Here is a 115,343-nt window from a genome sequence, read left to right on the forward strand (position 1 = left end):
TTTGGTAAATTATACATTGGAAAGAATCAGCACAAATAGAGAGGTAGACCAGGTTTGGGATGCTTGCCTGAGGATTATTCAGCAGCATATTCCAGAGCAGAGTTTTAAGACGTGGTTTGAACCCATTCGTCCCTTAAAACTCTATGGTAAAGTACTTACCGTGCAGGTTCCCAGCCAGTTTTTCTACGAATGGCTGGAAGATAACTATGTTAATCTGCTGAGAAAGGCGCTGGATTACGCGATCGGTCGCGATGGATTATTGGAATATTCCATTATTGTCGACACCGGTAACGAGAAGCACCAGCCGCTGACGATGAACGTCTCAACCCAGAAATCTCCAAATTATTCCAAACCGGATAATTTCTCCACCGACCCCAGAATGGGCGCTACGGTGCGGGAAAAAGACCAGGATTCTCTGACGCTCGACACGTATCTGAACCCGAATTACTCTTTCGATAATTTTATCGAGGGAGATTGTAACCGTCTGGCACGTTCGGCCGGTTTCGCGGTAGCGCAGCGTCCGGGGCTCACGTCGTTCAATCCGCTGATGATGTACGGCGGCGTAGGGCTTGGCAAAACACACCTCGTGCAGGCGATCGGGAATTATATTACCAACCATTACGAAAACAAGCTGGTACTATACGTTTCTTCTGAGAAATTTACCAACCAGTTCATCAACTCGATCCGGAACAACACGTTGCAGGAGTTCACCGATTTTTACATGAAAGTGGATGTGCTGGCGATCGACGACGTGCAGTTTTTGTCGGGTAAGGAAAAAACGCAGGATACGTTCTTCCATATTTTCAACCACCTGCATCAGCTCGGCAAGCAGATCATCATGACGAGTGACCGCCCGCCGCGTGAGCTGCAAGGCTTGCAGGACCGCTTGCTATCCCGCTTCAAATGGGGACTTACCGCCGATTTGCAGGCGCCGGATTTCGAAACGCGTATCGCGATCATCCAGAAAAAGATCCAGTCGGAAGGTATTTCGATTGATTATGACGTGATCGAATACATCGCGCATAGTGTGAATTCCAACGTAAGGGAGCTCGAAGGCGTGATCGTTTCGCTGATGGCGCAGGCGTCGCTTACCCGCCGGAATATCGACGTAGAACTGGCCAAAAACACCCTTCGCAACATCGTCATGAACGAGGATAAGGAGGTTACGATCGACACCATTCAGGAAATCATCGCCGATTACTTCCAGGTTTCCATCGCCGACCTGAAAAGCAAAAGCCGCAAAAAGGAGGTCGTTTACCCGCGCCAGCTGGCGATGTACCTCGCCAAGGAATACACCGATCTGCCGCTCAAATCCATCGGTTACCATTTCGGCGGCCGCGACCACAGCACGGTAATCCATTCGATCCAAAGCATTAACCTGCTCATGGACGAAACCCCGGACGTGGAAGAAACTTTGCAGAAACTTCGCAGTTACTTTAAGTAGGTTTTAGCGTATCAATGTTCGGGACAAATCCTGAACATATGCTACCAAAGCCGATCCTTCTTTCCCGGGCGCAGATCGATGCGCAAGCCTGGGACAATCACATTCACCATAGCCGGCAATGCGTCATTTACGCATTAAGCTGGTACCTCGATGTAGTTTGCGAGCAATGGCAGGCACTCATCTGGCCTTCTGCTGCTGATTTCTCCATTGTGATGCCGTTGCCCATGAGGCGGAAATTTGGTCGGCGCGTGCTCTACCAGCCACTGTTTTGCCAGTATTTGGGGCTTTTTTCCAAAGATGAACTGAGTACGAGGCAGTGTTCGGCATTTTTGGAGGCATTGAAAACGCATTTCTCCTACATTTCAAGCTATGCATTTAGCCCCGAGGACTACGCTTTATACGATAAGATAAGAGATAAGGACGTGGACTGGGAGGTGTTCCAAACGCATTGGCTGCGCCTCGATCATTCTTATGACCTATTGTTTTCGGGTTATTCCAAAGATCGCAGGACGAATGTGAAAAGAGGTCGTAAAGCAATCTGGGAAATCATAGAATCGGACGATTTCGGGCCACTGATAGATCTGTTTAATAAAAACCACGCGCAGCGCATCGGGAAGATCGAACCGGGCGCATATCAAACGCTGCGGTTGCTGGGAACAAAATGCATTCAAAATGGTAACGGCCGCCTCATGTATGCGCTCGCGGGAAGGCGCGTGCATGCTGGCATCCTGCTCGTGCATTTCCGCGGGCGAACGATTTACATATTCAATGCAGCAGATGAAAACGGCCGCAGGGGAAATGCAAGGGCAGTCATGCTGGATAACTACATCCGGGAAAATGCAGGTAAGGAGCAGGTGTTTGATTTTGAAAGTCCTCCAAACCAATCAATTGCAGGCTATTATGCCGGATTCGGGGCGGAGGAAATACCTTTTTTTAGCATTCGAAGAAATGCATTGCCATTTCAATTGCGCCAGATACAGGAGTTTCGCAAATGGCTGATAATCAAAACCAGGCGATATCTTTCTTCAAGCCTTTATACGACTTTAAATCCATTTCCAAAGACCCGATTTTGAGGTCGACTTCGGCTTTTAGCGGAATTTTGTTGGAATCATCCGATATCCAGAGCGCCATCGGTTCTTCGCCTTTGAAGAATTTGTTGGACGGGATTTGCGGCGATAATCGCAGGACCTTGCTCTTGCCGAATTTGGTTTTGATCACGTCGCGGCCCACGTAGCGGACGCGGAGCTTGTAAACTTCGCCGTCAAAGAACGTCGGTACTTCGATGATCTCGCCCTCGCGGACCTTATCGAAATTGATCGTGCGGAGGAAAAAATAGCCGCTGATGATGTCGTGAATGTTGTTCGGGACATTGTAGGTCTTGCGCTCGTCCTTGATATTCGACACCGCCTGGTCTTTGCTGTGGTTGAAATACACCGTTTCTTCCTTGCGGTATTTGTTCTCCTGAATTTGCCGCTCAAACATGTGCGGAAGAATGGCCGTAGTGTCGATGTACGACCGCCACGTGTCGCGGACGCGCGAAATGAGGTCGAATGCGCCTACCGTGCGGCCGACTACGTTCACGCGGTAGCACGGACGGTTGTTGATCATCGAAACGGCTTTGCCCACCTCCACTTTGGCCTCGGCTGCATTGATGAACCCGTAATGCACGCGGTATTCGACGCGCTCACCGGTCCCGAAACTTTTATTGTGAACAACGCGGTCCATTTCCGCACTTTCGTCGAACTGGCGGAAGGAAAACAGCAATGCGAATGTCGAAATGGCTAATAGTAATGTGTACGATCTTTTCATGCTAATCAATCATTACAGGGAAGGGTATTTGCCCTTTAAATAGTTCAAGTATTTTTTTAAATCCTTCCCAAACTTCTGTTCAAATTCCTGCCTGAAAGTGTCCTGTTTCGACTTATAGGTCAGGTAGCTGATAAAGTAAGCATTATTGGGAAGTTTTCCGTCGGGCCAGCGGCTTTTGTTTGTTAACGTGCGCTTGCCTGAAAGAAGTGTGTCCGTGTCATTTACGATATCAGTAATCAACTTGGTTTTCAATGAATCCCGGTGAGCGTCCGGCGTGGGATCAGGGCCGAATGTCTTATAAAGACTATCCAAACGCCCCGCACCCCTAAGCATGTGCTGCGAATAGGCGTCATTATAACGTTTCGAATACTCATACTGCCGCATTTGCTCGGATTCCGCGCCGTATTTGTATTTCAAAAACCGTATAGCGCCCTGATCGCCTACAAAGCTGGCCAGGTTTTCATTGAGTTCCAGGTTGTTTTTCACAAAAAGCGTACCATGTGTAAGCTCGTGCAATATGAGGTTGGCAAGACTGCCATCACGCCGCCGGAGCATGCTGGAAAGGATCGGATCTTTGAGATAACCCAATGTAGACCATGCGGATACCTCGCCGATGTCTGTATCTAATCCCTTGTCGATCAGTGCCTTTTCTTCCGCTACGGCGCGGGTGGAATCGAAGTAACCTTTGTATGGAAAAGTGCCTACAATGGGGAAATGCCACTGATGCGGCTGCACCTTATATCTTTCGGAAGCGGTGATGAGCCAGATAAGCGGCCGGCCGTGCTGATTGTAGAACGTGGTATAATTATCAGACGGTGTCAGTCCGAGCGAGTCCACACCAAATTTCTTGATCTCCTGAATGAGCCGGATTCTCGCTTTGAGGGAGTCGGGGAACGATTCGTCGCTCAGCACGTCGGGCACGTCCTCCACTTGCATCAGTATGCCAATCTGTCCTTTGGCTTGTAAAAAAGCATAGGTTAGCACTTCCCTTTGCCAAACGCCCAGCAACACGACGATAACCAGCAGGGCAAGCAATATTTTTTTGATCACAATTTCTTTTTTTAATAAGCAAGCAGCCGGTACAATGCAGTAAATACCGGGTGCAAAATTAGGTATTCGACAATTATTTAAACGCTGAAAATCATCCCTCTCGTGCCATTTGATAATCCGGTACGACCGCTTGGGTATTGCTATTTATTTAACTCGATTACAAACGCCTTAAAATGCGAAAATTTCGGGAAAAATTAAGTTTTTAGCGAAAATGCGGGTTGTTGTTTTATCTGAAATTAGCTATTTTTACAAAACAATAAAGACCCATTTACGAGCGGTTTTTGTCCTGCAAAAGCCGCTTTTTTATGTACCAACCAAATTACTGTTACCATTTTTATGGCACAAGCAACAACAGATAAAGACAACAAACTAAAAGCGTTACAGACCACGCTCGAAAAGCTCGACAAGACTTACGGAAAAGGTACTGTGATGCGTCTGAGCGACACCAAAGTATTAGATATTCCGGTGATTTCGACCGGTTCACTGGGTCTTGACCTTGCGCTCGGCGTGGGCGGCGTTCCGCGCGGCCGTATCGTGGAGATCTACGGACCTGAATCGTCGGGTAAAACCACCTTGTCGATGCACTGCATTGCCGAGGCGCAGAAAAAAGGCGGCCTGGCGGCATTCATCGACGCCGAGCACGCATTCGACAGAACTTACGCGGAGAAGCTCGGTATTGATACCAGCAACCTCCTTATTTCACAGCCCGACAGCGGTGAGCAGGCGCTCGAAATCGCAGAGCACCTCATCAGCTCCGGAGCGGTGGACATTATCGTGATCGACTCCGTGGCGGCATTGGTACCGCGCGCCGAGCTTGAAGGTGAAATGGGCGAAAGCAAAATGGGTTTGCAGGCACGTTTGATGTCCCAGGCGCTGCGTAAACTCACCGGGGTGATCAACAAAACAGGATGCTGCTGTATCTTCATCAACCAGCTTCGCGAGAAGATCGGGGTGATGTTCGGTAACCCTGAAACCACAACTGGTGGTAATGCATTGAAATACTACGCATCCGTGCGTCTCGATATCCGTCGCGTAGGTCAGATCAAGGAAAGCGCCGACGCGATCCTCGGGAACCGTACCCGCGTGAAAGTGGTGAAAAACAAAGTCGCGCCGCCATTCAAAGTGGTGGAATTCGATATCATGTACGGAGAAGGCGTTTCCAAAGTAGGGGAGATCATCGACCTTGCCGTTGAGCTTGAAATCGTGAAGAAATCGGGTTCATGGTTCAGCTACGAAGGCAACCGCCTCGGACAGGGCCGCGATGCCGTGAAAGCGCTGATCAAGGACAATCCTGAGCTGATGGAAGAGCTGGAAGGCAAAATCCGCGGCCTGGTCAACAACGATCCCGATTCACTGATCGACACCAGCGAGCCTAATGTTGCCGACGACGGATCACCGGAATAAGCATTCAAGCGAGACCATAAAAAATGCCCTGTTTTCAGCAGGGCATTTTTGTTGGGTATTGGTTTCAAAATAATGGGCCGCTTAAAAAGGCTTACGGTCATCATCGTCGTCTTCATCGAAATCATAATCTTCATCGCCGGGGCCGGAGAACATGCTGCTCACCAGGTCCTGAAACTTCATACCCTGGTCGAGGGCCTGCTTGCCCACAAGCGAAAACTCCGCCATGCCGTGCAATGCGAATTCCATCATAAACAATTTCTCTTCGGGGTCGCCGTAAGCGGAGAGCATGTCCACGAAATCGTCCAGGCCGTCTATGGTTTTCAGGCGCGCGATGTATTCGCGATCGGTCATGTCGGCGGGCATTTCCATTTCGTTGCCGGCGCCAAACCATTCCACCACTTTCGCGTAAGGATTGATCTTGCTTTTCTTGCTTTTTTCGGGGTCGGGGAAGAAGTTGAGGAACTGCGTGCGGATCGCTTTGCCGATCAGGTTCTGTGCCACGATTACCGGGCCTTCCACCTCACCTTCATACACCAGCTCCACCTTGCCGCAAATCGCAGAAACGACGCCGTAAAGGTCTGAAATGCGCACATAAGTCGAATCTTCGGCATTGATAAGCGCTCTGCGTTCGGCGGTGCTCAAAAGACTTTCGTAAGCTGAGATCGTCAAGCGCGCCGAAACACCGCTTTTTGCATCCACATATTCGCTTTCACGCGCTTCGAATGCGATCTGCTCGATGAGCGTTTTCACGAGCTCATTCACGCGTACGAGGCCCACTTGCTCGGGCTTCACAATCGCTTCCTGCTCAGTAATGCGCTTGCCTGTCTCGATTGTTTTCGGATAGTGCGTCACGATCTGGCTCTCGATCCGGTCTTTCAGCGGTGTTACAATGCTTCCGCGGTTGGTATAATCCTCCGGGTTGGCAGTAAACACAAACTGAATATCGAGCGGCAGCCGCAGCTTGAAACCACGGATCTGAATATCGCCTTCCTGTAAGATATTGAACAATGCCACCTGGATACGCGCCTGCAAATCGGGCAGCTCGTTGATCACGAAAATGCCGCGGTGGGAGCGGGGAATGAGCCCGAAATGGATCACGCGTTCGTCGGAATAGGGCAATTTCAGCGTTGCTGCCTTAATGGGATCGACGTCACCGATCAAATCTGCCACCGAAACGTCCGGCGTGGCCAGCTTTTCGGTATAGCGATCGTCGCGGTGCAGCCAGGCGATTTCAGCATTGTCGCCCTGCTCGGCGAGCACATCTTTGGCATAGCGCGAAAGCGGCGCCAAAGGATCGTCGTGCAGCTCCGAATTTTTAATGTACGGAATGTATTCGTCCAGCAGGTTCACCATCATGCGTGCGATACGCGTCTTGGCCTGCCCGCGCAAGCCGAGGAAGTTGATGTTATGCATGGAAAGAATGGCTCTTTCCACATCCGGAATGACCGTTTCCTCATAACCCCAGATCCCCGGGAAGACATTCTCCTTGTTCCTGATCTTTTCAATCAGGTTATCTCTCAGCTCCTGCTTGATAGAACGCGACTGATAACCTGCTTTTTTTAGTTCACCGAGCGTTCGGATTCCCAACAGTTCTGTGCTTGTAAGCTTCGAGTAAGTCATGTATGAAATAGTGGATTAGCGCGCGTATGCCACAGACCGCATTTCACGGATTACCGTGATCTTGATCTGGCCGGGGTACTGCATTTCTTTTTCAATTTTTTGCGAGATGTCGAACGACAGCAAGCCCGCTTTTTCGTCGGACACATTGTCGGCGTCGATGATCACGCGTAGCTCGCGGCCCGCCTGGATCGCGTAGCATTTTTCCACGCCGTCGAACGACAGGGCGAGGTTTTCGAGGTCGCGGAGGCGCTGGATGTACGATTCCATCATTTCGCGGCGTGCGCCCGGGCGTGAACCTGAAATGGCGTCACACACCTGGATTACCGGCGAGAGGATCGACGTCATTTCGATTTCATCGTGGTGCGCACCGATGGCGTTGCAAACCTCCGGATTTTCCTTGTATTTCTTCGCGAGCTCCATACCCAGGATTGCGTGCGGAAGATCAGATTCTTCCGGCCATACTTTACCAATATCGTGAAGCAAGCCGGCGCGTTTAGCCAGTTTGGTGTTCAGGCCGAGCTCCGCAGCCATGGTAGCACACAATTTGGCCACTTCGCGGGAGTGTTGGAGCAGGTTTTGTCCGTAAGACGAGCGGAAACGCATCCGGCCGATCATTTTCACCAGTTCAGGGTGCAGGCCGTGGATACCCATGTCGATCACGGTGCGCTCACCGATCTCAACGATCTCATCTTCAATGTTTTTGCGTGTTTTGGCAACCACTTCTTCAATACGCGCCGGGTGGATACGGCCGTCCTGCACGAGGCGGTGCAGTGATAGTCGTGCGATTTCCCTTCTCACAGGGTCGAAACCGGAGATAACGATCGCCTCAGGCGTGTCGTCCACGATGATTTCCACACCGGTAGCCGCTTCCAGGGCACGGATATTCCGTCCTTCGCGACCGATGATTTTACCTTTGATATCGTCGTTTTCAATGTTGAATACCGACACGCAGTTTTCGATCGCGTGCTCGGCGGCGGTGCGCTGGATGGTTTCGATCACAATCTTTTTCGCCTCTTTGGTGGCAGTCAGACGTGCTTCTTCCATGGCACTCTTAATATATGATCCCGCGCGGGTTTCGGCTTCGGCCTTCAATGCGTCCACGAGTTGTTCGCGGGCTTGCTCGGCGGTAAGGTTTGCGATTTTTTCCAGCTGGGCAACCTGCTGTTGGAGGGATTTTTCGGCTTCTTCGCGGCGCTTGGTCGCTGCTTCGAGTTGCGAATTGAGGTTGTTTTTGAGGTTATCGAGCTCGTTTTCCTTGCGCTTGGTTTGTTCCATGCTCTGGTTCAGGCTCTGTTCGCGCTGTTTGAGTTTCTGCTCGTTGCTTTGCAGAATGCTGCGCTTCTTGTTGGCGTCTTCTTCGAATTCCGATTTGAGGCGGAGGTACTTTTCTTTTGCTTCTAGAATGCGGTCTTTTTTGATGTTTTCGGCTGCTACTTCGGCATTCCGCAGAATCTCAGCGGCACGGTCCTGGGCTTCCTTTTCCTTTGCGTCGAATGATCGCTGAAAAATGTACTTACCTGCAAAAATACCCACCCCTACGGCGATGATATCGGACAGGATGACGATGAAGAACAAAGAATTTGACATTTCAATAATGGTTATATATAGTTGGTTTTACCGACTACACCCGCGTTGAAATGCCGAAAAAGGAAGAAATTGAAAGTATATTTTTGCAGATACTGTAAAAATCAAAGGGTTAGGTATGGGTTTCAGCTCTCAATAGCGCTGGCGATCTTTTCGTCCAGTTTTTCCACTCTGCTTTTAAAAGCTAACACCAGGTCGTCCATTTCTTCCTGGTTCCGTTGCAATGCCACCAGGCATTCGATAGAAGTCAATGCAATGGCCTCTATATCACCGTATACTTTCCCTTTTTCTTTATGCTGTTGCACTCGCTGCATGAACACCTCATACCCATCCCTGTAAAATTTCTCCTGATCCGCCGGAACGCTCAGTTTGAAACCTCTGTCCAGCAGTTTTATAAAGACAGAAACGTCTGGATTAGGTATGCTATTTTTTTTCATAAGGTATCTTCAAGCAATTCGATGCACTTATCGATCTCCTGGATATATCTTTCAACTGATTCTTTCAGTTCGGCAATTGCGCCTGTTGGTGTCAGTTTACTAGTGACAAGTTTAGCGAAACTTTTAGACTTATTAAAGTCTTTTTCTAAAGAGGTGTATTTTTTCCTTATTTCTTTCGACTCTTCCGTGAGCTTCGCATTGGCGGCCCGAAGCTCCGCGTTTTCACGCTGGAGCTCTGAGATCGACCAGTTTAATTTCTCTTTGTGATTGATCAGGATTTCGAGTTTTTTCTCGACGTCGGATAGTTTGTGTTCGATAATTCGTTCGGTAGTCCTCTCCATTTTTCCCAACTGAAAAAATCCGACAATGAAAAACTGTTGTTTACTTTCTGATCACCGCTTCAAATTCCCTTTCGTAGGTTGCAATGAGGCGCTGCATCGTTTTGTCGATCACCTTGTCGGTGAGCGTTTGCTGCTCGTCCTGCAAAATGAAGCTGATCGAATACGACTTTTTGCCTTCCAGGTTGGCGCCTTCGTACACATCGAACACGTTCACGGCGCGCAGCAGGCTGCGTTCGGTTTTGAAAGCGGCCTGGCGCAGCTCCTCGAAGGTCACTTTTTTGTTCAGTACCACCGAAAGATCGCGGCGCACTTCGGGGAACTTCGGCACTTCTGCATATTCAACGGCCGCATTGTATTGGCGCAGCAGGTATTCCCAGTCGAAGTCGGCGTAGTAAACCGGTGCTTTGATATCCAGCTTTTTGGCAACGGCCGCATTCAGTAATCCAAAGGATACTACCGGTTTTTTATTGGCAAGCAATGTCAATCCGCTTTTGAAAACGGCACTGTCGGCTTCCTGCTTTTGCACGTCGCGGATTTTCATCGAGGTCAGCACCTGGTTTACAAATGCCGCCAGGTCATGGAAAACAACCTCGCGAGACTTTTCAAACCAGCTTTCCTGGGTGATATTGCCCGTCACGAACACCGAAAGGCGCTCTTTCTCGATGAATTTGCCGTCGATTTCGTGGTAGGTTTTGCCAAATTCGAATACTTTCAAATCCTTCTGGCGGCGGTTGCTGTTATAAGCAATCACTTCCAGGCCGGAGAAAAGCAGCGTCTGGCGCATTACCGAGAGGTCTTCGCTGAGGTAGTTCAGGATTTTTACAGGGGTTCCTGCCAGGCTTTCGCCCAAAATGGCCTGGTACTCGGGTTTGGTCAATGAATTGTTGATCATTTCATTGAAACCATTGCCGACCAGCAGTTCCGAAACGCGCAGTTTCAGCTTTTCCGGGTCGTTAACCGGGAAATCCGAGATGTAATCGGAGCTCAATGCGTCCGAAAGTTCCACCTGACCGAAGCCGTAAATGCGCAAAATCTCTTCGATCACATCGGCCTCGCGCTGCACGTCCACGCGGTAAGGCGGCACAATCGCCGTGAAACCGGTTTCGGTTTCATCAGTAACCTGGATATCGAGGCTTTCCAGAATGCTTTTGATCAGATCTTTTTCCAAAGATTTGCCGATCAGCCGGTCGATGTTCCTGTTTTTGATATTTACCTTGAAATCCGCAATGGGCTCCGGGTAAAGGTCGATAATGTCGGACGAAATGCTGCCGCCAGCTACCTTCTGGATAAGCAATGCAGCGCGTTTCAATGCGAAAAGCGGCATATTCGGGTCGGTGCCGCGTTCGAAACGGAACGAAGAATCGGTTTTCAATGCGAAACGCTGCGCCGTCCTGCGCACCCACACGGGTGAGAAATAGGCCGATTCGAGGAAAATGGAAGTCGTCGTTTCCGTAACGCCGGATGTCAATCCGCCGAAAACGCCGGCAATGCACATCGGTTCGGGATTGCCATCCACACCCTCGCTGCAAATCATGAGGTCGTTGGCCGAAATTTTGCGCTCGATCCCGTCCAAAGTCACAAACGGCGTGCCCTCAGCAACGGTAGTAACAATCACTTTTTTACCCAAAACCTTGTCCGCATCGAATGCGTGCATCGGCTGGCCGAGCTCGTGGCAAACGTAGTTGGTAATGTCTACAATGTTGTTGATCGCCCGGATTCCGATCGTTTGCAAGCGCTGTTTCAGCCATTCCGGCGATTCCGTCACAGTAATGCCCGAAATGGTCAGACCAGTATAGCGCGGACAAGCCTCCGTATTGCGAACCTCTACCGGAATCGGCAGGTTTTGATTGTCTGTCTTAAATGCCTCAATGGAAGGCAGCGTGATTTCACGCTTCAAAACCGCTTTCAAATCACGCGCGACACCGTAATGCGATGCTGCGTCCGCACGGTTGGGCGTGAGGCCGATCTCGATCAGGTAGTCGGAAGAAATGCCGAAATATTCAGCGGCAGGCGTGCCGTTCGGTAAGTCCGTATCGAGTACGAGAATGCCGTCGTGGGAAGTGCCAACGCCCAGTTCGTCCTCGGCGCAGATCATCCCCTCTGACAATGCGCCACGGATTTTGGATTTTTTCAAAACGAGCGGCTGATCGCTGCCGGTCGGGTATAATGTGGCGCCTACCGTTGCGACGATCACTTTCTGGCCCGCGGCCACGTTCGGCGCGCCGCACACAATGGATAGGGGCGTTTCGCCGCCAACGTCCACGGTTGTCAGGCTCAGGCGGTCGGCTTCCGGGTGTTTTTCACGCGTCAGCACTTCACCGATCACCACGCCCTGCAAGCCGCCTTTTATCGATTCGATCTCTTCAATACCTTCGACTTCCAGCCCGGTGCCGGTTAGCAGCCGGTCAATTTCCGCGGGTGATTCGTTTAGTTCAATTAAATCTTTAAGCCACTTATAAGAGATCTTCATGCGAATGCTTTAATAACAATAAAAATTCAGGCGCGGGAAATGCGGCCTGTTTGCAAAATTAATGATTTAGTTTGAACGGCATTCGGGCATTGCACCCCGCGTGCGTGTTTTTTATCAGTACCCGTTATTCCTGGTGCGAAGCCTCCTCGGTCACTTCGCCTGCCTGAATGGCTACGCTCAGCGTGTTTTCGGCAGGAGGCACCGGGCAGGCGTAGCTTTCCTGGTACGCACAATAGGGGTTATACGCCTTGTTGAAGTCGAGCACAATGGTGTTGTTTTTGATCTGGTCCACGGGATAATCGAGGTAGCGGCCGCCGCCGTAGGTTTCCTTGCCGCTGGTGGCATCGCGGAAAAGCACGGAAATGGTGCCTTCGCTCTTCAATAGCAGCAGCTTTTGCGCCTGACCTTCCACGGAGAAGTTGGCATAACCGTATTTCTCGTATTTCTCGCTCGATCCGTCAGTATATTTAACGGTTACCTCCTTATCGTCCTGCATGTAAGGCGAAATGGTTGCTTTCACGCGGTAGCCGAGGTTGGGTTCGAAGTAGTGGAGGCCGTGGAAGCTATCCTTGTCCTTGATAGGCGAGTCGTCGCCCGTTTTGAACTGCTCGTCCTTGGCGGCACGTTCTTCGAGGAGCTTGGTTTTATATAATGCGGGGTTGGCTGCCACGGCGTCGTCGGAGCTGCTGCTGCCGCCCATGTTTTCGATGATGAGATAGGCGAGGATCGCGATGAACATGGCGATCGTGCTGTATCGGATGACTTTATTTTTGAACATAACAAGGATAATTGGGTAATCGGACTGCAAACTTAGCACCCGATCGCGCGCTTTGAAAAAGTATGGAAGGTTTATTTACTTTTTTGGAATAATTTTGAATCTTCGCGTCCATCGGGTTTGCGATGTTGATTGAAATATATCTAAATTGACCTGGGAAAAAACTTAAACACAATACCTGCCCCATCGTATGTCATACACGAAACGAGTACTCATTGCCGAAGACAGTTCAGTAATTCAAAACCTGGCAAGGAAGATTCTTGAATTTCAGCATTATGAAATCACTTCCGTGAAAAACGGCGAGCAAGTGCTGCAATTGCTTGAAAAAGAGGATTTTGATATTATTCTTCTGGATATCAATATGCCTGTGATGGATGGAATGGAATGTGCAAGAAGCATCCGCAAATTGCCCGACGAGAAAAAGGCCAAAACGCCGATCGTGGCGATTACGGGTAATGCCAAAAACTATTCAGACGAAGATTTCAAAGATGCAGGATTTGACGATGCGCTGATGAAGCCATTGAATTTTGACCGCCTGGTTGAAGTGGTGGCGCATCTGACAGAATAATACCTGATGAGGATTACATTTCTTGGAACCGGCACATCGCAGGGAATACCCGTTATTGCCTGCGATTGTGTCGTTTGCCGTTCTAATGACCAGCACGACAAGCGTTTACGGACTTCCGTCTGGATTCAGGTCCACGGAAAGTCGTTCGTGATCGATACCGGCCCCGATTTCCGCCAGCAAATGCTGCGGGCCAATGTACGCAGTCTCGACGCCGCCATTTTCACCCACCAGCATAAGGACCACACGGCCGGGCTCGACGACATCAGGGCGTTCAACCACCGCCAGCAGATGGACATCCCGCTTTACGGCCGGCTGGAAGTACTCAACCAGATCCAGACCGAATTCGCTTATGCATTCTCCGATAAAAGGTATCCGGGAGTGCCGCATTTCTCGCTTCATCCGATCGAGAACCGGCCTTTCGAGGTGGAAGGCATGACATTTACGCCCATTGAGGTAATGCACCACAAACTTGCTGTTTACGGCTTCCGCATCGGCGATTTTACCTACATTACCGACGCCAACTATATTTCCGAAGAAGAGCAGGAAAAAATCAAAGGTTCGCGGGTGCTGGTGCTCGATACCCTGCAGAAAGAGCCGCATCTATCGCATTTCACACTTTCACAAGCCCTCGACCTCATTGATAAACTGAACGTGCCGCAGGCTTACCTCACGCACATCAGCCATAAACTCGGCCTTCATGCCGTGGTGGAAAGCGAATTACCGCCGCACGTGCATTTGGCGTACGACGGGCTGGTTTTGGATCTTTGATCAGGCTTAGTCTGGTGAATTGCAGGATCAGCTATACCGATCGTTCCTCCACGGGTAGGCCGTGTTGGAATATCCCCTCAACTCCCAGAATCCCAATTGGTTTTTAGGTAAAAACTGAATGCGGCTGATCCATTTGCTGCCTTTCCAGGCGTAGAGCTGCGGGGTGATCATTCGCACCGGGCCGCCGTGATCGCGTTCGAGCGGTTTGCCGTCGGCGGTGTGGACAAGCAACACATCCTCTTTCAATGCTTCTTCCAGCGAAAGATTGGTCGTGTATTTATCATAGCCGTGACAAAGCACGTGCGTAGCGCTCGGTTTTGGCATGACTAATGCGGCAATGTCAGCCAGACGGACGCCTACCCAGGGCACATCCATGCGCGACCAAGTGGTAACGCAATGAAAATCGCTGACATCGCTGGTTTGAGGCAATGCCATGAACTCGTCCCAGGTTAATGTGATCGGAGATTCCACTTCGCCGTCAATAACGAGCTTCCATTTGCTAAGGTGAATGTCTGGTTTGAAACCCAGGTCGAGTACCGGCCATTTATGCGTTTTGTATTGCCCGACAGGCAATTGTGGCATCCCGTGGCGGTTCGGCTCGCCAGTGCCCATCGGCTTTGTGTCCGAAACCGACGGCGTTTCCGCCATTTGCTGTTCGAAGCGGGCTTTGAGCTTCATCCGCGCTTCGACGATTTTATCGAGTTTGCTGTTGTCTTCCATGTCAGTCAATGTTTAGGTGCTGATCCATTGCATCATTAAAGCAGTCAAATACCCTCCATAAGTTCCGATTGCATACCCTAAAATAGCCAGCAGCACGCCTACGGGCGCCAGCGATGGGTGAAATGCCGCCGCTACCACCGATGCCGAAGCAGAGCCGCCCACGTTGGCCTGACTGCCCACCGCCAGGAAAAAGAACGGTATTTTTAGCCATTTGCAGGCGATAACGAGGATAATGCCGTGGATTGAAATCCAGATTAATCCAATGGCAAATAACCCTGGATTGTCGGCAACAGCGCCGAGATCCATTTGCATTCCAATGGTTGCAACCAGCACATAGAGGAACACCGAGCCCAATCTTGACGCGCCATAATGTTCCAGCTTACGTGCGGGCGTGAGGGAGAGCAGGATGCCGATTAATGTAGCAATGCTGATCACCCAGAAAAAGTTGGAAGTAAGGCTGTATTTTTCGAGCGCCGGGTAGTTGGCTGATAAATAGGGCGTAATAATTTCCGCTAAACCATGGGCTACCCCTGTCGCACCGAAGCCTGCCGCCGCGAGGAAAATGTAATCCCGCAGCATCGGGTTTTGTTCGTTGGCCTTTTGTTCCGAATCCATATGTTCCCTCACCTCCTGCACCGTGCGGCTATCCGCGCCCAGGAATGCGTCCACACGCGAGGCAATGCCGGCTCCATATATCAATGCGGCCATCCAGAGTTCTGCAACGAGCACGTCGACAGCCACCATCTGAGAGAATAATGCATCGCTTGGATGAAATACTTCCCGTAATGCAGTCTGATTAGCCCCGCCGCCGATCCAGCTGCCTGCGATCGTCGCCAGTCCGCGCCAGACGGCGTCGGCCCCTTCACCTGCCACCGTCGCCGGGCTGATGGTGCTGACGATCCATAATGCCACCGGCCCACCAATCATAATGCCCGCCGTGCCGATCAGCATCGCTGCCAACGCTTTCGGGCCGAGCTTGGTGAGCGATTTCCAGTCCATTCCGACGGTGAAAAGCACAAGGCACGCGGGGAGAAAGTATTTCGAAACGACCGGATAGAGCTGCGACGTCGCGCCGTTGACAATGCCCAGCGAGTTGAGCAAACCCGGTATGAAGTAGCAAAGCAGCAAGGGAGGAATGATGTTGTAAAACCGTTTCCAGCCGGGCTGTGAAGCCGTGAAAAATATGCCGGCCAGAATAAGCATTAAGAGTCCGAGCACTACGGCGTCGTTGGTAATCATGCGGTCGGAGTAAGGATTAGGGAAAGGTTCATGGGTAAAAATAAGAGAAATGTGCCGGAAATGCATTCTTTTAAGGCTTTTGATAGAGGCAATGAAAGGCGTGGCGAAGGTCGCGCTTGAAGGAAGTTCGCCGGTTGTAAGCGTCCCTAAACCGGATAGGCGCTTTAATGGAGGGGTTCAGATCCAGAGTGCAATCCGCCAAATCGAATTTTAAAAAAGATTTGAATTGCGCGCCATTGATATGCGGATGTACCCGTAATAGGACACAGCAAAACCACCCACGATCATGTGTTCAACCCTATGATTGTTTAATGATGTTATAATCCGGGGAAGGGAGTTGAAATCAAGCATTCAGGTAATCCTTACTTCGGTTGCCTTACAGGTTGCTGCGATTTCTCTGGCGGATTGTCGCCTCTCAGAAGATCGATGAAGCTTTCAAACTTTCGGTGCCTCTCTGCGAGTACAGCAGTACTGACTTCACCGCTGGTGGCGGTATCCTTCATTGCCTTAAAACTGCTGTATTTCCTTACTTTTTCCATAGCGGTATCATTCTTTCTGGCTCATAGAACACTGAAATATAAAGATATGGTGCCTAACTACAATGGAATTATTGCGCTTTTGGCTTGATTTCCAGGAACAATACACCTTCCTGCGTACCAACAAAGGCTACAAACTAATAGGCGTTTCCTGGCGCAATCCTTAGCGAAACACATTTTACAGGTATTAACAAAAAATAAATAAGCCTGCCAGCGATCCTTGCCGCAGCGGATGTTGTTGTCGAAATCGGAGCCGATCCGTTTTTTTAACCACCAAACATCCAGAAACCTTCACCATGAATACGCAGGACGAAACCACAGCCCTGAAAGCTGCCAGAGAATTATTTGTCAGAATGGTAGTCTCTAACTGGGAGCTGCAAAACCAGCGCCTGAACGGCTGGCTGGCCAAATTGCCCGAAGAACGTTTAGCCGAGCCCGTCGCCGAAGGTAAAAACCGCGCAGTGTATTTGCTGGGACATTTGATTGCAGTAAACGACGGTATGATTTCGCTTCTCGGGCTGGGAGAACGCCTTTACCCGGAACTCGACCATCTTTTCGTGAAAGACCCCGACCGTACATTTGAAGAAATTCCCTCGGTAGCCGACCTGAAAGCCCAATGGGCCAACCTGAATGCAGTATTAACCCGCTACTTCACCGAACTTGATGCCGAGGAATGGTTCACAAAGCATAATGCGATATCCGATGAGGATTTCGCACGAGAGCCGCATCGCAACAAGCTTAATATATTGATTAACAGGACTAATCATGAGGCTTACCACCTCGGTCAGCTTATTTTTCTAAAAGCCTGAGTTAGCTCCACATTTGTTGTAAAAGTCAGGGATTTTGCGATATTTTACAAGATTATTCACCACTCTCATTAAATCTTCATCACCATCACCATGGCTGTATACAACCTATCATTGAATGGCAAAAAGGTGAAAGTCGATGTGGAACCCGATATGCCGCTGCTTTGGGTGATACGCGACTTTGCCGATTTGAAAGGGACTAAATTTGGATGCGGAATGGCGCTTTGCGGCGCTTGCACGATCCATTTGAACGGTCAACCCGCCCGCGCTTGCCAGACGCCCGTTTCGAGTATCGGCAAAAACGACAAGATCACGACGATCGAAGGCATCGGGGAAGGCAAGATGAGCATTATTCAGAAAGCCTGGATCGAAGAGCAGGTGCCGCAATGCGGCTATTGCCAGTCGGGGCAGATCATGTCAGCGACCGCTCTCCTGAAATCCAATCCGAACCCCACCGACGCCGATATCGACGCCGCCATGAGCGGAAACCTCTGCCGGTGCGGTACGTACGACCGGATCAGAAAGGCGATCCACCGCGCGTCGCAGGAAATGAAAGTTGCCGAAAAAGGCATCGGACAACGCTAGGCCCATTCATTAACCTTAGCCTCAAAAAAACATTGGAAAATACACAAACATCGCGGCGCGACTTCCTGAAAGCCGCCGGTTTTACCTCGCTTGGACTGGCCGTCGGCATTTCGGGCTTTACCAGGGACGCCTCCCTGAAAAAGATCGCCCCGGCGGTCCTGAAACTGGAAATCAATCCTTTTATCATTATCGATACCACCGGCAACATTACGCTGGTAAACCCGCGGCCTGATATGGGCCAGGGCTCCACGCAGGCCGTGCCGTCGCTATTGGCCGAGGAATTGGAAGTAAGTCTCGAAAAAGTCCTCATCGTGCAAAGCGACGGCAAGGGGAAATACGGCAGCCAGACTTCCGGCGGCAGCAGCTCCGTCCGCGAGCTGTGGATGCCCATCCGCAAGGCCGGCGCAGCGGCGAGGGAAATGCTGACGACCACCGCGGCCAAAAGATGGAACCTGCCGGTATCCGAATGCGTGGCCCAGGACGGCAAAATATGGCACAAGGCCAGCGGAAAAAGCCTTTCCTACGGCGAGCTCGCCGATGACGCTTCGAAACTGGAAATTCCCAAAGAGCCCAAGCTCAAAGATCCGAAGGATTTCAAAATCATCGGAAAATATAACAAGCGCCTCGACGTGCCGGAGCGCGTGACGGGCAAGGCGGTGTACGGACTGGATGTAGACGTGCCCGGCATGGTGTATGCGGCTATCGTGCATTCACCGATGATCCACGGAAAAGTTTCCTCCATCGATGTTGCTGAAACGAAGAAAGTGAAAGGTGTTTTGCAGGTGATTAAAACCGAACGAACGATGCCGCACCGCAAGTCGGAGGCGGTTGCGGTAGTAGCTACCAACTGGTGGGCGGCGTTGAAAGGCAAAAATGCATTGAAAGTCAATTGGGATAATGGCAATTATGCCAAAACAGTGGACACCGCCGGCTATTTCGCTGCTACTTATGATGCTGCGAAGAAGGAAGGGGTGAATTTTGAGGAAAAAGGCGATTTCAATGCCAAATACGCCACGGCCATGGAAAAACTGGAATCGCATTACGAAACGCCGTTCCTCGCCCACGCGCCGATCGAGCCCGAGAATGCGGTGGTGCATGTGAAGGACGACGGTTCGGTGGAAATATGGGCACCCGTACAAGGGCCTGATTGGGCGATGCGCGATGTTTGCGGGTATCTGAATGTGAAACCCGAGCAGGTGAAAATCAATGTGACCTTGCTGGGTGGCGCATTCGGCCGCAAGGCTTATCACGACTTCCTGCTGGAAGCCTGCCATATTTCGAGGGAACTGAAAAAGCCTGTAAAAGTAATCTGGACGCGGGAGGACGACATTACCCAGGGACCTTACCGTCCCGGAATGCTCAGCCACATGCAGGGTTTCGTGGAAAGCGGAAAGATCACCGGTTTTCATCACCATGCCATCGGCGAGTCCATTGTAGGGCAGGTTTTCAAAGGCCTGAAAGACGACGAGGCGGATCCATGGCTGAGCGAAGAAATCAGTACAGGAAATAACAAATACCAGTTTGGGACCGCTTCCAAAATCAGCTGGACGAATGTCAAAACCGACATTCCCGTAGTGTGGTGGCGATCGGTGTACGCGTCCAACTTCGGATGGGGCCAGGAATGCTTTATCGATGAACTCGCGCATCTGGCGAAGAAGGACCCGCTCAAAGCGAGACTGGAAATCCTGCCCGACGACCGTTTCAAAAAAGTGCTCGATACATTGGCCGAGAAGGCAAACTGGGACGAAAAACTGCCGGCAGGCACCGGCAAGGGCCTTGCGGTGTTCAAATCGTTCGGCAGTATTTCGGCATGCTGCATTACCGTTTCCAAAAAGGATAATGGTGTGAAAATCGATAAAGTGGTGTCGGTCATCGACTGCGGCTATTATGTGAACCCCGACAACGTGAAGGCGCAAACGGAAGGCAACATCGTGATGGGCCTTACCGCGGCGATCAAGGACGGCATTACATTCACGAACGGCATTTGCGACCAAACGAACTACCATCAGTTCAATGTCATGCGCATGAATGAGACGCCACCGATGGAGATCCACATCGTCGACAGCGGCGCTGTCCCCGGCGGAGTGGGAGAGCCCGGCCTGCCGCCGATCGCACCGGCATTAGGCAATGCGATTTTCGCGGCGACCGGCAAGCGGCTTCGGAAATTACCTTTCGACATTAACAACATCTCATAATTATGGCCTACGACGAACGGGTAGCAAACCGGATTCGCGAATCGCTGGCCGGTCACCTGGCCGGTCGGTCCCTGGAAGAGAAGATCCTCTTCCAGGGACTTGCTTTTATGGTCGACGACAAATTATGCGTTTGCGTCCGCAACGACGTGCTGCTATGCCGGATTGGTCCGGACGAGTTTGAAGCCGCCCTCGAAAAGAATGGCGTGGAGCCAATGGTCATGAACGGCCGGACAGCGATCGGGTATGTGTATGTAAGCCCGGAGGCCTATTCTTCGCAGGATGCTTTCAATTGGTGGATCGAAAAGTGCATTGGGTTCAACCAATTTGCCAAATCTTCGAAAAAGAAGAAATAATGGAAGAATTGTTGGTCAGCAAGAAGTACCAATTGCAACGGATGGCCGGCAAAGGCGGCTGGACGTTCATTGTCATCTCTGAAATCCGGAAAGACATTCCCAAAAAGGCTGGATTAGTCAAGGTAAAAGGGCGAATCGACGACTATGAGCTGATGGGCTGCAACCTGATGTCGATGGCAACAGGCCAGCTTTTCCTTCCCGTAAAAGCGGAAATTCGAAAAAAGATCAAAAAGGAGGCCGGCGATTGGGTGACGGTCGTCCTCTATGCCGACGAATCGGCATTGACCATCCCGGAAGAACTTATCGAATGCCTCCAAGACGAGCCGAAAGCCTGGGCCAATTTCCAAAAACTCGCCGAAGGCGCCCAAAAAGAATACCGCGACTGGGTCTACGCCGCCAAAAAAGACGAAACCAAAGTATCCCGCATCGCCAAAATGATCGAAATGCTCCTGCAAGGCAAGCGGCTGACGGGGGATAGGCCGATTTGAAAACGCTTAAAACTGAAAAATCCCTGTCGATTGACAAGGATTTTTCAGTTTTAAGTCCAAACGCACTACTCCGCACCATCCGTCTTCGCGCGCGCTACTGCGTATCCGCCGATTTTATGGCCTGATGCGAGTCCAACTTCGCAGTCGAAGCGGTAGTGGATCAGGCCGTAGATCCGGGAGATGGAAGCTTCGGAGGCCATGTCGTCGACTTCTTTTTTGTTAGCGGGGAAAATGTGCGCGAGTACCTCGGCGGCGGCACCTGAGAAGGTCGAGTGACCGGACGTGTACGACGGGAAATTAGGCAGCCCGACGGACGTTTTGATTTTGCTGCTCATTTGGTTCGGGCGTGGGTAGTAATAGTAATACTTCACGTCCCAGCAGCAAATGCCGGCGTCTTGCATGGTGGTACCGAGCAATGCCAGCGTACGTGCGGTGCGTACTTCGCTGTATTTGTTTTCGTGGCACAATTCGGCGCCTTTGCGGTGCCAGTGGCCGGGCGGTGTGTAGCTGCCCACGCCGTCGGACCAGAAGCTGGCAATGCGTGCCTGCTCACGGGTTTGCTTTTTAGCAATGTCGAGCAGTTCGTTCATGTCTTTCTGAAATGCCGGGCTGCCGATCACCGGCGGCGCCTCGGGGCGGAGCGCAACGACGGTCGCAGAGTCGAAGTTCCAGGGTTTTACGAAGCCGTAAGTGGGAAGCATTGGCGGACGAGGCGGAAACTCCTGGCTTACCCAAGGCTCTGTAACGCCGATTTTCCTCGCATTGGCGATCATTGCCGCGGTTTGCGCCTGGTTGTTGGCACTGCCCATTTTGTCGGTCCGGGCGCGTCCCATGATTTTCGCTCCCACAGCCTTACCCAGTTCCGCGCCTGCGAGCATGTCGCTTTCGACATTCATACCTGCTGCAATTCTGCTTTGCTTATGCTCTGCAAGTTTTGCTTCCAGAAACGGCACTTCGCCCGGAAACATCGCTTTCAGGATTACTACCGAAGCTTCCGCTACCACCGCGTCCTCCGAAGGGTAGGACGGAAGGTCGCTCACGGGCAGGAGCGCTTTAATGGACGTGTCGTTTTTGGAAGGCGCTTTGCGGTTGTATTTGAATTTATAATTCCATGCAGCCACGAGCGCGTCATATTGCGCTACGCTCAGGTATGCCAATGCACGGGCGGCGTAGGGCGGGTTAGCGAACGGGAACTTGGGGTCTTGCAGCGGCTTGGTGGCATCGGGAATGGGGTATTTGCCATCCGCATTGGAAGCCGGCGGGCTATTGTAGCGGGCGCAAAGTTCGCGCGCGATTTCGTTCCAACGGTACACGGCGCCTGCGCCCCAATAGTTGATTTGCTCACGCTGCTGAGGCGTGACCGATTCGGTCAGGTCTTTCACCTTTTTGAGCTCAGCCTTATAGTCGTCGGATGTAGCTTCTTTGGGCTGGGCTACGGCAATTTCGTCGGATGATGCGAGCACGTAGGGTTTCCATTTACCCGCATTTTCGTCCAGGCTGGATGGCGTGTTGATTCCCGCGGTGGGTTCGTCGACGGTTTTGGAGCATGACCAAAGCAATGTCACTGCCAGGGCCGGAAGTACCAGTCGCGTGATCGATTGCCGAAAGGAGATATAGTTGATTTTCATTGTTTCTGATGGAATATTAGTTTTTAGCTTCTTTCGCATAGCGGAACTGGTACAGCACGCCTACCGAAAATGCGGTGCTCTGGCCTACATTCTGTCCGGAAAGCACATGCGATGCACGGGCATTGACGCCTATGTTTTTAGGCTGAAACTTGGCATACACGCCTGCCACGGTCGACTTCATATTGTTGGTCGGGAACGGCATATCGTTGCGGCGGATATTGTCGCCGCCGTCACAGGCGCCGTATTCCACAAACGCCTCTGCCTGGATGGCTTTTTTCAGGTAGCCAAGCCGCGCCGAAGCGTCATATGCATTGGGCACGGACACTTTACTGGTGTTGTACAACTTGTCGTCGGCCTGGTAGGAGTCGCGGTCGATGTTGATTTTACTTCTGAAAATATACGACCCGGAAGCGGTGAGGTAAATGCCGCTGGTGTGGCGGTAGCTGGCCAGTAACCGCGCGGTGGCCGTCCGGCATTGGATACCGATGGACATGGGCAGGAAGTCGGGAATGTAGTCGGATGCCGGAAGCGATGCGCCGCCGATGGCGTGCAGTGAGAAACCCGATTTATTCAAAAAACGGTATTTGAGCCACAATGAAGCATCCTGGACACCTTTTTGCCACATCAGGTTACCGGTGCTGGCGCGTGTCCACACGTATGGCAGGGCCACAATCGCGTTCAGGTTTTTGGTGATACCTACGGCGAGCATGGGCATGACGCTCTGCGTTGTATGCGTGCCGATATTGAGGTTTTCACGTTTCAGCGAGTTTTCCCAGTATTGGTCCCACGAGCTATGCGTGTAGGAAACCGCGAGGCAGGCCGTTTTTTTGCCCATATAAATGGCGTCGTTCGGCATTTGGGCATAAGCGGAGGGAAGCGAGCCGGCGAACGCGAGCAATATGCCCAGCAAACGCAGCCCTTTATGAAGTAAAGAATGCATCATAGGATTGAATTTAAGAAGTTGGAACGTCGTGAAAGGGACGTAATAGGGCAGCGCATGCCGGCCACGGCGAGAGAGTCGTCGGTAAAGCGCTGAAAGTCAGGCTAGGCCTGGCGAGGCTCGGGTGGCGGGGAGGCCAGGGCAATCTGGAACGGCAGGTAGCACGCTTCCTTGTAGGAATTGCAGCCCTTGGTCACGGTTTTTCCGCTGTTGTCCTGGAAAAAGAAAGCGAATTTACCGGTATTGGGAATGTAGATTTTCAGTAGACTGCCCAGCAGTTCCATGGCTTTTCCGTAAGGACTTTTGGGAACATCCGCATGCGGTTCGTTCAGGACCTGGGCCGCATTAGCCAGTTCAAAAAAATGGTCCCTAGCGGCCTCGTTGGTTTGCAGTGTCACGTAAAGTGTGTCGTTTTCATGCAAAATGCGGGTCGCATTATAAAACTGCCCGTCCTGACGGATCAGGCCTTCCAGTTTTTCATCAAATTCGAGATTCTCGGCATAAGGCAGGGACGGCAGGTGCATCTTCATGACCTTCTCTTCAAAGGGCCCGTCGGATGCGGCGATCTGGTAGTCTTTTTCAAAGTAAAGAACAGCAAGGCTCAGCCCAAACATGTTGTAGAGCAGGAGTGCCAGTAACCCTATCGACGCCGTTCTTCTCAATTTTTAAAGAGGATTTATAACCAAATGTAAGCATTTAAGATACATATATACAAGCCCTTCGCGCAGCATTAACGTCCTCATTTTCTGTAAAATATAGTAACCAGTGGTTATTTGTTATAGGATGATTAGGTTATTCATTTGTATTTCAACAATGTGCAGTCGGCGTGAAGCGCTACCAGCGGCAAAATTTATTATCTTGACACAGCCATTACGAAACCCGAAAAGTTATGAAAGCATCCTGTTCCTGCTGGATTCCTGTGAGTGGAAGGCAACTCTGCGCCCTTTTTCTTCTGTTGTGCGGGTTTTCAGGGGACAGCATATTCAGCCAGAAGGACTTTGAGAAATTGAAGCCTATTGTCGGAACCTGGCACACTAAACGTACCAAAGGTGACATATATGAAACCTGGCAGCGAAGGAGTGCGAAGGAGTTCGCCGGTCTGAGTTACACGGTGTCGAACGGCGATACGATGCCGCTTGAAAAAGTGCGGCTTTATCTGCAAGGGACCGAAATCATATACGCGCCGGTGGCCATCCAGCAGAATGATGATAAGGAAGTGTTGTTCAAACTTAAATCGATCGAGGGCAACCGGTTTGTCTTCGAGAACCTGCAACACGATTTTCCAAAGCGGATCGTGTATGATTTTAAATCAAAAGATTCGCTTTATGCCTATATAGAAGGTGAAATCGAGTCACGCATGCGCCGCGTCGATTATCCTTACCGCCGAATCCATTAATCATTCATAAACACCATGAAAAGATCTGAAATAGTGCCGATGCCCGCTTTTTTCGACCGTTACATCAATCTCGTCGACGATATCGGCCTCGCGGAAGGATTCGAGAAATACACGCCCGACCAAATTTACAGCGACACCTCCCGCCTGGCCGCCCTCGGCGACAGCATTTATGAAGCGGGTAAATGGACCATCAGGGATATTTTGCAGCACGTAATTGACAATGAACGTATTATGGCCTACCGCGCCCTGCGTTTTTCCAGGAATGACGCAACACCGCTCGCGGGTTATGATGAGGCCATCCTCGCTGCGCACACGCTGGCCGCGCACCGGACGATCGACGATCTGATGGAGGAATTCCGGGAAGTGCGCCGCAGCACGATCACGTTGTTCCGCAATATGGACGACGTAATGCTGACACGCCTGGGCACTGCCAATCAAGCGGAAATATCACCGCTCGCATTGGGATTTGTGATTCTCGGCCACCCGCTTCACCACATGCAGGTAATCCGCGACCGCTATTTTCCGCTGCTTTAAACGCCGGCCAACTGATCGAGCGCTTCTTCCACTTTGGTGACTGGCAACTGACAGGTTTTGTCGTAGCAGACGTAAATCGCCGTTTTGGCATTGATATCCGTCCGGTTCAGCAGCAGCGGCAGGGTGGAGGAAGTACTTGTGCCCATCACAATTTTGTTGGGGATAAAAAAACGGTCCAGGTCCTTCCGCATGGCATCGGCATCGCCGCCTACGATCGCTATTTCGGCAGTGGGGACGGCCCGCTGGCAGTATAATGCAGCCCAGTTGGTGACCCACTGCACGTCCGCGAGGAGTAGTTTGGTCATTTTGGAAAGCATTTTGTCCGATATTTCGATGTAATCGTCGCGGTCGAGCATTTTACCCAGCGTGTAAAGGTTCTGGGCCATGATGGAGTTTGAAGCGGGGATGACATTGTCGAACAGCTCCTTTTTGCGGGCGATCAGCGCTTCGCCGTAGGCATCGGTGAAATGGAAGAAACCTTCCGACTGATCGTAAAAGTTGCTCAGTGCGTATTCCGTCAGCTGCTGTGCTTTTTGCAGCCAATCCTCTTCGAATGTGATCTGATAAAGTCCGAGATAACCTTCGATGACCGCCGCATAGTCTTCCAGGAAGCCGGTGACGGTAGCCACGCCGTTTTTGAAACTGTGATTCAATTTGCTGCCGGTAGTCATTTTTCCGGCAATGAAATGCCCCGTGCCGATCGCCAGCTCGCGTATCTCTTCGTGGCCCAATGCGCGGTAGCAATCCGTTAGTCCCTTGATCAGCAAGCCGTTCCATGAAGCGAGTATCTTGTCGTCCAGGCCGGGCCGCACGCGTTCACGGCGCTTTTCGGCCAGTTTGGTCACTGCATTTTCATACCGGCCCGCGAAATCGTCGGTTAGAATGCCCGCTGTTTTGGCAGCATGCTCCACAGGTTCGGTGAGGTGCAGGTGATTATAGCCGTGCTCCCAGTTTCCCTGTGCGGAAATGTTATAAAGTTTGGAAAACCAATCGAAATCTTCGCCGAGTACTGATTGGAGTTCCTGTTGCGTCCAGATGTAAAACTTTCCCTCAATACCTTCACTATCAGCGTCCAGCGCGGAAAAGAAGCCGCCATCGGCGCTGCGCATTTCTGCGGAAAGCCATTGAATGGTTTGCTCGATGCGACTGGCGTACAATGGATTTTGGGTGAGTGAATAGGCCTCGGCGTACACGCTCAGCAACTGCGCATTGTCATAAAGCATCTTTTCGAAATGCGGAATAAACCAGTCCTCATCCACCGAGTACCGCGCCCAGCCTCCGCCGACATGGTCGTAAATGCCGCCGAGAGCAATGCGGTTGAGCGAAAGTTCCACCTGTGCCAGCGCCTCGGGGTTTTGGCTGACATCAAAATAACGCAGCAGGAATTTGTAGATCGACGGCATCATAAACTTCGGCGCACGGTCCATACCGCCTTTTTGCGTATCGAAATGCCGCTGGATTTGCTCGAACATCACATCCAGATCGTCGGCATTGAAATGCACGGTGCCCTCCACCAGCCCGTATTTCTGGCTTTCGGAAGCGATCATATTCTGAACGAAGCCTTCCGCCGAATCGGCCAGCTCGTCGAAATGGTTGGTAAATGCCTGATTAATGCTTTTCAGGAGCTGCACCCAGTTTTGGGGCGGGAGGTAAGTGACGCCGTAAAAAGGTTTGGAGTCAGGCAATAGGAATACGTTCAGCGGCCATCCGCCACGCACGCCCATTGCCTGCACGGCGTCCATGTACACGGCGTCCACGTCGGGCCGCTCCTCGCGGTCCACTTTAATGCATACGAAATACGCATTCATGACTTCTGCAATCGGCTCTTTTTCAAAACATTCCCGTTCCATCACGTGGCACCAATGGCAGGCCGAGTAGCCGATGCTCACCAGGATCGGCTTGTTTTCGTTTTTGGCTTTGGACAATGCTTCTTCGCCCCAGGGATACCAATCCACCGGATTGTGCGCATGTTGGAGCAAATATGGGCTGGTTTGTTCACTAAGTCGGTTCATGATATCGGCCGCAGCGACTATTGGAGGATCGCCACTTTTTTAATGACTGTTCGGTTATTGGTCGTAAACCGGGCAAAATACATGCCAGCAGCGAGCCGGGGAAGCGGGATGGTTGTGCGCGATTGGCCGGCGAATGCTTTGAGTGGTTGTTGAAGGAAAATTTGTCCCTTGCTGTTAGTCAATGCAAAGTCGACGTCAGTTACCCCATTTATGCCTTCCAGCGAAACGTTCAGCTCCCGCGCAGCGGGGTTGGGAAACACATTCACCAGGTCCAGCGTCGGCTCTACGCCGTTCACGGTGTCGTTCAGGTCGAATTTGCAGAGGAATACCTCCTTCCCTTTCAAAGTAATGTTTCGGGCCCAGTTCTGGTAAGAAACGGTGATCGACGTGGTGGCGTTGTCGGCGGCGTAGGGGTTCTGTGCGGCGATCAGGATATGGTTGTTTTTTACAATTCCACGCCAAACGGGGTTTTGCTGTTCCATATGATCCCGCGCCGACATCGGGATTACCAGGTCGTAATCGCCTTCGAGCATGTCCTTGAACTCCGATAAGCGATAAAGTCCGTAAATGAAATGCTCATAGGGAGCATAATTCTCCTGTCTTTCATCCGATAAAAACGGGTTTTCCCAAATCCACAACCCTTTTGCGCCGGAGAAAAAGGGAAATATCGCTGTGGCCTCGGCCATGAAATCGGTGATCAGGGGGATATTCTTGTCGTAACTGTCGTGTACGCGCAGCCATACAAACGGAATGATCGGCTTGTCGCTCCACGCCGCATTCGCCTCGATCGAGAATAGCAGGTAGGAGAGGTAATCCTTGCCTATGGGGTGGTCATAGCCGTAATAATAGTAGGGTGATGGCGAAAGAAAGTCCATTGCGTCGTACACGCTACCGCCTACTTTTCCGGAATTGTCCTGCGTGAGGTAATGCGTCCGGGCGGGGTTGGTGGTCCAGTCCTGCCAGCTGTTGGCCGTGATGTTGAGCCAGGTGTTGCGGATGGGCACATCGCTGTAACTCGTGAGGGCGGCTTTTACGCCCTTGGCGCGGAGGCGGTTGGCGGCTTCGGTGTACCACCAGCGCATGTCTCTTTTGTAAGTCGCCAGGAAATCGGCGTCCGAAAGGTTGCGGTAATTCTGAGGAATCCGTGTATTGGATTTCAATGCGAGGATGTCGCGGTCTTCGCGCTGCATGCGTTCGATATCGAGGCACACCACATCTACTTGCGTGATGGTGCTGGCGTAAGCGTCCCAGAAACTGCGGTAGGCGGCCGTATCATTGCCCCACGGGCTGCGGAGGGTATTGTCGCCCCAGGGCTGGTCGCCGCTCGAAGTCGCTACGCCGTACCAAAGCATTGCCCGTTGGCGCTCGGTGAGTGATGCGGGCTCCGGGCCGCTGAATGCCGCAATATGGCTGAAACCGTGTTTCAACGGTTGCGACTGGGTGTCGCCGAAGCGCGGACCGCTGTACAGGATTTTGAAGGGAAGTGAGAATTCAGGGAATTTATTCCATTCGATACGGTTGTTGGTCGTGACGGGGTTTAGCACATAACCGGGCTGGCAGTTTTGGGCGGTTGCCGCGGAGATACCCAGCGCGATGCTGAATAATATGCTTAAAAATGCCTTTGCGTAGATGTTTGTATAGTGAGTCATAAGATTTGACCAGACAAATTCGTTACTTTTGCATTGTCGCCAATTTCACTTTTTCGTGAAGCCTTGAAACGTAAAATACAATAAACATGAAACGACTACTTCTTTTTGTTCCAGTCCTGATTTTATCGCTTTTAGTGCTTAGCTGCAAGGACAAAGATAAGGAGGAAACGCCTGGACCGACAGAAAAGAGTAAAATACTGGTTAATTATCCCTGGCGGATGTCTACCGTGACGGACCTGTCGGGAAAGGACATTTCTGAAAACCAGCTGAGTGTGGATACCCGTTACATCAAGCAAATGGACATTCAGTTCCAGCAAAATGCGCGGGTGAATGCATTGGATCAGAAATCGAGCCAGGTGATCAATGGCGGGACCTGGTATTTAATCAACGAAGACAAAACGTTGGATATCAAGATCATCGGTTTTGCGGGCGAATTCGGCCTGGAAGAACTTACCAACAGTAAAATGAGACTGAAAAGCAAAATGCCGGTCAATGGCGTGGAGCAGGAAGCCATTATGGTCTTCCAGCCGGTGATCAAGTAACCGGTGGTGCGATATACAATTTACAGGAACAAGCGGCGGATAAAATCTGCCGCTTTTCTTATTTTGTGGAAATTTTTTTGAATGAAAAAGAATATACCCTCCGTAATCAATGCGTGGTGCATGTATGACTGGGCCAATTCGGTGCATGCATTGGTGATCGTTTCCAGCATTTTCCCGGTTTATTTCAGCGCCACCGCACTCAGCGCATCCGGCACGCCCGATGTCAATTTTTTCGGGACACAAATCAAAGCCTCGGTGCTTTTTTCCTACACCGTTTCGATCTCCTTTCTCATCACGGCCTTGCTGGTCCCCGTTTGCACGGCTATCGCCGACTTTACGGGCAAAAAGAAGCGGTTTATGCAGTTTTTCTGCTATACCGGCGCGGTGAGTTGTATGCTCCTCTACTTTTTTACCAAGGAAACCCTCATTTCCGGCGTGTTTCTTTTCGGCCTCAGCCTGATCGGTTGGAGCGGCAGCATTGTTTTTTACGACTCCTATTTACCCGAGATCGCGACCGAAGACCGGTTCGATCAATACAGTGCGCGCGGCTTTTCGCTGGGCTACCTGGGAAGTGTGCTGTTGCTGCTTTTCAACCTGAGCATGATCCTCGCGCCGCAATTCTACGGGATCACGCAGAAGTCGCTGCCGGCGCGGATTTCATTTTTCACAGTAGGCCTTTGGTGGATATTGTTTGCACAAATTCCGTTTTACTACCTGCCATCGGGGAAAGCGGACAAGGAAAAGAGCGGTAACTGGATTTTCCAGGGATTTAAGGAGCTGAGAAAAGTGTACGGGCGCCTGCGCGAGCAGCCTTACCTCGCCAAGTTCCTGAGTGCATTCTTCATTTATACCATGGGCCTGCGCACGGTGATGTACGTGGCTACCATCTTCGGGGCGACGGAACTGAAACTTCCCTCGCAAAGTCTCATCATTACGGTATTGCTCATTCAGCTGGTCGGCATTGCGGGTTCCTATACATTCGCCTGGTTATCGGGCAGGATCGGGAATATTTATGCGCTCATGATCGGCGTGGCGATCTGGATCGGCATTTGCACGGGTGCGTACTACACCACCGAGGCTATGGAATTTTATATGATTGCTTGCACGGTGGGCATGGTAATGGGCGGCATTCAGTCGCTGTCGAGATCGACCTACTCGAAGCTAATTCCGGAAAACGTGACCGATACCGCTTCCTATTTCAGCTTTTATGATGTGACCGAGAAGCTGGCGATCGTAATCGGGACGTTCATTTACGGCACGGTCGAATACCTCACAGGGAGCATGCGCAACAGCATCCTGGCGCTGCTTGTCATTTTCGTGATCGGGCTGCTGCTGCTCTACCGCATTCCGTCCCGGAAAGTTTACCATTTCGAATTGGATCGTAATGAAAATTGATTTAATATCGCGCCACGATTGACAGGATGTTAGCTCAGCTGGTTCAGAGCGCCGCCTTGACAGGGCGGAGGTCAGCGGTTCGAACCCGCTACGTCCTACATTCCGAAGGCTTGTATATCACCCGATATGCAAGCCTTTTTTCGTTTTGAATGCCCAACCGGCTGGTGAGAATTATCGTGCGTACCGAAAATGCGCAAATCTGTGATAAGTAATAATTTTAATAAGATGCGTTTTATTATTACCTTAAAATCAACTTAGGTTAGTGTTAGTTTGAATTGCTGATTGCACCAAGATTATGCTGGAATTAACCGAGCGCCAATGGTCGCTGTTTGACTTTGTAAAGGAAATGCACGGTGAGCAAAAGCGAAAGTACACAGGCGCACCATACTACACGCATTTGCTGAGCGTGGCCGACCGGGTGGAGCAATATGTGCATCAGGGTTACGAAACGGAAATCGCGCTCTGCCACGACCTCATCGAGGATACCGAATGCTCGCTGGCCGATCTTTCTGCAAAACTGATGAGCCTCGGGTATAGTATCACGGAAGACGAGGTGATCCTGGCCGGTGTGGACGATCTCACCGATAAGTACACGCATTTGAAATACCCGTCCCTGAACCGGGCTCAGCGAAAAGAGCTGGAAGGTGTGCGCATTATGGCTTCGAGGCCCATCGCCCAGACCGTCAAATACGCCGACATCATCGACAACATGCTTTCGCTCACCGAGCACGATCCCGGCTTCGCGCGAGTTTACGCACGCGAGGTGGACGGTTATCTATGGAAAATCAACCAGGGTAACCAGCAGCTTTACGCCGCCTGCTGCCAGCTTTTAATGGAAGTCAAATGGAAGCTGGGCGTGGATTTGAATTGATGATTGAAATGCATTGAACATAAAAAAGCCTGCTTCATCAGATGAGGCAGGCTTTCTTTATATCGGCGGCTTATTAAAGCGTCCGTTTCACTTCGCGAAGCTCGAAACTTTCGATGATATCGCCGATTTCGATGTCGTTGTAGTTTTTGACGCTCAAACCACATTCGTAACCGTTTCTTACTTCCTGAACATCGTCTTTGTAACGTTTCAGAGAGTCGATTTCACCCGTATAAAGTACGATACCGTCGCGGACCACGCGGATCTTGTTGTTACGTTTCACGTATCCGTCGGTTACGTAGCAACCTGCAATCGTTCCTACGCGGCTGATTTTGAATACCTCGCGGATTTCGATGTTTCCGGTAATGATCTCTTCGATCGTCGGAGCCAACATACCGGTCATCGCGTCTTTGATCTCCTCGATCGCCTGGTAGATTACCGAATAGTGGCGGATCTCGATCTGATCCTGCTCGGCCATTTTCTTCGCATTGGAAGAAGGACGAACCTGGAATCCGACGATGATCGCATCCGAAGCAATCGCAAGGTTCACATCCGATTCGGAGATCTGACCCACTGCTTTGTGAATGATATTCACCTGAACTTCCGAAGTCGAAAGTTGCAGCAATGAATCGGAAAGTGCTTCTACCGAACCATCCACGTCACCTTTCACGATGAGGTTCAACTCGCGGAAAGTACCGATCGCCTTACGACGGCCGATCTCTTCAAGGGTAATGTGCTTGCGGGTACGGATCGACTGCTCGCGCTGGATCTGCTCACGCTTGGTAGCGATGTCGCGGGCGTCGCGCTCATTTTCGAATACGTTGAAACGGTCACCGGCCTGTGGCGCGCCATTCAAACCGAGCAGCTGCACCGGCGTGGACGGACCTGCCGTTTTGAGCCTTTTCCCAAGGTAATCGGTCATCGCTTTCACTTTACCGAAATGCGCACCTGCCAATACCACGTCGCCGACTTTCAATGTACCCGTCTGAACGAGGATTGTCGTTACGTAGCCGCGGCCTTTGTCGAGTGATGCTTCCACCACTGTTCCAACTGCACGGCGGTTCGGATTCGCTTTCAGTTCGAGCAATTCCGCTTCTAGCAATACTTTTTCAAGCAATTCGTCGATACCCAATCCTGATTTGGAAGAAATTTCCTGAGTTTGGTATTTACCACCCCATTCTTCCACCAGGAGGTTCATATTCGCCAGCTCTTCGCGGATTTTTTCCGTGTTGGCACCTGGCTTATCTACTTTACTGAATGCAAATACAATCGGTACACCGGCCACCTGCGCGTGGTTGATCGCCTCGCGGGTTTGCGGCATGACGCTGTCGTCCGCTGCGATCACGATGATGACAACGTCGGTGATTTTCGCACCGCGGGCACGCATCGCTGTAAATGCTTCGTGACCCGGCGTATCGAGGAATGTTACCGGTTTGCCGGTTTTGGTTTTCACGCTGTAAGCACCAATGTGCTGCGTAATACCTCCTGCCTCGCCGCTGGCGACGTTTTCCTGACGGATGTAGTCGAGGAGCGATGTTTTACCGTGATCGACGTGACCCATGATTGTAACGATCGGTGCACGTTCTACCAGGCTTTCTTCATCATCCACCTCTTCGGTAACGTCATTCTGAACCTCTTCTTCGGCCGAGATGAACGCTACTTCGAAGCCGAATTCATCGGCGATGAATGTGATGGCCTCGGCGTCGAGACGCTGGTTGATGGATACGAACATACCCATGCTCATACACACCGATATTACTTCCTGAACCGTTACGTCCATCAGCGACGCGAGGTCGTTGGCTGATACGAATTCGGTTACGCGCAATACTTTTGTTTCTTCATCTCCGAAGCCGTTCGGATCGTTCTGATCACCGCGGTCGCGTCGGCGGCCTTTGCCTCTGGCCATACCTTTGGTGTTACCACCACCCATACGCGCCATTGTGGCCTTGATGTTGTCTGCAACTTCCTTGTCGGAAACTTCCTCGCGACGGTTGCCTCTGCGGTTGTTGCCGCCGGCATTACCGCTGCGGTTGCCTCCGCCCTGGCCGGGCCGTTGCTGTCCACCCTGCTGGTTACCACCTTGCGTTGTTCCAGGCGTATTAGGGCGGTTCCGGTTTGCATCGGTACCTGTATTGGTGGTGCCTGCGTTGGCATTTGCAGCCGCAGCGCCTTCTGCCGGACGGTTTTCGCCGGGGGCGGCAGCACCATCGCGGATTCTCTTTCTCTTTCTGCGACGTTTTTTATCGGCTGACGCATCGCTGGATGCAACAGGATCTTTCTTTTTATTTTTATCGGAAGGCAGCTCGATTTTTCCTACCACCCTCAAGCCTCTGAGCTGCTCACCGCGCGCTTCGATCAGCTGCGATTCGCCGCTTGGTTCCTCAGGTGTAGCGGCCGGCTGCGGCGCAACGGGCTCAGGTTTAGCGGCAACTGGCGCCGTTTCCTTCGGCTCAACTGGTTCCGGCTTGCTTTCGGCAGGGGCAGCCGGGCGTGGTTCTTCCTTCGCGGGAGCTTCTGCGGCCGGCGCTGCGGGGGCCGCAGGCGTTTCTTTCGCAGGGGCTTCCACCGGAGTTTCCTTCACAGGCTCTGGCTGAGCGGCTACCGGTTTCGGTTCTTCTTTCGCTACCGGCGCAGGCGCTGCTTTCGGGCTTTCAGCGACCACTTCCTTCGGTGCTTCCGGTGCAGGGCGTTCCTCCGGCGCCGCAGGTGGCTGTACTGCCGGCCGTTTTGCGTCGAGGTCGATCTTGCCGACTACCTTGATACCGGGAAGTTTATTTTCAAAAGCAGGCTCCGAAGCGGCTGGCTTTTCTTCCACCACTGGCTTTTCCTCGGCTTTTGGTGTATTTCTAAAATAGAGAATTCCCTCTACATCGCTTTTTACCTTGTCGTCCTTCACTTCAACAGGCGCTTCCACAGCAGGAGCGGCCGGTTTTTGCGTCAGGGACGACCTCAGCTCATTCGATTTGAAGTCCTTCGCAAGAAACTCAATTTGATCGGCATTAATTTTGGTATTCGGGTTACTTTCCACCTTATACCCCTTGGCAGACAGATGATCCACGATCGTAGTAATACCCACGTTGAGGATCCGTGCCACTTGGCTAAGGCGCATCATTTTATCTTCTGCCATATTAGCAATTTAGTAGAATAAGGTTTTGCATTGATTGCGGAGCTGTTTTGCGCAGCTCCACGGTTTTATTTTATTCAAATTCTTTCCGCAGGATATCCAGCACGTCCTCTACCGTCGCTTCTTCAAGGTCGGTACGGCGCACGAGTTCTTCCTTGCTCAGGGCCAGTACGCTTTTAGCGGTATCCAGACCGATTTTGTGCAATTCGTCGATGATCCACTCGTCGATTTCATCCGAGAATTCGGTCAGATCGACGTCTTCATCATTTTGTTCTTCGATATCGCGGAATACATCGATTTCCATTCCCACGAGCTTGCCCGCGAGCTTGATATTCTGTCCGCCCTTACCGATGGCCAGTGATACCTGGTCGGGTTTGAGGAACACGGATACGCGTTTCGCTTCGCGGTCGATCTGCATCGAGCTTACTTTCGCAGGGCTCAATGCGCGGCTGATGAGCAGTTCGAGGTTATCGGTGTAGTTGATCACGTCGATATTCTCATTGCCCAGTTCACGCACGATAGAATGGATGCGTGAGCCTTTCATACCAACGCAGGCACCCACCGGATCGATCCGGTCGTCGTAGGATTCCACGGCCACTTTGGCACGTTCCCCTGGTTCACGAACAACTTTGCGGACAGAAATGATTCCGTCGTAGATTTCCGGGATCTCCACTTCGAACAGTCTTTCAAGGAAAACCGGCGATGTTCTCGACAACGTGATCTTCGGCGAGCCGTTGTTCATTTCCACTTTATGGATCACCGATTTCACGGATTCGCCCTTGCGGAAACGGTCTTTCGAGATCTGCTCGGTGCGGGGCAGCGAGAGTTCGTTACCTTCCGAATCCACGATGATTACTTCATGTCTCAAAGTCTGATACACCTCTCCGGTGATCATTTCACCCACCTGATCCTTGTATTTTTCATACATGATCTCTTTTTCCATATCCTTGATCTTCTGGATCAGGGTCTGGCGGGCAGTTTGCACCAGGCGGCGACCGAATTCTACCAGCTTCACTTCTTCCGCCACTTCTTCGCCCACCTCGAAGTCGCTCTGTATTTTGCGCGCTTCGTTCAACGGTATTTTATTATATTCCCAGATGTCCTCGGAGTTGTCGTCTACGATCTCGCGTGTCCGCCACATTTCGAGGTCACCGCTTTCCGGGTTGATAATCACATCAAAATTATCGTCGGTGCCATATTTCTTGCGAATCATAGTACGAAATACCTCTTCCAAAACACTGATCATCGTGGGACGATCGATGTTTTTAGAGCTTGCGAACTCCGCGAATGACTCAATTAATATTCCGCTATCCATGGGTATGTTAAAGAATATTTGCTGATACTAAGTTATACATATTATATAATTGATCACAACCCGGAAGTGCGAATCCGGCCCTGTGGGTCTATTTAAAAGAGATTTCGATCAATGCCTTGGAAATGTCGTCCAGGGCGATCGTCCGAACCAGGGAAGCCTCGTCCACCGGTGTTTTCGGTTTTTTCTTGGGAGCTGGCAGCTGGATGGTGATATCGCTATCGCCGGCATCCGTGAGTGTGCCTTGCAGGATTTCGCCGCTTTTCAGCGTGATTTTCAGGTTCCGGCCTACGTTCTTTTTGTATTGGCGAGGCAGTAAAAGTGGCTGGTCAAGGCCTGGGGACGAAACTTCAAGTGTGTATGCCTGCGTGAATACTTCCAGTTCTTCGAGCTGCTTGGCGAGCCTGCGGCTGATGGACGTGCATTGCTGGATGGTAATACCTTCGTCGCTGTCCACCAGGATGGTTACTTTCTGACTCAGCTTGGATGGTTTAATCGCAATGTCAACCAAAAAACAGTCGCCATCTTCCAGGAGCGGGGCCAGCAAAACTTCTAGATGTTCCTTTACGGTCATGTATAAGCTATACAAATAAAAAAGGGGATTTAGACCCCCTCAATCAATCGATCAAAATAGAATTGGATGCAAATATAAAATTATTTTATCATTTCTACAAACATTACAGGATGTCTTCCAAATCGATATCCTTCACCTATTTTTGCGGAAAAATGGTCGTATTTACCAATGAAGGGACTTACAAGGATACTCTGGCTTTTGTACCAATGCTTTGCCTGCTATACACTGCTGATTTACACGCTGATACTGCTCGTTCCCTTCGGAGGCTGGCTGGCGGGGTTTATGATGATGTCGTTCCCGATCGTTGTGTTCATTCACCTCGTTTCGGTGCCGGTGTGGTTCGTGGTGGAACGAAAAAAGGCCATTCTTCCGCTGATCATGGTCGGCGCGGCGTGTTTTTTTCTTCCCAGGACTTATGCATTTAACAGCACCGCAGAAAATGTGACGGCGGCGGAAGGCGCGAAGGAGTTTTCAGTCATGAATTACAATGTGCACGTTTTCCAGCGAAACTCGGGAGCGTGGAAGAGCGAGGTTAAGAGGGAAATCCGGAAAATGAAGTCGTGGATCATCGATAGCCAGGCCGATGTCATTTGCATGCCCGAGTATTTCAATGACGACGAGTTGAAGGGCGTTTTGGACACTAGAAACTATTTCAGCGCCAACGGCTATCAATACAACGCGCTGCATTCACAAAAGAAACAAGGTAAGCGGAAGGGCTACTGGGGCCTCGCGGTGTTTTCCAAATACCCGATCGTGGCCGTGCGCGATACCGTTTTCGAAGAGCAGAACGGCATGATCCAGACGGACATTAAAGTAGGGGAGGACACGGTGCGCGTTTTGGCCCTGCACCTCTATTCCATGACCCTCCAACTCGGCGCGCTCGTTGCCCAGAAGGAAATGGACGGCATCAAACGGGAAGGACGCATTACTTTCGGTAAAATGAAAAACGGCTTCACGAGACGTGCAGCCGAATATGAAATCGTGCAATCCTGGGTGGACCAATCGCCGTATCCGTTGATTGTGTGCGGAGACTTTAACGAAGTGCCGTATGGCTACGTGTACGGTAAGCTGCGGAAGCACCTTCGCAACAGCTTCGAGGAAAAGGGAAGGGGATTTGGGTTTACCTACAACCAGATTCCCTATTTCATCCGGATAGATCACCAGTTTTACGACGACAGCCGTTTATCGCTCCACGCTTTCAGGACATTCTCCAAAGTCCCGTATTCGGATCATAATCCGATCATGGGAACATACACTGTGAAATAGGGGGGACAATCAGTACTTGACCTGCATGCTGTCCAGCTCATGCGTGTTGATGGTGGGCGGGAAAATGCCCTGTTCCAGCTTCCGTTTCACGAGCGCGCCGGTGTTGGCCGCATCTTGCTCTGTCGAAAACCCGCTCGTACCCGGTACTCCGGGAATGAATTTCTGCTCGACTACCGCCGTGGTATCCTCACGGATGACGTAACCCCACCCATGCTCTCCCTGCACCGTTTCAACGCTGAAACGGCCTTCGCCGCCCGGATTTCCGCCTTGTCCTTGAAAGAACAGGAAGTAAATCGCGGCTGCGAAGGCCGTTGCAAGTATTCCGATGATCAGGATGCTGCTTTTTTTGCGGATCACAGATCGTCGTCGTCGTTGATTGGTTGTGAAGGATCGAAGCCCCAGAAATCGTCGGTACCATTACCATTGCCGCTTGCGCTACCGGTTCCAAGATAACCGATCTTGCCAATTACGAATCCGCCCGCAAAACCGCGCTGCGTTGGGAATGAAGCTCTTTCTGTCCATGAGTTCGCGCCCGGATCGAATTCCCAAACGTCGGAACGGCCTTCTCCACCCACGATGTAAGACTTGCCGTCGATCACGAATGCAAGACCATAAGCGCGTGTCGGGAATGACTCCTGGTCAAAACCGGCTGCGAAATCAACGCGGGTCCAGTTACCCGCACCGGCGTTTCCGGCAGGGTCGAAGCTGTAAATGTCTTTGAACAACGTTCCGGAGTTGCTTTTTCCGAAACCTACATATGCTTTATCACCGATGGTGAATGCGATTGAACCAGTTCTCTTACCACCTTTAAATGTCGCCATTTCGGTCCATTTGTCGGTAGTAGGGTTGTATTCGTAGAAATCCTGGTAATAGTTGCTGCTGTTGTAGCCAAGGCCAACGTAAGCTCTGTCGTTCACCACGAATGAAGTTGCGAACTGGCGCGGGCCGCCGCCGAAGTCGGCGATCGCATCCCATTTGTTGGTAGCAGGATCGTATTCGTAGAAATCTTTTTTGTATCCATTGTCAACGGTACGGACATCGTCGAAGCCGCCGCCTACATAAGCTTTTCCTTTCAGCACGAACGCCGTTGCATTGTTACGGGCGGTGCCTGGGAATGGAGTGATTTGCGACCAGGTTTGTCTTTCGGCATTGTAAGCCCAAAAGTCTTTTGCCCGGGCAACAGCTTCGTTTGTATAACCAGTACCAATGTAACCTACGTTGCCAATCACGAAACTTACGGCGTTGGTACGGATCGAGCCTCCATAGCTAGGCAGATCTTTTCTGAACCAGTTTCCGAGTTTTGCGGACTCATCATCGTCTTTACAGCTCATCTGAACCAGGGCAGTGGAAGCGACTAGAAGGGCTAACGAAGTCTTTTTTAAGGTATTAAACATGAAATTATAGTTTGACGAATTGTTACAAATGAGTATTGGGTATTGTTAAATTCTTGCGGGTAAAGCCGTATTTCCATTCAGCACAAGCCTATCCGTAACCTAAATTTTTTGCAAACATAACATCTTGATACTGCTAAGTAAAATAATCAGAAATTTTTTGTCCAAAACTTTGTTCTGTCAGTTACTTTCAACGCGCATCGGGTTACAATGTTGCGCGTTTGCCGGTTCCATCTATTTCAGGATGCATTCCAACCACAAATGGTTTAAAATAGTCTCTGCACTTTTACGTTTCTTACCGGGTCTGCCACTAATCATCCGCCGGCCGCGTATTTGTTCAAAAGCGCTTTTGCTAACTCTTACGTGCGCATTTCGTTTTTTGTTGCAAACCCGGTTTTAGTTTCTTATTTATCCGAAATCATCGAATCATCTTGTAATTAAGTTTGCAACTGATATTTTTGCACTTTTTACTGTTCTTGCTCTAAATGAAATTTAAGCCTTATTCCTTCGGGAGGTCGTCCATAGTCAATAAGCTTCTGATCATAACCGGATTTGCGTTTTCTCTCACGGCATGTGAGTGGGGGGACGAAATTAAATCTCTCTCCCAACCGAATCCCGACGATTTCGCCGTGCTGATGTCCGATACGGTTACCATCCAGCTCTCGACGATGGCAGTCGACTCGGTCATGACAGGCGGGCCTGCCCGGATGCTTGCCGGTTCTTTTAAAGATCCCTATTTCGGTAAGGTGAAGACGATGACATTTTTCCAGCCTACCCGCAAAGAAGGGCTGGCCATCGCGAAGGAAGCCCAGTACGATTCGCTGATATTGTCATTAAAATATGACAACCGGTTCAGCTACGGCGACACCACGAAGCCGATGAACCTGACCGTTTACCGGTTGCTGACGGATATTACGGAGAAAAGTTCTTACTGGAACCATAATTCCACCGCCTACGACCCGAAAGCGATCGGGAAGGCTACCATTATTCCGCGTCCTACAACCACACAACAGCTCAGAATACGCCTTTCGGATGAAATCGGGAAGAAGGTCTTTGAAATAGCTCAGAATAATCAGTTTAACTCCGAGCAGGACTGGCTGGATATTGTGAAGGGATTGGGCCTTGCGTCGGCTCCTACGGACAATGGCGCAGTAGTCGGGTTCCGTACGGATAGCACCTCAGTGCAGCTTCACTACCACACGCCATTAGTGAGCGAATACAAAAAAGACTCGGCGGTATTCCCTGTCATTGGGCGGTACAACCAGATCGTGTCCGATCCGGCCGGCACCCAGCTCGCGAAGTTACCGACCAACAGAAGGTTATCGCTGCCCTCGTCCCAATCGGGCAATATGGCATTCATGCAGGCGGGAACAGGTGTAATGATCCGCGTCGACCTGCCATATCTTAGAAATCTGAAATACACGCAATACACTGCCATTAATAAGGCATTCCTGCGCATAAAACCGCTGCGTGCGTCGGTTACCGACCAGTACCGTGTTCCGCCGGCACTTTATCTGTACCGCGTGGATCGGAACAACCAGTTTTATACGGACGGAAATGGCGGCACATTGCCGATTTATATGCTCGGCGGACAAGTGCCTGTCAGCAGCCGTTACATCAGGGACCTAGTTAATAATGAAGAATATTACCTTTTCGACATCAGCTCATTCGCTACCGAGCTCATGATCTCGGAAACGAACGACGTCGGCGGCTTCGTCATCCGCAGCAGTCCCTACAATTCCAGCAGCTCGTTCCGCGATGCCAATACCGATTACAGCATGAATGTGAACAGGCTCGTGATTGGCGATCAGCGCCATTCGGAAAGAGGTGTGGAGCTCGAACTATTCTACACGAGAGTTAAGCCTAAATGATATATGTGATCCAGCAAAAAGGGGTGAGCGGCAACGCTCACCCCTTTTTGTTTTACATCACCACGCCGTTTTTGGGCAGGATTTTCTCGGGGATCTTGTCGGCTCCGATGAGTTGAAGCAGGTTGATCTCGATATTGCGCGAGAGCGATGTCATCGGAATGTCGTTAGGGCCGTTCTCAAATGGATTTTGCATGATATAGGCGATCCATTCCATGTAAAAGAACAGGAAAGAAATGGTGAACGTAATCGGGATCGCAATGCGACCGATGCTTTCCACGAGGCCCATTGGCAATACGAGTGTGAAAATGAATATCACCAGGTGTACAAAGAAGCTGTACTGCGTCGGGAAAATCGTGTTTTTGATCCGCTCGCATTTACCCATCGCGTCGCAGAGCCGCCGCATGGTATCGTCGACGTTCTGGTAAAGCAGCGTTTTCATTTTGCCCGCCTCATGCAATTCCGCCATTTTGAACTGAATGAGGTTGAGGATTGCATTGGGGATGTTGTCCTGTGCGGAAACATACTCGTGCTCCTCGGCGGTGAGGTGGAGGTCGGCGTACACCAGCACTTGCGTGCGGCGGAGCGAATTGGCCAGCGCATAGCACCAGGCGATCTGCAAATGGGCGATGTTCGAAACGAGCGCTTCTTTTTCTCCCGCAGGTGCTTCTATGAATGCGATAGCTTGCCGCACGAGTGTCCGGCTGTCGTTCACAATCTCTCCCCAGCATTTGCGGCCTTCCCACCAGCGGTCGTAGGCCGAGTTGGTCCGGAAACCGAGCAGCAGCGAGAGAGCGGTACCGAGAATAGTGGTAATGGAAATGGGGAAGGAAAGAAAATGCCAGTTCTGGTAACTAAACAGGTAAAAGACGAGCGTTGCGTAGGCGGTTACGGCAACAACTCCCACCCAAATGCCTTTGAGGAGCCGCCAGATCGAAAAGACCTGTTTTACGTACATGTGTTTCTATAATAAGTTCTTTACCAAAATATAAAAAAGCGGGCCATGGATGATTCCATAGCCCGCTTTTTAACTAAAACTATTTTTCGATTAATGCGCCGTTGCGTCGGCTGCATTGCCCGGTTTGGCAGGTTGGTTACCCTTTTTGGTCACGAGCTTCTCAATGGCCACAAACAGCACCGGTACTACGAAGATCGCCAGGGAAGTTGCGGCGATCATTCCTCCGAACACCGTCCAGCCGATGGTTTTACGCGATTCGGCCGCGGCCCCGCTTGCGAATGCGAGCGGAAGTACGCCGAGAATGAACGCCAGCGACGTCATGATAATCGGCCGCAAGCGCAGCTGCACGGCTTCGAGCGTTGCTTTCACGAGCTCCATGCCATTATCGACCCGCTCTTTGGCAAACTCCACGATCAGGATCGCATTTTTCGCCGCAAGACCGATGAGCGTGATCAAACCGATCTGCGCATAAATGTTGTTCGACAAATCCGGCAGGAATGTCAATGTAAGGATCGAGCCGAATGCCCCGATAGGTACCGCGAAAAGTACGGAGAACGGGATCGACCAGCTTTCATAAAGCGCTGCGAGAAAGAGGAACACAAACACGATCGAGATCGCGAAAATGGTGACTGTGCTATCGCCCGCTTTAATTTCCTCGCTACTCATCCCGGAGAACTCGTAACTATAACCGGCAGGCAGTTTGGCCGCCTCTTCACGCAATGCGGTGATGGCCTGGCCGCTACTGTAACCGGGTTTCGGCGTACCGTTGATTTCCACCGAACGGTAAATATTGTAGTGGGAAATCAATGCCGGGTTTTCCACCACGCGCGAAGTCACCAATGCGCTGAGCGGCACCATGTTACCGGCCTTGTTGCGGACGTAGAATTTCTGGATCTTGTCGAGCGACGAGCGGAAGCTGCTGTCGGCCTGCACCATCACGCGGAAGTTACGGCCGTAGAGGTTAAAGTCGTTTACATAACTGCTACCCAGAAGCGTTGACAATGAATTGAATACATCATTCACCTGCACGCCCAGCTTCTTGGTCTTGTCGCGGTCCACGTCGATCTGGTAACTTGGCGTCCTTGCATTAAAGAAGGTATAAGCCATCGCAATTTCGGGGCGTTTGTTTACCCTTCCGAGGAATTCGCGGGCAACTGCTTCGAATTGCTGGATGTTGTCGGTACTGGTCGATTGCTGTAACTGGAATGTGAAACCGGACGTTGCACCCAAGCCTGGAATGGCAGGAGGGGCAATGGCGAGCACGCGCGCTTCCTTGATGTCGGCCGTGCGTTTCTGGATTTCCTTGATCACCGCCTGCACGTGGTGTTCGGCACCTTTCCGGTCCGCCCACGGATGTAAGCTCACAAACATCGTACCCACGTTGGATTTGTTCGAGAAGCTGATCACGTTCAATCCCGCCAAACCACCGACCACTTTCACTTCGGGAATAGCGGATACGCGGCCCATAATGTCCTTAATCATCGCCACGTTGCGGGTGGTTGAGGTTGCTTCCTGCATTTCGTAGGTTACGAACAGACGTCCCTCATCTTCGACCGGAATAAAACCGGAGGGTTTGTTTTTGAACAGGAAGAACAATCCCACGAACAAGCAGACCATCATCACAAGTACCAGCGGAGTCGCTTTGATCCATTTGGAAACACCCCGCGTGTAGGAGCGTGAAACTTTATCGAACCAGCGGTTGAAGCGGTCGAAGAATTTTTCCAATGCATTCTTTTTATCATTCTCACCTTTGGAAGGACGCAGCATGATCGAGCAAAGCGCCGGTGTAAGTGAAAGGGCCACAAATGCCGAAAGCAATACCGAAACGGCGATCGTGATCGCAAACTGTTGGTAAAGGCGCCCCACGATACCCGGTACAAAACCTACCGGCACAAACACCGCCGCGAGGATGAGCGCAATCGCGATTACCGGGCCCGAAATGTCTTTCATGGCCTGCTCAGTAGCGGCGCGCGGCGACATTTTCTTTTCATCAATATAATGCTGCACCGCTTCCACCACCACAATCGCATCATCCACCACGATACCGATCGCGAGTACGAACGCAAAGAGCGTGAGCGTGTTGATCGTAAAACCGAATGGAATAAAGAATATAAATGTACCGATCAGGGAAACCGGGATCGCCAGGATGGGGATCAGGGTTGCCCGCCAGTTTTGGAGGAACAAAAACACCACGAGCACCACGAGGATCATCGCCTCACCGAATGTGTGCAATACTTCCTCGATGGACACTTTCACGACCGAAGCTGTTTCAACCGGGATCACATAGTCGATGTCTTTCGGGAAAGTTTTCTTCATTTCCGTCAGCGCCTTCATTACCCCTTCGTAGGTATCGAGCGCATTGGCGTCGGGCGCCTGGTAAATGAGCACGAATGCAGCTGGTTTTCCCGCCACGAATGCATTCACGCCGTAGTCGAACTTACCCAGTTCCACGCGCGCCACGTCGCGCAGGTACACCACACTTCCTTCCTCGGGAGCGGATCGTACGATGATGTTTTCGAACTGCTCCTTGGTATTCAGGCGGCTGTTGGTGAGTACGCTGTATTCAAATGCCTGCGCGCCGGGCTGAGGCGTGCCGCCGACGGTACCGGCCGCAATCTGCAAGTTCTGCTCCGCCAATGCCGCGGAGATGTCCGATGGCGTCATGCGGAGGTTGGCCAGTTTCTCGGGGTTCAGCCAGATCCGCATACCGAAGTCGTCGGCGCGGGATACAATGTCACCTACACCTTTTACGCGTTGGAGTGCGTCTTTCAGGTAAATGTTGGCATAGTTACCGATAAATTGCGCGTCGTGCGTGCCGTTCGGCGAATACAATGCCAGGGCGATCATGATGCTCGGCTGACGTTTGCGGACGGTCAGACCGAGGCGCTTCACCGCATCGGGCAAGGTAGGCTCTGCCACGCTCACGCGGTTTTGCACGTCGAGAGCCGCAATGTTCACGTCCGTACCCACGTCGAACACGACGTTAATGCTGCTCTGGCCGCTGCTGGTACTGTTACTCGACATGTAGGTCATGCCGGGCACACCGTTGATCTGCGTTTCAATGGGGGTTGTGGTCGTCTGCTCGACCGTCTGCGCGTCGGCTCCCGTGAAGTTCCCGCTAACGGTTACGGTAGGAGGGGTAACATCGGGATATTGGGCCACCGGCAGGGTGGTAAGGGCAATGAGCCCCACCAGGACCAGCACCACCGAGGATACTATCGCGGTGACCGGCCTTTTTATAAAAACATCTGCAATCATTTCGTACTGGTTTATGAAATAGTAAAAGGAACCGGCTGCTTATTGCTTCTTGGGAGCGCCGCCCTGAGCAGGCGCGCCTTCCTGAATCACTGCTCCTTCACGAAGGTTCTGAACTCCTTCCACCGCGATTTTCTCGCCTTCCTGCAAGCCCTCGCGGATAATAATGTTCGGGCCGATGGCAGTTCCGAGCACCACTTTGCGTTGGGTAACCTTGCTGCTGTCGCCCGCCACGTACACGAAGAATTCGCCCAGCTGCTCGGTAACCGCTTTGTAAGGGATCACGAGCGATTTCGAGCCGGCATTGTTCAGTACACGCACGGTTCCGCTCATGCCTGCACGAAGCTGATTGTCCTTATTGGGGAAAACGAGACGCGCCTTGATGCTACCTGTTTGCGGGTCCACGGCTCGGTCGAGCAGGGCGATTTTGCCGTGCGCGGGATAAATGTCGGTTCCGAATTTGAGCGAGAATGTCGAGTCGCTCGCTTTTTGCGACTTCATCAATGTGGTAAAGCGGTAAATCTCTTTCTGATCCACATTGAAATCGACGGCAAGCTGGCTGTCGGTCGAAACGGTATTGAGGATCGTTTGTCCTGCCGAAACGGGCGCGCCGACTTTTACGGCAGAAATGCCGATAATACCATCGAATGGGGCCATTACCTTGGTATAGCGCACACTCGTTTGCGAAGCCTTAATGCTCGCTTTGGCGGCGTCCACCTGCCGTTTGGCCACTTCCAGTGCCGCATCGGCATTGTCTACCAGCTGTTTCGCAACGGCGTCATTTTTTTCGAGTTCATGGTAACGGTCGGCGTCTTTCTGGGCGCGGGCGAGGTTAGCTTCCTGTACATTCAGGTTGGCCACGGCCTGGTCGTAGTTGGCGTCGTAAAGCTGTGCGTCGATCGTGTAGAGCAGCTGGCCTTTGCGTACGCGGGCGCCATCCGTAAAATGAATGCCGGTTACAAAGCCGGTTACCTGCGGGCGCAGTTCCACCTCGTTCAGCGGCACCACAGTTCCGGGGTATTCGTCGTAGTAGGATGCTTCCGAGGATTTAACTTCCGTCAAAGTCACCGGAACGGCCATCGGGCCGGTTGGCTGTTGCTGCTGATCTTTTTTGCCGCAGGAGAAGATCGTCAATGCAAGCAGGGCAGCGGAGTAATATTTTGTTGTATTTAAAAACATATCATTAAAATATTTTCTAATGGAAGCTGGTGTTAATGAGGGCCGTTGCTGGCCGGTTACTGGATATTGATCTGTCCGAGCGCTTTCTGAACGTCGATCTTGCTCGCCAGCACCAGGTACAATGCATTATAGTAGTTGATGCGCGCCAGACGCAGGTCTGTTTCGGACGTCACCACTTCGAGGTAGGTTTTAATGCCCGATTTGTATTGCAGCTGGATTACGTCATACACCTCGCGGGCCAGCTCCACATTTTCTTTCTGCGCGAGCAGGTTCGTGAGGTTGCCCTTGTAATTGGCCAATGCAGCCGCATATTCCGAGTTGACATTGTTTTGCAGTCCTTTCAAATCCCAGTCGAGGCGTTTGAGGGCCCATTCGGCCTGCTTCGTGTTGGCCTTGCGTTTACCGCCCTGGAAAATGGGTAGCGAGAGCGTCAGCAAGCCGAAGGAGTTCGGATAATTCTTGTTATAAAGGTCCGAAAACTGGTTGTTCTGGAAGTTGAGGTTGTAGGCGCCGTTCAGCGAAAGATTCGGCAGGTAGCTCCATTTATTGTATTGCAAATTGGCTTCCGCGAGTTTTTTCTGCGTCGCGAGGATCTGGTATTCGATGCGCGCGTTCAGGTCCACATTCTGCATCGTGTCGAGCGCGATCTCGCGTTCCATTTGCAGGGTATCATAGCTGATTTCCAGCGCTTTGTTCAGCGGATAGCCCATCAGCGTTTTCAGGTATTCCAATTTGGCCTTCAACACTTCGTCGTTGCTTTTCCTGTTCGCACGCGTGTTGTTGAGCGAAATGGTCGCCCTTTTGAAGTCGATCTTGTCGGTAATGCCGGACTTGTACTGGTTTTCGGCATCTCTGAGGCTGCGTTCGAGGCGTACAATATCTTCATCGGCTACCTTGATTTGCTGCGTGGTTGCGAGCACGTCGTAAAATGCCTTCGAAACATCCACAGCCAGGTCCGTTTTGTTGTTCACGGTGTTTTGGCTGGCCGCGAAAAGCACGTCGCCGCGGGTACGTTTCGCCAGGAGCACGTCGCGGTTGAAAATCTGCTGCGAGAGCGTGAACTGCGCCGCCGAAATGTTGTTAACCCCCAGTTTTACCGGGTTTCCGGCGATAATGCTCGTCTGTACGATGAAGTTGTGCTGCAAATTGTAATTAAAGTTGATCTGCGGGTACCAGTCGGCCAGTTTGGCGCGGACCTGGTTGGCGGTGATCTGCTCGTCGATCAGCGATTGCTGGATCGCTGGCTGGTTTTTGATGGCATAGGCAACCACGTCCTGTAACGTTGCCTGCTCTAACACCGGCGCTTCCCGGCTACTTTCCTGAATACCCTGCGCGAGGGCGGAACCGATAAAATTCAAAAAAAGGAATGCCGAGCTAAGCGCCAAACGCGTCGTTTTTTGTGGCTTAGACCAATAATTCATGTAGGTGTTAATTAGAATTTGGATAGAGATAACGTGCTTCTTGCTTGGTGATGAACAAGTTGCATAATTGGAAAAAAGTAAGAAAAGGATCAGCTGTCCGTAGGAAGGAACTGGATCTTGACCCCGGAAAAGAAAGGATTGAGCGGCGTTAGCATGGCCTGTGGGTTTAAGAAATTTTTTGTAAACAATCGGTGACATTATGCTTCTGCGTATAAGCAGCCCCGTTGTCCGATTGTACTTATTAAGGATTAAAATGCGGGAATAGTTTCCGATGCGTTTGAAAAAAATGGGTAGTGCACCATGAATTCTTTAAAATGTTTAATTTTTAAAGAGAATTGTGCTCTAATGGGACGTTTCAAAGGCATCAGCACTGTGTAAAATTTACGCATTGACCGTTACCCGGCAACCTGCGTTTGCTCCGGCCAGATTTTTTCTATCACCCAGGCGAAGATGATCACGAGCGCACAGCCGATCAGGTTTAGCCAGAGGAATGCCGTGAGGTCGATCACGTAGCTTGCGATCACGAACATTTCTCCGATAATGCTTCCCCAGAATACCGCCCGGCTGCCGATGTTTTTGAAATAGAATGCTACCAGGAATATTCCGAGAATTGTACCGTAGAATAGCGATCCAAGTATGTTCACGGCTTCGATCATACTACCCAGGCGCGAGGCATATTGCGCCACCGCAATGCAGAAGATACCCCAGAAAACCGTCGCCCAGCGCGAGGCGGCCACGTAGTTCCGGCCGTTTTCGTCTTTGCGGATTATCCTTTTATAAATATCGACGATCGTGCAGGATGCGAGCGAGTTGTAAGCTGCTGCGACGGAGCCCATTGAAGCGAGCAGGATCACCGCAATGAGCAGTCCCACCATGCCCACGGGCAGGTAGTCGATCACGAATCGGAGGAAAATGTAGTTCACGTCGTTGGTATCGCCGCCATTCGCTTTGGAAAGCACGGCGGTAGCTTCCTTCCGAACGTCTTTTACTTTACTTTCCAGGTCGGCAAGTACGGTTCTGGATGATGCAATCGCCTGGGCATCGTCCTGGCGGATGGCTTCGGTCAAGGCCATCACATGCGGGCGCTTCACGGCCTGGATCTCGGCATGTTGTTTTTCCAAAGCCGCATATTCAGCAGCATAGGGAGTGGATTTGACCTGATCCACAGCCGTTTGATTGAAAAACAGCGGCGGCGCCGTAAACTGGTAGAATGCGAACACCAGCACCCCCACGAGCAGGATGAGGAATTGCATGGGTATTTTGAGCAAGCCGTTCATGGCCAGTCCCAATTTGCTTTGTCCCTGCGAACTGCCGGTAAGAAACCGCCCTACCTGCGACTGATCGGTGCCGAAATAGGAGAGTTGGAGAAAGAACCCGCCGATCAGCCCGGACCATACATTATATCTGTTGTTGAGGTCGAATGTGAAGTCGATCAGGTTCACTTTACCCATTTTGCCGGCCACATGCAGCGCATCGGTGAACGAAACCTGCCCGGGCAGGAACTTGACCACCATCACACCCGCCACCACCATGCCGATGGTGATAATGCCCATTTGCTGCAAATGTGTGTGCGAAACGGCCCGCGAGCCGCCGAGAGTAGTGTAGAGGATCACTACGCCTCCGGAAATAATGTTGGTCCATGTAATATCCCAGCCCAAAATGGCCGATAGTATCAGAGACGGGGCATAAATGGAAAGCCCGGTGGATAAACCGCGTTGCAGGAGGAACAAAAATGCCGTGAGAGCGCGCGTGCGCAGATCGAAGCGACCTTCCAGGAATTCGTAGGCCGTAAAGATTTTCAACTTCCCGAATTTGGGAACGAAAGTCACGCAAAGTACCACCATCGCAAGCGGCAGGCCGAAATAGAACTGCACAAACCGCATTCCATCGGTGTAGGCCTGCCCGGGCGCCGAAAGGAAGGTGATTGCGCTCGCTTGGGTAGCCATGAGCGACAATGTCACATGGTACCAGGGCATAGACTGCCCAGCAAGCAAAAAGGAGTCCATCGTGTGCTTTTCACGACTCCGGTAGATCCCATAAAAAACAACAAACAGCAGGGCAAGAGAAAGAACAATCCAGTCGAGCGTGCTCATTGAAAACGGGTCATAAATAAATAGAAGAGGACAATTTGCAATGCGAGCATGCCAATGAGTAGAATGTAAAGCTGTTTCCAGCTATTCACAAACGGGGGCAGCCCGTCGCGGTCCTGCGAGCTATTTTCTTTTATGATCATGGGTCGGGTTGAGAGGTTTAGTGCTGAAAAATGGCCGGGTATTGTACCACAAGCAAAAGTAGAACGGTTTTGAGTTACTTTTAGCATGTAAAAATGTTAACGAAGCGTTAACGGTAGGCATATGGGCAGCAAGGCGAAGGAACGGAGCAGCTGCGTGGCCAGACACAGAAAGCAGGCCGATCGGGCGTGTTAAAACCCCAAACCGGCCTACCGAAAGATAAAAAATTCGTGCGTTGACGAGTGCCTAGCTGGCAGTTTCGTTGATCAGCCGGTCGACGCAAATGCTCAGGCTATCGCGCCAGTAGGGGATCGAAATGCCGAAAGTACTTTTGATTTTCGATTTGTCCATGACCGAATACGCTGGCCGCACGGCGCGCGTCACATATTCGGAGGTTTTCACAGGATTGAGTTTGACGGAAGTTTCGCTGAGGTCGAAAACCGCCTTCGCGAAATCGTACCAGGACGTAACGCCTTCGTTGCTGTAATGGTAAATGCCGTAGGATGTATTGCCGGACTCGATGATGTCCAGAATCGTAGTGGCAAGGTCGATGGCGTAGGTAGGAGAGCCCACCTGATCAACGATCACCCCCAGCTGCTCGCGCTCGCGGCCCAGTCGCAGCATTGTTTTTACAAAGTTGTTACCGAATTCGGAGTAAAGCCAGCTTGTGCGGATGGTGTAATGCTCGGGAAGGATCGCTGCGATAGCGGCTTCGCCTTCGAGCTTAGTCAGGCCGTATATATTCTCGGGTTCCGCCGGATCGGTTTCTGAAAGCAATTTGGGCACATTTCCTTTGAAGACGAAATCGGTGGAAACGTGAACAAGTGCCGCCCCGTGTTTCCGGCAAACCTCGGCAATGTACGCTGCGCCGTCGCGGTTCACCTTCCGGCATGTATCCACATCGTCTTCGGCCTTGTCCACGGCCGTGTAAGCAGCGCAGTTGATCACGAATTGCGGCTTTTCGGTGGCGAGGAGTTGGTCGAGCAGGTCCTTATCGAGGATATTGGCGAATTCTTCGGAAGGGAATGAAATATCGGTGAGATTACGTTCCGTTGAGACTTTTTTAAGACAGCTTCCCAGCTGCCCCGAGGCACCTAATACAACTATTTTCATTGAGAATGTTTAAAGGACGTTCGTTGCAAAGATAGGGAATGCGGTAGCTGGTGACTGTTTTGGCCGGCCATTATTTTTGTAAAATGCTTTTATAAAACAAATGGCGCCAGTAGCGCCATTTGATCTGCATTCATTTTGGATACTGTAATTATTACTGCCCGCGTCCGAGAACCATCACCTGTACGGTCCTGAATATGAGCTGAACATCATCAAAAACACTATATGATTTAAGGTATTGAAGATCGTATTTGAGCCGCTCTACGTTTTTGGCCACGGTGTCGGCATAGCCCACATTGATCTGGCCGATGGATGTAATGCCCGGTTTAACAGTCAGCAGGCGCTGAAAATCGTGCGGAGCGGCTTCCATCAGCATGTCCACGTCGTACTTGTACAATGGACGCGGTCCTACCACCGACATTTCGCCTTTCAGCACGTTTATAAACTGCGGAAGCTCGTCAAGACGGGATTTGCGAAGGATACGGCCAATCGGCGTGATGCGCGGATCGTCGTCGCCCTTGGAATGCTGCAATCCCATTTTATCTGCATCTACGCGCATGCTGCGGAATTTGTAAATGTAGAACAGTTCGCCCCAGCGACCCGAGCGCTGCTGTTTGAAAAACACGGGACCCGGCGAGGATATTTTAATGGCTGCCCAAACCAGGAAGAACACCGGCGCGCCGAGGATCATGACGATGACGGAGAATATCAGGTCGAAAGCTCTTTTAACCGTTTGCTCATTCAAGCTGGAAAAAGGCTTGGTGTTGATCTGAATAATCGGATACATATCGTGGTACTCGATGGTCGCCATGTTGGTTACAAAGCCACGGAAGTCGGGGACGAGGCGGATTTGGGTGCGTTGGCGTTCGCCCATTTTGATCACCTCTCTAACCTGCTCATCCGTCATTTCGGACAGACAACAGTATAGGTAGTCGAGCTGCTTGCCTTTGACCAATGACTCAATTTCGTCGATACCACTGCCGGAATGCTCGCTTGGTTGTAACATTCCGTAGTAGCGATAGCCAAGCTCTTTACGGTCGTTGTAGAATTCTCTTATAAGCTGGGCCAGTTCCCCTCTGCCAACAATCGCATAACGATTAAAATTGTATCCTGCCTGGCGGTACATTTTGAGGAAGATCACCACGGCGGCCCTGCTGAGGGTCGATGTCGCCACGAAGAAGCAATACGTCATCAGGAATTGGTACCGCGAATAGTCTTCCCCCTGCTTAGTCAAATATAGAAATGCAGTAATCACTGCCGCATGTACCGTCACCGCTTTGAGAAAGGCGGCCAGCTGCGTATTAAAATGATAAGAAAGCCGTGTAAAAAGATATGTTTTGAAGATGTGGATCGTGAAGATCCAAACGAGGTTTGCTACCAGAAGCAAATTGATGTACTCATTTTCCAGAAAGCCGTCTACATTATCGAACCGGAGCAGGTAGGCAACGAAGAAGCATAAGTTGAGGAGAGCGACGTCCAACCACAGATGTACCTTGGGCAGGAGGCCTGGATAATGGTTTTTCATAAGATGTTAACGTTGAGTAGATTTTGCGTCGTCGTTGTCGCCCACACTGGATTAATGAAAGGAGAAAACGATTCGATACGCGAAAGCAATGTTAAAACAATAATGCCAATATTCCTAACCGACTACTGTAAAAAAATCCAACTATATCGTAATCGCTATCAAATATCCTGACATTGTGCTACACTGGGTTAGCTAAATGCGACATCAAAATAATCGACGTCCTTCGAAAAGGGATGTAAGGCCGGGAAATGGCATAAATCGAAAGACAATTATGGCCACAGATTAATTTATGCCATTTCCATTTCGAGGCGAAATTTGTAAGGAATTAGCGCACAACGCCCAAAAAGCTAGGTTTGCAAGTAATTTTTTCTTGGAAATGTTCAATTCTGGTGAATTGCTTATATATGACTGGTAGTCATAACAATCAAGTTATTCTTTGATGTAACCGATTTTAGGTTTTTTAAAGGAATGGGAAAATCAAATTTTTACAAACTTGTAGAAATAATTTGTATTATTCATGTTTTATTGCGACATTTGTGTCGTAATAAAAAGTAGCTACTTATCTGAGTGTTGAATGGACGTGGAGACTGGGACTTTTCCGAATCACTTCCTTAGTTAGATTTTGTCGAAGGCCGTTTGGGGTCATCGCATTGAAGATTGCGCTGTCGTTAAGACCGGCGGAGTTGCGTACAGGCTTATGCCCGTTTTGGACGTACCTGTGAATAGCAATGTCCGAATTAAACTTCCTGGCTAGGGCTTTTCTGCCTAAACCGCATTGGGAATTCGATATAACATATAGTGTTAACCGTTAATTTCTCGTTTGGCCTGATATGGCATTTACAGATCCTTTTAGCGCGCCGCTTACGGCTGCTACCGCTGCCCATTTGCTGAGACGGGCCACATTTGGCCCTACGCATGATGAGATAGCCAGTTTGGTTGGAAAGACTGCGGAGCAGGCAGTAGACATTCTCATTAACAATTCATCTTATCGAGCCACACCGCCGCCGCCGGTTGAAATGGAGGCGGGAAGATCAGATTCGGGGCAGCCGTTTCTGACCAAGGCTTACAGTGTTCAGAGGGATTCGGAATACTACAACTACATTCAGTATTGGTGGGTCGGTTTGATGACTGAGCAGAATGGCCGCCCGGCAGTTCTGGAAAAGCTTACGGCATTTTGGCAAAATCACTTTGTCACAGCAAGGGCTCAGGTCGCAGATTACCGTTTTACTAACAGGTATCTGACATTTCTGCGCGCCAACGCGTTAGGGAATTTTCGTGATATGGCCATCGGCATTACAAAGGATCCGGCCATGCTTATTTTTCTCAATGGAAACGAAAATACAAAGGGCAACCCGAATGAGAATTACGCACGAGAACTTCAGGAACTCTTTACCGTTGGCCAGAAGGATTTCTCCGGGAATGATAACTACACCGAAGAGGATGTAAAGGCGGCAGCTCGCGTGCTTACAGGGTGGCAAGCGTCAAATCGCCGTAAAGATGGCTCTACGTCCTTTGACACAACCTTCAATCCCGACAGACATGATACCTCGACTAAAACTTTCTCGACTAAATACAATAGCGCGTCGATACAGGGAAGAAGCGGGCCCACGGCGGGTGACGAAGAATTGAAAGATCTTGTCGATATGTTGTTGCAGCATCCCGAGACACCTAAATTCATATGTCGAAAGCTGTATCGCTGGTATGTTAATCCTAACGTCACGGATGAAATTGAGCAGCAGGTTATTATACCACTAGCCAGCTTTTTCGCGAGTAGTGGAAATAACTTCAAAATTGCCCCGCTGTTGAAGAAGCTCCTCAGCAGCGAGATATTTTATGACGTCCGAAATATTGGAGCTATAATCAAATCGCCAGCAGAATTAATGATTGGAACTCTTAGGCTATTCAACCAGCCTGTTCCCGACATTACAACGGAATATGTGTCTTTCAAGACCATGATGAACTATGTTCTTAGCAGCATGAATGCAATGCAGTTGAGCTTTTTAAATCAACCATCTGTTTTCGGTTCGCTGCCCTACTACCAAACGGGCTATTCCCGCAACTGGATCAATGGAACTGCACTCGGCCTTCGAGGCTCGCGTATGGATGGCCTGGTTTCACCGTCTTTACAAATCAAGCCGGGTTATTTACTGGGTGTCGATATACTAGGCAAACTAAAGGCTATCCAACCGAATTTTGCGAATGTGGCGGCAAGCCCGGCAATAACCTGTGAACAAGTCCTGGCCGAATTCTCAAAAAATCTGTATGCCGTTGAGCTATCTCAGGCGCAACGGGATTTTTTGATCGACAAAATCATGATGATGAACAGCAGCCCCCGTACAACCTGGGTGAAGGAGTGGGATGCCTATCGAGCTGCGCCAACAGACGCTACCAAGCAAAATACGATTCTTTGGAGATGTCGCACCCTGCTGAGATATATGTTGAGAATGGCTGAATATCAATTATTTTAACATTATTAATCCGTGAAAAGAAGAGAATTTGTTACAGCAGCGTCTTCATTTTTGCTGCCGGTTGTGTTGAATGGATTTGGGGTTAAATCATTGGCAAAGGGCTCCTCACTTGTTCAATCGTTAAAGGCAACTGCGGCCCTGAACAGCGATCGCATACTAGTGATTGTTTACCTGGGCGGAGGGAATGATGGATTGAATACAGTAATTCCGCTCGAATTTTACTCTGAGTACTATAATCTTCGAAGCAACATAGCGATACCTGAAAGCCAAGTTTTGCGTCTTTCGGGCAACTCTGAATCGGGTTTTCATCCTGCAATGACGGGAATGCGCGCCCTGTACGATGAGGGTAAGCTGGCCATTATCAATTCAGTTTCTTATCCGGATCCAAATCAATCACATTACCGGTCAACTGATATCTGGATGACAGGTGTTGATTCGACAAAGTACTCAACATCCGGTTGGGCAGGCAGATACTTGAATGACCGCTTCTCTGGCTATCCCGCAAGTTATCCGAACGCCGAAATGGAAGATCCGCTGGCAATCCAAATCGGACAAATCGGTACTACGGCACTGCTGGGAAATAACCAATCAATGGCAACAACCCTCAAAGACCCAAATTCATTCTATCAGCTTATCGGGGCTCCCAATTTATCTCCCGAAAGCGGCTTACCGTGCTGCGACGCAGGGGAATTAACGGCGTTTATCAGGCAGCAGCAGATACTGTCCACCGGATATGCCTCTGAAATTAAGGCTGCGGCTGATGCGGGAAGCAACAAGGCGTCGTATCCTGACGCCTCTCAGAATAACGAATTGGCAGAGCAGTTGAAAATCGTTGCCCGGCTCATTCATGGAGGATTGAAATCAAAGATTTACTATGTGGAGCTCGGGGGATTTGACACCCATGCCGCGCAGGTTGGAACAACCAGCACTGAGGGGGTACACGCACAACTTCTAAAAAAACTATCCGACGCCATTTTTGCTTTTCAAAACGATTTGAAATTGCAAGGAATTGAAGATAAAGTGTTGGGGATGACATTTTCAGATTTTGGCAGGAGGGCTACATCAAATGCTTCCAAGGGGACTGATCATGGTATCGGAGCGCCGATGTTTGTTTTTGGTTCGGGAATCAAAAGGCAACTGATCGGTACAAATCCTAATTTGGTGAATGGGTTGCTTCCGGCAAATCCAGCTGCATGGGACAAGAACCGGGATATCAAAATGCAAATTGATTTCCGGAGAGTGTATAGCGATATTCTGAACGAATGGTTTGGAACTTCCAGTCAAAAAACCGATCAGATACTTTACAAGAACTTTAAAACCACTTCGCTTTTCTCCGATGTTGTGCAGAGCATTTCGTCTGGTGCCTGGGCAAATCCTGAAATTTGGTCCAACGGTCGTGTACCGGACTCAAAGACCATTATCAGGATAAATTCCGGACATGTCGTTGATGTAGGCCAAAATATCACTGCGCGGGAAGTCAAGGTCGAATCAGGAGGCAAACTTAAATTTCTGGGTGATTTCAGTGTCAATGTGACCGGCTAAGCAAGTGCTGCTCCGCCTGTATGTGGAGGGGATGGCGTGCAATTAAGAATTAAATCAATTTGGGTGAACATGAAGCGTTTTTATAGTCGAGTTATCTCTGCATTCGTCTTAGCATTGATTTCATTGGTTGGTTTTGGCCAGGGCATAATCAAAACCGAAAGATCGTCTCCGCAGGGAATAGTGAGTTTTTCGCAATCCTCCAAGGTCGTCGGAGCAGGGGATTCCAAACACATTGACGGATATGTGGAGAAAAGCGGTTCTGGCATATTTCTGTTTCCTGTCGGTCACAAGGGTATGTACAGACCCTTCGCAGCGGAGTCTGACGGCGTAATCGGGGCATATTTTCAAGAGAATGCAGGATCTGCATCTTTGCCTGCCGGAGCGCCTTTTTCAACTGGAAACAAGGAAAGCGCATTAAAAAATGTCAGTGGAATTGAGTTCTGGGACATCAACGGTGCCAACCCTTCGCGGTTGACTTTGACCTGGAATGCAACGAGCAACGTGGGAACGTTAACGGGCAATTCCTTGCCGTTGCTGACCATCGCAGGCTGGAACGCAGCCACCTCGAAGTGGGAAGCAGTCATTTCAATGGTTGATGAGGTAGCCTACCAGGGTGGAACGAGTTCGATGACTTCGGGCTCGATAACGACTATTCAGACTGTGGTTCCAAACAAGTATAGTGTCTATACCCTGGCCTCACTAAATTCTCCCACGGTGCAAGTGAGCTATGAGGGTAGCCTTGAAACACTTTCGTGTTCAGAGATCGCGGGATGGGTTTGGAACAAGAACTATCCAGATGCAGCTTTGACGGTCGAATTATTTGAGGGTAGCACAGTTTATGCCACAGCAAGGGCCGAAATTAACCGAACCGATCTTAAAGAGAGTGGAAAAGGCTCTGGTAATTATGGATTTAAGATAGCTACGCCTGCAAGCTTGATAGACGGAAAAACACATCAGCTCAGTATCAGGGTGAAAGGAAGCAGTTTCACTCTCGCTGGTTCTCCCAAAACTTTAAACTGTGGCATAACTGGTGCTTTTGAAGTGGCAGATTGTTACAAGCTTAGTGGTTGGGTTTGGGATAAAAATATGCCTGGTAGTGCGCTCACCGTGGAAATAAAAGAAGGGAATGTTGTGCACGCGACTTCGTTGGCAGATGTCTATCGGGAAGATCTGTTGAATGGCGGGGCCGGTACAGGTAAATATGGCTTCTCGATCCCATTACCGGCGACCTTGAAAGATGGAAAGAGCCACGTGGTATCTGCTACTGCAAAGGGCATCGAGTACACCCTTACGAATTCACCAAAATCAGTTAATTGCCCGGTGAGCCAGTTTGCCGGACGTTTTGAAAAGGCAGATTGTGAGTCTATACAAGGTTGGGTTTGGGATGCAAATTACCCGAATGCTGCTTTGACCGTCGAGGTTGTTGAAAATGGTGTTGTGTACGCTACTGGGGTTGCCAATGTCTATCGCGAGAGTCTCAAGACTTCGGGCTATGGAACCGGAAATTACGTTTTTCGGATCCCGACGCCTGCAATTCTGAGGGACGGCAAGGCGCACCAGTTAAGTGTCCGCGTTAAGGGAACAGGCACCATCATCAGTGACTCTCCCCGATCTTTAACATGCTCAGTTAACGACTATGGTGGTCTTTTCGATTTTGCCGACTGCGACATTGTGCGTGGTTGGGCTTGGGATAAGAACTTTCCGAATGGAGCAGCACTCACCGTGGAGCTGGTTAAAGGTGACGTAGTGTATGGATCTGCGGTGGCAAGCAATTATCGTGAGGATTTAAAGAATGCGGGAACGGGAACAGGCAACTACGGATTTTCTATGGCAATGCCTGCTGCATTGCGGGACGGCAAAGCCCACCAGCTGAGTATTCGCGTGAAGGGTAGTAGCTACCTTTTGCCGGGATATCCCGGTACTAAAACGCTTACCTGTGAAATAAACCGATACGCCGGAAGTTTCGAACGCGCGGAATGTGGTCTGATACAAGGTTGGATATGGGACAAGAATAATCCTGGGACGTCAGTGACGGTAGAGGTCGTAGAAGGAACGACGGTACATGCCACAGGCATTGCGAACATCTACAGAGAGAGCTTGAATACCTCTGGTTTTGGTACTGGAAATTACGTTTTCCAGATTGCTACGCCAGCCAGCCTTAAAGATGGCAAACCGCATCAGTTGAGTATAAGAGCAAAAGGGAGCAGTACTATCCTAAGTAACTCACCGCGCTCTCTTACATGCGCAGCCAATGAGTACGATGGTGTATTCGAATTTGCAGATTGCGACGTTGTTCGGGGCTGGGTTTGGGACAAGAACTTTCCGAATGGCGCAGCACTTACCGTCGAGCTCGTTGAAGGCACAGTAGTTCACGGAACGGCGGTAGCGGGTACTTACAGGGAGGATTTAAAGGCGAAGGGAAATGGAAAATATGGATTTTCGATGGCATTGCCGGCTGCATTGCGGGACGGCAAATCCCATCAGCTAAGTGTGAGGGTTAAAGGAAGTAATTACACATTAGTAGGATACCCAGGCTTGAAAACACTTACCTGCGAAGTCAACCGTTATGCCGGAAGTTTCGAGCGGGCAGAATGCGGCGTCATACAGGGATGGATATGGGACAAAAATAATCCAGGGACGTCTGTTACCGTGGAAGTGGTTGAAGGCACAACAGTTCATGCTACCGGAATTGCCAATGTATACCGCGAGGCTTTGAAAACGTCGGGTTTTGGCACAGGGAATTACGTTTTTCAAACCCCAACACCTGCTAGTCTAAAAGATGGTAAACCGCACCAGATCAGCATTCGTGCTAAGGGAAGTAGTTTTGTTCTAACAAATTCTCCTCGCTCGTTAACTTGTGCGGTTAATAGTTATGCGGGTGCATTCGAGTTTGCGGACTGTGATGTTGTACGAGGTTGGGCATGGGATAAAAATTTTCCTGGCGGGGCGGCACTTACCGTTGAATTGGTAGAGGGAACCATTGTGCATGGCACAGCCTTGGCCAGCTCTTATCGCGCGGACCTCAAATCAAACGGTACAGGAACGGGTAACTATGGCTTCTCAATGCCATTGCCACCAGCGTTGCGGGATGGCAAGGCCCACCAATTAAGCTTCCGTGTAAAGGGTAGCAGCATCTTGCTAAGCGGATCGAAGACGCTCACTTGTGAGGTAAATCGTTATGCGGGTCGTTTCGAGCGGGCGGAATGCGGATCAATCCAGGGCTGGGTATGGGACAAAAATAATCCCGGAACCTCTGTAACAGTGGAGGTACTTGAAGGAGGCATTGTCCATGCTACTGGGGTTGCCAATATCTATCGAGAAAGCTTAAAGACTTCGGGTTATGGTTCTGGAAACTACGTTTTTCAAATCCCAACACCGGCAAGTATTAAAGATGGTAAAGCGCATCAGCTAAGCGTTCGGGTAAAGGGAAGTAGTGTGATTTTGACGGATTCTCCCCGGTCCTTGACCTGCCCTGTAAACGACTATGACGGTATATTCGAATTTGCAGATTGCGATGTCGTGCGTGGATGGGCGTGGGACAAGAACTTTCCGAATGGGGCATCATTGACTGTTGAGTTGGTTGAGGGCACAACAGTCCATGGAACCGCAACGGCCGGCAGCTATCGCGAAGACTTGAAGGTAAAAGGGAACGGGACGGGCAACTACGGCTTTTCGATGGCGTTGCCTGCTGCTTTGCGGGACGGTAAGCCGCATCAGCTAAGTATCCGGGTTAAAGGAAGTAACTATATATTGTCCGGATATCCTGGCGTCAAATCGCTGACTTGCGAAATTAACCGCTATGCCGGCCGTTTCGAGCGAGCGGAATGCGGGATGATCCAAGGATGGATATGGGACAAAAATAATCCTGGGGCTGTGGTTACGGTTGAGGTAATGGAAGGCACTACGCTGCTTGCAACAGGAGTCGCAAGTATTTACCGGGAAAGTCTGAAGCTATCAGGTTTCGGTACGGGGAATTATGTATTCCAGATTCCAACGCCTGCCAGTTTAAAGGACGGTAAGGCGCATCAACTAAGTATACGTGCGAAAGGGAGTTCATTTATACTTACGGATTCACCACGCTCACTTAGTTGTGCAGTAGCTGCACGCATAGCTGCGCCAGCTCACGAAATCAGTGTTAGCGAGAATCATGAAGGCCTTATCGATGAACTGCGGTTTTTTGTTTTCCCTAATCCGTCAAAAGGGACGTTGACGGTTGCGCTGCATGCTGCCAAAGACAAACTGGTAAATCTCTCAATCATAAATATTCTTGGACAGAGTGTCCATAAGTCAACCCTGGCAAGCATGAGTGGAGAGGTAAAGACGACGGTCGACCTGGGGCAATTGCCAGATGGAATATATATTGTCCAGGTAAAAGTGGGTGACAAGATAGAAAGCAGGCGCGTTGTACTTGCTAAGTAGGAATGTAGTATCGGCCGCTTGATCGGAGGCCGATACTACTATTTTTTATCACCAGATATAGCTCTTCGATTATAATCTAGTTTAGATCAAGGCAGAAGCCTGTGTATGCATTGACTTGTCGCGATTTTACAATAGCGGAGACCAAACTGTTGCTACCGATGAAAAATCCACGATATCTGAACATGAGGCCGACATTCCCGCCTCCATACTGTTGGTAGGAAATAGGTAGGGAAATGGAGATCTCACGATCCCTATGGAAAGTAGGCGTTACGGAAATGAGGTTTACGGGATACAGCTTGTTGAGATTTTTTCCGCTGTTCAAACTTACAGCCAATTCGCTCGTTAAGCTCAGACGACGAAGACCAAAATAGCTTGCCTGTAAGCGGAGCATCGTTGGCAGGGAGATGTCATATTTGCCGGTATCTACTGCCTTTCTTGAAAAAAAGCGGGGATATTTATCAAATACTCTCGTGGTTTGACTGAATGAAGAATTAGCAAAATTGTTGTTGAAATACAGCTGCTGACTGGGAGATATATGAACGTCGTAGCTTTTGCTGAATGAGCTATCGGCACGATAGCTCGCTTTACCAATATCTGTGACAGAAATACCCAGAACGAAGTTGATAGGAAGATTTCTGGATTTACGAAATGCATAGGTCAATCCCAGGTCTGCCGCAATACTCGCTCTCTGGAAACCAACCAGGTTACCGAATGTCGCGTCACCAAAAAAGTTGCCTGAAGTGCGCGCAGTTACCGATCCAGTGGCATCAGTAAGATAACTCGTCTGAGTGGGAGTCGATTTAATGATGCCTTCCAGTTGAGCAGTCTCCAGTGTCGTGTTTGCAATGCCATTTACATATTTTAGCGTGCCGCCGATGGTCCAGGAGTGGAATTCATTGGACTTGAATTCGTATGCGGCCACAGCACCGAGCTCGGAAAACATGGTAATGTTAGCTTTTGAGTTTTCCGCTCTGGGAAGTACATATGGATACTCATGAATCACCTTGGTCAGTTCACCAATTTCGGATACTAATCGTCCATCTACTTCCCAATAGTTAGCGTGCAGACGAGCACGCGTGGTAAGGCCGACTACGAGACGATTGCTAATTCTATATGAGAAAGAGGGGCCACGCAGATCGAGCGCGCCAGCCCCTGTGGAAATTTTTGAAGTGCCGAGCACATCGGATCGCAATAGATCGGCGCTTAGTTTGAAAATGCTTTTTAGTTGGATATCAGCCGTGTTCGATGATAAGTTGTAGTCCAATGAGAATACGTTGACGTTCCATCTACTTTCTTTATTAAATACACCTAGCATGGAAGGGTTCTTAAATGCCCATAGAATTGCAGGTTCCGGTGGCTCCGGATTTGGCGAAATTGCTTCCGATTGCGCAAATACTTTTCCTATTGAAAGGATCAAAAGTAATCGAACCAATTTCCATCGACTCCTCGGCGACTGTGTATTTGTCATTCGAAATGTGAGTTAGTGCTGTTAAAATCGGAGTGACTTTTTTACATTGATAAGCAGTCCGAATGAATTATAAAGTAATTGTCCACTATCAAATGCTCCTGCAATACCGCACTGCCAATCTTTGGCAAATGATCTGCTAACCTCTAAATATCCGGAGAATTGATTAACCTTTTCGAAATAGGGTGGATCTATTACAAATCTGTCCTTCCCAAGTGAAGTACCAATGGGACTACTTCCGTAAGTTCCATAATTCATTGAGTATGAAAGCTTCGTCTTGATATTATATTTGTTGATATGTCCTTCCATTCCACCATGAAAGGCAATAACCCTGTTGTTTACGAAATATTCGTCCTGCCGGTACCGAAGATTGCTTCGACCCTCATGGCGAGGTGTAACAAATGGATTGCCGATTCCGACCCCTTTGTAAGACCATCCGGAAGCGTACATGAAGTTATTGTAATATTGTTCGTCGCCAGATTTCGTGACAGGTGACCATAATTCCCCCGCTTGATTTTTGGAATAGAAGAGTTCCAACACAATCTTCTCCCACCCAGACCTTGATGCGATCTTGTTTTTCAAGGAGATCCCGGTCAGGCCGTCACGCACATTTGCCAGACGCGCCAGTGCCCCCACATCATAAAACTGTTGCCTGTAAACAAATAAGTGCGCGTTATTCCAGTCATAAGTAATTCCCAGATCAATGGAGCCCAGCTGATTTCCCAGCTTAGTCTTAAAATTCTGAGATCCAACCCACGTTTTCCCGGTTACAGCATGGTAAAACGATTCGAATTTATCCAGATTGAAATCTCTTAGGAATTTCCTTTCATTACCATACATTACCTGGTGGTTGAAGCCGGCAATTACATTTAATCGCCACTCCGGCTTGCCCAGTCTGCCGTAGAGCGATTTCTGGTGAAAATAAGATTTTACTTCTTTTACACTTTCTATGTAGTTGAACGGGTCAGAATGATTAATCGGAGTCGTGCCGAACCAGCCGTAAACAAAATTCCCTTTGAAAGCTAACAGGCCCTCCCAAATTGGTATCCTGTAAAACTCCGGAATGGCAATTTGCAGTTTGGGGATACCAAGAGCATTACCCGAAACAGCGAAAGCCCCGGTCGATAAAGTACTGTCTGCCAGTCCCATCATATCTTTGGATCTCCCTGCTCTCAGCTCAAAGATTCCTAACCTGGCTTTTGCGTAAGCTTCAATAAGCAGTAAGTCAGTCCGATTACCTAAATTGAAGCGCCCCTCCACAGCCGTTCCCCAATCAAAAAACTTCTTTTCCGGATTAGATGTGTAGTCCCTGGAAATTCGTCCAATCCATGCTGTTGAAGGCCCGTCTAATGGAACGCTGCCAAATTGATTTGCTCGCATCCAAAAAGGGACATGGTTGTCGGAAGTGACAATACCCTGAGCCTCGAGACTTGCCTTGAATTGCCTGGAAAGGCTGTCTTCGGCCGAAATATTGGTATTACCACGTGCATCTACATCCGTCTTGATTTCACCGAGCTGACGGGTGGTGACTGCCATAACGTCTGAGCAGACCGATGATATTGAACAAATTGTGGATGCTATTAAGAATTTGTAATTCATTTTACGGATGCTTTTTTGTTTATTTTAGGGCAAAATGATCAGCAATTAGTCCCTGTCAATCATTGAAGGGAATCGACTTACTTGAATCTGAAAAGGAATGCTTCCCCAACACGTGTCGAGTCTCGTAGCATTGCACTTCGGTTTGAGATACGGAACATCTTTTCGGCGTTTTTTGAAGGTCCCATCAAACTGTCCAGCTGGTATATCTGTACTTCTTTATTGCTAACTGGAAATTGGACGGCTTCATCTAAGGAAAGAAAGACGCAAAGAATGTCATTGGTGCCCGGCTTTCTACCCCACAAAAGGCCACTTGACATTCCAGCCGTGGGACTCTTATACTCATTATTAAGAAATATCCTGTCGTTTAGGGGGGTGTCATTCAAATTTTCCCAGTTGGGTAATACCCGAATCAACTTTAACCGGGCAGGAACCTCCGCAATATTCTTAAAGTCCGGCATGTTTCCTGTGCCGCCAAACCTCCCGTACCACGAAAACCAGGCGCCGTTAATTGCCATTGTAGCCGCAATCGTCCTGTTCTCCACTTCTCCAAAAACATTTGGCGTGGTGCTTGCCAATTGACTTTTCTTAATTTTGCCTGAACTTAAAATTCTCGGATCCGAAACAAATTTCAAATCACTTGCTTCCTGACATAACAAATCGGGCATGATGGAATCCGGAACATTATGGGTTGCTACCACTTTTACCCAATCATCATAAATCTTGGCGGGTTCCATAATTATTCTTGCGTCGGGATAACGTTGCCGCATAGCGGCGAAAAGCACCTGGTAGTAAGCGGTTCGACCGCGGGTGTAAGATGGTTTACTCTGCTGGCGTAAAGTTTGGTTTTTACTTTGCCAGTATTCCAGTGTCACTTGTTTTCCACCCTTTTGAGCGGGGGCACTCCAGAAGTCACCGGTTAATTGGGGAACGTCCCATGCGAATCCGGCGAACTTGAATTTCGGATTTCGTGATTCTATTTCTCTCACTTTTTTCAATATTTCCTGCACCGCCCAATTCACGACATCTTTGTTTCGGAAGTCCAGCTCGACAGAAAAGTCAGTTTCGTTAAAGAACCAGCCAGTTGCCATATTACGAGGAAATTGTTGGTCTGGCTCGCTTACGGTACAGTGCTGCTCATAAAAGCGAACATCCTTTTCAGGATAGGTTCGGTTTAGGCTTAGGGTCCGCTTATAGATTGTATACTCGGGAGACTCAAGGTAAAAATGTAAGTTATCTGACAGGGGGTCATTCTCCATGCCCTGCTGATAAAATACATATCGATATCCCATATTTCGCGCGTAGACGAGATTGTCATGCGCTTTTCCTCTCCATGCAATCCCATAAAAGTTTTTAAATGTTTCGTGCTGCGCAAAGCACCTGCCACACCAGGATACAATTAGTAGGATCGTAAATAGTTTAAATCGTGTTCTCAGAGAGACCATATCTTCGAGGTTATTCCTGTTACACTACCGTTTACCGCAGGCGCGTTCGTACACTTCCAAAGTTTGCCGAGCTATTTGTGCCCAGTCATACCTGCTCATATCGTAGTTCTGTAAGGGTGAATGATTCGATATCTTTTCGCGTATCTTTTTGGCTAAACTGTCGATATTTCCTACTTCGAAATAGAAATCTTGGGGAAGGCAAACTTCTTTATTGGCGTCGATATCGCTAGCCAGAATATCTAGTTGGTAACTCATTGCCTCCAATAAGGAAATCGGGAGGCCTTCATAGAATGAGGGTAGAATAAACAGGCGGGCGGATGTATACAATTGGTAAAGTTTTTCTCCTTTGATAAACCCAGTTAAAACAATTCCATTTTTCCTGGCTGTATCTTTCAGGGTCGATGAGTATGGTGACTCATGATCTGCATCTCCTGCTATCACTAGCTTATAATCGTTACTCACATTTGATTGCAAGTAGGCTTGAATTAGGTAGTCGAAACCTTTTTCAGGTACGAAGCGGCCCAATGTAAATATGTACTTGCCCTTTTTCAGACCCAGACTTTCCAGGTAATCCGTTTCCTGATTTTTATTTGCTGTGGGCACTCCGTTAGGAATCAGAACAAAGTCACTACGATTATATTTCCTTTCGATAAGAGAACCAATTCCCTCTGAAATTACGATCACCTTATTTGCGTAACGAACACCAGCTTGTTCGCCAAGCTGTAAAACTTTCTTTGCCAGATTGCCCCATTTTTTCCTTTCGTAGTCAGGGCCATGATGGGTCATCACTACGTTCAGCCCGAGCAAGCGTGCGAAAGGCGTCATGATTGACGGGCCTACCGCATGTATATGCAGAATGTCAGGCCGTTTCCACGCCGCATAAACAACCGACAGAAAAGTATGCAAGAAAGCTTCCAGCGATTTGCTCCTGGGAGAAAATAAAGTAACGATCTTCACTCCCTGATATTCTGAGATATCATTGGTCGGATCTACAAAGCCGCTTCTTCTGATAATTGTGACATCGTGCCCGGCGCCAGCGTCTGCTATTAAAGGAAAAATTTCCTGGCAATGCGTTTCAACCCCGCCTTGAATATTTGGAATACCACGTGTTCCCGTGACAATAATTTTCATTAGCTTTCAATTAATTGGACATAAGATTCTCTGAACTTATCCATCGAGAATTCGTTGATGAGGTGTTCCTTGCTTTTCTTACCCATTTCAGCCCTTCTGTCAGGATCGGTAATGAGGCATTGCAGCTTGCCAGCAATCGCATCGACATCCTTCACATCGCAGAGAAATCCATTTAGGTTCTCTTGGATCAATGCGTTGTTGTCGCCCACGTTCGTTGCAACAATGGGGAGATCCGCATTCATTGCCTCCATAATCGAATTACTGGTGCCTTCAAAAAGCGAAGTCGACAGGTAGATATGAGAGCGGTTGAGTAATTCCGGAATATTATTTGGATTAATATGAACTTCCACAATCTCCGTTAAATTCAAAAGCTTGATCTGCGCACGAATTTCTTGCTCAAGTTCGCCATATCCCACGATGGTGAAAATGATGTTCGCACTATTACTTTTTAACGAAGCGATTACCTTTAATGCAGTATTGTAGTCCTTCTGTGCCACAAATCGACCCACCGTAATAATGCGGGTTACATTATCCTCGGGTTTTTTAGTGTACGCTGAAATATTTTCAAAGCAGTTTGGGATGACGACCATTTTTTCGTTCGCAAAGCCTTGCGTCAAAAAGTAGCTCTTGCCTGAATGGCAGTTCAGGACGGTCCGCGTTGCATATCGATTGGTTATGAAGCGATCCGCAATTGCCTTGGCAGGGGGAAGGTAAGCGTTTCGTATGCCGGGAAAATAGCTCTTTACACCGGCAACTTTCCCTGCAAGCGCTGCAAATGCGTTGGCGGCAGTCAAATAACTGAAAATACAATCTACCCGATTTGATTTCAAGTAATTTGTTAATTGGGAAAAGCGACTGAACAGGTTGCCGTGGCATTTAAGAACATTGATCCTTGGGTTTTGAGATAACAGATCCATGTATTGTTGATGTACGTACTGATCATTGAAAACTACATACGTTACATTATACAATTTACATAATGATATGGCTAGCAGCACAGACTGTTTTTCAGCGCCACCGCTTGTGAGATTTTTGACTAAAACAACAATATTCACGTGATTCGGAGTTGATGAGTGATTACAAAGCTGAGTACATTTTTTTATAATAGGCAGCCTTTTGGTCAGCGCTCATTTTCTTGGTTTCGCGAACATCCTTTTGAATCTTTTGATAGTATTCATCGGTGGTTTTAATCACGCGTGCAGGTATGCCCACAGCAACGGAGTTAGAAGGGATGTCTTTCGTGACTACTGACATAGCACCCACGACCACATTGTCTCCGATTGTTACGCCAGGCAAAATGATGGTTCCGTAGCCGAGGTAAACGTTGTCGCCTATCGTAACAGTCTTGATGATATCCCAAGTCGGATGCTGATCCCTGAATATCCAAACCCCTCCATCATGCGTCTCAAAATGGACCTTTGTGGCTGAGACGTGGTTACCGATCTTTACAAGGTAGGGTTCGGTGCTGAAAGAGATTTTGTAAAACCTGCATCTTTCTCCCACCGTCGCGCCTAGCTCTCTTGCCCACTTTACCGGGTTGAAGAGCCTTAGATATAACAAATATATTTTTTTCATGTCTGAAAATATTAAGAATAGAACGTTGAGTTATAGACGCAAAACCAAGCAAACAAGCAACACTATTTAAGCTTTAAGTGGTGTTTATGGAGCAGATTAACTTTCATAAAGCTGGTAGTAATTATTCCCACATACCTCTATTGAAAAATTTTCGGTATAGAGCCGATTGATTTCACTCTTATCGATACCATCTTTGTTTAAAAGAAATTTTTTCAATGTCTTGATATACTGTTCCTCGCTGAAGTCACTGGATACAAATCCTGTTTTACCGTTTTCTATGATATCGACAACACCACTAACCGGAGTGCTTACCAGCGTACAACCGCAAGCCAGCGCCTCAATAAGTGTGATTGGCATACCTTCAAATAGCGACGAAATACAGTAAACATCACATAAAAAGAAGTAGTCTGCTACGTTTTTTTTGGGACCCAGGAATTGAATGTTCTCATCACTCATTTCCTTCAAGGCTTTGCCCAGGTCAGAATTGTCATAACCATCCCCGATGATCATGAGCTTCAATTTAAATCCTTGGATACGTAGGGCCTTTACTGAATTAATGAGCAGACCAAGATTCTTTTGTGAGGAACACTTTGCAATTGTAAGCAGTAATGTATTGTCCTCTTTGCGAAACGCATCTGTATATGACTTGGCTTCATGGAAAAGATTGGTCTTTTCGGGACGAGACCTGCCGTTATAAACAATTGTATCATTAGAAAGCCCTGTGTACGCTCTATATGATTTGCTATTAGTCACGGATATAGTAGCCACCTTTATCAAATCAAGTCTGGATAGAAACTTGACTATATATTTTAGCTTTCCAGGTAGGTCTACTCTCGCAATATTGTGTACCGTGTAGACATACTTACATCTCTTGTACAGTAATATCGTCAACAGGAGGTAGTCAAGGACACAATGAATATGAACAACATCGGGTTTTAAAAATTTGATTTTTTTATAAAGCTCGATGAGATAAGAGAAATTAAACCCATCCTCAAAGTTCATTTTAACGACCTTTACGGGCTTGTCCAGCTCAGAGACATAAAAGTCTTCGTTTCGTTCGCTTCGGCTTTTAAGTATGATTACCGTGACCTCATCTTCCCGCCTGAGTGCAAACTGGTTGCATAGTTCTACCACCAAACGCTCGGCCCCCCCAGGATTAAGCGCGTGGATTGTTTGTATTATTTTCATTTTGAAAAATTTGAGGGTTTTATCTGGAATGACTAGTGTCGCGTTTGCAAGCTTTTTACAGAAATTGCTTAGATAGTGTTAAGAAAATTTAATGCATTCTCTCGCTTCTTGACTATTACAGCTGGTACCCCCGCAACCATGCAATTATCCGGAACGTCTTTTGTTACTACCGAATTTGCCGCCACTACCACGTTGTTCCCTATTCGAACATTGCCTAAAACTTTGCTGCCTAGTCCCAGGAAACAATTGTCCCCAATGCGAGGCGCCTCACCCCGTTCATTTTGGCCGATGGTGACGCCGGGGTAGACACAAAGGTTCTTTCCAATCCTTGCCTTGCCATTGATAATAATATGTCCAAAGTGATAGAAGATAATACCTGGCCCACATGTATTTAAACCGATTTGAAAACCAAGCTTGTAAGAGAGCGCCCGCATCTTGTATGTATGATAACCTTTTAGTATCCTGTGTGACAATGCTCGTCCTGAATTATTCAAGTAGTACTCAGCGTGTCGGAGATGATACAAATACCTAACGATATATGCTTCTTGCCGTTTGAGAACGTAATCAGCAAACGTGGCCTGATAGAACTTTTTGTCCTCATTTAGATAATTTCTTAAGTCGGTCTTGCTAAGTATCATGTTCTGTCTGGAATGACTATGAACTTTTTATTTTGAGTAGATAGTAATAGCTTTTTAAAAACGAGTCTAATAAAAAATAGACATTGCTTTTCTGTACATTTTCATACACCCGGGCAAGAAACTTATTGGATATGCCGAAATTTATATCGGCACAGTCGGGATTTATTGCTCTAAACTTCCGTAGGTTAATTTTTCGCTCGCTGTATTGATATCTGCCTGATAGGAACAGGACACTGTGAAAATTGCTACACAGGCTCATGTAATTTGAATAGAAAAGCTTGGAAGGATTTAATCCGGAGCTAGTGAGCTCGTGTGACAGCTGATTAAGCTTTGAATACACGAAAATAATGTCTTCACACGTATTCCGGAATTTGTTAATACGAAACCCATCTCGCCAGTAATGGTAAGACGGTGCTCGTGACACCTTGACGTTGTTAACAAAGCGAAGATATGATAGTACGAACAAAGTGTCTTCTCCCAGCCTTACTGAGGTGTCAAAAAGAACACTGTTTTCTAAAATAATGCGCTTGTCGAAAAGTTTTCCCCAAACTGGACGAACTAAATGATGATTAATGATTTGATTTATGATAACGGTTGAATTTCCAAATGAGCCGGCACCAGGTTCAAGGTCTATTGTTTCTTCTATCGTCGATTTGCCGTCTTGGTGAATGGTGCATCCACAAATGGAAAAATCAGCATTTGAATCGTACAAGTTCAGGAGGTAATCTGAATCTACGAAATCATCTGCATCAATGAAAGTTATATAGTCGCCGCTCGCATGCCTGATTCCTACATTGCGGGCATTGCTTACACCTCCATTGCTAATGGTCAAAACTTTGAATCTGAAATCAGCTGAACAGGTTTCCTCACAAATCTTTTGTGAAAGATCGCTGCTGCCATCATTAACAAGAATCACTTCAAAGTCTACAAATGCCTGCTGCTTTATAGACTCGATGCACCTTTCCAGTGTCTTTTCGCCATTATATATGGGAACTATAACGGAAATTGGTTTTCGGTTGCTTGTATCCATATTCCAGTTTTGGATAAAGGAGCTTAATTTTATAAAGTAACACGACGGTCAAATAGGTGTAATATAGACCTACGTTCACATCGCCGTTCATCGTGACGATGAGTAAATAGGCTCCGACGATCAACGCCGCTTCAAATCGAATGCCCCTAAATATCTTGGGTTTGATCAGCAAATAGAAGAATACAATGTACAATACAACCCCCACCACTCCGCCATTCGCCAGCAGCGGCATCCAAACACTTTCAGCACCGTACAGTTCAAAGTTCGAAGCCTTTAATGCGTTAATGTAGCCAAGTCCGTTTCCGAAAATAGGAGCTTTTGAGAATGCACCGAGAACAATAGCAAACTGGTGCTGACGCATGGAGATCGAACTACCACCAACATTTTTTGAACTGGAATCGAATGCAGAGGAGACCATTTCTAGTACCGAGTCGTCGAGGAAAGGAATAGAAATTACAACGCAAAGCAGTAGCAGCGCAACAAATCCAATTTGCCGTTTGAGTGTTGTTCTGAGAAGAAGCGGCGAGAGAAGGCAGTACGGAATAATAACAGACCTTGACTTGGTTATAAAAACCCCTACGGTTACCAAGCCTATCAGTATTAAAAGGTACGATTTGTTCTGCTTTATTAACAAAGGAAATCTGCTTTGGATTATTAATTGCAGGAAGAGAAATGATATGATGTAAACCCCAAATATAAATGGGTTCATAAAAAAAGACTGGACTCTTATCCCTCTGCTTGACTCCACATATGACCAAAGTTTTGCTGTTTCAAGCGTTGTTGGGATCTGAGCGAGCTCAAAATCAATGACAGGGTTTGACTGAGTCAAAAAGGTTATAATCCCATATAACAGCGACGCAATAATGACAAATGACTGCACTTTTAACGTGAAACGCAGATCCTTAATATCGTTGATACATGCTCCAATAATATGCACAATGACCAGGTTGTTTAACGTGGATTGTACTGTTTTCAGAATTGTGGTGCTAAAAACATTCTCAGGAATGAATGTCGATATCAGATAGGAAAAAAATAATGTGACTGTGGCGTTAAAGAAGGGATCGTTTACTGGACTCCGCTTGTATTTTATAAAGAACATTGCGAAGAAAAACGCATTAGCGGAAAACACTATCGTAAGCGCAGGGGAAGAAAATTTTAGACATACGGCGTCGTGAAAAAGTATCGACAATGCGGCCCATGCCAATACCGTTTTCTTGAAGTTCCAAAAGGAAGACCCCAGCAGCAATACAAATGCAATATAATACAGCGTCATGGAAATTGCGTTTTGCTCGCGTTACCATAGCTCCGACCTGTCAGTGTTACGAGCCTTATGGTAACAATGTGATTTAGTTCAGCGCCTCTTGGAGGAATTGAATGGATTCATTTTTCTTTTTTTCATGCAAAGAATTTACATGCTGCCAATCAATCTTTTTTGCTACAACTGACTCCACAGATTTTGCGCTGGTTACTAATCTATCTTCCAGATCAAAAATTCGTAGCAAAGATGAGAACCTCGTGAGACCCCGTTGCACGTTACCCCATACCAGAAACGGCTTATTAAATATAATAGAGAATACGACCGCGTGAAACGAGTCCGTAATAATGAACTCGGCATCATTAAATGCCTTCAACCATTGTTCGACTGAGTATTCGATGTTAAGCTCGATCGGAACATTTTTTTTGATACTAGGTTTGGATGGGCTAAATGAAGTTACATTCAGCTGCTTCTCAATATGCTTAATGGCACTGGTCTTTTCATCATTCATATCCAGAATGTAGGAAAACAAGGTTCCCCCACTATGTATTTTGTTTGATGTTTGAAATAAATCAATATAAGTTTGGCGCTCGATAAGTAATGTCGGGTCAAGCACATGCTCAGCTTTTACATTAAAATGAGCGTTGCACAAATCAACCGCAGAAATTTCGCGTACCGATAAACTATTAAACTTTCCAATCAGTCTTTTACATTCTGCGGCTTGGCTGATGGAATATTCCCATGAATCCGTGCCAAAGGACGGGGCGTAGGCGATACGTTTGGCGGTTGAGTTTTCAGGTAGAAAGGAAAAGTAAGCTTCCGCGATGTTCGGGTAATATTTAGGCCGCCAAATCTGATCACTTCCAACTACGAATGCATCAAAACTTCTCAGCTCTTCATCGGAATAAATGGCGGATTTCGAAACCAAAGGAATGTGCTTATCAACAAATGGCCTGGTGATGCGCGAAGCATTTTCTTTCAACTCGTCGATGTTAAAAATCACATTGTCTCCGCGGAGCCACTTAATCGTGTTTTTAGAAAACTTGATAGCCCTTTTTACTAGCGGAATATTTTGCTTATCTGGTTGAATAACAAATGCCTGGTGACCAAGAGCCGACAATGCTTTTTGGAGCGCGTAAGCCTGCAAAATCCCACCGTAGTTGGAATGGAGCGGGAGGGTTATTATGCCTATTTTCATTTTATATTGATTGAATGCCAGGAACTAGAGTGTTTTTAGAACTTCATTTAGAGGCCTACGCTCGGAAAGGGTCACTCTAAACTTTTCACGCGAAACTCCAATTGGGATTATACAAATGATTTTTTGCGATTCCGGTATGGTTACAAATTGACTTAGCTTTCTTTCCGCAGTTACTTCTTTTCCCCAGTTCGCCGGGCAATTTGCAATCTCGTAGTAGTGCAGCGAGTAGAGAAGATTCATTAAAAAAATTCCGCCGTCTACGTATAGCTGATTTCGCTCTCCAATAGTATAGTAGAAGTTTCTGTCGTTAGTCAATATTAGGAGCTGACTGACATTTTTGCCATAGCCTTTGAAGCCCCCCTGGACTTCCAGCACACGATCGATTTTTTCCTTGTCCTCTATCAGATATACGTTACTTGCTTGGCGGTTACAAACAGATGGAGCGGTCAGCGCGAGTTCGATTGCACGGTCAATTACATCTTTCGGAATTTTTTCTCCGGTGAAATCACGGATACTTTTTCGCGAATGAGCGAAGACTTCAAATTCTGATTTGTTTGAGCCATAGAATTTTTCTCGGTTGTATTCAATTACTCCATTAAAATTTGGAGAAGAAGCTTCGCCAAGAATCTTTTGATATTTTTTGTATTGTTCCTCCGTGTAAAAAGATGTTATGTCGACTTGCAGTTGTTGGTGTAGCTCATAATATTTACATATAACCTGGTATGCAACACGCAGCTGGGAGTTCTGTGCTGCATGGCGGATCACTTCTTCAAGATTTAAATATTTATGAAGCCTCAGAATGCGCTCTTTTGCAAACGCTGGTTTCATTTGTTCAAATAGCATTCCTTTCTCCAAGCCATGATAATCGAGAATGATTTTCGCCTCGATTTTCTTAATATTATCCACTTTAAAAACAGTGGAATGTTTCTTGAAGAGGACATAATCCGCGTAAAAGTTAAGTGCCAGATTCTTTACGAAGGCCATTCGCAGAAAACGATCTTGGCCCACTACTGCGATGATTGCCTTTTTACCTATTGCCATCGGAATAAATATCTTTTGTTTTCTAAACTGTCCCGAATGTTAAAGCGATCGTCGCTTACATCTTGGAAAATCTTAGTTTGATTTGACTACTTAGTGTTTCTTTTTCTATGGATGTGAGCCCTAATGAATATGCGCTCAGCGCCGTTGTTATGACGGATAGGCTGCCCACAACTAAAAATCTCACGATGCCGTCGCTCATATTCTGAGTGATCAACATGGGTGTATAATAGGAAAGAGCGAAGCATGCAACAGATACGAGCAGCACTTTCGTTATAAATACACCGATCTGCAAATCGAGCATTTGCCGAAGTATCAGTAATCTCAATGCAAGGCAGACGATCGAATTAGCTATGGAGCAGAAGAACACCGTTTCGGGAGCAAGGCCAGTCGAAAGGAGCACATATGCAATCGGCAGGTTTAGTGTCATTACGCCACCAACGATTAGCTGATACCTTTTTATGTTACCGGTCGCCTGTGCGGCTGCCATTAATGGGTACGAGAAACAGTCGATAAGTGTGTTGATTAAAACTAGTTTGGTGAAAAGAATAGTGTGGTCAGGAACTTTTGCTAACCAGATTTCCAAAATGAAACGAGTTTCAATAAGGACAGGGATCGAAATCAATGATAACAGCAGAAACGAAAACTTGGATGTCTGAAACACCAGGTGCAGCATTTTGGTAATATCTTTTTGCGCATAGTACTTAGTTATCTGAGGACGCGATGCTACCAGGAAATTTTGCACAAATTGATTAACAGCAGTATTAATCTGATAAGCAACCGCCCTGGCCGCATTTACAGTCGGCCCAAAGAACATATTCAGTACTATGTTCAGGCCTTGGTTGTTGAGCGCACTTGCTAGCGCGCCAATCAGGTTCCAGCCAGAATATGTCGCAATTTCACTAAACAGTTTCTTATTCCAGTAAGGAGTATATCTGCATTCGGAATACTTTCGCCTACAATAAATCTGATAGATCAAACTCGTTGCGGTGGTCACACCGAAGAGCAATACCGCATATAGTTTCAGCTTATCCGAGGAAAAAAGAACAAGAAGATAGACAATAGCCAACTTCAAAAGGGCCTCTACAACACTTACATATGCATAAACTTTCATGTCCTCATGGGCGATGATTGCAGCATTGTAAGGCACAGCAAACATGGTCATGATAAATGAAAATACAGAAAATTGATATACCCAGAAGACACTGTCGGTTCTACCGAGGGGAATATTCATTTTGTTGTTCAAGAACCATAGGCCAACTGTTTCTGCAACCAGGAAGATCGCGACCCCTACTAAAATATATATAGATAGGGTCATACTAAACGTCTTTTGCAGTTGTACGTGATCTCCTCTCCCTAATTCGTAGGCAAAGAAACGTTGCGACGCTGTCGCCAGCGTGCTGCTCAAAAATGAGAACATCACGACAACACCTCCCACGACGTTGTAAAGCCCATAGTCAACCACACCAAGTGTTTCCAGAACTACGCGAACTGTGTAAAATGAAACGCCCATGGTGAGCAACATCCTGACATACAGGAAGAGGGTGTTTTTTGCTATCCGGTTCGTATTTTGAGTCGCTGGTTTGGTCATCTCATTTAAACTACTGTATATGTCAGATGTTTGGAAGAATGATCATGCGAGGTTTACTGAAACTTTCGCGTAGGACTGAAACCATTTTGCAAATTCCAGTATACCATCTGTCAGTTTCACTTCTGGTGTATAATTCACGATGTCCTGTAATTTGTCCTGGCTTGCCCAGGTCCTGGGTACATCGCCGGGCTGCATGGGCATGAAATCTTTCTGTGCTTCGGCTTCGAGTCCTTTTTCTAATTCTGTGATAAAATCCATCAGATTAACCGGTGAACCATTTCCAATGTTCAGCACCCGATACTTCGGTGTTTCATCGAAACCTGTCACGGTAGTTTTAGTAATGCCATTCACGATGTCGCCGACAAATGTGAAATCCCGTTCCATTTCACCGTTGTTGAAAATCTTAATAGGCTTGCCTTCACTGATTGCGCGAGCGAAAAGCATTGGAGCCATGTCTGGTCTGCCCCAGGGACCATAAACAGTAAAAAATCGCAAACATGTAATAGGGATACCATAGAGATGACTGTAAGCGTGCGCCATCAATTCGTTGCTCTTTTTGGTAGCGGCGTATAGGCTGACGGGTGTGTCAACTTTGTCTTCTTCTGAGAATGGTATTTTTGCATTAGCGCCATACACAGATGAAGAAGATGCATGAACCAAATGTTTTGGCGGAAAGTGCCGGCATGCCTCCAAGATGTAATGAAAACCGATGACATTTGATTGTACATAAACATCTGGATTTTCAATAGAATATCGGACTCCTGCCTGAGCAGCAAGATTGATCACATAATCAAACTTCTCAGATTGAAACAGACTGAATAATTGCTGTTTATCTTCCAAATCCATTCTGACAAACCTATAAGCACTGTGAAGTTTGCTTTGTACGAGGCTGTACCATTTTACAGATTCCTGTTCAATTCCAGCTTCCTGCAAGCGTGCGTACTTAAGCTGGGGAGAATAATAGTCGTTGATATTATCCAGGCCAACAACATCAAATCCTTCGCTGAGTAATTTATTTACAGTGTGAAAGCCTATAAAGCCAGCACTTCCAGTGACAAGTACTTTCATTTTGATAATGGTTAAATGGAATTGAATTCCTCAAATTTGTAACGAAACATTCAAATGCAGACTTAGACTGCAAATTGCTCAGCAGACCTCGCTCTCAACCCGATTTACAGCTTCTCTTCCGATACTGAAGTAAGTGAATCCTAGCTCACGCATCGTTGAAATTTCGTACAGGTTTCGTCCGTCGAAAACGACTTTTGCTTTAAGAAGTTTGCTCATTTTGTCAAAATCAGGCGTTCTGAATTGAGGCCATTCTGTAAATATCATCAGCGCATCGGCATCATCCAGTGCTGCGTAAGCAGTATGGCAGTAAGTGATATCAGGCAGAAGCTGTTTGACATTATCCATTGCTTCCGGATCGTACACAGCCACATTCGCGCCGGCAGCTGTCAAAATTCTGATATTTTCAAGGGCAGGCGCTTCACGGATGTCGTCTGTATAGGGCTTAAATGCTAGTCCCCAAACTGCAATTGTCTTTCCGCTCAGACTTCCGCCGAAATATTCTGTTATCGCTGGAATCAACTTCGTTTTCTGGTCGTTGTTGACGGCCATCACAGCATGCAGTGTGCGAAAGTCGTATCCGTAGTCCTGAGATGTTTTAGCCAGTGCTTGCACGTCCTTCGGAAAGCAACTACCTCCATAGCCAATTCCCGCAAAAAGGAACCGTTTGCCAATTCGGCTATCCGTACCGATTCCCTTCCTTACATCGTCTACATTCGCACCCAGCCGCTCACACAAATTTGCAATCTCGTTCATGAACGTGATCTTCATAGCCAAAAAGGAGTTAGCTGCATATTTGGTCATCTCTGCGGAACGCTCGTCCATAAAAATGATCGGATTTCCCTGACGGAGCAGCGGCGAATAAAGCTTCTCCATTACCTTCTTTGCATTCTCGGAGCTAGTTCCTACGACCACACGGTCCGGCTTCATAAAATCTTCGACAGCGACCCCTTCCCTCAAAAATTCCGGATTGGAAACCACGTCAAAATCAACCTTGGCGTTTTGTGCAATCTTTTCTCTTACTTTTTCTGCCGTACCGACTGGAACAGTGCTTTTGTCAATGACAACCACATAATCTTCCAGCAACGGTCCCAGTTCTTGCGCAACACCAAGTATGTACTTAAGGTCCGCAGACCCGTCCTCGCCCGGTGGAGTGGGTAAGGCCAGAAATATCACTTCTGCATCTTGGATTCCCTCCGACAGGCTTGTAGTGAATTTCAACCGCTCTTCAGCGATATTTCGCACAAAAAGAACTTCAAGTCCAGGTTCAAATATGGGAATTTCACCGCGTTGCATTCGCGCAACTTTGTTTGCGTCAATATCGACGCATGTAACCTGATTTCCGGTTTCAGCAAAACAGGTACCCGTTACAAGGCCGACATAGCCCGTACCTACAACTGCTATTTTCATATGAATAGGAGTATTTGTTAACTATGTTGATCGAATTTGAAGCAATTCGGCAAGCAGCAAATGGATGCTTGCAAATAGGACGCGATGGCGGACGATGTCCTGCGCCAGGGCGCGGGAGAAGAGATCTTGTTTTTCATGTTATTAACGTTGAGTAAATAGCCCTTATTCAATCTTGACCCACCGGCTTGAAATTGAACACATGCTACAAAATTTTAAAGTGCCGACCTTCGGATGATAATGTTGACCAAACCAACTTCGTCGGGCACTCTGGAATTCGAATAGGAAGCAAGGTCAAATCAATTGAATACTCATTGACTTGACCTAAGGCTTAAACTTTGCCTACCAGCTTTTTCAGACGGGAACCGACAGATTTCGAACCTCCTTCCAGTTCTTCCGAATAGTAGCCGTAACCATATCCCCCATAACCGTATCCGTAACCATATCCGGCACCGTAGTTCACACCATTGAAGATGACGGAAAGGTTGTTAAAGCGACGAGCCCGTTGCAAGTCTCCGATGCGTTTAAGATGGTCATGGATGGTGTAGTTAAAACGAACCAGATAGAGTGTCGCGTCAACATGCTCAGCGATCAAGGCCGAATCTGTAACCAATCCGTACGGAGGCGAATCAATCAGGATATAGTCATATTTATGCCGTAGTTCTTCGAGCAGTACAGGTAGCTTTCCATTACTCAACAACTCTGATGGGTTGGGAGGAATAGGACCACTTGTGAGTACATCAAACTTCGGATGCACGCCTGTCGACTGAATGAAATCCTCGTAGTTACCCTGGCCGATGAGGCTGTTTGAGGCACCGAAACGGTTAGGCACACCCAAACGCTCATGTAGCGTAGGTTTCCGCAAATCGAGGCCTATGAGCAGTACGCGTTTATCCGAGTAAGCGAGACTGGCTGCCAGGTTAATACTTACGAAACTTTTTCCTTCCCCACCAATCGAAGATGTAAACATAATCACCCTACACGTGCCATCTCCAAGATATTGCAAGTTGGTTCTAAGAGCTCTGAATTGTTCAGCCACAGCGCTGCGGCTGGTCATTTTTATAATCGACTCTTCACCTGGAACACCGTTTACAGTACCCTTCATCTGCCCGATCTCACCCAGGATTGAAGAATGAGTGACCTTTTCGATCTCTTCTCGAGACTGTATGGTATTGTTAATCATAAAGAGGAAATTGATTAGCAATACTGGAAGTAAAATTCCTACCAGTGCCGAACCTAGCCATACAAGCGATGGCTTAGGCTTAATCGGATTAAAGCTGGAAATAGGAGCATCGATTAGGCGGCTATCTGTTACGGTAGAAGCATAGGCCAATGCAGTTTCTTCGCGCTTCTGAAGCAAGTACAGGTACAGCTCTTCTTTGATAGACTGTTGTCTCTTGATGCCGACAAATTCGCGTTCTTTTTTGGGGATGCTTTGCAAGCCGGCGGAAAATCTTGTATTGATACCTTCCAGATTGCGCTTGGTTACCGCCATCCCCCTTTTCAGGTTTTGTACGTTTTCTCTGATTGACTGGCGAGTACCCGCTAGCTGGGTGTTAATAGTTTGCAATAGCGGGTTGTTGGGAGAAGTAGTACGCGCATATCGCTCGCGCTGCAACTCCAGATCATTAAATTTGGTCAACAACGATACCAGGACGGGATCATTGATCATATAAGTCGCCGGCGCAACAGCACCTTCCCCGGCGTTCTGTATGTAGTTCTCGACGCTCTCCAAAATGCTTATCTGAGTATTCACCTCATTAAGTTTCGAGTCGTTTTCTTTAATATTTTCCAGGAAAAGCTTGGATTCTGTACCAATGTCAGTAATCCCCTGCGTTCTCTTATACGACTCGACATCCTTTTCAACATCTCCAAGCTCGCCCGTGATAAGGCCCAACCTGTTTTCTATAAATTTAAGCGTATTGCTTGCTTCGCTGTTTTTGTCTCCAAGTGATGATTGTACATAAACATCCAGAAGCTTATTTAATACATCTTTCGAACGCTGCGTATCGACGTCTTCATAGCTGATTTCAAGCACAGTGCTTTTCGTGTTCGGCTGTTCTACGGTCAATCGGCTCAGCATGCCTTCTGTCAGGTTCTTAGTGTCTTTGAAAGTCACAGTAACTTTGTCGTAGGTGGACTTTGGCCCCTTCAACACAACAAAAGCTCCCCAAGCATTCGCGAACCTTTGATTGAAACTGAACACTTTCTCCTCATTATTAAATCTGAAGTGATTTTCATCAACAACATGTACAACCAAAGGTTCTTTCAGCGCGAACTCAGTTATTACTTCAGGCTTAACAACTACCGGGCTCCGTTTATAAAGAGAAACGGTTCTCAGTCCATCGCGCGTTGAATATGAAACGTCTAACGAGAGCTCCTTGATGACCTGCTCCATTAGTGTTTTAGATTTTATAATCTCTAATTCATTTTCAACAAGCTTGTTGCCTCCGAACTGAGTGCTCAGTTCGGAAAGGATATCGCCCTGCGATCCGCTCAGACCTTTTTTCTCATCCTTGATCAAAATACTGGTTTTGGTATTATATACAGGTGATGTAGTCTGCAGATAAAAGAACGCTGCGATGAAAGCGATGCAGATAAATACGGGGAAAAGATACCAGTAGCGGTAGTATCTTCTAAGGTATTCGTTCAGGTTGAACTCTTGTTCTTCCTCCTGGAACATTGGGTTCATACCCTCGTTAGTTGTTAAATCTTTCATGTTGAGTAAAATGCCGTTTTGAGGAATTTATTAACGTGTTAGGTTGAGGATTAGAATACCGAGTGTGCTTATTCCGCCCACAATAGTTACAATTAACGGTATTGTTCTAATTCTGCTGTCCGTGTCAAGCATTCTAGCTTTCACAGGTTCAACATAGATCACGTCATTCTTGTGTAAATAGTAAAAGGGCGAGTTGAAGATTTCGCGAGACGTTAGATCCAATCGGGCATATTCTCGTTTGCCGTTTTCTTCTCTTATAACCATCACGTTGCTGCGGTTGCCATAGATGGTCAAATCCCCGGCAAGACTTAGCACCTCGGGCAGGGTAATCTTTTCATCGGGGATCACGAACACGGCCGGTTGCTTTACTTCTCCCAGAACAGAAATCTTGAAGTTCAAGTTGCGAACTACAACAGACGGCTCTTTCAGAAAATCAGTAAGTCTGTGTCGGATAGTATCCGCTGCAACCGAAGTGCTCAGGCCTGCGACCTTCAACTTCCCAATCAACGGAATTTCAATGTTGCCATCGCTGTCAACCAAATATCCAAGCGGTTGAAGTCGGGCGCCGCCAGCATTGACAGAGTAGTTAGTACTCGGAGCGGAGATGGTGTTAGGTGTATTGAATACCTCGTTCGCTTCTGCATTCAAGCTCCCAACGACTATTGAAAGTATATCGCGCGATTGAATCTTAGGTACGTAACTTTCCTCTACCTGCTGTGAATAATACCTTGTTGAGTCTCCTTGGAAATATACAATCGATTTCGGGGAAACGCAGGAGGTAGTTCCTCCGATTATTGCGATATAGGCAATTAGCAATATGCCGGCAATGCTAGCAAACTTTTTAGAGTGGGAAAACATAAATAAACGTTGAGTAAATAGTGTATTTTGTGTAAATAATTGTCATTGAGCGCTTTATTAATCGTGTGTGTTGTGTCTCTTACAGCAGTCAGAAGAGCTTATATTTAATAAAAATAGCTTTTCTTAATCTGGACATCCTGCTGGCCGCTGATACGTACTTGATATTGTCCAAGTAAGGCTGCGCGAAGAAATCTAAGACAAATATAAAATAAATTCAATTATTGTGTCTAAAAACTTGTAAGTTTTTCATTTTGAAACGGATATCGCGTTATCCAGTTATGCTTGTTACTTCTCTGTATCATATCCAGATGCTGAATCTTGTGCGCATCGGTGCCTAAAAAAGTAATCAGGTTGTTTTTCAGAAGCCATTCAGCCATCTTGGTGATATTCTCCCCGTAATATCCGGTCAGCGACAAAATGTTCACTTGAAGTTCGCATCCGCCATCTGCCAGCTTTTTGTAAATCGATGGGTCCGAGTAAAAGTAAGTATACCGCTCAGGATGGGCCAGTACCGGTTGATAACCCTTCTCAATGATGGAAAAGAGCGTTTCCGAGGTGTTCATCAATGGAGTGGAGTAGGGGAGCTCAACCAGCAGGCGGTTTCCGGGGAGTGTCAGCAGGTCCTTTCCAGTGCTAAGCAGCTGATTGAAGTGTTCATCGAGAAAGTATTCAGCGGCCGCTCCAATCTGGATGGTCAGCCCCGCCTCTTTGCTGGCCTGTCGAACTTCTTCTAGCTTTCCAAGGATAATTTCGGGTGTGTTGCGGTAGCAATCCCACATCACGTGTGGGGTTGTGATGAGTTGCCGATACCCGAGACTTTGCATTTTCGAGACCATTGCCACCGCTTCGGCCACCGTTTCAACGCCGTCGTCGACGCCTGGGATCATATGGGAATGGATGTCAATTCCAATATGTTCCAATGTAACGTGCTTGTTTACCTTCTTGTTAAATAACCAGTTGAGCATATCGAATCCGGCCAATGCGTTAGATAATGTACACAATTAGAAAAATGAAATTACCTAAACTGCATGGCCGCAGTTGTGAGTTTACCTGAGTTTCGATCAAAATAAATTAAAATAGTCCGAACGTCGAAAAATATCGATAGGAAATTTTAAGAATTAACCGTTTGGTAACGAATTGTATTATTCAGTGGTCTGTAAGTTCGAAGCAATCTGCCTGAATTAATGGTCAAAATTGCTTTTGGCCGGTTGTAGCTCGCATTTAATGCGCTATTTGTACAATCTTTCCACGCTTGGCTAGCTACGCAAAAAGTGGCAGATGGTATAATGTGAGGTGATTTTTGCACTATTCTGATGTCATTAATTTCTCAATAATATATCTACAAAAAATGTGCCGGAGATTGCCCGCTAGTCGAAATTGTGGCGGGCCAGCAGCTCCTGATGTCGCCAAAGCTCGTTGAAGAGCGGACTGTTTCGTCGTAATTGTGCAAATGAACCTTCATCCGCAATGTAACCATCTTGCAGTATATATGTGTAATCAAACTTCGCAAGCAAATGCAAACGGTGTAGTGTAGATATCACCGCTTTGTCCGAAAACTCCACAAACATCCTGTCATAAATCATCGCCTCCGTCTTCGGGTCAATGCTGCTCGTCGGCTCGTCGAGCAGCACGATGTCGCTCGTGCGTGCGGCGAGGATGCCTCTTGCGAGTGCGAGGCGCTGCTTTTGGCCGCCGGAGAGGTTCACGCCTTTCTCCTGGATGTTTGATTCCAGGCCGTTCGGCAGCTTGCCGACCACATCTTCGAAATGCGCCGTTTCGCACACTTGCATAATGTCCTGTTCGTCGAACGGCAGGCCGAGCGTGATGTTGTAGGCAATGGTGTTCTCGAATATCTCGGGGTCTTGCGGGAAGAGCGTCACCTGGTCGGCGAGCATCTCGATGCCGGCTTCCTGCTGGCCGTCGATCGTCACTTTTACGTCGTTTTCAGGCTGGTACAGTCCGCGCAGCAGCGCCAGGAGTGTGCTTTTCCCGCTGCCGCTTTCCCCGATGAAGGCAATGCGCTCGCCGCGGCGGATGCGGATGTCGAGGCCGTGGAGGCTGTGTGCCTGCTTTTTGGCGTCGTACACCTCGCCGTGTGAGAAGTTAAGGTTGCTGATGTGGATCTCGCGCCAGTTTTCGGGGAGTTCGCCGACTTCGTCCAGGCGGTGGTGCACGCGGTAAGCGTCGCCTATCGCGCGGGCGGTTTGTACTTCCGTATTGTAGCGGATGATTTCCGTGTATTGCCAGGCGATGTCCTGGAATACGCTTGTAAACTGGTTGACGTAGCTGAGCAGCGTCACCAGCCCGCCCACGAGAAATACCTCGCCCGGCACATAATGCTGGTACACATAGCCGACCGTCACCACAATGTAAATGACCGCAATGAACACGCTCGCCACAAACCATTTCCATTCGTTGATCACCACCGAGCGCCGGAATGGCGGGAATACGTCGGCTACTTTGCCCATCAGGCTCACTTTCATCCGCTTTTCAAGTCGTAAGGTGATCACGGTGATAATATTGGAAAGGCTATCGAACAACGTGGAGGATACAACGTGCTCCTTCTCGTTCGATTCGTCGAGCGCTTTAATGAACGGTTTGTCGAATTTGAATATCACATACACATTAATGACGCCGATCAGTACGCCCACCGCGCCAAACAGCGGCGAAAACCAGATGATCGCAATGAATGAGAATATGAATTTGGCAAATGCGTGCAGGAACATGAAGCCGTTCTGAAAGAAGTCTTTCAGGGCTTCGTAGGCCTTGCGGATGCGGTTGATCGTCGCGCCGCTGTGGTGGTCCTGATGCCAGCGGATCGGTAAATGCAATGCCTGGTGATACAGTTCGTCGAGGAAATTGCGGCTGAGGTCGAATGCCAGCTTGCGCTCCATCACGCGCGCGGGGCCGTGGAAAGCCCATTCGAGCAGGGTGAGGCCGAGGTAGGCGCCCGCGTACCACCACACGTTGCGTAACGTTTCCTCGGCATCCTGCTGGGTAGACTGGATAAACCATCCATATAATAGCGGGTGCGCGGCCAGCACCAGGTTGGCCAATACAAACATGCCGTACACGAGCAGGTACCGGCCCCGCTGCTGGCGGGCATAGCGCCACGCGGTGGCGAGCAGGGATAAATAAGGGTTTTTCATGTGCTAATCAATGCGCCCGGGGCGGCAGGAAGGGTCCCCGGCTCCATACAACCACAAATCGCCGCCGAAGGTTGCCCGCCGGTGGGTAAACTTTGTGTGAAGGATCAGTAGTTTTTTGGACTTTGCGGTTTACTTACACGTTAACCGATTTGACAAGCCACCTTTTTTGAACTACCAAACCGGAATTTTTATGAGAAGACTAATGCATATTTTTTGCAGCACTGTTTTGCTGAGCATTGCCCTGGGAATCTCCGCCCACGCACAGGACGGCTGGATCACAATATTCAATGGAAAGGATTTTACCGGCTGGAAAGTCGGCGCCAATGCGAATTCCTTTTCGATCGAGGATGGTACCATCAAAGTAGCCGGGCCGCGGGCGCATCTTTTCTATGAAGGTCCCGTGAAGAACCATATGTTCAAAAATTTCGAGTTCAAAGCGCAGGTGAAAACAATGCCGGGCTCCAATTCCGGTATTTTTATCCATACCACCTACCAAGAGGACGGCTGGCCCGCGCAAGGTTACGAAGTGCAGGTGAACCAGTCGCACACCGATTACAAGCGTACCGGCAGCCTGTATAATATGGTGGACGTGAAAGAAACTTACGTGAAGGACAACGAATGGTATACCGAGTACATCAAAGTGGAAGGAAAGCACATTACCATCAAAATTAACGACAAAGTGGTGGTGGATTACGAAGAAACTGATGTAGACAAACGTCAGGGCGATATGAAGAACAAATTCCTGAAACAGGGTACATTTGCCTTGCAAGCGCACGATCCCAAGAGTGTGGTGTATTACAAAGACATTCAGGTTCGGCCATTGACCGAGTAACCGCAGCCTTTCCATGGAAGAAGAAGTTCATTTCGAATCAATACTGGAACGCCTCCCCAAACCGGGAGGCGAATTTTATATGGTGGTGCCCGACGACGTGGCCGCGCAGTTTACCGAGGGCCGCAAGCCAGCGCGTGTCCGCTGCGTGATCAATGGCGCGGTGCATTTCCAATGCGCGATCCGGCCGCGGGGTGGGGGAGGCTTCTATATTAATGTAGCCACGGCCCTACGGCAGCAGGGCAAACTGGTGCTGGGCCAAAAACTGCATGCGGCCGTCCGCAAGGACGACAGCGAGTACGGCCGCGACATGCCCGAAGAATTGCAGGAGCTGCTCGCACAGGACGACGAGGCGAAGCGGTTGTTCGAAAGTGCCAAACCCGTGAACCAGCGGGCCATTATCCATTACATTGCCAGCGCCAAATCGGTACAGGTAAGGATCGATCGTTCGATAATGATGACGGACCGGTTGAAAAATAGTCGGATAACGTAGCGGTCAGATATTGTCAGATGTGGCCAGGAATTGTGTTCCTATCAATGACAATACTTGTATGACAGCAAATGACTAGACCTGACCAAAAAGGTCATTCCTCCCGGCTGGTCACATTCCGGTACTGACTTGGTGAGATGCCTTCGGATTTGCGGAATTGTCGTCCGAAATAGTTCAAATCCGAGAAGCCGAGCTGGTAGCAAATGTCCGAAATACTGTCTTTCGTGTGTGAAAGGAGTTGTTTGGCTTTTTTAATTTTCTCCCTCAATATGAAATCCAGCGGGCTGATGCTGAACTCGCGTTTGAATGCGCGGTAGAATGAGGCCCGGCTCATGCATGCTTTTTCGCTGAGGTCTTCTACCTGGATCTTTTCATTGATATTGGCCTTGATGTAGTTCACCACAAATGCCAGGGGATTGTCCTCGTGCTGGTACGCCGCGTCGTCGGTGGCGGCCAGGTGCTGGGTTTGGATAATGTGCACAATGAGCTCCTGCAACGTAAGGTCCGCCAGGATATCCTTACCTAATGCGCTGCCCGAGCAGATTTTGATGAGCTTGTTGAGCGTCTGCGCGAGTTCGATATTATTGAGGAAATGGTATTGGTTATGCTGCAACGACCAGAACTGCTGCCGGCCTTCGCGCGGGTAAGTTTCGCTGAGGCGATCGACGATTTGCTGGATCTTCGTATGGTCGATCGCGAGCGCGATACATTGGGTAGGATTATCGCGCTGTGCTTCGGGGAAGTCGATTTTCATCGTCACGTTTGCCGGAACGAGCACCGTTTCGCCCGGCAGGTAATCGAAGCCCGGCTGATCGAACAGGTGCATCACCTTCTTTCCCCGCAGCATGCTCGTCACCACAAAATCCGGAAATGTAAGTGGCACCAATGCCGACGGCTGCAAAGTCTCGAACAAATTCAGCTCACAGTTTTCCAGCGTGAAAGCCCTGCGGTTCTCCACCAAAGTTTTCAGCGATTTCTCCCCCGAAACCGCCACCTGATCCAATCTGAAACCTGCCGCCATTGTTCCTCTTTTAATTAAATATTCTTTTCCAAACCACTACAACCTCACCCAATCCAACATACCCCCTGACCATTCCCGACCACAAATGACGACCTTCCTCCATCCTCGCTTCCTCCATACTCCATCATTAAATATATAACTCTTTTTCGAAAAAATGAGATAATTATCCTAACACTTGACACGATCGTGCCAATGAATAACGCGCTGCGAGGCTAGGTTTGTATTATCAATCATTTCTTAAATAACCTTTCATCATGGATACGATCACCGAAAACACGGGAGTTGAGAGTAAAACGTACAGCAGTGAAAATTTGGCTAAACGGCCTGATTTCAAGGAAAAATATGATAACTATATCAACGGCCGCTTTGTAGCCCCGGCTAAGGGCGAATATTTTGAAAACATTTCCCCTGTCGACGGCCGTGTGTTTACCAAGGCAGCGCGGTCGACGAAGGAGGACGTGGAGGCTGCACTCGATGCGGCGCACGCGGCGTTCCCGGCTTGGAGCAAAACTTCCGCTACCAACCGCAGTAACCTGCTCCTGAAAATCGCGCAGGTGATCGAGGACAACCTCGAATACCTGGCCATTGTAGAAACGATCGACAACGGCAAGGCCATCCGCGAAACCCGCGCGGCCGATTTGCCCTTGTGCGTCGACCATTTCCGCTATTTCGCCGGTGTGATCCGCGCCGAGGAAGGCAGCATTGCCGAGCATGACGAAAACACCGTTTGCATTAACCTGCATGAGCCGCTCGGCGTGGTGGCGCAGATTATCCCCTGGAATTTCCCGCTGCTGATGGCCACCTGGAAAATCGCCCCGGCACTGGCGGCAGGTAACTGCGTGGTGGTGAAGCCCGCCGAGCAAACGCCCACTTCCATCATGATTTTAATGGAGCTCATTGGAGACATTCTGCCTCCGGGCGTGCTTAATATCGTAACCGGTTTTGGTGTGGAAGCCGGTAAGCCGCTTGCCTCCTCACCGCGCGTGGCGAAGGTGGCATTCACGGGTGAAACCACCACGGGCCGCCTGATCATGCAATATGCTTCGGATAACCTCGTGCCCGTTACGATGGAGCTGGGCGGCAAGTCGCCGAATATCTTCTTCCCGTCGGTAATGGACGCCGACGATGAATTTCTGGACAAAGCCATTGAAGGCGCCGTGCTGTTCGCATTGAACCAGGGCGAGGTGTGTACCTGCCCGTCGCGGATGCTGGTACACGAGAGCATTTATGACCGCTTTATAGAGCGGGTTATCCAGCGGACGAAAGCCATTAAAATGGGCCACCCGCTCGACGGCACCACCATGATGGGCGCCCAGGCGTCGAACGACCAGTACGAAAAGATTTTATCCTATCTCAATATCGGCAAGGAGGAAGGTGCCGAGGTGCTCACCGGCGGTGCGGCGCAGCGTTTCGAGAATGGCATTTCGGGCGGTTACTATATTCAGCCGACGATTTTTAAAGGCCATAACAAAATGCGGATCTTCCAGGAAGAAATTTTCGGTCCGGTAGTGTGCGTAACCACGTTCAAAACCACCGAAGAGGCCATTTCCATTGCAAACGATACCCTTTACGGATTGGGCGCGGGCGTGTGGACGCGCGACGCGCACGAGCTGTACCAGGTACCACGGGCGATCCAGGCGGGTAGGGTGTGGGTGAATAATTACCACGCCTACCCCGCCCACGCTCCGTTCGGAGGCTATAAAAAGTCGGGATTTGGCCGGGAGAACCACAAGATGATGCTGGGTTACTACCGCCAGACCAAAAACATGCTGATTTCGTACGATAAGAACAAGCTGGGATTTTTCTGAGGATGTTATGACGGAGCGCGTTCTGATTGCTCCCGAAGCCGAAAAGGTCGTGGACCAGCTTCGGGAGCTGCATGGAGAGCTGATGTTTCATCAGAGTGGCGGTTGCTGCGACGGCTCGCAGCCCATGTGTTTCCCGAAAGGTGAGTTCCGCGTGTCGGAAAGCGATGTGATGCTGGGGGAAATAGCGGGCTGCGGGTTTTACATGAGCCGCGACCAGTTCGAATACTGGCAGCATACCCAGCTGACGATCGACGTGGTGCCCGGCCGGGGCGCAAGTTTCTCGTTGGAGATCCCGCTGGGCCTGCGTTTTATCACCCGTTCGAGACTTTACACGCCCGAAGAAGCCAGCGATCTGACGGCAGTCAATGGCTGAAAACCGCATGAATGCAAGAAGGTGCGAAGCCGCCATGTAGTGTATATTTTACACAATGGTTTTCGCACCTTTCTTGTCGTTTTAGTACTTATTGGTTATATTTGTTCAAATCGAGCGGTTTGCTGACTGGGAAAATCAAGGTCAGCTCTATCTATAACATGTCTGTAAATCAACGGATTTGCAGATTTTAAAAGCTGAATTTTGAATTTCAACGAATTTGAACTCCACGAAGACGTGCTGAACGCCGTGGATTCCATGAACTACCAACAGGCAACGCCTATCCAGGAGCAGGCTATACCACACATTCTCAGCGGCAAAGACCTGCTCGCCTGCGCACAAACAGGAACCGGCAAAACAGCCGCCTACCTGATCCCCATTCTAGACAAAGTTGCACACGAAGCCAACGAGCACACAGGCGCATTGATCCTCGTGCCCACGCGCGAGCTGGCCGTGCAGATCGACCAGCAAATCCAGGGCCTCGGCTATTTCGTTGGCGCTACCAGCATTGCGGTTTACGGAGGCAACAAAGGACCCGAATGGGACCAGCAGAAAAAAGCATTGACCCAGGGCGCCGACATTATCATTGCCACGCCAGGCCGCCTGATTGCGCATTTGCAATTGGGCTACGTCCATTTCCGCGACCTGCGGCACCTGGTCCTTGACGAGGCCGACCGCATGCTCGATATGGGTTTCCTGGGCGATATTCTGAAAATCATGAGCTACCTGCCCAACGAGCGGCAGACACTGATGTTTTCGGCCACGATGCCCCCCAAAATCGGCGATCTGGCGAAGCGTATATTGAAAGAGCCGGAAGAGATCAGGTTAGCGGTATCACGCCCGGCCGATCGGATTGATCAGCAGTTCTACCTCGCGAAAGACGAACAGAAACTGCCTTTGCTGATGCATTTGCTGAAAGGCGTCGAGAATATCAGCATGGTGCTGTTCACCTCCCGTAAATCGAACGTGGAGCCCATCGTTCGCGCGCTGCGCAAACTGGGCCTTGGTGCACACGGCATCTCATCGGATTCCGAGCAGGGTGAGCGCGAAATTGTACTCCGTGATTTCAAAAACCGGCAATTTCCGATACTCGTGGCGACGGACGTGCTATCCCGCGGCATAGATATTGATAACCTAAGCCATGTGGTGAATTACGACGTCCCCCGCGACCCCGAGGATTACGTGCACCGCATTGGGCGCACGGCACGTGCCGAGTCAAAAGGCACGGCGATGACGTTCATCAATGAGCAGGATCAGAAATATGTTTTGAAGATCGAAAGGCTCTTTGAAAAGGAATTGGAAAAGAAATCCCTCACCGCGGAACTGGGTTTAGGCGAAGCTCCTTTGTTCGAGCCGCCACGGTTACGGTCGGGAGGGCGTAATAAGAAAAACAGGAAGAAGCCTGCACCCGGCGCACCTTCCGGGCGGAAACCACATCGCGAGGCCAGGCCCCGGCAAGGTGGTGACGCAGGAACGGATTCGGCTGGTGTAGCGGCTGTTTCATCAGGAACGCCTGCCGCAGGATCGCCTATCGCAGCGTCGGCTGCCGGAGGAACGCCTCGCGGAGACGGTGCGCAGCGTAAGCGTAGAAATAAGCGGCGGAGACCTAAGAAGGATCAGTCCCAAACTGTAAACCCCACTGAGGCATAGGCCTCTCGATCAGTGTTGGTCAGACGTGAGCATTGTTTGTCTTGCTTAACCGTCATGAAAGAACTTAAATTACGTACACTTGGACCGTTTGATAGATTGGATAAGGAATCATAAATTCAGCGTATCCGATCCTCCCATTATCACGATGGAGGGTTTGTTCTCGCTGCTGCTGCTTTTGCTTTTAAGCTTGCTTGCGGTGTTTTTCCACCTTGTCCGCATCCTCTTCAATTCTCCGGTTGATTTTTCGCTCGACTGGAACCTCTTTCTGAGCTGGATACCGCTCATTATCGCTTTCCTCGCGGATAACCTCACCAAGCGTTTCGGGCATATACCCGTTGTGCTGGGCATTCTCAGCATCGCGTGGCTAGCATTCTTTCCCAATGCGCCTTATATGATCACCGACCTGGCCCACCTCACGGTGGACTACCAGCGGGACCTCACCTGGCACGACATCATCATGCTGTTCTCGTACGCGGAAGTGAGCCTGTTCAATGGCCTGGTGTCGCTCTACTGGATTCACCGCTCCTGGCGCAGGGTGTTCGAGCGAAAAGCTGCTAACACATTGCTGCTCGTGAGCTTACCGCTGGCGGGTTTCGGGGTATACCTTGGCCGCGTGCGGCGTATGAACAGCTGGGATATTATCCATGAACCGCAGGCGATCATCAACAGTGTTTTCGAAAGCCTCCTCGACCGTACCGCGTGGGTACTTTCGATGGAAATCGGGATGCTGCTGGGGATACTCTACCTCGTCCTCTGGGGCGTAATCCGCTTCCGGATCCGGCATTCGAAAAAGAATACCGAATCGGGAAACCAATAACCTGGCATGCAACCCCTGGAAATCCTGTACCGGAGCGACGACCTTGTCGCCATTAACAAACCCAATGGCCTGCTCGTACACCGTTCGCCCATTGCCAGCGATGCGGACGTCTTCGCGGTGCAGCTCCTGCGCGATCAGCTGAGCCAGAAGGTATACCCGGCCCACCGCCTCGACCGGAAAACTTCCGGCGTACTGCTCTTCGCCCTCAACGAAAACGTGAACAGCGAAATGCAGGGGAAATTCATGGAAGGCGAAATCACCAAAACCTACCACGCGATCGTCCGCGGGCACACAGCCGACCGCGGCGAGATCGATTATCCATTAAAACGCGACGACGGCGTAACGCAGGATGCCGTAACCCATTTCGAAACGCTGGCACGCGCCGAAGTACCCTTTGCCCTCGGTAAGCACGCCACCTCGCGTTACTCCCTCGTGCAGCTCAACCCATTAACCGGCCGGATGCACCAGCTGCGCAAGCACATGGCCCACATCATGCACCCCATCATCGGCGACCGCCCGCACGGGTGCAACAAGCAGAACCGGTTTTTTAAGGAGGAGCTCGGGATGATTCAGATGATGCTGCATGCGGTGTCGGTGGAATTTGTGCATCCTGTTAGTGGTCAGCATGTGACTATTGTGGCGCCTTATTTGTCTGAATTTGTGAGGATGAGAAGTGTGCTTGGTTTGGAGTAAGTTGGAGTTTGTCAAAATACAAATGCGGGATACACCAACCTCCCGGAATCTTTTCACACCGAGTGTTCGACAGCCGATCTCTCAGCGGCCGATTCCGTAAAAAAGCCCGGCCTTCTTGCAAGCTCGACGAGGTCGGCGAAGTTCCGGACATTGAAACGGGTCATGAGCATTTTACGATGATATTTGAGCTCAATCAGTGAGATTTTCAATTTTTGTGCGGTTGATTTCAGTGGTTCTTCCTGGGATAATGCCTCCATTATGGCCCTTTCGACGCTGGACAGGGATTCCGCCGAGATTCCACCGGTTTCAATTCTTGTTAACAGTATGTTTTGGACATGTTCCGACAAGAACAAATTGCCTTTCCGGACCTGCGTAATCGCTTCCAGGAGCTCTTTGTATTGGCAGGTCTTCGTCAAAAATGCCCTTGCGCCTAATCGCATATAGCTGCGGATAAGCCAGTCGTCGGTCAGGGAGGTGAGGACGATGATTTGGGTATTCTTTAGGTTGAGGCGAAAAATGGCGTCAACACCTTTGTCATATCTGCCATTGAAGGCAAGCTCCGTAATTACGATCGTAGGGATACTATCGTCGGCGACGGCAGCGTAAGGCTCAAATGAGTTGAAGTGATGAATGGATTCGATCTCTGGCAGCGAATGCATCAGATTCACTTTTAAGGCGTCGGAAAGAATCTGGTGGTCATCAATGAGTGCTATTTTCATTGGCGGAGGGTTATTAGAACTGAATGCGCAAGCGTATCTCAGCGAGTTTAGATAAATATCAATGTCCCAATTCCGGATCTGTTCATCAGTCCCGGATTGAATGCGTGAGATCACGAAATAATAGGCTGGTAGAGCTGTTTGTTCGATCAGATTGCAATAGGTCTTAGTTGACCACCATTTGGGTTGCCGCAGGGAGCGCCTTACCCTTTTATTTGGGTAGAGCAATGCCATCAAATGCCAAGCAAGTCGTTAAGCTGCAAATTGAAATGCTGAATGATAACCAGCTGGCGTACGCTATGTCGCAAAAGTAATGCGTAAGCGCAGTGTTTGCCGCTGAGAAAGCGGAGTCGGATGAGACGGGAAATTAGGTGCAAGTAACATTTTCGAAAAAGATTAACGTTGAGTAAAAAATCACTATCAGGCCATCCAGCATGCATCGAACATGATGCACTTTTTCAGGCAACTTATCACGATGAGCTTGTCAAATGCATTTGCCGGGACAGTCAGGGATTGGGATTCTGCCAGTCCGGCAATCAGTTGTCAAGCTTGGTAGCGTGTGGAGTTTTGTCGAGGGGAAGCAGCGTAAATTGTTGGATACCAACGACCAGGAAAGGTCCAGGCCTGCTACTACTTAAATGAATATGTCGCCAGTTCCGGCGTTGAAGCTAAAAAAGAAAAGTTATTGTCACAAATTTACACATGTCATTCGCGCAATTTTGAGCGAATATTCATATTATTTAATCCTATTTTATCATTATGAAATGTAGGCGAAGCAGCCTCAGGGCGCACGGCCACAGATGTGCGGATAAGTGAAGTACAAAAGAAGCGAATGCGGGAGTACTGCATTCGCTTCTTTTGTTAATACGGTAAGACTAAAATTCTGCGGCGACTTTTTTGTGCAATTCGGAAACCCGTTGAATAATTTCCAGGCATTCCAGGTCCGACATTCGCTCGATCGTGTTTCTCGTTTCGTTGGCAATGATTCCGCCTTCTTCGTTGTAGGCGGGGCCGGAGCGTTTCACCTGTCCGCAAATCCCCTGCCACTCGGCTGAGAGCGCATCGGAAAACATGTTGGGAGGGATAATTTTAAAATAACTGTGACGAGCAACGAGATCGGCGCGGCAGGTCACGGGATTTAGGGTAAGATTCTCCATGAACTTTGAGAGTTCAATGAAGACAAAGATGTTTGAACGTTTCATGTAGGGTAATAACGTAGTTATAGGATTGTGGGGGTAATAGGATAAAATTAGTTCTTTCTGCAATACCAAGTTATCTGGATACGTGCGCAAGAAGGATTAATGGTGAGCCTCGGGAAAGGATAGCGAACTTTAATCAGCTAGTGGAAAGATGGTTACAACCGTCATGACCGAATAATAAATTCTTGTTGCGGGGAAAGAAAATAACATTATTGAACCCGGTGGAACACTTTTTGTACAATATAATTGAACTTATTCGCTTTGTAGGCCCGTACAATACTACAAGTGTTCTAAAACGTTATTACTCACCAACATGCCTAGATTCTCGCTTGTTATAACCGCTTCGTCCGATGGGACGATTGTCCACAATTCCTACAATTTCACTATGAATTACCGACCAACCGAGTCGGAATTGCTGCAATCGTATCAGGAATTTTATCCCACCCATACGGATGTGGGAATTATTCTTTTCGCGGAAATCGAGGAAAGTATTGTAGCAGAAGCTGCCTGACATTAAGAACTAATTCGATTAGTTTGGCATGTTAGCACCGTTTGCTTGTCAACAGTTCTACATTTCGTCACGACTGAGAAACTTCTTATATAGACTATTTTCAAGTGGGTTCTACGTGTGTAACCGATAGATAATTATGTTGTAGAATGTAAAAGCTATTGTACATACCGTAAGAATTACATTACTACTTTCATACCGATTTTACTCAACGATAGAAGAAAGGGGATCTTGCGTCATGCAGATCCCCGCTTTTGTTTTGGGCCGGCCCGATCAGTTCGGACGAAATTTAACCACCTTGTTTTCCAGCGGCGTCACAGTCTGCAAGTACGCGAAAATCGCGCGGAGGTCGCTTTCTTCCATCCCTGCATACATCATCCACGGCATGGGTGTATTCATTTCTTTCGGTCCTACCTTGTGTGGTTTGTAGGTGGAATCGGCGTAGGCCTTAAATCGTTTGACGAACGCATCGGCTGTCCACGAGCCGATACCGTTGGCCTGGTGCGGGGTAATGTTGGCGGAGGTGGTAACGCCGGTGGGCATGATGAATTCCATTCCGCCGCCGTAATCCGTGCCCGGTACCCTGGTGCCCTTGTCGCGCATACTATGGCATTCAACGCAACCCGCCGCCATTGCCATATAGCGTCCATAGCTCACCACATCGGCTTCCGACGGGCGTTGGGTAAGGTTCGCCTTGGCGGGCATGGTGTTGATGATGAAGTTTACCGGGAAATCGGCCTCAGCGGGCGTGATGTCGTGCTTCACGGGCGCGAGCGTGCGGATGTAGGCAATGAGGCTGTAAATATCTTCCTGGTCGAGCTGGCCGTAGTTCAGGTAGGGCATGATGGGGAACAATGCGTGGCCGTCCCTGCTTTGGCCGGTGGTGATGGCGCGGAAAACCTCGCCGTCGGTCCATTCGCCTATGCCGTAGGGCGTGATATTCCGGGCGTAAAACACGCCGGGGAAGCCCATATCGCGACTGAACAGCTCTCCGCCGCCGCCGAAATTACCCGCGGCGAGCGGCGCCGAAAACAGCGACCAGTCGCGGGAGCTGTGGCAATCCATACAAACTGTGACGTGGTTGGCGAGGTACTTGCCCCGCTCGATGCGCTCGGGGGTTCTTTCAACAGAAATGACGGGCGCATCGCCAATGTCGGGAAGCGCGGTTTTGACGTACGTAGCAGCGGCCGCAATGGCAAGAATAAGCACGAGGACGAGGATGCCCACGATTTTGAGTAGTTTTTTCATAACAGGGGAGGTTACAGTGATGGTGAGTTTCAGGATCAGGCAAAAGGTACAATATTTCGCGTAAAGCTCAAATGCTTAGTTATTTAGCGAAAAGTTGGACCGCGACTGCAACGTTTAAATGCAACAATGTGTCTGAAAGTAAAAATCAACCAGACTGACTGCCATGAAAAGAACACTACTCGCAGGTTGCCTGACATTGCTGATGATTTCGTGTTACATAAGGGATACCGAGCCATTTGTCGGCAGCGTGAGGTTCGACGGAACAGCTTACCGGCCGGTGTACAAAAATCCCGAAGATGTGGCCAAAGTGGAGGTGTCGACAGCGCGGTCGCTCAAAGATCCGGGCAAGATCTACACCTACGACCGCTACTTGTTCATCAACGAACTCGGTAAAGGCATTCACATCGTCGACAATGCCAACCCGGCCAAGCCGCAGAATATATCGTTTGTGTCCATCGAGGGCAATTTTGACATCGCCGTAAAGGGCAACTGGCTCTACGCCGATAACCTCTCCAACCTGCTGGTGATCGACATTACCGATCCCAAAGCGCCCAAGCTCACCAAAACGATCCCGAATGTGATTCCGGTGCAGGCCTTTCCTCCCTTGCAGGGCGTTTATTTCGAATGTGCAGACAGTAAAAAGGGAATTGTGGTGGATTGGGAGAAGGTTGAAATGGAAGAACAGCCCAAATGCTATCGGTAACAGCGCCAAAACTTGATCCAGCTATGAAAAAATTGATCCCACTTTTCTTTATCGGGCTCGCGGCAGTTGGCCTGATGCTCATTCTGAATGCCTGCGAAAGCAGCAGTAAAGATTCGTATGTAAGCCCGCAAACCGGCACCGGCGGCTCAATGGCCCGCTTTGCGATCACCGGTAACACACTATATATCGTTTCGAAAAAATCCCTGGAAGTATATGATATTCGCGACGGCGGCAATCCTTCCAAAACCGTGACCAGGGATATGGGCATCGGGATTGAAACGATATTTCCCTATCAGCAGAGCCTGTTCATCGGTGCGAACGATGGCATGTATATTTACAACAACTCCACACCCAACCGCCCGGTGCTGATGTCGAAGTACACGCACGTGCTTTCATGCGATCCGGTGGTGGTGCAGGGGCAATATGCCTATGTGACCTTGCGGGCGGGTGTGAATTGCCGGCCGGGCGGTTCGTTCAGTTCGCTGGATGTCGTGGATATCAGTGATCCTACGCGGCCGGCGATGGTGGGCAGCCAGCAGATGGACTCGCCTTATGGCCTCGGGGTGTCGGGCAATAAACTGTTTGTGTGCGAAGGCGACAAAGGCTTCCGTGTGATGGACATTACCGATCCGAAAACACCGGTTCACAAGCGTTATTTCCAGGAAGTGCCATCGTACGATGTGATTGTTCGCAACAACCACCTCATTATCACAGGCAAGAAGGGGTTATTCCAATACAACTACGACGATTCAGACAGTATCCGCTTCCTCAGCCGGATTGCGGTAGAGGAATAGCGGATACTGCTTTCGTAAATTACCCAAACCGAAGGGCGTGTTAGCTACCGGTTTGGGTTTTCTTTTTGCTATTGAATTTCTTCTCGGCAGTTTTAGCTTTTTCAAAATCCAGCACAACGCCATTAATACAATAGCGGAGGCCGGTAGGAGGTGGGCCGTCGTCGAATACGTGGCCTAAATGCGATTTGCAGCGGCCACACATCACCTCAATGCGGTGCATTCCCAGGCTATTATCCGCCGCTTCCACAATGGACTTCTTGCTGATCGGCTCGAAGAAGCTCGGCCAGCCGCAGCCGCTTTCGTATTTGGCATCGCTCTTGAACAGCGGGTTACCGCACACGGCGCAGTAGAATGTGCCGATTTCTTTGGAATGCTCATACTCGCTCGTGAATGGGCGTTCGGTGCCCTTGAGGCGCGCCACGCGGTACACTTCGGGCGAGAGTATCTTCTGCCACTCGTCGTTGCTTTTTTTGACGGGTGCGGTTTCAGTACGCGAATATTCGGGTGCTTTCTGGGCCGGTTTGCTCTGGTCGGCCGAGGACTGCCCGTAGCAGTTTTGCAGCGTGAGGGCGAACACTCCGGCAATGGCGGCCATTATGAAATTTTTCATGCGTTTTTGATCTGTTTATCAAGATATACGATGAAAACAACCGGACAGGTCAAACTAATTCCCGCAAATTTTTCCTAATAAATGTTAAAGGAAAACCGACAGGTCACGCACGCCTAGTTTGCGGGCAGTGGTAAAGCCTTCGCCATACCTGACGCCAATCGCGTGACCCATTTCCTGGGCCCGCGCGATGATGAATTCCAAAAACTCGGGGGACGAAATGTAGCTCTGCGGCTCGCCTTCGCCTTTGTAGTCGGGCACGTGGAACTGGCTTTTGAATGCTTTCACAGCCTCGATTTTCTGGTCGTGGAAGGCGGTGATGTCTACAATAAAGTCGGGATTGATGTAGCGGTCCTGGATGGAGTGAAAGACGTTTTTAGGTCGCCATGCTTCCTGCTCATTGCCTTGCTCATCGAACGTTTTGACCATTCTTAAACCTGAATAAAAGCAGGCTTCGGCAACCAGTGCCGCGCCGCGCCCGTGATCGGGATGGCGGTCGTTGATGGCATTGGTAATAACGATTTCAGGCTGGTACTTGCGGATAAACGGGATAATGGCTTTCTGGTGCGCTTCGTCGTTTTTGAAAAAACCGTCGGCCAGGCCCACGTTCTCCCGTACGTCCACGCCGAGTATGCGTGCGGCGTCGAGACCTTCCTGGATGCGTCCCTTGGGTGTCCCGCGGGTGCCCAGCTCGCCGCGGGTGAGGTCTATAATGCCTACTTTCTTGCCCAGCGCCATTTGTGCGAGCAAAGTTCCGGCGCAGCACAGCTCCACGTCGTCGGGGTGGGCTGTGATGGCAAGGATATCTAATTTCATGTCAGTTTCGGATTATTTAATGCGCAGTTTCTGTCCGATCCGCAGGGTGGAGCGGGTAGACATGCGGTTTTTCCGCGCAATGGAAGAAATGCTCACGCCATAGCGGGAAGCGATGGAGCCCAGCGTGTCGCCCGAGCGTACTTTGTGCAAAATGGAGCGGGAATATGCCTTGGGAGCATCGCCCGCCTCGAATTCGCTCTTGCTTACTCTCCCACGAATATGGCTCCAAGCCGCGCTGGTAAGCAGGAAACGGTCGGATTTGATGGCAGCACCAGGCCAGTCGAAAATGTGCTCCGGGTCGAACGGGTTACCTTCGTAGCGGTTTTCATAATGTAAATGCGAGCCTGAGCTGCGGCCGGTATTTCCTCCCAAACCAATCACTTCGCCCGCCTTCACCAACTGGCCCGACTCGACCATTTGTTTCGAAAGGTGACCATAGAGCGTTTCCAAACCATTGTAATGTCTTACCACCACAAACCGGCCGTAACCGCTACCATCCCAGGCCACGATCCGCACCATGCCATCGTAAGTACTGCGCACCGAGTCCCCGGTTTCGAGATCAAGGTCGGTACCGTTGTGCCAGCGGCCCCAGCGGTAGGCGAAATGCGAGGTCACGGGCGTTTTTTCCATCGGTGCGGCCCACATGCGGTTGGCAGCCTGGTCGTATAGTTTCAAATCTACCGGCTCGTCGAAATCTTCGGCTTTGAGGCCGTAGGGGTTGATCGTGCGGGCGTCCCAGATCACGTAATATTCGGCAGCCTTCACCCATTCATCGGCAACAAGCACAGAATCTTCGGCGATCACTACTTCGGTTTCCCCTTCGTCAATGGTGGTGGTATCTTCATTCACGACGGGGTTCAGCGGCTTGACCGGCTCGAACTGGCTCTGGAATTTCAGGTTGGAAGTTTCTACCTCGTATTCGTCCTCGGGCTGAGGCGTGGCTTTGGTGGTCGGGCCTTCGTTGGCATTATTGCCCGACTGGTTGATCTTGGGGTTTCTTCGGAATTTTCCTCGCTCTTGCGCTTGCGTGTTCCAGGAGATCAGACACACGGCCATTAGCAAACAAACAATAAGCTTTACTTTCATAAGTATAATACCAAATCAGACTACGCTGGTGCTTATTATTCAGCGTAGCCTGATCCTTTTAGGGGTTTTGCAATTGATTTTAAGCGGTTTCTTCTTCGATGATAACGTCCACTTCCCGTTCTACAAGGAACCTTTCAGCATCCAATGCCGCCATACAGCCTGTTCCCGCAGCGGTAATTGCCTGGCGGTAAACATTGTCCTGCGCATCACCGCAGGCGAAAACGCCCTTGATGTTGGTGCAGGAGCTTCCTTTGATCGTCTGGATATAGCCGGTTTCGTCCATGTTGACATAACCTTTGAAAATATCCGTGTTCGGTTTGTGGCCGATCGCAACAAAGAAACCGGTTGCTTCCAAAAGTTGCTCCTCGCCCGTTTTATTATTTTTAACCAATACCGATTCCAGACCGTGCTCACCGTTCAGTTTCACGGTTTCGGTGTTCCAAAGGATTTCGATATTCGGCAGCGTTTCCAAACGTTTCTGCATGATTTTCGACGCGCGCATTTCGTCGCGGCGAACGAGCAGGTATACTTTGCGGCAAAGTTTCGCCAGATAGCTCGCTTCTTCGGCAGCCGTATCACCGGCACCGACTACCACTACGTCCTGTCCGCGGAAGAAGAAACCATCACAAACAGCGCAGGCAGATACGCCGTGGCCGTTCAAACGTTCTTCTCCTTCAATGCCCAGCCATTTGGCCGAAGCACCTGTTGAAATAATGACTGCATCGGCAGTGATCTCGTGGGTATTGTCGATGATCACTTTGTGCGGGTAGCCTGTGAAATCAACCGAAGTAGCGAGGCCGTAGCGCACGTCTGTTCCGAAGCGCCTGGCCTGTTTTTCGAAGTTGATCATCATTTCAGGGCCGGTAATGCCGTCGGGGTAGCCCGGATAGTTGTCAACTTCTGTCGTGATCGTCAATTGACCGCCCGGCTGGGCACCCTGGTAAAGTACTGGATTCAATCCCGCGCGGGATGCATATATGGCGGCTGTGTAACCGGCAGGGCCGGAGCCGATAATTAAGCAAGAGACTTTCTCGGATGACATGTTATTATAAAAACTACTGTTAATGACGAATGTTCAACTTTTAGCCGGAAAAACCGGCAGTGACCGAAAGGCCAAATCTTCGCGTGTGGATAGGGATTTTGCCTTTCTGTACCTGTTGGTACAACACTGGCTGACTGACAAAAGTGCAAAATTTCAACCCCTTATGCAAATGCATTTAAAGGATGCGCCACTCGATCCTTCGGTTTTTCTGCCGGTTTTCATCTGAATCATTGGGCGCTTTGGGCGTTGTTTCGCCATAACCTTTGGCTAAAATCCGGTCCGCCGCAATTCCCGACTGTTGCAGATAATATTGCACCGACTGCGCCCGGCGTTGCGAGAGCGCCATATTCTCGGTATCCGAGCCCACATCGTCGGTATGGCCGGATATTTCGATTTTAATGGTTTTGTTTTTGTGCAAAAAGTCGCTCATCTTGTCGAGCTCCACTTTCGATTTGTCGTCGAGGATATATTCTCCTGTTTTGAAGAAAATGTTATTCAAAACCTCCGCCCGGTCTTTCTCGATTGCTTCCAGCGGGATTTCAAGGTTTATAAACGACTGTTCATTATTGACCGTAAATGAAAGGCTTTTAAATAAATAACCCGGTTTTGAAACATAAAAAGCATACTCGCCACCGCTGTTCAAAACCGCCAGAAACGAACCATTCTGGCTATCTGAATTGAAAGAACCTACTTTCGTCTGTGTTTTAAGGTCAAACAGATCGATGTCCGAAGCCAGTACCGTTCCTGTTTTCTTATCAAACACCTTACCCTTCGCGTAGCGCGTGGGCGTAATGGTTTTTTGCAGCGATTCGGGCACGCGGAAGGTGTATAGCAGCGAGCGCCCGCCGCCTTTTTCTGTATTATCGTCGGTATAGTAGGCATTCTCGCCGTTGGAAGCGATAAACAGGCCTACCTGATCAGAAACCGTGTTGATAGGGTAGCCAATATTGGCCGGCGGTGCCCACGTAGTGTCGATTTTTTGGGTAATGAAAATATCGAAGCCACCCATGCCCGGCAGGCCGTTGGAAGAATAAAACAGCGTGCGGTTATTGGCATGAATAAATGGTGCATTCTCGTCGTCGGTGGTATTGATGGTCGGGCCGAGGTTTTTGGGCGCAGTCCATTGCTTCTTGTCGTTCAGCTGCGTCATCCAAATATCCCGCTTTCCTACGCCGCCCTTGCGATCAGAGGCGAAATAGAGCGTGTGACCATCGGCCGAAAGCGAGGGCTGCGAATCCCATTCCCGGGAATTGACCTCCTGACCAAGGTTAACAGGCTGGCTCCATTCATTGCCCACTTTATGGGAAATGTACAAATCGCAGCTGCCGTGACCATCGGGGCGGTTGCAGGCCGTGAATACGAGCGTGCGACCGTCAGCGGAGACGGTGCAGGTGCCTTCGTTATTGGTGGTATTAATGGATTTGGAAATCTCCTCGGGAACGTCCCAACGGTCTGGGCTGCGGTCGCCTTTGATGCGGCGTGTAAAGTAAATGTTCTCGTCCCGGTTTTCAGTCAAGCCGGTGAAAATCAATGTCTCGTCATCGGCCGTCATCACCGGGAAATACTGTGTTGCCAGGAAATTCACCGTGTCGCCCATGGACCGTTTTTCGATCGGTAGCGGATTTTTCACAGCCTGCTTTGCGAACTTCGCCGAAGCTGCGGACTTCTCTGCCAGCCGTCCCAAACTCGATTTTGCGGGAAACAATGGCAATGCCTTTTCGAAGTAAAATTGCGCGGAATCGTAGCGCTGCGCATTGAAATGGTCGCGACCGATCCATTGGAATGCCGGTGCTGACTGCGGTGCGTCGGGGCGGAGGGCTACGGCTTTGTGATAATGCTTGCGGGTAAGGTCGGGCTTGCGTTGCAGTTCGTATACCTGCGCGAGCCGCAAATGCGTATCGTAGCTGTTCGGCTCCATTTCGAGCACTTTTTCAAACAGCTCGGTCGCTTCGGGGAGCTTCCTTTCCTGCCAGGCTTTTTGTGCCTTATCGTATACTTGCCGGGCTGTCCTGGATAGTGTAACGTCCTGAGCTGAAACGGATTGGAGGGTAAAAATGCCTAGTGCGAAGCAAAAAAGAATAATCCGGTGCATTATGGAATGTTCATAAACTTGTGAGTTTGTAACGACATTTTCCATTTGGGATTGTCTTTGATATAGTCAATTATCAAAGGCAGCATGACGTCCTGCTTACTCCATTCGGGCTGCATGAGGAGGGTGCATTCCGGCGAAACTTTGGCGGCGTGCTCCTCGGCGAAGTCGAAATCGCTTTTGTTATAAATGATCGTTTTCAGCTCGTCGGCATTCTTGTAAATATCGGGATGCGGCGTTTTGAATTTTTTGGGAGAAAAACACACCCAATCCCAATGGCCGGTGAACGGATAAACGCCTGAGGTTTCGATGTTGGTTTTGAAACCCGCCTCCTGCAATGCGCCTGTCAGCGCGTCGAGATTGTACATTAATGGCTCGCCACCGGTGATGACGGCCAATCTACCGGGATACTGCAATGCGCCGTCGACGATCGCATTAATGTCGAATTTGGGATGGATACTGGCATCCCACGACTCTTTTACATCGCACCAATGGCAGCCCACATCGCAGCCGCCGAGACGGATGAAATACGCGGCACGACCGCTGTGCTGGCCTTCACCCTGCAAGGTGTAGAAGGCTTCCATCACCGGAAGTTGGGAAGTAACGATGGGCAAAGTTTCGGTAAGCAAAATGTTGGAAATCTTAATGTTGAAAAAAGTGTAACACGCCTTGGCGCGGGAAAAATCCCGTAAAGGTACAAAATTCAAACTTCCTTCTCCGCTTAATGGTTCTCCTTAAAAGTAGCATATTTGCAATTATGAATACAGAAACAATCCGTCAGCAGGAAGTGATTTGCGCGCTCGCGACGCCCTCGGGCGTGGGCGCGATCGGTGTTATACGCGTATCGGGCCTGGGCTCGATCGCGATGGTGAACAGCGTTTTCAAAGGCAAAAACCTCGAAAACGCCGAAAGCCACACCGTGCATTTCGGCACCATCTTCTCTGGCGATGAAATTATTGACGAAGTGCTTGTGACGGTTTTCAAAACGCCGCGCTCATTTACCAAAGAGGATTCGGTGGAGATTTCGTGCCACGGCTCGGACTACATTATTCGTCAGATATTAAAGGTGCTTATTTTGAAAGGTGCCCGCATTGCCAAACCCGGCGAATTCACGCAGCGCGCCTTTTTGAACGGCCAGTTTGACCTCGTGCAAGCCGAAGCCGTGGCGGACTTGATCGCCGCGGACTCGCAAGCGAGCCATAAAACTGCATTGAACCAGCTGCGGGGAGGTTTTTCCAAAAAGCTGGCCTCGCTGCGAGCTGAGCTGATTCATTTTGCTTCTTTGATCGAGCTGGAACTGGATTTCGGCGAGGAAGACGTGGAATTCGCCCAGCGGGACGATCTGCGGCGTTTGATCGATGCGTTGCTATCGACGATCGAGCCGCTGATCAGTTCTTTTGATTTTGGTAATGCGATTAAGGAAGGTGTGCCGGTGGCGATTATCGGCTCGCCGAATGTGGGTAAGTCGACGCTTTTGAATGCGTTGTTAAATGAAGAGAAAGCTATTGTGACCAGCATTGCCGGCACCACGCGGGATGTGATCGAGGATACGATTGTGCTGGATGGATTGAAATTCCGGTTTATCGATACTGCTGGCATCCGGGAAACGACCGATGTAGTGGAATCGATTGGTATCGAGCGTTCGAAGGCCGCGATGGATAAGGCGGATATTGTGATTTTCCTTTTTGACAGTGCGGAGACGCTGGCTGATAACCGGGCGTTGGCGGCATTGCTACCTGCTGGTAAGGAGGTGCTATTTGTTTTGAATAAAACCGATATTAATCCTTTGTTGGCCTCTGAACTGTCTGGCGATGCTTCGGACATTATCCCCATTTCCGCGCATACGCAGCAGAATTTGCCTGTATTGACCTCGAAACTCGTTTCCCTCGTGCACGGGCAAGCGGCCGGGGATACGGTTGTGACCAACCTGCGGCATTATGAGCATTTGATGAAGACTTCGGATTCTTTGACGGATGTTTTGAATGGGCTTTCGTTAGGTGTTACGGGGGATTTTCTGGCGCAGGATATCCGGTTGGCGCTGCATCATTTGGGGGAGATTACGGGGACTATTGCAACTGACGACTTACTTGAAAATATTTTTTCTCGCTTTTGCATTGGGAAATAAATGTTGCCCAAATACCAATGATTAAGTTTAAATGAAAAAACGTCTAGCGAGTGTACCAAGACGGATTTCTCATTTAAACTTAATTGTATTCTAAGTAGCGACGCATTTTGCTTTAAGCTTATACCGCACGAAGCCTAATATTTAGTCTAACGTGAATCCATTAGCTTTATTTAGATCATAAAAGGACATGAAAATATCGAGTGGGCCACCTCCCGATTTCACCCATTCAGCTGTTACATTGAAGGCCGGTTCCAAAAAAGTCGAGATGTATGTCATCTGTCCAGAGCTATGTCTGAAGCCATTTTTGTCGAGAGCTTTACCTCTATTCAGAAAGAGATTCTTCTGATCGTATATTTGTTGACGAAGCCGCTTATTTTCCTTCCCTTTTGGTAGGTTGTCGATTAGCATTCTTTGCATCGTGAAATACAACCGATGCGATTTGTCCGGGTCGGCAATATCATCAAAAATATTGGCATCGAAACTGATATCCTCATCTCCAAGCTCTTCTAAAGGAAATAGCAATGGCTGAATAGAGGTCATATCCTTTGACTGGTCGATTAGTCGCTTCATTTCTTCAAGACGATCTACCTGAGTTTTCTTGTTTTTCTTATTTTCCATCCAAGTTTGTGATAAAATGATTAATTGTTTTGCGCACTAAGTCTTTTCTTAATCAGCGATATTTCTTCAAAAATAGATTGTTTATCGAATGGATTTGTTTTTAGTGATTTCAGCGCTACATCAGTTTTTCCAAAATATTGTTGGTACAGCCCGTACATATTTTTGCCGTTTTCTTTATTCATTTCATAGCAGAAAAAGCTGTAAATTATTGATGGGTGAACGCGCTTTTCCTCCGCGTACTTCGCAACTGACGCCGGTGAATTAATTAAATGTTTGATATAGCTCATAAATTCGCGCGGGAAGAGCATTTCTCTGGCAAACCAATCTGCGTCTTCTTCTTGAAGTAAGAATAAGTCCGCTGATCCGTCCTCGGTTAGCGCATATTTGAGGATTTTTAGTTGATCTAAATCGTTGAGAACGTGGAACAACTCGTGCATTAATGCGAACCATAGTGTCGCATAGTTGTTATTATAATCAGTGATGGCGATACATGGCCTTCCGTTTACAACAAATGTTCCGCCCCTCACTTTCGCTTTCGGTGGGGATGGTTGGACAATCACCGTAATTCCAACGCTAAACAATGCACGGATAACTGTTAGCAGCCCTTTCTCTTCATATCGGGTGTAAGGTCTTATGTTTTTGACGAGGCCTACAAGCGCGTCGCGATCGTAATTATTTTGATTTTCGATCTTTTCAAACTGAAAGAAAGCTGAGCGTACCCATAACTCTCTCATTTTATCATTGGAATTGTGGAGCTTGCTGAAAAGTACTCTTCCCACCTCATGACTATAATCAAAAATTGAGTCTAGGTGAAAAAATGATGTTATTCGGTCCTCGATGTGCCGAAAATCGGATGTAGAAGATATAAAGTTTAAGTCTTTGAGTGCCTTGACATCAAACGTACGTAAGATATAATTAGCTTTTCGCGCATCTTCAATTTGACCAATATGTTCTGGATTAAGCGATCCAACGTATGTTTTGGTCAAATCCTCAACATCCAAGTTGAAAAGCTGGCTAATCTTTATAATGGAGAAGTAGTCAAGTGACTCTACGTCACCCTCGGATATCCTCTTCGTCATCCGATAGAAGGTATTTTTCGGTATCCCTAAAATCTTAGACATCTGAAAATCTGTAAGACCTAATTCGATCTTCTTTTGCTCGACCAGTTCTGAGAAGCTGATCGAGGGGCCGCTCTCAACTTTATCAAACAAGCTGGATACTAGGTCAGATAAGTTGTTATTTCCCATTTTTGATACTGATTGTGATTATATATTCGCAATATAGTAAAAATATTCCCGATAATGGGAAATTTTTACTTTTCATGCTGTATTTATGCAAATCTTGGCTTCTCGGTGAGGATAACAGTTTAAGACATCGCGGTAATCTGCGATATTTGCCCCGCAAACTTTAAGAAACACTTATGGAATTATTGAGAAAAGCCAGCCCAAAATGGCCTTGGAGAGGCATACGGGTGTAAGTCCCGAAACCTGGCCGAAGTGTTTCTTCGTTGAAGTTTGCGGTGACCTCTCCATTTCATTCACCCAAAAACCTTTGCCAATGGAAACTTCAAATAGTTCTTATGTAGGCTCGAATGAGCATTCAGCCAACACAACGAATGATGCACGTCACGCATTAGCTGCCGGCTCGCCGCTGACAGCTTCCCAAGCCGAATTTCTGCACCTAGTGGAATGCCAGGGTTGGCAGTAGTTGTCGCGCTCTCTGAAAATGGTTCACGATTTGGCGCTTTACCACTCCGATGTGCCCTTCGATCAAGCGGAAAAAGATGCACTATGTGATTTGAAACTGCTCTGGGAAGGTTTAGAGCGGATGGCGGAAAGTGCTTAGAAAAGCTAGGACTGTCGATTGGCAGTCCCTCTGAGTATCTCCACCACATCCGGCAATGATTAGCGTCAACCCATCCCACCATCATCCCATGCAGCACGACGAAAAAATAGCAAACACCATCCTCTCCACCGCCATCCATCGCGGTAGCCAGAAAAGCACTTGCCCCTCGGAAATCGCGCGCATGCTTTTCCCTGATGACTGGCGTGAGCACATGAAAGACGTACTCGCAGTAGCAATTGATTTGCACCATGAAGGCAGCGTGGTAATTACCCAAAAGGGGACGCCGGTGGATGTGGAAAATATCAAGGGGCCGGTCCGCATTAAGATTGCCTAATTCGAGGTGGGCGACGGGCAGGTAGTCGGGTCAAGAAAATATAAAGGCGCCTAATCCCTGACCAGCCGAACCGAATAGCCGCCGGCGACATCGTTGTCCCAGCGGAAGGCTTTTTTTAGATTTTGTTTATTGCTGCTGGGAGGGCCGCCGTAGTGAAAGTTCCATGCCCAGGCTTTGTCGACAGAAGTGCTTATTGACGACGTCCAAAAAATACCGAGGAAACCTTGAGCTACATAAGTGCCATCAGGTCTTCGGTGGCCTCCTGCAAGCGCATCGAACCCACTGCTGTTATTGCCGTTGCCGTCTTCATTCCAGCTTTTGACGCTTTTCAGCGCTTCGCCGGCCATGTCCATTCCACCAAATTGATGCACAAGCGTCGCCCATTCGTTATCAGTGGGCACATGCCAACCGCTGGGACAGGCTTTTTTGGCCGCCTCCCAGGTGTAGAGCAAGCCCAGCTCGTTTCGATTATTTTCCTTATATTCATAAGCATAGCTGCCGTCAACTTTGTAGTTCAGGTTTTGTGCCATCCAGGTTACGGTTTTGCCCGTCGTGGATTCTTGAAAGCTGATCGTTTTATACGTTTGGCCATCACGCGCGTCGGTGAAGGTGCCGGTGGATTGCGCGAATCCCATCTGTTTCAAGAATAACACAGCAAATGCTGCGAAGACGTGTTGTTTCATCATGATCATCCCAGGTTTAGTTTGATCACAATAACGCCAATCTTTGAGTTTTTATAGGTCAAAAAAAGCCGCATTTACATTTCATTAACGTTCTTTTACAGCGCATTAACAGACGATAGGCTAGAAACGCATAGTTTTGAAAATCCTTCAAACCATCCCTGCCAAACTACCCATGAGAAACCGCCGCCTTTTTCTGATTCTATCTCTTCTATTATTTGCATTCAACGCCCAGGCCGACGAACTCGACGATTTTATCCGCAGCCAAATGCAGAAGCGGCGCATTCCCGGTTTGTCACTGGCTATCATCCAGGATGGAAAAATCCTGAAAGCGCAGGCATACGGACTTATTGATAAAGATGGAAAAGTGCCTGTCACGACGAACACATTGTTCCAGGCGGGTTCGGTGAGTAAATCCGTGGCGGCTATGGGCGCGCTGTATCTGGTGGAACAGAATAAACTTGCTCTGGATGAGGATGTTAATGTTAAATTGAAAAGTTGGAAAGTGCCTGATAATGAATTCACAAAGGATAAAAAGGTCACACTGCGCGGGCTGCTCAGCCATACTGCCGGACTTACCGTGCACGGGTTTCCGGGATATGCCGTGGGCGAAAAAATGCCTTCGGTGATTCAAATTCTGGATGGGACGGCCCCGGCCAATACACGACCAGTTCGTGTGGATTTTGTGCCGGGCTCGCGTTGGAGGTACTCGGGCGGCGGTTATACAGTCATGCAGCAACTAGTGGAGGATGTGACGGGCGCTGCTTTCCCGGAATTCATGAAAATTCATGTGCTTTCGCCATTGGGCATGAACAATAGCACCTACCAGCAACCGTTACCGCCCGAACCCGCCAAGTCGACGGCAACCGGTCACTATAACAACCGAAGTGTGGTGGAAGGCCGCTGGCACATTTATCCGGAGATGGCGGCCGCGGGATTGTGGACGACGCCGTCCGATCTGGCCCGGTTCGCGATCAGTATTCAGAACGCTAACGCCGGAAAATCAGGGAGTATATTATCTCAGTCGATGACCCGCCAGATGCTGACGGATCAGAAAAACAGGGATGGATTGGGCGTTTTTTTGCAGGGGGATAGTACCACGCTCCGCTTCGGTCACAACGGGCGCGACGAAGGTTTCGATGCGCTGCTCACCGCCAGTGCGCACAAAGGAAATGGCATTGTGATCATGATCAATGCGAATGATAACTCGCATATGATGGGCAGGATCGTAGACTTTATCGCCGACTACTACCATTGGGATGGATTTGCAGCCAAGCGGGCGAAACCGGCCGCGGTGGATGTGGATGCCAAGGCTTTAAAGGCTTTCGAAGGCCGGTATGAGTTGTTCAACAATCGAATGGTCACTTTTGAGGCCGGGGGGCAGCGGCTCTTTACCCTGGAAGATGGCTTTGTGGACGAAGAATTCGTGGCGGTTGGTTCCAATAAGTTTACATCTACCGACCGCAATGTTTCCGTGATCTTCAATGCGGACGATCGTGGAAATGCGACTGGCTTCACGCTGCAAGACAATGATCAGCGCTATGAGCGAAAAGTGCCGCGTATCGGGCCGCTGGCCGATGCGGGTAAATCCAATGCCGATCCGGACCCGTCGCGCACGCCCAAAATCCTGGCAGCTTTGCAGGCTTTGGTAAAAGGCGGTAAAACATTGGAAGAAGCATCGGGCCTCACGCCGGGCGCCAAACGCGATTTCGCAGGAGGCATGCGCGAGCCGGAAACGCTGAAATCATTGACTTTCGTCCATTCAGAAAACGTGGCAGGCCGGGGCATTAAGCGCCATGAAAGCCACGTGAGCGAGATTGTGACTTACCAATTAAAGTCCAGTCAGCCGGACACCTTTATACTCGTCCATCTCACTTCCGACGGGCTGGTTACGGATTGCGATCTCGTGGAAAAATAACGGGTAGATCATGCAGTTTGCCAACCATAAATTGCTATTAAAATACTTGCCAAGTTCAATTGATTAGTATCTTTGCCCGCGTCCGCATCGTGCGGATTGCAGTAAATAGTGGTGCAAGTGAAAAGTTGGGCAACTCAAACATTGGTCTTTGTGATGCTGGCAGTGATGCTGGTGAAGACGATGGTTGTGCCCGTTATTTACCTTGATTACGAGCTTCGCAAGGATTATATCATTTCCACACTGTGCGAGAACCGTAACCGTCCGCAGCTGAATTGCGATGGTAAATGTTACCTCGCCAAACGCATCGCCGAGGCGGCAAAACAGGAACAGCGGCAGGCTGAAAGCGATTTTATGACCAAAATGCTGTCCGCCCAGGCCCCGGTTACCAACGACTTCCTCACGCACTTCATCACAACACCCCGCACAGTGGAGCTTCTGCCTGCTGTGACCTTCAATTACGCGAGCCCGTTCAACGGGCGTAACTTCGTGCTGGACATCTTCCACCCGCCGCTCTGCTGACATTGCCTCTCATTGCTTTGTCATAACAGAAACCAAGGCTGATCCGCCAAAAGGCCGGGTCGCCTTACAACTTCCTATCTAATGAATTTCTCCAAGGTTTTGCCAGCCCTGCTGGTGGCCGTGGCAGCCGTGTTCATGCTCGTGTCCTGTTCGGACAATGCCGCTGAACCCGCGCCTCCCACCGGCAACAATGGTGCGCTCACCATTGAATTCGACAATATAGTAGGTGATAAAAACCTGGTACTCAATGGCGCCGCTAATACCAATGCGGCCGGCGAGGACTTCGTGCTCACCAAGTTTAACTACTACGTTTCCAACATCAGGCTGCTCCGCCAGGACGGCACTTCCTACACCGTGCCGCAGGATTCGAGCTACTTTCTGATCATGGAGGATAAAAAGGAATCCCAGTTTGTGAGGCTGAAAAACGTGCCGCCCGGTACCTACACCGGATTGGAATTTATGCTCGGCGTGGACAGCCTGCGCAACACGATGTCACTCGATAAATGGACGGGCGTATTAGACCCCGGCGGATCGATGATGGAGGACGGCATGTACTGGGCCTGGGAATCCGGGTTTATATTCCTGAAAATGGAGGGTACTTCTTCCAAAGCTTCCACCGCGAATGGCAAGTTTTATTACCACATCGGCCTGTATGGCGGAATGACGCTGCGCACCGTGAATAACACCCGCGTTGTGAAACTATCGTTCGGAGATCTCAAAGCAGAAGTTACCACAACTCAAACGCCGGAAGTACATCTTTTTGCCGATGTTCAGAAGGTGTTTAACGGCCCGGGCACCAACTTGTCCATTGCCGCATTCAGCAGTGTGATGACTCAGCAACAGGAGAAAGCCAGCCAGATCGCCAACAACTACGCGAAGATGTTTTCGGTTGACCATATCCATTGAGCGTCATGTGGCATTTTTTTAATTGGCATTCATTTCAAAAAATGGATGTCGTGCCGGGCATGGTACTGGCCGGCCTGGCGCTGGCATTTGCAGCCTGCCAAAAAGAGGAGCGGCCTGTGGAGCCTGTCTGGACCGGTCCCACGGCCGTGACCTGGAAGAAACCCGCGCATTTTCCCGATCCGGTGTATGATTTGAGTACAAATCCGCTGACCGAGGAAGGGATCGAGCTGGGGAAGTTCCTGTTTTACGATGGTATCCTGTCGCGTACCAACCAGATCGGCTGCGGCACCTGCCATCAGCAGGAGGCTGCATTTACCCATCACGGGCATGAGCTCAGTCATGGCGTCGACGATCTGCTTGGGACGCGTAACTCGCCTTCGATCCAGAACCTGGCCTGGAACCCGGTTTTCTTTTGGGACGGGGGCGTGCATGATCTGGACAAAGTCCCATTCAACCCAATCCAGAATCCGGTGGAGATGGACGAAACGGTCAAGAATGTGATTGCCAAGTTGCAGGCCACGCCGTTGGCTACCGCCAAAAAGCCGGTGAATTATCCCGAAATGTTCCGCAAGGCATTTGGCGACGATCAGATTACCACCGAGCGGATGATGAAGGCACTTTCGCAATTCATGCTCACGATGGTTTCGGCCGAATCGCGCTATGACTTTTTCAAACAGGGCGATGGCTCGGCGCTGAATGCGCAGGAGCAGGAGGGGCTGGTGCTTTTTAAGGCCAAATGCAGCAGCTGCCACACGGGAGAGCTTTTCACGGATCACAGCTTTCGCAACAATGGGCTGGTACCGCTGCGGCTGGACGATAAAGGGCGTTCCGAAACATCCGGCGATCCGGCAGATAAGTACAAATTCAAAGTGCCCAGTCTGCGCAATGTCGGTCTGACGGCGCCCTACATGCATGACGGCCGCTACCATACGCTGGAAGAGGTGCTGGATCACTACACCTCGGCGGTGCAGCAGTCCCCGACGCTCGATCCGGGATTGCAGCGCGCCGACCGGAAGCCGGGCATCGATATGACCGACAGCGAGAAAAAGTCCATTATCGCATTCCTCAGGACGCTTAGTGACGAGCAGTTCATCCGAAATTCCAAACTTTCCGATCCCGGGGTCGGGACGAATTTTTAGACCTCAAAAATCTTGACATATGAAACTCAGGTATATTGCATTCACCCTTCTGATGCTGCTGTTTACGACCGGGTCGCGCGCTTGCGACATTTGCGGCTGTGCAAACAGCGGCGCGTATTTCGGCCTTTTGCCCCAATCCCACAAGTCGGTGATCGGCCTGCGCTACCAGCGCCTGCATTTTGTGACGCACGGCGATAGCAAGGTACTTCGCACCGAGGAGCATTTCAATGTGGGGGAGGTGTACGCCCGGTTTTTTCCGGTCAAGCGCGTCCAGGTGATGGCGTTTGTTCCTTACCGGATCGACAAGCAGGTTACTTCCGCGGATGTGAAAAAGCAGAATGGGTTAGGCGACATCACGGTGCTGGCCAACTATAATCTGTTCAACACTTTCATGGACGGCGAGAATGCCCGGACGTTCAATCACACCTTGCTGGTCGGCGGCGGCATCAAGCTGCCTACGGGACGTTTTAAGTTCGACGAGAACAATACGCTGGAAGTAGCCAATGCCAACTTCCAGTTGGGTACCGGAAGTACGGACTTCATTCTGAGTGCCTTCTACACGATCAACAAAGATCAATGGGGGCTTTCGACCAACATTTCGCGCAAGTTTAACACGACCAATTCAC

The 115,343-nt window shown here is 49.2% G+C and carries 97 protein-coding genes and 1 tRNA gene (1 of these 98 running past the window's edge); 38 read left to right on the forward strand and 60 right to left on the reverse strand.

From position 1 onward, the window contains the following. Window positions 1–16: 16 nt before the first annotated feature. Together dnaA and DFER_RS00010 are read left to right on the forward strand one after the other, a co-directional pair. Window positions 17–1,444, forward strand: coding sequence for a chromosomal replication initiator protein DnaA (gene dnaA, locus DFER_RS00005; RefSeq protein WP_229206134.1), 1,428 nt, complete (start codon window positions 17–19; stop codon window positions 1,442–1,444). A gap of 38 nt (window positions 1,445–1,482) precedes the next feature. Then, window positions 1,483–2,517 carry a GNAT family N-acetyltransferase gene (locus DFER_RS00010; RefSeq protein ID WP_041734575.1) on the forward strand — a complete coding sequence of 345 codons (1,035 nt, stop codon included), beginning with the start codon at window positions 1,483–1,485 and terminating at the stop codon, window positions 2,515–2,517. Here the strand turns inward: DFER_RS00010 and DFER_RS00015 are convergent. Together DFER_RS00015 and DFER_RS00020 are read right to left on the reverse strand one after the other, a co-directional pair. Further along, entirely contained in the window at window positions 2,447–3,253 is an 807-nt protein-coding gene (locus DFER_RS00015) for a DUF3108 domain-containing protein (RefSeq protein ID WP_012779623.1), read from the reverse strand. The genes DFER_RS00010 and DFER_RS00015 overlap by 71 nt on opposite strands. Window positions 3,254–3,265: 12 nt before the next feature. After that, window positions 3,266–4,303 carry an aminopeptidase gene (locus DFER_RS00020; RefSeq protein ID WP_041734584.1) on the reverse strand — a complete coding sequence of 346 codons (1,038 nt, stop codon included), beginning with the start codon at window positions 4,301–4,303 and terminating at the stop codon, window positions 3,266–3,268. Window positions 4,304–4,639: 336 nt separating this feature from the next. Here DFER_RS00020 and recA point away from each other — a divergent pair, with 336 nt between their 5' ends. After that, a complete protein-coding gene (recA, locus tag DFER_RS00025) occupies window positions 4,640–5,707 on the forward strand; it encodes a recombinase RecA (RefSeq protein ID WP_012779625.1) in 1,068 nt (355 codons plus the stop codon). 81 nt (window positions 5,708–5,788) lie between these two features. Here the strand turns inward: recA and DFER_RS00030 are convergent, their stop codons facing one another. From DFER_RS00030 to DFER_RS00055, 6 genes are all read right to left on the reverse strand, one after another. Next, window positions 5,789–7,327 carry a magnesium chelatase ATPase subunit I gene (locus DFER_RS00030; protein ID WP_012779626.1) on the reverse strand — a complete coding sequence of 513 codons (1,539 nt, stop codon included), beginning with the start codon at window positions 7,325–7,327 and terminating at the stop codon, window positions 5,789–5,791. 15 nt (window positions 7,328–7,342) lie between these two features. Further along, a complete protein-coding gene (rny, locus tag DFER_RS00035; protein WP_012779627.1) occupies window positions 7,343–8,914 on the reverse strand; it encodes a ribonuclease Y in 1,572 nt (523 codons plus the stop codon). Between the two features lie 122 nt (window positions 8,915–9,036). Beyond that, entirely contained in the window at window positions 9,037–9,348 is a 312-nt protein-coding gene (locus tag DFER_RS00040) for a cell division protein ZapA (RefSeq protein ID WP_012779628.1), read from the reverse strand. Next, a complete protein-coding gene (locus DFER_RS00045; RefSeq protein WP_012779629.1) occupies window positions 9,345–9,689 on the reverse strand; it encodes a hypothetical protein in 345 nt (114 codons plus the stop codon). Before DFER_RS00045 ends, DFER_RS00040 begins: the two co-directional genes overlap by 4 nt. A 40-nt stretch (window positions 9,690–9,729) precedes the next feature. Next, the gene (gene pheT, locus DFER_RS00050; protein ID WP_012779630.1) at window positions 9,730–12,159 is read right to left on the reverse strand and encodes a phenylalanine--tRNA ligase subunit beta; all 2,430 of its coding nucleotides are present in this window, start codon (window positions 12,157–12,159) and stop codon (window positions 9,730–9,732) included. A gap of 124 nt (window positions 12,160–12,283) precedes the next feature. After that, complete coding sequence (locus DFER_RS00055; RefSeq protein WP_012779631.1) at window positions 12,284–12,937, reverse strand: DUF1684 domain-containing protein; 654 nt, start codon at window positions 12,935–12,937, stop codon at window positions 12,284–12,286. 187 nt (window positions 12,938–13,124) lie between these two features. On the opposite strand from DFER_RS00055, the gene DFER_RS00060 reads away from it, so the two are divergent. Both DFER_RS00060 and DFER_RS00065 read left to right on the forward strand, forming a co-directional pair. Further along, on the forward strand, window positions 13,125–13,502 hold the full coding sequence (locus tag DFER_RS00060; protein ID WP_012779632.1) for a response regulator: 378 nt from the start codon (window positions 13,125–13,127) through the stop codon (window positions 13,500–13,502). Window positions 13,503–13,508: 6 nt separating this feature from the next. Beyond that, complete coding sequence (locus DFER_RS00065) at window positions 13,509–14,270, forward strand: MBL fold metallo-hydrolase (protein WP_012779633.1); 762 nt, start codon at window positions 13,509–13,511, stop codon at window positions 14,268–14,270. Window positions 14,271–14,297: 27 nt separating this feature from the next. On the opposite strand, the gene DFER_RS00070 is transcribed toward DFER_RS00065, so the two are convergent. Both DFER_RS00070 and DFER_RS00075 read right to left on the reverse strand, forming a co-directional pair. Further along, window positions 14,298–14,990 carry a molybdopterin-dependent oxidoreductase gene (locus DFER_RS00070; protein WP_012779634.1) on the reverse strand — a complete coding sequence of 231 codons (693 nt, stop codon included), beginning with the start codon at window positions 14,988–14,990 and terminating at the stop codon, window positions 14,298–14,300. Window positions 14,991–15,002: 12 nt separating this feature from the next. Next, window positions 15,003–16,229 carry a DUF819 family protein gene (locus DFER_RS00075; RefSeq protein WP_041735672.1) on the reverse strand — a complete coding sequence of 409 codons (1,227 nt, stop codon included), beginning with the start codon at window positions 16,227–16,229 and terminating at the stop codon, window positions 15,003–15,005. A gap of 832 nt (window positions 16,230–17,061) precedes the next feature. Here DFER_RS00075 and DFER_RS00080 point away from each other — a divergent pair. The 5 genes from DFER_RS00080 to DFER_RS00100 all read left to right on the forward strand — a co-directional run bounded on the left by DFER_RS00080 (window position 17,062) and on the right by DFER_RS00100 (window position 21,192). After that, the gene (locus DFER_RS00080) at window positions 17,062–17,574 is read left to right on the forward strand and encodes a DinB family protein (RefSeq protein WP_012779637.1); all 513 of its coding nucleotides are present in this window, start codon (window positions 17,062–17,064) and stop codon (window positions 17,572–17,574) included. A 90-nt stretch (window positions 17,575–17,664) separates the two neighbouring features. After that, entirely contained in the window at window positions 17,665–18,156 is a 492-nt protein-coding gene (locus tag DFER_RS00085) for a (2Fe-2S)-binding protein (protein ID WP_012779638.1), read from the forward strand. Window positions 18,157–18,188: 32 nt separating this feature from the next. Continuing rightward, on the forward strand, window positions 18,189–20,351 hold the full coding sequence (locus tag DFER_RS00090; protein ID WP_012779639.1) for a xanthine dehydrogenase family protein molybdopterin-binding subunit: 2,163 nt from the start codon (window positions 18,189–18,191) through the stop codon (window positions 20,349–20,351). Window positions 20,352–20,353: 2 nt separating this feature from the next. Beyond that, window positions 20,354–20,704 (forward strand): TfoX/Sxy family protein, encoded by a 351-nt coding sequence (locus tag DFER_RS00095; RefSeq protein WP_012779640.1) that lies wholly within the window; start codon window positions 20,354–20,356, stop codon window positions 20,702–20,704. Next, entirely contained in the window at window positions 20,704–21,192 is a 489-nt protein-coding gene (locus DFER_RS00100) for a YdeI/OmpD-associated family protein (protein ID WP_012779641.1), read from the forward strand. Before DFER_RS00095 ends, DFER_RS00100 begins: the two co-directional genes overlap by 1 nt. A gap of 65 nt (window positions 21,193–21,257) precedes the next feature. Here the strand turns inward: DFER_RS00100 and DFER_RS00105 are convergent, their stop codons facing one another. From DFER_RS00105 to DFER_RS00115, 3 genes are all read right to left on the reverse strand, one after another. Further along, window positions 21,258–22,820 carry a vanadium-dependent haloperoxidase gene (locus DFER_RS00105; protein WP_012779642.1) on the reverse strand — a complete coding sequence of 521 codons (1,563 nt, stop codon included), beginning with the start codon at window positions 22,818–22,820 and terminating at the stop codon, window positions 21,258–21,260. A 16-nt stretch (window positions 22,821–22,836) separates the two neighbouring features. Continuing rightward, window positions 22,837–23,763 (reverse strand): hypothetical protein, encoded by a 927-nt coding sequence (locus tag DFER_RS00110; protein WP_012779643.1) that lies wholly within the window; start codon window positions 23,761–23,763, stop codon window positions 22,837–22,839. A 101-nt stretch (window positions 23,764–23,864) separates the two neighbouring features. Next, a complete protein-coding gene (locus DFER_RS00115) occupies window positions 23,865–24,422 on the reverse strand; it encodes a hypothetical protein (RefSeq protein WP_229206135.1) in 558 nt (185 codons plus the stop codon). 227 nt (window positions 24,423–24,649) lie between these two features. Here DFER_RS00115 and DFER_RS00120 point away from each other — a divergent pair, with 227 nt between their 5' ends. Together DFER_RS00120 and DFER_RS00125 are read left to right on the forward strand one after the other, a co-directional pair. After that, entirely contained in the window at window positions 24,650–25,156 is a 507-nt protein-coding gene (locus tag DFER_RS00120) for a DUF6265 family protein (protein ID WP_012779645.1), read from the forward strand. A gap of 15 nt (window positions 25,157–25,171) precedes the next feature. Further along, a complete protein-coding gene (locus DFER_RS00125; RefSeq protein WP_012779646.1) occupies window positions 25,172–25,690 on the forward strand; it encodes a DinB family protein in 519 nt (172 codons plus the stop codon). Here DFER_RS00125 and DFER_RS00130 read toward each other — a convergent pair. Together DFER_RS00130 and DFER_RS00135 are read right to left on the reverse strand one after the other, a co-directional pair. Further along, window positions 25,687–27,702, reverse strand: coding sequence for a thioredoxin domain-containing protein (locus DFER_RS00130; protein WP_012779647.1), 2,016 nt, complete (start codon window positions 27,700–27,702; stop codon window positions 25,687–25,689). The genes DFER_RS00125 and DFER_RS00130 overlap by 4 nt on opposite strands. A 17-nt stretch (window positions 27,703–27,719) precedes the next feature. Beyond that, a complete protein-coding gene (locus DFER_RS00135) occupies window positions 27,720–29,351 on the reverse strand; it encodes a T9SS type A sorting domain-containing protein (protein WP_012779648.1) in 1,632 nt (543 codons plus the stop codon). Between the two features lie 86 nt (window positions 29,352–29,437). Here DFER_RS00135 and DFER_RS00140 point away from each other — a divergent pair, with 86 nt between their 5' ends. The 4 genes from DFER_RS00140 to DFER_RS00155 all read left to right on the forward strand — a co-directional run bounded on the left by DFER_RS00140 (window position 29,438) and on the right by DFER_RS00155 (window position 32,159). Next, window positions 29,438–29,893: a hypothetical protein gene (locus DFER_RS00140; RefSeq protein ID WP_012779649.1), complete on the forward strand. Its 456-nt coding sequence runs from the start codon at window positions 29,438–29,440 to the stop codon at window positions 29,891–29,893. Window positions 29,894–29,974: 81 nt separating this feature from the next. Next, window positions 29,975–31,288 carry an MFS transporter gene (locus tag DFER_RS00145; protein ID WP_012779650.1) on the forward strand — a complete coding sequence of 438 codons (1,314 nt, stop codon included), beginning with the start codon at window positions 29,975–29,977 and terminating at the stop codon, window positions 31,286–31,288. Between the two features lie 23 nt (window positions 31,289–31,311). Further along, a tRNA-Val gene (locus DFER_RS00150) sits at window positions 31,312–31,386 on the forward strand. A gap of 197 nt (window positions 31,387–31,583) precedes the next feature. Further along, window positions 31,584–32,159, forward strand: a complete 576-nt coding sequence (locus DFER_RS00155; protein ID WP_012779651.1) for a metal-dependent phosphohydrolase — start codon at window positions 31,584–31,586, stop codon at window positions 32,157–32,159. 73 nt (window positions 32,160–32,232) lie between these two features. Here DFER_RS00155 and infB read toward each other — a convergent pair whose 3' ends face one another. The 3 genes from infB to rimP form a co-directional block, all read right to left on the reverse strand. Further along, a complete protein-coding gene (gene infB / locus DFER_RS00160) occupies window positions 32,233–35,283 on the reverse strand; it encodes a translation initiation factor IF-2 (protein ID WP_012779652.1) in 3,051 nt (1,016 codons plus the stop codon). Between the two features lie 70 nt (window positions 35,284–35,353). Then, entirely contained in the window at window positions 35,354–36,595 is a 1,242-nt protein-coding gene (gene nusA, locus DFER_RS00165) for a transcription termination factor NusA (protein ID WP_012779653.1), read from the reverse strand. Window positions 36,596–36,683: 88 nt separating this feature from the next. Next, window positions 36,684–37,166: a ribosome maturation factor RimP gene (gene rimP / locus DFER_RS00170; protein ID WP_012779654.1), complete on the reverse strand. Its 483-nt coding sequence runs from the start codon at window positions 37,164–37,166 to the stop codon at window positions 36,684–36,686. 168 nt (window positions 37,167–37,334) lie between these two features. Here rimP and DFER_RS00175 point away from each other — a divergent pair, with 168 nt between their 5' ends. Then, a complete protein-coding gene (locus DFER_RS00175) occupies window positions 37,335–38,432 on the forward strand; it encodes an endonuclease/exonuclease/phosphatase family protein (protein ID WP_012779655.1) in 1,098 nt (365 codons plus the stop codon). A 9-nt stretch (window positions 38,433–38,441) separates the two neighbouring features. On the opposite strand, the gene DFER_RS00180 is transcribed toward DFER_RS00175, so the two are convergent. Both DFER_RS00180 and DFER_RS00185 read right to left on the reverse strand, forming a co-directional pair. Beyond that, window positions 38,442–38,789, reverse strand: coding sequence for a DUF4907 domain-containing protein (locus DFER_RS00180; protein ID WP_012779656.1), 348 nt, complete (start codon window positions 38,787–38,789; stop codon window positions 38,442–38,444). After that, the gene (locus DFER_RS00185; RefSeq protein ID WP_012779657.1) at window positions 38,786–39,826 is read right to left on the reverse strand and encodes a Kelch repeat-containing protein; all 1,041 of its coding nucleotides are present in this window, start codon (window positions 39,824–39,826) and stop codon (window positions 38,786–38,788) included. Before DFER_RS00185 ends, DFER_RS00180 begins: the two co-directional genes overlap by 4 nt. 482 nt (window positions 39,827–40,308) lie before the next feature. On the opposite strand from DFER_RS00185, the gene DFER_RS00190 reads away from it, so the two are divergent. Next, window positions 40,309–41,694, forward strand: a complete 1,386-nt coding sequence (locus tag DFER_RS00190) for a DUF4270 family protein (protein ID WP_012779658.1) — start codon at window positions 40,309–40,311, stop codon at window positions 41,692–41,694. 52 nt (window positions 41,695–41,746) lie between these two features. Here the strand turns inward: DFER_RS00190 and DFER_RS00195 are convergent, their stop codons facing one another. The 8 genes from DFER_RS00195 to DFER_RS00225 all read right to left on the reverse strand — a co-directional run bounded on the left by DFER_RS00195 (window position 41,747) and on the right by DFER_RS00225 (window position 53,370). Beyond that, window positions 41,747–42,649: a bestrophin family protein gene (locus tag DFER_RS00195; RefSeq protein WP_012779659.1), complete on the reverse strand. Its 903-nt coding sequence runs from the start codon at window positions 42,647–42,649 to the stop codon at window positions 41,747–41,749. A gap of 90 nt (window positions 42,650–42,739) precedes the next feature. Then, window positions 42,740–45,907, reverse strand: coding sequence for an efflux RND transporter permease subunit (locus DFER_RS00200; RefSeq protein WP_012779660.1), 3,168 nt, complete (start codon window positions 45,905–45,907; stop codon window positions 42,740–42,742). Window positions 45,908–45,946: 39 nt separating this feature from the next. After that, a complete protein-coding gene (locus DFER_RS00205; RefSeq protein ID WP_012779661.1) occupies window positions 45,947–47,083 on the reverse strand; it encodes an efflux RND transporter periplasmic adaptor subunit in 1,137 nt (378 codons plus the stop codon). 56 nt (window positions 47,084–47,139) lie between these two features. Next, window positions 47,140–48,504 carry a TolC family protein gene (locus DFER_RS00210; RefSeq protein ID WP_012779662.1) on the reverse strand — a complete coding sequence of 455 codons (1,365 nt, stop codon included), beginning with the start codon at window positions 48,502–48,504 and terminating at the stop codon, window positions 47,140–47,142. Between the two features lie 395 nt (window positions 48,505–48,899). Further along, a complete protein-coding gene (locus DFER_RS00215) occupies window positions 48,900–50,597 on the reverse strand; it encodes a sodium:solute symporter family protein (protein WP_012779663.1) in 1,698 nt (565 codons plus the stop codon). After that, window positions 50,594–50,737, reverse strand: coding sequence for a hypothetical protein (locus DFER_RS29995; protein ID WP_012779664.1), 144 nt, complete (start codon window positions 50,735–50,737; stop codon window positions 50,594–50,596). The genes DFER_RS00215 and DFER_RS29995 overlap by 4 nt, the downstream gene beginning before the upstream one ends. 244 nt (window positions 50,738–50,981) lie before the next feature. Continuing rightward, window positions 50,982–51,848, reverse strand: coding sequence for a dTDP-4-dehydrorhamnose reductase (gene rfbD / locus DFER_RS00220; RefSeq protein WP_012779665.1), 867 nt, complete (start codon window positions 51,846–51,848; stop codon window positions 50,982–50,984). Between the two features lie 151 nt (window positions 51,849–51,999). Further along, window positions 52,000–53,370 carry a sugar transferase gene (locus DFER_RS00225; RefSeq protein ID WP_012779666.1) on the reverse strand — a complete coding sequence of 457 codons (1,371 nt, stop codon included), beginning with the start codon at window positions 53,368–53,370 and terminating at the stop codon, window positions 52,000–52,002. Between the two features lie 830 nt (window positions 53,371–54,200). Here DFER_RS00225 and DFER_RS00230 point away from each other — a divergent pair. The 3 genes from DFER_RS00230 (at window position 54,201) to DFER_RS00240 (ending at window position 61,799) form a co-directional block, all read left to right on the forward strand. Next, window positions 54,201–55,838 (forward strand): DUF1800 domain-containing protein, encoded by a 1,638-nt coding sequence (locus DFER_RS00230; protein WP_012779667.1) that lies wholly within the window; start codon window positions 54,201–54,203, stop codon window positions 55,836–55,838. A gap of 12 nt (window positions 55,839–55,850) precedes the next feature. Beyond that, window positions 55,851–57,380 carry a DUF1501 domain-containing protein gene (locus tag DFER_RS00235; RefSeq protein WP_012779668.1) on the forward strand — a complete coding sequence of 510 codons (1,530 nt, stop codon included), beginning with the start codon at window positions 55,851–55,853 and terminating at the stop codon, window positions 57,378–57,380. A gap of 69 nt (window positions 57,381–57,449) precedes the next feature. Beyond that, window positions 57,450–61,799 carry a T9SS type A sorting domain-containing protein gene (locus tag DFER_RS00240; RefSeq protein WP_012779669.1) on the forward strand — a complete coding sequence of 1,450 codons (4,350 nt, stop codon included), beginning with the start codon at window positions 57,450–57,452 and terminating at the stop codon, window positions 61,797–61,799. Window positions 61,800–61,875: 76 nt separating this feature from the next. Here the strand turns inward: DFER_RS00240 and DFER_RS00245 are convergent, their stop codons facing one another. The 19 genes from DFER_RS00245 to DFER_RS00335 form a co-directional block, all read right to left on the reverse strand. Beyond that, complete coding sequence (locus DFER_RS00245; protein ID WP_143828613.1) at window positions 61,876–63,267, reverse strand: DUF5723 family protein; 1,392 nt, start codon at window positions 63,265–63,267, stop codon at window positions 61,876–61,878. A 21-nt stretch (window positions 63,268–63,288) separates the two neighbouring features. Next, the gene (locus DFER_RS00250; protein ID WP_012779671.1) at window positions 63,289–64,800 is read right to left on the reverse strand and encodes a capsule assembly Wzi family protein; all 1,512 of its coding nucleotides are present in this window, start codon (window positions 64,798–64,800) and stop codon (window positions 63,289–63,291) included. A 140-nt stretch (window positions 64,801–64,940) separates the two neighbouring features. Next, the gene (locus DFER_RS00255; protein ID WP_222837296.1) at window positions 64,941–66,152 is read right to left on the reverse strand and encodes a hypothetical protein; all 1,212 of its coding nucleotides are present in this window, start codon (window positions 66,150–66,152) and stop codon (window positions 64,941–64,943) included. A gap of 177 nt (window positions 66,153–66,329) precedes the next feature. Next, the gene (locus DFER_RS00260) at window positions 66,330–67,436 is read right to left on the reverse strand and encodes a glycosyltransferase family 4 protein (protein ID WP_012779673.1); all 1,107 of its coding nucleotides are present in this window, start codon (window positions 67,434–67,436) and stop codon (window positions 66,330–66,332) included. Further along, a complete protein-coding gene (locus tag DFER_RS00265) occupies window positions 67,436–68,491 on the reverse strand; it encodes a glycosyltransferase family 4 protein (protein ID WP_041734598.1) in 1,056 nt (351 codons plus the stop codon). The genes DFER_RS00260 and DFER_RS00265 overlap by 1 nt, the downstream gene beginning before the upstream one ends. Window positions 68,492–68,513: 22 nt before the next feature. Beyond that, entirely contained in the window at window positions 68,514–69,011 is a 498-nt protein-coding gene (locus tag DFER_RS00270; protein ID WP_012779675.1) for an acyltransferase, read from the reverse strand. Window positions 69,012–69,107: 96 nt separating this feature from the next. Further along, window positions 69,108–70,199, reverse strand: a complete 1,092-nt coding sequence (locus tag DFER_RS00275) for a glycosyltransferase (protein WP_012779676.1) — start codon at window positions 70,197–70,199, stop codon at window positions 69,108–69,110. A 68-nt stretch (window positions 70,200–70,267) separates the two neighbouring features. Beyond that, window positions 70,268–70,837 carry a serine O-acetyltransferase gene (locus tag DFER_RS00280; protein ID WP_012779677.1) on the reverse strand — a complete coding sequence of 190 codons (570 nt, stop codon included), beginning with the start codon at window positions 70,835–70,837 and terminating at the stop codon, window positions 70,268–70,270. A 16-nt stretch (window positions 70,838–70,853) separates the two neighbouring features. Further along, entirely contained in the window at window positions 70,854–71,867 is a 1,014-nt protein-coding gene (locus tag DFER_RS28975) for a glycosyltransferase family 2 protein (protein WP_012779678.1), read from the reverse strand. After that, window positions 71,818–73,140 carry an O-antigen ligase family protein gene (locus DFER_RS00290; RefSeq protein ID WP_041734600.1) on the reverse strand — a complete coding sequence of 441 codons (1,323 nt, stop codon included), beginning with the start codon at window positions 73,138–73,140 and terminating at the stop codon, window positions 71,818–71,820. The genes DFER_RS28975 and DFER_RS00290 overlap by 50 nt, the downstream gene beginning before the upstream one ends. A gap of 73 nt (window positions 73,141–73,213) precedes the next feature. Then, a complete protein-coding gene (locus DFER_RS00295; protein WP_012779679.1) occupies window positions 73,214–74,320 on the reverse strand; it encodes a polysaccharide pyruvyl transferase family protein in 1,107 nt (368 codons plus the stop codon). Between the two features lie 24 nt (window positions 74,321–74,344). Further along, window positions 74,345–75,361, reverse strand: a complete 1,017-nt coding sequence (locus DFER_RS00300; protein ID WP_012779680.1) for a nitroreductase family protein — start codon at window positions 75,359–75,361, stop codon at window positions 74,345–74,347. 55 nt (window positions 75,362–75,416) lie between these two features. Beyond that, the gene (locus DFER_RS00305; protein ID WP_012779681.1) at window positions 75,417–76,949 is read right to left on the reverse strand and encodes a lipopolysaccharide biosynthesis protein; all 1,533 of its coding nucleotides are present in this window, start codon (window positions 76,947–76,949) and stop codon (window positions 75,417–75,419) included. A 42-nt stretch (window positions 76,950–76,991) separates the two neighbouring features. Then, complete coding sequence (locus DFER_RS00310; RefSeq protein ID WP_012779682.1) at window positions 76,992–78,017, reverse strand: NAD-dependent epimerase/dehydratase family protein; 1,026 nt, start codon at window positions 78,015–78,017, stop codon at window positions 76,992–76,994. Between the two features lie 78 nt (window positions 78,018–78,095). Then, window positions 78,096–79,424, reverse strand: a complete 1,329-nt coding sequence (locus tag DFER_RS00315) for a UDP-glucose dehydrogenase family protein (RefSeq protein ID WP_012779683.1) — start codon at window positions 79,422–79,424, stop codon at window positions 78,096–78,098. 328 nt (window positions 79,425–79,752) lie between these two features. Beyond that, window positions 79,753–82,140 carry a GumC family protein gene (locus DFER_RS00320; protein WP_012779684.1) on the reverse strand — a complete coding sequence of 796 codons (2,388 nt, stop codon included), beginning with the start codon at window positions 82,138–82,140 and terminating at the stop codon, window positions 79,753–79,755. A gap of 30 nt (window positions 82,141–82,170) precedes the next feature. Then, window positions 82,171–82,998, reverse strand: coding sequence for a polysaccharide biosynthesis/export family protein (locus tag DFER_RS00325; protein ID WP_012779685.1), 828 nt, complete (start codon window positions 82,996–82,998; stop codon window positions 82,171–82,173). Between the two features lie 227 nt (window positions 82,999–83,225). Beyond that, a complete protein-coding gene (locus DFER_RS00330; protein ID WP_012779686.1) occupies window positions 83,226–83,963 on the reverse strand; it encodes a tyrosine-protein phosphatase in 738 nt (245 codons plus the stop codon). Between the two features lie 402 nt (window positions 83,964–84,365). After that, a complete protein-coding gene (locus DFER_RS00335; RefSeq protein ID WP_012779687.1) occupies window positions 84,366–86,147 on the reverse strand; it encodes an ABC transporter ATP-binding protein in 1,782 nt (593 codons plus the stop codon). Window positions 86,148–86,337: 190 nt separating this feature from the next. Here DFER_RS00335 and DFER_RS00340 point away from each other — a divergent pair, with 190 nt between their 5' ends. Beyond that, window positions 86,338–86,979: a 3-keto-disaccharide hydrolase gene (locus tag DFER_RS00340; RefSeq protein ID WP_041734602.1), complete on the forward strand. Its 642-nt coding sequence runs from the start codon at window positions 86,338–86,340 to the stop codon at window positions 86,977–86,979. 13 nt (window positions 86,980–86,992) lie between these two features. Further along, window positions 86,993–87,469, forward strand: coding sequence for a YdeI/OmpD-associated family protein (locus DFER_RS00345; protein ID WP_012779689.1), 477 nt, complete (start codon window positions 86,993–86,995; stop codon window positions 87,467–87,469). A 91-nt stretch (window positions 87,470–87,560) separates the two neighbouring features. On the opposite strand, the gene DFER_RS00350 is transcribed toward DFER_RS00345, so the two are convergent. Beyond that, a complete protein-coding gene (locus DFER_RS00350; RefSeq protein WP_012779690.1) occupies window positions 87,561–88,487 on the reverse strand; it encodes an AraC family transcriptional regulator in 927 nt (308 codons plus the stop codon). A 254-nt stretch (window positions 88,488–88,741) separates the two neighbouring features. On the opposite strand from DFER_RS00350, the gene DFER_RS00355 reads away from it, so the two are divergent. The 5 genes from DFER_RS00355 to DFER_RS00375 all read left to right on the forward strand — a co-directional run bounded on the left by DFER_RS00355 (window position 88,742) and on the right by DFER_RS00375 (window position 93,825). Then, the gene (locus DFER_RS00355) at window positions 88,742–90,295 is read left to right on the forward strand and encodes an aldehyde dehydrogenase family protein (protein ID WP_012779691.1); all 1,554 of its coding nucleotides are present in this window, start codon (window positions 88,742–88,744) and stop codon (window positions 90,293–90,295) included. 7 nt (window positions 90,296–90,302) lie between these two features. Further along, a complete protein-coding gene (locus DFER_RS00360; protein WP_012779692.1) occupies window positions 90,303–90,668 on the forward strand; it encodes a DUF779 domain-containing protein in 366 nt (121 codons plus the stop codon). A 201-nt stretch (window positions 90,669–90,869) separates the two neighbouring features. After that, window positions 90,870–92,315 (forward strand): DEAD/DEAH box helicase, encoded by a 1,446-nt coding sequence (locus DFER_RS00365; RefSeq protein ID WP_012779693.1) that lies wholly within the window; start codon window positions 90,870–90,872, stop codon window positions 92,313–92,315. Between the two features lie 79 nt (window positions 92,316–92,394). After that, window positions 92,395–93,132, forward strand: coding sequence for a DUF1361 domain-containing protein (locus tag DFER_RS00370; RefSeq protein WP_229206136.1), 738 nt, complete (start codon window positions 92,395–92,397; stop codon window positions 93,130–93,132). A gap of 6 nt (window positions 93,133–93,138) precedes the next feature. Then, window positions 93,139–93,825: a pseudouridine synthase gene (locus tag DFER_RS00375; protein WP_012779695.1), complete on the forward strand. Its 687-nt coding sequence runs from the start codon at window positions 93,139–93,141 to the stop codon at window positions 93,823–93,825. A 53-nt stretch (window positions 93,826–93,878) separates the two neighbouring features. On the opposite strand, the gene DFER_RS00380 is transcribed toward DFER_RS00375, so the two are convergent. After that, entirely contained in the window at window positions 93,879–94,544 is a 666-nt protein-coding gene (locus DFER_RS00380) for a response regulator (protein ID WP_012779696.1), read from the reverse strand. An 872-nt stretch (window positions 94,545–95,416) separates the two neighbouring features. Further along, window positions 95,417–95,743, reverse strand: coding sequence for a hypothetical protein (locus DFER_RS29790; RefSeq protein WP_012779697.1), 327 nt, complete (start codon window positions 95,741–95,743; stop codon window positions 95,417–95,419). Between the two features lie 382 nt (window positions 95,744–96,125). Here DFER_RS29790 and DFER_RS30660 point away from each other — a divergent pair, with 382 nt between their 5' ends. After that, entirely contained in the window at window positions 96,126–96,251 is a 126-nt protein-coding gene (locus tag DFER_RS30660; RefSeq protein WP_262485292.1) for a hypothetical protein, read from the forward strand. A 270-nt stretch (window positions 96,252–96,521) separates the two neighbouring features. On the opposite strand, the gene DFER_RS00390 is transcribed toward DFER_RS30660, so the two are convergent. After that, window positions 96,522–97,496 (reverse strand): c-type cytochrome, encoded by a 975-nt coding sequence (locus DFER_RS00390; RefSeq protein WP_012779699.1) that lies wholly within the window; start codon window positions 97,494–97,496, stop codon window positions 96,522–96,524. Window positions 97,497–97,659: 163 nt separating this feature from the next. On the opposite strand from DFER_RS00390, the gene DFER_RS00395 reads away from it, so the two are divergent. Together DFER_RS00395 and DFER_RS00400 are read left to right on the forward strand one after the other, a co-directional pair. Beyond that, the gene (locus DFER_RS00395) at window positions 97,660–98,199 is read left to right on the forward strand and encodes an LVIVD repeat-containing protein (protein WP_012779700.1); all 540 of its coding nucleotides are present in this window, start codon (window positions 97,660–97,662) and stop codon (window positions 98,197–98,199) included. 23 nt (window positions 98,200–98,222) lie between these two features. Continuing rightward, the gene (locus DFER_RS00400) at window positions 98,223–98,993 is read left to right on the forward strand and encodes an LVIVD repeat-containing protein (protein ID WP_012779701.1); all 771 of its coding nucleotides are present in this window, start codon (window positions 98,223–98,225) and stop codon (window positions 98,991–98,993) included. 40 nt (window positions 98,994–99,033) lie between these two features. On the opposite strand, the gene msrB is transcribed toward DFER_RS00400, so the two are convergent. The 6 genes from msrB to DFER_RS00430 all read right to left on the reverse strand — a co-directional run bounded on the left by msrB (window position 99,034) and on the right by DFER_RS00430 (window position 105,217). Next, window positions 99,034–99,603: a peptide-methionine (R)-S-oxide reductase MsrB gene (msrB, locus tag DFER_RS00405; RefSeq protein WP_012779702.1), complete on the reverse strand. Its 570-nt coding sequence runs from the start codon at window positions 99,601–99,603 to the stop codon at window positions 99,034–99,036. 84 nt (window positions 99,604–99,687) lie between these two features. After that, entirely contained in the window at window positions 99,688–100,416 is a 729-nt protein-coding gene (gene bshB1 / locus DFER_RS00410) for a bacillithiol biosynthesis deacetylase BshB1 (protein WP_012779703.1), read from the reverse strand. 12 nt (window positions 100,417–100,428) lie between these two features. Further along, on the reverse strand, window positions 100,429–101,502 hold the full coding sequence (locus tag DFER_RS00415; RefSeq protein WP_012779704.1) for a M23 family metallopeptidase: 1,074 nt from the start codon (window positions 101,500–101,502) through the stop codon (window positions 100,429–100,431). 79 nt (window positions 101,503–101,581) lie between these two features. Beyond that, the gene (gene trxB / locus DFER_RS00420; protein ID WP_012779705.1) at window positions 101,582–102,544 is read right to left on the reverse strand and encodes a thioredoxin-disulfide reductase; all 963 of its coding nucleotides are present in this window, start codon (window positions 102,542–102,544) and stop codon (window positions 101,582–101,584) included. A 175-nt stretch (window positions 102,545–102,719) separates the two neighbouring features. After that, window positions 102,720–104,636, reverse strand: coding sequence for an OmpA family protein (locus DFER_RS00425; protein WP_012779706.1), 1,917 nt, complete (start codon window positions 104,634–104,636; stop codon window positions 102,720–102,722). Further along, window positions 104,636–105,217, reverse strand: coding sequence for a 7-carboxy-7-deazaguanine synthase QueE (locus tag DFER_RS00430; RefSeq protein WP_012779707.1), 582 nt, complete (start codon window positions 105,215–105,217; stop codon window positions 104,636–104,638). Before DFER_RS00430 ends, DFER_RS00425 begins: the two co-directional genes overlap by 1 nt. 173 nt (window positions 105,218–105,390) lie before the next feature. Between DFER_RS00430 and mnmE the strand changes: the two genes are divergently transcribed. Beyond that, a complete protein-coding gene (gene mnmE, locus DFER_RS00435) occupies window positions 105,391–106,758 on the forward strand; it encodes a tRNA uridine-5-carboxymethylaminomethyl(34) synthesis GTPase MnmE (RefSeq protein WP_012779708.1) in 1,368 nt (455 codons plus the stop codon). 141 nt (window positions 106,759–106,899) lie between these two features. Here the strand turns inward: mnmE and DFER_RS00440 are convergent, their stop codons facing one another. Beyond that, entirely contained in the window at window positions 106,900–107,376 is a 477-nt protein-coding gene (locus DFER_RS00440) for a hypothetical protein (RefSeq protein WP_012779709.1), read from the reverse strand. Between the two features lie 20 nt (window positions 107,377–107,396). Next, on the reverse strand, window positions 107,397–108,623 hold the full coding sequence (locus DFER_RS00445; protein ID WP_012779710.1) for an ImmA/IrrE family metallo-endopeptidase: 1,227 nt from the start codon (window positions 108,621–108,623) through the stop codon (window positions 107,397–107,399). A 653-nt stretch (window positions 108,624–109,276) separates the two neighbouring features. Here DFER_RS00445 and DFER_RS00450 point away from each other — a divergent pair. Then, on the forward strand, window positions 109,277–109,555 hold the full coding sequence (locus DFER_RS00450) for a DUF3253 domain-containing protein (RefSeq protein WP_222837297.1): 279 nt from the start codon (window positions 109,277–109,279) through the stop codon (window positions 109,553–109,555). Between the two features lie 50 nt (window positions 109,556–109,605). On the opposite strand, the gene DFER_RS28985 is transcribed toward DFER_RS00450, so the two are convergent. Continuing rightward, window positions 109,606–110,241 carry an FISUMP domain-containing protein gene (locus DFER_RS28985; protein WP_187293417.1) on the reverse strand — a complete coding sequence of 212 codons (636 nt, stop codon included), beginning with the start codon at window positions 110,239–110,241 and terminating at the stop codon, window positions 109,606–109,608. Window positions 110,242–110,410: 169 nt separating this feature from the next. Between DFER_RS28985 and DFER_RS28990 the strand changes: the two genes are divergently transcribed. The 5 genes from DFER_RS28990 to DFER_RS00480 form a co-directional block, all read left to right on the forward strand. Then, complete coding sequence (locus DFER_RS28990) at window positions 110,411–112,153, forward strand: serine hydrolase domain-containing protein (protein ID WP_012779714.1); 1,743 nt, start codon at window positions 110,411–110,413, stop codon at window positions 112,151–112,153. A 117-nt stretch (window positions 112,154–112,270) separates the two neighbouring features. Then, the gene (locus DFER_RS00465; protein ID WP_229206137.1) at window positions 112,271–112,672 is read left to right on the forward strand and encodes a hypothetical protein; all 402 of its coding nucleotides are present in this window, start codon (window positions 112,271–112,273) and stop codon (window positions 112,670–112,672) included. Between the two features lie 81 nt (window positions 112,673–112,753). Continuing rightward, window positions 112,754–113,578, forward strand: coding sequence for an MbnP family protein (locus DFER_RS00470; RefSeq protein WP_012779716.1), 825 nt, complete (start codon window positions 112,754–112,756; stop codon window positions 113,576–113,578). Between the two features lie 41 nt (window positions 113,579–113,619). Then, on the forward strand, window positions 113,620–114,717 hold the full coding sequence (locus tag DFER_RS00475) for a cytochrome-c peroxidase (protein ID WP_012779717.1): 1,098 nt from the start codon (window positions 113,620–113,622) through the stop codon (window positions 114,715–114,717). Window positions 114,718–114,736: 19 nt separating this feature from the next. Further along, window positions 114,737–115,343 carry the 5' portion of a transporter family protein gene (locus tag DFER_RS00480; RefSeq protein ID WP_012779718.1) on the forward strand. It continues 305 nt past the right edge of the window, so 607 of the gene's 912 nt are visible here — the first part of the coding sequence; its start codon is at window positions 114,737–114,739; the stop codon falls past the right edge of the window.

Origin of the sequence: Dyadobacter fermentans DSM 18053, assembly GCF_000023125.1 — a bacterium.
Taxonomy (GTDB): domain Bacteria; phylum Bacteroidota; class Bacteroidia; order Cytophagales; family Spirosomataceae; genus Dyadobacter; species Dyadobacter fermentans.

Coding starts and splice junctions, on each gene's coding strand:
- DFER_RS00195 (WP_012779659.1), bottom strand. CDS start 42,649: ATGTACGTAAAACAGGTCTTTTCGATCTGGCGGCTCCTCAAAGGCATT.
- DFER_RS00400 (WP_012779701.1), top strand. CDS start 98,223: ATGAAAAAATTGATCCCACTTTTCTTTATCGGGCTCGCGGCAGTTGGC.
- rny (WP_012779627.1), bottom strand. CDS start 8,914: ATGTCAAATTCTTTGTTCTTCATCGTCATCCTGTCCGATATCATCGCC.
- DFER_RS00375 (WP_012779695.1), top strand. CDS start 93,139: ATGCAACCCCTGGAAATCCTGTACCGGAGCGACGACCTTGTCGCCATT.
- DFER_RS00445 (WP_012779710.1), bottom strand. CDS start 108,623: ATGGGAAATAACAACTTATCTGACCTAGTATCCAGCTTGTTTGATAAA.
- DFER_RS00315 (WP_012779683.1), bottom strand. CDS start 79,424: ATGAAAATAGCAGTTGTAGGTACGGGCTATGTCGGCCTTGTAACGGGT.
- DFER_RS00155 (WP_012779651.1), top strand. CDS start 31,584: ATGCTGGAATTAACCGAGCGCCAATGGTCGCTGTTTGACTTTGTAAAG.
- DFER_RS00345 (WP_012779689.1), top strand. CDS start 86,993: ATGGAAGAAGAAGTTCATTTCGAATCAATACTGGAACGCCTCCCCAAA.
- DFER_RS00290 (WP_041734600.1), bottom strand. CDS start 73,140: ATGACGCTGTATTATATTGCATTTGTATTGCTGCTGGGGTCTTCCTTT.
- DFER_RS00080 (WP_012779637.1), top strand. CDS start 17,062: ATGAATACGCAGGACGAAACCACAGCCCTGAAAGCTGCCAGAGAATTA.
- DFER_RS00350 (WP_012779690.1), bottom strand. CDS start 88,487: ATGGCGGCAGGTTTCAGATTGGATCAGGTGGCGGTTTCGGGGGAGAAA.
- DFER_RS00085 (WP_012779638.1), top strand. CDS start 17,665: ATGGCTGTATACAACCTATCATTGAATGGCAAAAAGGTGAAAGTCGAT.
- DFER_RS29790 (WP_012779697.1), bottom strand. CDS start 95,743: ATGAAACGTTCAAACATCTTTGTCTTCATTGAACTCTCAAAGTTCATG.
- rimP (WP_012779654.1), bottom strand. CDS start 37,166: ATGACCGTAAAGGAACATCTAGAAGTTTTGCTGGCCCCGCTCCTGGAA.
- DFER_RS00215 (WP_012779663.1), bottom strand. CDS start 50,597: ATGAGCACGCTCGACTGGATTGTTCTTTCTCTTGCCCTGCTGTTTGTT.
- DFER_RS00310 (WP_012779682.1), bottom strand. CDS start 78,017: ATGAAAGTACTTGTCACTGGAAGTGCTGGCTTTATAGGCTTTCACACT.
- DFER_RS00060 (WP_012779632.1), top strand. CDS start 13,125: ATGTCATACACGAAACGAGTACTCATTGCCGAAGACAGTTCAGTAATT.
- DFER_RS00270 (WP_012779675.1), bottom strand. CDS start 69,011: ATGAAAAAAATATATTTGTTATATCTAAGGCTCTTCAACCCGGTAAAG.
- DFER_RS00200 (WP_012779660.1), bottom strand. CDS start 45,907: ATGATTGCAGATGTTTTTATAAAAAGGCCGGTCACCGCGATAGTATCC.
- DFER_RS00360 (WP_012779692.1), top strand. CDS start 90,303: ATGACGGAGCGCGTTCTGATTGCTCCCGAAGCCGAAAAGGTCGTGGAC.
- DFER_RS00185 (WP_012779657.1), bottom strand. CDS start 39,826: ATGTTTAATACCTTAAAAAAGACTTCGTTAGCCCTTCTAGTCGCTTCC.
- DFER_RS00095 (WP_012779640.1), top strand. CDS start 20,354: ATGGCCTACGACGAACGGGTAGCAAACCGGATTCGCGAATCGCTGGCC.
- mnmE (WP_012779708.1), top strand. CDS start 105,391: ATGAATACAGAAACAATCCGTCAGCAGGAAGTGATTTGCGCGCTCGCG.
- DFER_RS00415 (WP_012779704.1), bottom strand. CDS start 101,502: ATGAAAGTAAAGCTTATTGTTTGTTTGCTAATGGCCGTGTGTCTGATC.
- DFER_RS00300 (WP_012779680.1), bottom strand. CDS start 75,361: ATGGCAATAGGTAAAAAGGCAATCATCGCAGTAGTGGGCCAAGATCGT.
- DFER_RS00110 (WP_012779643.1), bottom strand. CDS start 23,763: ATGATGCATTCTTTACTTCATAAAGGGCTGCGTTTGCTGGGCATATTG.
- DFER_RS00045 (WP_012779629.1), bottom strand. CDS start 9,689: ATGGAGAGGACTACCGAACGAATTATCGAACACAAACTATCCGACGTC.
- DFER_RS00305 (WP_012779681.1), bottom strand. CDS start 76,949: ATGACCAAACCAGCGACTCAAAATACGAACCGGATAGCAAAAAACACC.
- DFER_RS00010 (WP_041734575.1), top strand. CDS start 1,483: ATGCTACCAAAGCCGATCCTTCTTTCCCGGGCGCAGATCGATGCGCAA.
- DFER_RS00190 (WP_012779658.1), top strand. CDS start 40,309: ATGAAATTTAAGCCTTATTCCTTCGGGAGGTCGTCCATAGTCAATAAG.
- DFER_RS00230 (WP_012779667.1), top strand. CDS start 54,201: ATGGCATTTACAGATCCTTTTAGCGCGCCGCTTACGGCTGCTACCGCT.
- DFER_RS00430 (WP_012779707.1), bottom strand. CDS start 105,217: ATGGAAGCCTTCTACACCTTGCAGGGTGAAGGCCAGCACAGCGGTCGT.
- DFER_RS00470 (WP_012779716.1), top strand. CDS start 112,754: ATGAATTTCTCCAAGGTTTTGCCAGCCCTGCTGGTGGCCGTGGCAGCC.
- DFER_RS00145 (WP_012779650.1), top strand. CDS start 29,975: ATGAAAAAGAATATACCCTCCGTAATCAATGCGTGGTGCATGTATGAC.
- DFER_RS28975 (WP_012779678.1), bottom strand. CDS start 71,867: ATGGATACAAGCAACCGAAAACCAATTTCCGTTATAGTTCCCATATAT.
- DFER_RS00135 (WP_012779648.1), bottom strand. CDS start 29,351: ATGACTCACTATACAAACATCTACGCAAAGGCATTTTTAAGCATATTA.
- DFER_RS00440 (WP_012779709.1), bottom strand. CDS start 107,376: ATGGAAAATAAGAAAAACAAGAAAACTCAGGTAGATCGTCTTGAAGAA.
- DFER_RS00225 (WP_012779666.1), bottom strand. CDS start 53,370: ATGAAAAACCATTATCCAGGCCTCCTGCCCAAGGTACATCTGTGGTTG.
- DFER_RS00100 (WP_012779641.1), top strand. CDS start 20,704: ATGGAAGAATTGTTGGTCAGCAAGAAGTACCAATTGCAACGGATGGCC.
- DFER_RS00330 (WP_012779686.1), bottom strand. CDS start 83,963: ATGCTCAACTGGTTATTTAACAAGAAGGTAAACAAGCACGTTACATTG.
- DFER_RS00475 (WP_012779717.1), top strand. CDS start 113,620: ATGGATGTCGTGCCGGGCATGGTACTGGCCGGCCTGGCGCTGGCATTT.
- DFER_RS00040 (WP_012779628.1), bottom strand. CDS start 9,348: ATGAAAAAAAATAGCATACCTAATCCAGACGTTTCTGTCTTTATAAAA.
- DFER_RS00395 (WP_012779700.1), top strand. CDS start 97,660: ATGAAAAGAACACTACTCGCAGGTTGCCTGACATTGCTGATGATTTCG.
- DFER_RS00175 (WP_012779655.1), top strand. CDS start 37,335: ATGAAGGGACTTACAAGGATACTCTGGCTTTTGTACCAATGCTTTGCC.
- DFER_RS00065 (WP_012779633.1), top strand. CDS start 13,509: ATGAGGATTACATTTCTTGGAACCGGCACATCGCAGGGAATACCCGTT.
- bshB1 (WP_012779703.1), bottom strand. CDS start 100,416: ATGAAATTAGATATCCTTGCCATCACAGCCCACCCCGACGACGTGGAG.
- DFER_RS00210 (WP_012779662.1), bottom strand. CDS start 48,504: ATGAATTATTGGTCTAAGCCACAAAAAACGACGCGTTTGGCGCTTAGC.
- DFER_RS00425 (WP_012779706.1), bottom strand. CDS start 104,636: ATGCACCGGATTATTCTTTTTTGCTTCGCACTAGGCATTTTTACCCTC.
- DFER_RS29995 (WP_012779664.1), bottom strand. CDS start 50,737: ATGATCATAAAAGAAAATAGCTCGCAGGACCGCGACGGGCTGCCCCCG.
- DFER_RS00340 (WP_041734602.1), top strand. CDS start 86,338: ATGAGAAGACTAATGCATATTTTTTGCAGCACTGTTTTGCTGAGCATT.
- DFER_RS00140 (WP_012779649.1), top strand. CDS start 29,438: ATGAAACGACTACTTCTTTTTGTTCCAGTCCTGATTTTATCGCTTTTA.
- DFER_RS00120 (WP_012779645.1), top strand. CDS start 24,650: ATGAAAGCATCCTGTTCCTGCTGGATTCCTGTGAGTGGAAGGCAACTC.
- trxB (WP_012779705.1), bottom strand. CDS start 102,544: ATGTCATCCGAGAAAGTCTCTTGCTTAATTATCGGCTCCGGCCCTGCC.
- DFER_RS00015 (WP_012779623.1), bottom strand. CDS start 3,253: ATGAAAAGATCGTACACATTACTATTAGCCATTTCGACATTCGCATTG.
- DFER_RS30660 (WP_262485292.1), top strand. CDS start 96,126: ATGAATTACCGACCAACCGAGTCGGAATTGCTGCAATCGTATCAGGAA.
- DFER_RS00240 (WP_012779669.1), top strand. CDS start 57,450: ATGAAGCGTTTTTATAGTCGAGTTATCTCTGCATTCGTCTTAGCATTG.
- rfbD (WP_012779665.1), bottom strand. CDS start 51,848: ATGAAAATAGTTGTATTAGGTGCCTCGGGGCAGCTGGGAAGCTGTCTT.
- DFER_RS00075 (WP_041735672.1), bottom strand. CDS start 16,229: ATGATTACCAACGACGCCGTAGTGCTCGGACTCTTAATGCTTATTCTG.
- DFER_RS00125 (WP_012779646.1), top strand. CDS start 25,172: ATGAAAAGATCTGAAATAGTGCCGATGCCCGCTTTTTTCGACCGTTAC.
- DFER_RS00335 (WP_012779687.1), bottom strand. CDS start 86,147: ATGAAAAACCCTTATTTATCCCTGCTCGCCACCGCGTGGCGCTATGCC.
- DFER_RS00320 (WP_012779684.1), bottom strand. CDS start 82,140: ATGAAAGATTTAACAACTAACGAGGGTATGAACCCAATGTTCCAGGAG.
- DFER_RS00390 (WP_012779699.1), bottom strand. CDS start 97,496: ATGAAAAAACTACTCAAAATCGTGGGCATCCTCGTCCTCGTGCTTATT.
- DFER_RS00030 (WP_012779626.1), bottom strand. CDS start 7,327: ATGACTTACTCGAAGCTTACAAGCACAGAACTGTTGGGAATCCGAACG.
- pheT (WP_012779630.1), bottom strand. CDS start 12,159: ATGAAGATCTCTTATAAGTGGCTTAAAGATTTAATTGAACTAAACGAA.
- DFER_RS28990 (WP_012779714.1), top strand. CDS start 110,411: ATGAGAAACCGCCGCCTTTTTCTGATTCTATCTCTTCTATTATTTGCA.
- DFER_RS00250 (WP_012779671.1), bottom strand. CDS start 64,800: ATGGCAGTCACCACCCGTCAGCTCGGTGAAATCAAGACGGATGTAGAT.
- DFER_RS00380 (WP_012779696.1), bottom strand. CDS start 94,544: ATGAAAATAGCACTCATTGATGACCACCAGATTCTTTCCGACGCCTTA.
- DFER_RS00325 (WP_012779685.1), bottom strand. CDS start 82,998: ATGTTTTCCCACTCTAAAAAGTTTGCTAGCATTGCCGGCATATTGCTA.
- DFER_RS00130 (WP_012779647.1), bottom strand. CDS start 27,702: ATGAACCGACTTAGTGAACAAACCAGCCCATATTTGCTCCAACATGCG.
- DFER_RS00205 (WP_012779661.1), bottom strand. CDS start 47,083: ATGTTTTTAAATACAACAAAATATTACTCCGCTGCCCTGCTTGCATTG.
- DFER_RS00450 (WP_222837297.1), top strand. CDS start 109,277: ATGATTAGCGTCAACCCATCCCACCATCATCCCATGCAGCACGACGAA.
- DFER_RS00295 (WP_012779679.1), bottom strand. CDS start 74,320: ATGAAAATAGGCATAATAACCCTCCCGCTCCATTCCAACTACGGTGGG.
- infB (WP_012779652.1), bottom strand. CDS start 35,283: ATGGCAGAAGATAAAATGATGCGCCTTAGCCAAGTGGCACGGATCCTC.
- nusA (WP_012779653.1), bottom strand. CDS start 36,595: ATGGATAGCGGAATATTAATTGAGTCATTCGCGGAGTTCGCAAGCTCT.
- DFER_RS00255 (WP_222837296.1), bottom strand. CDS start 66,152: ATGGGATATCGATATGTATTTTATCAGCAGGGCATGGAGAATGACCCC.
- msrB (WP_012779702.1), bottom strand. CDS start 99,603: ATGAAAAATTTCATAATGGCCGCCATTGCCGGAGTGTTCGCCCTCACG.
- DFER_RS00260 (WP_012779673.1), bottom strand. CDS start 67,436: ATGAAAATTATTGTCACGGGAACACGTGGTATTCCAAATATTCAAGGC.
- DFER_RS00280 (WP_012779677.1), bottom strand. CDS start 70,837: ATGATACTTAGCAAGACCGACTTAAGAAATTATCTAAATGAGGACAAA.
- DFER_RS00070 (WP_012779634.1), bottom strand. CDS start 14,990: ATGGAAGACAACAGCAAACTCGATAAAATCGTCGAAGCGCGGATGAAG.
- DFER_RS00105 (WP_012779642.1), bottom strand. CDS start 22,820: ATGAAAATCAACTATATCTCCTTTCGGCAATCGATCACGCGACTGGTA.
- DFER_RS00355 (WP_012779691.1), top strand. CDS start 88,742: ATGGATACGATCACCGAAAACACGGGAGTTGAGAGTAAAACGTACAGC.
- recA (WP_012779625.1), top strand. CDS start 4,640: ATGGCACAAGCAACAACAGATAAAGACAACAAACTAAAAGCGTTACAG.
- DFER_RS28985 (WP_187293417.1), bottom strand. CDS start 110,241: ATGATGAAACAACACGTCTTCGCAGCATTTGCTGTGTTATTCTTGAAA.
- DFER_RS00055 (WP_012779631.1), bottom strand. CDS start 12,937: ATGTTCAAAAATAAAGTCATCCGATACAGCACGATCGCCATGTTCATC.
- DFER_RS00275 (WP_012779676.1), bottom strand. CDS start 70,199: ATGAAAATAATACAAACAATCCACGCGCTTAATCCTGGGGGGGCCGAG.
- DFER_RS00245 (WP_143828613.1), bottom strand. CDS start 63,267: ATGACAAATACACAGTCGCCGAGGAGTCGATGGAAATTGGTTCGATTA.